The sequence below is a fragment of the Nonomuraea wenchangensis genome, assembly GCF_900111685.1.
GTDB classification, from domain to species: Bacteria; Actinomycetota; Actinomycetes; order Streptosporangiales; family Streptosporangiaceae; genus Nonomuraea; species Nonomuraea wenchangensis.
Window position 1 is genome coordinate 112,326 of record NZ_FOHX01000020.1, and the last position, 83,576, is coordinate 195,901.

78 protein-coding genes and 2 rRNA genes (1 of these 80 only partly in view) are annotated in these 83,576 nt (G+C 72.6%); 40 read left to right on the forward strand and 40 right to left on the reverse strand.

Annotated elements, in window-relative coordinates; all coding sequences use genetic code 11:
- Window positions 1-166 carry the final stretch of a dihydrofolate reductase family protein gene (locus BMW85_RS40600; protein WP_091092454.1) on the forward strand. Its footprint begins 434 nt before the window's first position, so 166 of the gene's 600 nt are visible here — the last part of the coding sequence; its start codon lies beyond the left edge, outside the window; it ends in the stop codon at window positions 164-166.
- Here BMW85_RS40600 and BMW85_RS40605 read toward each other — a convergent pair.
- Both BMW85_RS40605 and BMW85_RS40610 read right to left on the reverse strand, forming a co-directional pair.
- Window positions 151-438: a hypothetical protein gene (locus BMW85_RS40605; protein WP_091092456.1), complete on the reverse strand. Its 288-nt coding sequence runs from the start codon at window positions 436-438 to the stop codon at window positions 151-153. The genes BMW85_RS40600 and BMW85_RS40605 overlap by 16 nt on opposite strands.
- A gap of 70 nt (window positions 439-508) precedes the next feature.
- Entirely contained in the window at window positions 509-1,300 is a 792-nt protein-coding gene (locus tag BMW85_RS40610) for a class I SAM-dependent methyltransferase (RefSeq protein WP_091092458.1), read from the reverse strand.
- Window positions 1,301-1,472: 172 nt separating this feature from the next.
- Here BMW85_RS40610 and BMW85_RS48910 point away from each other — a divergent pair, with 172 nt between their 5' ends.
- Window positions 1,473-2,018 carry a hypothetical protein gene (locus BMW85_RS48910; RefSeq protein WP_143082576.1) on the forward strand — a complete coding sequence of 182 codons (546 nt, stop codon included), beginning with the start codon at window positions 1,473-1,475 and terminating at the stop codon, window positions 2,016-2,018.
- Between the two features lie 393 nt (window positions 2,019-2,411).
- Here BMW85_RS48910 and BMW85_RS40625 read toward each other — a convergent pair whose 3' ends face one another.
- On the reverse strand, window positions 2,412-3,383 hold the full coding sequence (locus tag BMW85_RS40625) for a hypothetical protein (RefSeq protein WP_091092463.1): 972 nt from the start codon (window positions 3,381-3,383) through the stop codon (window positions 2,412-2,414).
- Window positions 3,384-3,625: 242 nt separating this feature from the next.
- Here BMW85_RS40625 and BMW85_RS40630 point away from each other — a divergent pair, with 242 nt between their 5' ends.
- The 3 genes from BMW85_RS40630 (at window position 3,626) to BMW85_RS40640 (ending at window position 7,496) form a co-directional block, all read left to right on the forward strand.
- Window positions 3,626-4,447, forward strand: a complete 822-nt coding sequence (locus BMW85_RS40630) for a hypothetical protein (protein WP_143082577.1) — start codon at window positions 3,626-3,628, stop codon at window positions 4,445-4,447.
- 481 nt (window positions 4,448-4,928) lie between these two features.
- Complete coding sequence (locus BMW85_RS40635) at window positions 4,929-5,984, forward strand: LLM class flavin-dependent oxidoreductase (protein ID WP_091092466.1); 1,056 nt, start codon at window positions 4,929-4,931, stop codon at window positions 5,982-5,984.
- Between the two features lie 21 nt (window positions 5,985-6,005).
- On the forward strand, window positions 6,006-7,496 hold the full coding sequence (locus BMW85_RS40640) for an AMP-binding protein (protein WP_091092468.1): 1,491 nt from the start codon (window positions 6,006-6,008) through the stop codon (window positions 7,494-7,496).
- Here BMW85_RS40640 and BMW85_RS40645 read toward each other — a convergent pair.
- Complete coding sequence (locus BMW85_RS40645) at window positions 7,478-8,083, reverse strand: TetR/AcrR family transcriptional regulator (RefSeq protein WP_091092469.1); 606 nt, start codon at window positions 8,081-8,083, stop codon at window positions 7,478-7,480. The two genes, BMW85_RS40640 and BMW85_RS40645, sit on opposite strands and share 19 nt — an antisense overlap.
- A 98-nt stretch (window positions 8,084-8,181) precedes the next feature.
- On the opposite strand from BMW85_RS40645, the gene BMW85_RS40650 reads away from it, so the two are divergent.
- Window positions 8,182-9,330, forward strand: a complete 1,149-nt coding sequence (locus BMW85_RS40650) for a cytochrome P450 (RefSeq protein ID WP_091092471.1) — start codon at window positions 8,182-8,184, stop codon at window positions 9,328-9,330.
- Here BMW85_RS40650 and BMW85_RS40655 read toward each other — a convergent pair.
- Entirely contained in the window at window positions 9,327-10,235 is a 909-nt protein-coding gene (locus BMW85_RS40655; RefSeq protein ID WP_091092473.1) for a cyclase family protein, read from the reverse strand. The two genes, BMW85_RS40650 and BMW85_RS40655, sit on opposite strands and share 4 nt — an antisense overlap.
- Window positions 10,236-10,263: 28 nt before the next feature.
- On the opposite strand from BMW85_RS40655, the gene BMW85_RS40660 reads away from it, so the two are divergent.
- On the forward strand, window positions 10,264-11,535 hold the full coding sequence (locus BMW85_RS40660; protein ID WP_091092474.1) for a serine hydrolase domain-containing protein: 1,272 nt from the start codon (window positions 10,264-10,266) through the stop codon (window positions 11,533-11,535).
- A 5-nt stretch (window positions 11,536-11,540) separates the two neighbouring features.
- On the opposite strand, the gene BMW85_RS40665 is transcribed toward BMW85_RS40660, so the two are convergent.
- Complete coding sequence (locus tag BMW85_RS40665) at window positions 11,541-12,278, reverse strand: SDR family NAD(P)-dependent oxidoreductase (RefSeq protein ID WP_091092476.1); 738 nt, start codon at window positions 12,276-12,278, stop codon at window positions 11,541-11,543.
- A gap of 8 nt (window positions 12,279-12,286) precedes the next feature.
- Entirely contained in the window at window positions 12,287-12,877 is a 591-nt protein-coding gene (locus BMW85_RS40670) for a cysteine hydrolase family protein (RefSeq protein WP_091092478.1), read from the reverse strand.
- Window positions 12,878-13,061: 184 nt separating this feature from the next.
- On the opposite strand from BMW85_RS40670, the gene BMW85_RS40675 reads away from it, so the two are divergent.
- From BMW85_RS40675 to BMW85_RS50625, 7 genes are all read left to right on the forward strand, one after another.
- Entirely contained in the window at window positions 13,062-14,873 is a 1,812-nt protein-coding gene (locus tag BMW85_RS40675) for a serine/threonine-protein kinase (protein ID WP_091092479.1), read from the forward strand.
- 49 nt (window positions 14,874-14,922) lie between these two features.
- On the forward strand, window positions 14,923-15,321 hold the full coding sequence (locus tag BMW85_RS40680; RefSeq protein WP_091092481.1) for a Zn-ribbon domain-containing OB-fold protein: 399 nt from the start codon (window positions 14,923-14,925) through the stop codon (window positions 15,319-15,321).
- Window positions 15,318-15,641: a VOC family protein gene (locus BMW85_RS40685; protein WP_371252946.1), complete on the forward strand. Its 324-nt coding sequence runs from the start codon at window positions 15,318-15,320 to the stop codon at window positions 15,639-15,641. The genes BMW85_RS40680 and BMW85_RS40685 overlap by 4 nt, the downstream gene beginning before the upstream one ends.
- Window positions 15,642-15,675: 34 nt before the next feature.
- Window positions 15,676-17,196 (forward strand): class I adenylate-forming enzyme family protein, encoded by a 1,521-nt coding sequence (locus BMW85_RS40690; RefSeq protein ID WP_091092484.1) that lies wholly within the window; start codon window positions 15,676-15,678, stop codon window positions 17,194-17,196.
- Window positions 17,193-19,268, forward strand: coding sequence for an acetate--CoA ligase family protein (locus tag BMW85_RS40695; RefSeq protein ID WP_091092486.1), 2,076 nt, complete (start codon window positions 17,193-17,195; stop codon window positions 19,266-19,268). The genes BMW85_RS40690 and BMW85_RS40695 overlap by 4 nt, the downstream gene beginning before the upstream one ends.
- The gene (locus BMW85_RS40700) at window positions 19,255-20,004 is read left to right on the forward strand and encodes a glucose 1-dehydrogenase (RefSeq protein WP_091092488.1); all 750 of its coding nucleotides are present in this window, start codon (window positions 19,255-19,257) and stop codon (window positions 20,002-20,004) included. Before BMW85_RS40695 ends, BMW85_RS40700 begins: the two co-directional genes overlap by 14 nt.
- Before the next feature lie 267 nt (window positions 20,005-20,271).
- A complete protein-coding gene (locus BMW85_RS50625) occupies window positions 20,272-22,254 on the forward strand; it encodes a CHAP domain-containing protein (protein WP_091092489.1) in 1,983 nt (660 codons plus the stop codon).
- On the opposite strand, the gene BMW85_RS40710 is transcribed toward BMW85_RS50625, so the two are convergent.
- From BMW85_RS40710 to BMW85_RS40740, 7 genes are read right to left on the reverse strand one after another with little or no spacing between them, the layout of a single operon-like run.
- Window positions 22,251-22,646 (reverse strand): hypothetical protein, encoded by a 396-nt coding sequence (locus BMW85_RS40710; protein ID WP_091092491.1) that lies wholly within the window; start codon window positions 22,644-22,646, stop codon window positions 22,251-22,253. The two genes, BMW85_RS50625 and BMW85_RS40710, sit on opposite strands and share 4 nt — an antisense overlap.
- The gene (locus BMW85_RS40715) at window positions 22,640-23,080 is read right to left on the reverse strand and encodes an acyl-CoA thioesterase (RefSeq protein WP_091092493.1); all 441 of its coding nucleotides are present in this window, start codon (window positions 23,078-23,080) and stop codon (window positions 22,640-22,642) included. Before BMW85_RS40715 ends, BMW85_RS40710 begins: the two co-directional genes overlap by 7 nt.
- A 2-nt stretch (window positions 23,081-23,082) precedes the next feature.
- Window positions 23,083-23,715 carry a TetR/AcrR family transcriptional regulator gene (locus tag BMW85_RS40720; protein WP_091092494.1) on the reverse strand — a complete coding sequence of 211 codons (633 nt, stop codon included), beginning with the start codon at window positions 23,713-23,715 and terminating at the stop codon, window positions 23,083-23,085.
- A 15-nt stretch (window positions 23,716-23,730) separates the two neighbouring features.
- Entirely contained in the window at window positions 23,731-24,567 is an 837-nt protein-coding gene (locus BMW85_RS40725) for a TIGR03619 family F420-dependent LLM class oxidoreductase (RefSeq protein ID WP_177241134.1), read from the reverse strand.
- On the reverse strand, window positions 24,564-25,508 hold the full coding sequence (locus tag BMW85_RS40730) for an acyl-CoA dehydrogenase family protein (RefSeq protein WP_091092498.1): 945 nt from the start codon (window positions 25,506-25,508) through the stop codon (window positions 24,564-24,566). Before BMW85_RS40730 ends, BMW85_RS40725 begins: the two co-directional genes overlap by 4 nt.
- The gene (locus BMW85_RS40735; RefSeq protein ID WP_091092500.1) at window positions 25,505-26,614 is read right to left on the reverse strand and encodes an acyl-CoA dehydrogenase family protein; all 1,110 of its coding nucleotides are present in this window, start codon (window positions 26,612-26,614) and stop codon (window positions 25,505-25,507) included. The genes BMW85_RS40730 and BMW85_RS40735 overlap by 4 nt, the downstream gene beginning before the upstream one ends.
- Before the next feature lie 45 nt (window positions 26,615-26,659).
- Entirely contained in the window at window positions 26,660-27,625 is a 966-nt protein-coding gene (locus BMW85_RS40740) for an alpha/beta hydrolase (RefSeq protein ID WP_091092501.1), read from the reverse strand.
- 69 nt (window positions 27,626-27,694) lie between these two features.
- Here BMW85_RS40740 and BMW85_RS40745 point away from each other — a divergent pair, with 69 nt between their 5' ends.
- Window positions 27,695-28,438, forward strand: coding sequence for a dienelactone hydrolase family protein (locus BMW85_RS40745; RefSeq protein ID WP_245775350.1), 744 nt, complete (start codon window positions 27,695-27,697; stop codon window positions 28,436-28,438).
- Here the strand turns inward: BMW85_RS40745 and BMW85_RS40750 are convergent.
- The 3 genes from BMW85_RS40750 to BMW85_RS40760 are packed head-to-tail and all read right to left on the reverse strand — an operon-like array spanning window position 28,426 to window position 33,040.
- Complete coding sequence (locus tag BMW85_RS40750) at window positions 28,426-29,181, reverse strand: ABC transporter ATP-binding protein (RefSeq protein WP_245775351.1); 756 nt, start codon at window positions 29,179-29,181, stop codon at window positions 28,426-28,428. The two genes, BMW85_RS40745 and BMW85_RS40750, sit on opposite strands and share 13 nt — an antisense overlap.
- A gap of 2 nt (window positions 29,182-29,183) precedes the next feature.
- Window positions 29,184-31,811, reverse strand: a complete 2,628-nt coding sequence (locus tag BMW85_RS40755) for an ABC transporter permease subunit (protein ID WP_245775352.1) — start codon at window positions 31,809-31,811, stop codon at window positions 29,184-29,186.
- A complete protein-coding gene (locus BMW85_RS40760) occupies window positions 31,784-33,040 on the reverse strand; it encodes an ABC transporter substrate-binding protein (RefSeq protein WP_091092507.1) in 1,257 nt (418 codons plus the stop codon). Before BMW85_RS40760 ends, BMW85_RS40755 begins: the two co-directional genes overlap by 28 nt.
- Window positions 33,041-33,168: 128 nt before the next feature.
- Between BMW85_RS40760 and BMW85_RS40765 the strand changes: the two genes are divergently transcribed.
- Genes BMW85_RS40765 through BMW85_RS40780 form a run of 4 tightly spaced genes read left to right on the forward strand, consistent with a single transcriptional unit; the run spans window position 33,169 to window position 35,780 of the window.
- Window positions 33,169-34,260: an alcohol dehydrogenase catalytic domain-containing protein gene (locus BMW85_RS40765; RefSeq protein ID WP_091092508.1), complete on the forward strand. Its 1,092-nt coding sequence runs from the start codon at window positions 33,169-33,171 to the stop codon at window positions 34,258-34,260.
- 39 nt (window positions 34,261-34,299) lie between these two features.
- A complete protein-coding gene (locus tag BMW85_RS40770; RefSeq protein ID WP_091092510.1) occupies window positions 34,300-34,794 on the forward strand; it encodes a cupin domain-containing protein in 495 nt (164 codons plus the stop codon).
- On the forward strand, window positions 34,794-35,426 hold the full coding sequence (locus BMW85_RS40775) for an ArsR/SmtB family transcription factor (protein WP_091092512.1): 633 nt from the start codon (window positions 34,794-34,796) through the stop codon (window positions 35,424-35,426). The genes BMW85_RS40770 and BMW85_RS40775 overlap by 1 nt, the downstream gene beginning before the upstream one ends.
- A gap of 12 nt (window positions 35,427-35,438) precedes the next feature.
- The gene (locus BMW85_RS40780; RefSeq protein ID WP_091092513.1) at window positions 35,439-35,780 is read left to right on the forward strand and encodes a hypothetical protein; all 342 of its coding nucleotides are present in this window, start codon (window positions 35,439-35,441) and stop codon (window positions 35,778-35,780) included.
- Window positions 35,781-35,794: 14 nt separating this feature from the next.
- On the opposite strand, the gene BMW85_RS40785 is transcribed toward BMW85_RS40780, so the two are convergent.
- Entirely contained in the window at window positions 35,795-38,026 is a 2,232-nt protein-coding gene (locus BMW85_RS40785) for an MMPL family transporter (RefSeq protein ID WP_091092515.1), read from the reverse strand.
- 98 nt (window positions 38,027-38,124) lie between these two features.
- Between BMW85_RS40785 and BMW85_RS40790 the strand changes: the two genes are divergently transcribed.
- Entirely contained in the window at window positions 38,125-38,655 is a 531-nt protein-coding gene (locus BMW85_RS40790) for a TetR/AcrR family transcriptional regulator (RefSeq protein ID WP_091092517.1), read from the forward strand.
- 15 nt (window positions 38,656-38,670) lie between these two features.
- Here BMW85_RS40790 and BMW85_RS40795 read toward each other — a convergent pair whose 3' ends face one another.
- The 3 genes from BMW85_RS40795 to BMW85_RS40805 all read right to left on the reverse strand — a co-directional run bounded on the left by BMW85_RS40795 (window position 38,671) and on the right by BMW85_RS40805 (window position 43,185).
- Window positions 38,671-40,848 (reverse strand): protein kinase domain-containing protein, encoded by a 2,178-nt coding sequence (locus BMW85_RS40795; protein WP_091092519.1) that lies wholly within the window; start codon window positions 40,846-40,848, stop codon window positions 38,671-38,673.
- Between the two features lie 108 nt (window positions 40,849-40,956).
- The gene (locus BMW85_RS40800) at window positions 40,957-42,339 is read right to left on the reverse strand and encodes a serine/threonine-protein kinase (RefSeq protein WP_091092521.1); all 1,383 of its coding nucleotides are present in this window, start codon (window positions 42,337-42,339) and stop codon (window positions 40,957-40,959) included.
- 9 nt (window positions 42,340-42,348) lie between these two features.
- Window positions 42,349-43,185, reverse strand: a complete 837-nt coding sequence (locus BMW85_RS40805; protein WP_091092522.1) for an LLM class F420-dependent oxidoreductase — start codon at window positions 43,183-43,185, stop codon at window positions 42,349-42,351.
- 88 nt (window positions 43,186-43,273) lie between these two features.
- Between BMW85_RS40805 and BMW85_RS40810 the strand changes: the two genes are divergently transcribed.
- Together BMW85_RS40810 and BMW85_RS40815 are read left to right on the forward strand one after the other, a co-directional pair.
- The gene (locus BMW85_RS40810; protein ID WP_091092524.1) at window positions 43,274-44,521 is read left to right on the forward strand and encodes an LLM class flavin-dependent oxidoreductase; all 1,248 of its coding nucleotides are present in this window, start codon (window positions 43,274-43,276) and stop codon (window positions 44,519-44,521) included.
- Window positions 44,522-44,535: 14 nt separating this feature from the next.
- Window positions 44,536-45,408, forward strand: a complete 873-nt coding sequence (locus BMW85_RS40815; RefSeq protein ID WP_091092526.1) for a TIGR03619 family F420-dependent LLM class oxidoreductase — start codon at window positions 44,536-44,538, stop codon at window positions 45,406-45,408.
- Window positions 45,409-45,434: 26 nt separating this feature from the next.
- On the opposite strand, the gene BMW85_RS40820 is transcribed toward BMW85_RS40815, so the two are convergent.
- The gene (locus tag BMW85_RS40820) at window positions 45,435-45,911 is read right to left on the reverse strand and encodes a MarR family winged helix-turn-helix transcriptional regulator (RefSeq protein WP_177241135.1); all 477 of its coding nucleotides are present in this window, start codon (window positions 45,909-45,911) and stop codon (window positions 45,435-45,437) included.
- Between the two features lie 62 nt (window positions 45,912-45,973).
- Here BMW85_RS40820 and BMW85_RS40825 point away from each other — a divergent pair, with 62 nt between their 5' ends.
- From BMW85_RS40825 to BMW85_RS40835, 3 genes are read left to right on the forward strand one after another with little or no spacing between them, the layout of a single operon-like run.
- Window positions 45,974-47,134, forward strand: coding sequence for an FAD-dependent oxidoreductase (locus BMW85_RS40825; protein WP_177241136.1), 1,161 nt, complete (start codon window positions 45,974-45,976; stop codon window positions 47,132-47,134).
- Between the two features lie 44 nt (window positions 47,135-47,178).
- Window positions 47,179-47,988: a HipA family kinase gene (locus BMW85_RS40830; RefSeq protein WP_091092529.1), complete on the forward strand. Its 810-nt coding sequence runs from the start codon at window positions 47,179-47,181 to the stop codon at window positions 47,986-47,988.
- Window positions 47,985-48,362, forward strand: coding sequence for a DUF3037 domain-containing protein (locus BMW85_RS40835; protein WP_177241137.1), 378 nt, complete (start codon window positions 47,985-47,987; stop codon window positions 48,360-48,362). Before BMW85_RS40830 ends, BMW85_RS40835 begins: the two co-directional genes overlap by 4 nt.
- A gap of 28 nt (window positions 48,363-48,390) precedes the next feature.
- Here BMW85_RS40835 and BMW85_RS40840 read toward each other — a convergent pair whose 3' ends face one another.
- Both BMW85_RS40840 and BMW85_RS40845 read right to left on the reverse strand, forming a co-directional pair.
- A complete protein-coding gene (locus tag BMW85_RS40840; RefSeq protein WP_091092596.1) occupies window positions 48,391-49,233 on the reverse strand; it encodes a GNAT family N-acetyltransferase in 843 nt (280 codons plus the stop codon).
- 72 nt (window positions 49,234-49,305) lie between these two features.
- Entirely contained in the window at window positions 49,306-50,937 is a 1,632-nt protein-coding gene (locus BMW85_RS40845; RefSeq protein ID WP_245775353.1) for an alpha/beta hydrolase, read from the reverse strand.
- 219 nt (window positions 50,938-51,156) lie between these two features.
- Here BMW85_RS40845 and BMW85_RS40850 point away from each other — a divergent pair, with 219 nt between their 5' ends.
- A complete protein-coding gene (locus tag BMW85_RS40850; protein WP_091092531.1) occupies window positions 51,157-51,399 on the forward strand; it encodes an NACHT N-terminal helical domain 7-containing protein in 243 nt (80 codons plus the stop codon).
- A 32-nt stretch (window positions 51,400-51,431) separates the two neighbouring features.
- Here BMW85_RS40850 and BMW85_RS40855 read toward each other — a convergent pair whose 3' ends face one another.
- Both BMW85_RS40855 and BMW85_RS40860 read right to left on the reverse strand, forming a co-directional pair.
- Window positions 51,432-52,559 (reverse strand): trypsin-like serine peptidase, encoded by a 1,128-nt coding sequence (locus tag BMW85_RS40855; protein WP_245775354.1) that lies wholly within the window; start codon window positions 52,557-52,559, stop codon window positions 51,432-51,434.
- A 55-nt stretch (window positions 52,560-52,614) separates the two neighbouring features.
- The gene (locus BMW85_RS40860; protein WP_177241138.1) at window positions 52,615-53,910 is read right to left on the reverse strand and encodes a trypsin-like serine peptidase; all 1,296 of its coding nucleotides are present in this window, start codon (window positions 53,908-53,910) and stop codon (window positions 52,615-52,617) included.
- A gap of 196 nt (window positions 53,911-54,106) precedes the next feature.
- Between BMW85_RS40860 and dxr the strand changes: the two genes are divergently transcribed.
- Both dxr and ispG read left to right on the forward strand, forming a co-directional pair.
- Window positions 54,107-55,309, forward strand: a complete 1,203-nt coding sequence (dxr, locus tag BMW85_RS40865; protein ID WP_091092532.1) for a 1-deoxy-D-xylulose-5-phosphate reductoisomerase — start codon at window positions 54,107-54,109, stop codon at window positions 55,307-55,309.
- A 39-nt stretch (window positions 55,310-55,348) separates the two neighbouring features.
- Window positions 55,349-56,524: a flavodoxin-dependent (E)-4-hydroxy-3-methylbut-2-enyl-diphosphate synthase gene (gene ispG / locus BMW85_RS40870; protein ID WP_091092534.1), complete on the forward strand. Its 1,176-nt coding sequence runs from the start codon at window positions 55,349-55,351 to the stop codon at window positions 56,522-56,524.
- Between the two features lie 73 nt (window positions 56,525-56,597).
- Here ispG and BMW85_RS40875 read toward each other — a convergent pair whose 3' ends face one another.
- From BMW85_RS40875 to BMW85_RS40885, 3 genes are all read right to left on the reverse strand, one after another.
- The gene (locus BMW85_RS40875) at window positions 56,598-57,719 is read right to left on the reverse strand and encodes a CU044_5270 family protein (protein ID WP_091092535.1); all 1,122 of its coding nucleotides are present in this window, start codon (window positions 57,717-57,719) and stop codon (window positions 56,598-56,600) included.
- 2 nt (window positions 57,720-57,721) lie between these two features.
- Window positions 57,722-58,315, reverse strand: a complete 594-nt coding sequence (locus BMW85_RS40880; protein ID WP_091092537.1) for an RNA polymerase sigma factor — start codon at window positions 58,313-58,315, stop codon at window positions 57,722-57,724.
- Window positions 58,316-58,412: 97 nt separating this feature from the next.
- Window positions 58,413-59,105, reverse strand: coding sequence for a winged helix-turn-helix transcriptional regulator (locus tag BMW85_RS40885; RefSeq protein ID WP_091092538.1), 693 nt, complete (start codon window positions 59,103-59,105; stop codon window positions 58,413-58,415).
- Between the two features lie 118 nt (window positions 59,106-59,223).
- On the opposite strand from BMW85_RS40885, the gene BMW85_RS40890 reads away from it, so the two are divergent.
- Complete coding sequence (locus tag BMW85_RS40890; RefSeq protein ID WP_091092540.1) at window positions 59,224-60,063, forward strand: class I SAM-dependent methyltransferase; 840 nt, start codon at window positions 59,224-59,226, stop codon at window positions 60,061-60,063.
- Between the two features lie 7 nt (window positions 60,064-60,070).
- On the opposite strand, the gene BMW85_RS40895 is transcribed toward BMW85_RS40890, so the two are convergent.
- Both BMW85_RS40895 and BMW85_RS40900 read right to left on the reverse strand, forming a co-directional pair.
- Entirely contained in the window at window positions 60,071-60,736 is a 666-nt protein-coding gene (locus tag BMW85_RS40895; protein WP_091092542.1) for a response regulator, read from the reverse strand.
- Entirely contained in the window at window positions 60,733-61,917 is a 1,185-nt protein-coding gene (locus BMW85_RS40900; RefSeq protein WP_091092543.1) for a sensor histidine kinase, read from the reverse strand. The genes BMW85_RS40895 and BMW85_RS40900 overlap by 4 nt, the downstream gene beginning before the upstream one ends.
- Window positions 61,918-62,077: 160 nt before the next feature.
- Between BMW85_RS40900 and BMW85_RS40905 the strand changes: the two genes are divergently transcribed.
- The gene (locus BMW85_RS40905) at window positions 62,078-62,773 is read left to right on the forward strand and encodes a Clp protease/crotonase-like domain-containing protein (RefSeq protein WP_091092545.1); all 696 of its coding nucleotides are present in this window, start codon (window positions 62,078-62,080) and stop codon (window positions 62,771-62,773) included.
- Window positions 62,774-62,809: 36 nt separating this feature from the next.
- Window positions 62,810-63,238 carry a nuclear transport factor 2 family protein gene (locus tag BMW85_RS40910; RefSeq protein WP_091092546.1) on the forward strand — a complete coding sequence of 143 codons (429 nt, stop codon included), beginning with the start codon at window positions 62,810-62,812 and terminating at the stop codon, window positions 63,236-63,238.
- Between the two features lie 24 nt (window positions 63,239-63,262).
- Here the strand turns inward: BMW85_RS40910 and BMW85_RS40915 are convergent, their stop codons facing one another.
- Window positions 63,263-64,690, reverse strand: a complete 1,428-nt coding sequence (locus BMW85_RS40915) for an aldehyde dehydrogenase family protein (protein WP_091092548.1) — start codon at window positions 64,688-64,690, stop codon at window positions 63,263-63,265.
- Window positions 64,691-64,983: 293 nt separating this feature from the next.
- Here BMW85_RS40915 and BMW85_RS40920 point away from each other — a divergent pair, with 293 nt between their 5' ends.
- Entirely contained in the window at window positions 64,984-65,607 is a 624-nt protein-coding gene (locus BMW85_RS40920) for a TetR/AcrR family transcriptional regulator (RefSeq protein WP_091092550.1), read from the forward strand.
- Here BMW85_RS40920 and BMW85_RS40925 read toward each other — a convergent pair.
- Window positions 65,579-67,138: a PucR family transcriptional regulator gene (locus BMW85_RS40925; RefSeq protein ID WP_091092552.1), complete on the reverse strand. Its 1,560-nt coding sequence runs from the start codon at window positions 67,136-67,138 to the stop codon at window positions 65,579-65,581. The two genes, BMW85_RS40920 and BMW85_RS40925, sit on opposite strands and share 29 nt — an antisense overlap.
- Before the next feature lie 105 nt (window positions 67,139-67,243).
- Here BMW85_RS40925 and gabT point away from each other — a divergent pair, with 105 nt between their 5' ends.
- Together gabT and BMW85_RS40935 are read left to right on the forward strand one after the other, a co-directional pair.
- Window positions 67,244-68,572: a 4-aminobutyrate--2-oxoglutarate transaminase gene (gene gabT / locus BMW85_RS40930; protein WP_091092554.1), complete on the forward strand. Its 1,329-nt coding sequence runs from the start codon at window positions 67,244-67,246 to the stop codon at window positions 68,570-68,572.
- A gap of 210 nt (window positions 68,573-68,782) precedes the next feature.
- Complete coding sequence (locus tag BMW85_RS40935; RefSeq protein ID WP_091092555.1) at window positions 68,783-68,983, forward strand: hypothetical protein; 201 nt, start codon at window positions 68,783-68,785, stop codon at window positions 68,981-68,983.
- 25 nt (window positions 68,984-69,008) lie between these two features.
- Here the strand turns inward: BMW85_RS40935 and BMW85_RS40940 are convergent, their stop codons facing one another.
- From BMW85_RS40940 to BMW85_RS40955, 4 genes are all read right to left on the reverse strand, one after another.
- Complete coding sequence (locus BMW85_RS40940) at window positions 69,009-70,112, reverse strand: extracellular solute-binding protein (protein WP_091092557.1); 1,104 nt, start codon at window positions 70,110-70,112, stop codon at window positions 69,009-69,011.
- Window positions 70,113-70,212: 100 nt separating this feature from the next.
- Entirely contained in the window at window positions 70,213-71,721 is a 1,509-nt protein-coding gene (locus tag BMW85_RS40945) for a CoA-acylating methylmalonate-semialdehyde dehydrogenase (protein ID WP_091092558.1), read from the reverse strand.
- Window positions 71,718-72,998, reverse strand: coding sequence for an aspartate aminotransferase family protein (locus BMW85_RS40950; RefSeq protein ID WP_091092560.1), 1,281 nt, complete (start codon window positions 72,996-72,998; stop codon window positions 71,718-71,720). Before BMW85_RS40950 ends, BMW85_RS40945 begins: the two co-directional genes overlap by 4 nt.
- Window positions 72,999-73,066: 68 nt before the next feature.
- A complete protein-coding gene (locus BMW85_RS40955) occupies window positions 73,067-74,518 on the reverse strand; it encodes an MFS transporter (protein ID WP_091092562.1) in 1,452 nt (483 codons plus the stop codon).
- 55 nt (window positions 74,519-74,573) lie between these two features.
- Between BMW85_RS40955 and BMW85_RS40960 the strand changes: the two genes are divergently transcribed.
- The 4 genes from BMW85_RS40960 to BMW85_RS40975 all read left to right on the forward strand — a co-directional run bounded on the left by BMW85_RS40960 (window position 74,574) and on the right by BMW85_RS40975 (window position 79,836).
- A complete protein-coding gene (locus BMW85_RS40960; protein ID WP_091092564.1) occupies window positions 74,574-75,272 on the forward strand; it encodes a TetR/AcrR family transcriptional regulator in 699 nt (232 codons plus the stop codon).
- A 13-nt stretch (window positions 75,273-75,285) separates the two neighbouring features.
- Window positions 75,286-76,926, forward strand: a complete 1,641-nt coding sequence (locus BMW85_RS40965) for an AMP-binding protein (protein WP_091092565.1) — start codon at window positions 75,286-75,288, stop codon at window positions 76,924-76,926.
- Between the two features lie 57 nt (window positions 76,927-76,983).
- A complete protein-coding gene (locus BMW85_RS40970; protein ID WP_091092567.1) occupies window positions 76,984-78,603 on the forward strand; it encodes a PucR family transcriptional regulator in 1,620 nt (539 codons plus the stop codon).
- 114 nt (window positions 78,604-78,717) lie between these two features.
- The gene (locus BMW85_RS40975; protein ID WP_091092569.1) at window positions 78,718-79,836 is read left to right on the forward strand and encodes a serine hydrolase domain-containing protein; all 1,119 of its coding nucleotides are present in this window, start codon (window positions 78,718-78,720) and stop codon (window positions 79,834-79,836) included.
- 28 nt (window positions 79,837-79,864) lie between these two features.
- Here the strand turns inward: BMW85_RS40975 and trpS are convergent, their stop codons facing one another.
- On the reverse strand, window positions 79,865-80,827 hold the full coding sequence (gene trpS / locus BMW85_RS40980; RefSeq protein WP_091092571.1) for a tryptophan--tRNA ligase: 963 nt from the start codon (window positions 80,825-80,827) through the stop codon (window positions 79,865-79,867).
- A 260-nt stretch (window positions 80,828-81,087) separates the two neighbouring features.
- Between trpS and BMW85_RS40985 the strand changes: the two genes are divergently transcribed.
- Entirely contained in the window at window positions 81,088-82,566 is a 1,479-nt protein-coding gene (locus BMW85_RS40985; RefSeq protein ID WP_091092573.1) for a phosphodiester glycosidase family protein, read from the forward strand.
- Window positions 82,567-82,751: 185 nt separating this feature from the next.
- Window positions 82,752-83,210, forward strand: a complete 459-nt coding sequence (locus tag BMW85_RS40990; protein WP_091092574.1) for a GNAT family N-acetyltransferase — start codon at window positions 82,752-82,754, stop codon at window positions 83,208-83,210.
- A 58-nt stretch (window positions 83,211-83,268) separates the two neighbouring features.
- On the opposite strand, the gene rrf is transcribed toward BMW85_RS40990, so the two are convergent.
- Together rrf and BMW85_RS41000 are read right to left on the reverse strand one after the other, a co-directional pair.
- Window positions 83,269-83,385: ribosomal RNA gene (rrf, locus tag BMW85_RS40995) — 5S ribosomal RNA — on the reverse strand.
- Between the two features lie 87 nt (window positions 83,386-83,472).
- Window positions 83,473-83,576: ribosomal RNA gene (locus BMW85_RS41000) — 23S ribosomal RNA — on the reverse strand; the annotation flags it as partial.

Sequence of the window (83,576 nt, forward strand, 5' to 3'; positions counted from 1 at the left end):
GCTGCGGCTTTACACGTTCCCGGTCGTGCTGGGCGCCGGGAAGCGGCTGTTCGAGCCGGGCCGGGTGCCGACGGCGCTGCGGCTGGTCGAGTCGGTGACGGGCGGCAGCGGTTGCGTGCTCAACGTCTACAGGCCGGCGGGCAAGCCGGGTTACGGCTCGTTCTGAGCGGTCACGCTCACCGGCATGTTCGACGGCTCGCCACCGAACATGATCACGATGTCGCGGCCGTTGGCGTAGCTCACCACCGGCCGTCGCAGCGCCTCACCCGCCTGGCGGGCGACCGCCTGCCACAGGTCGACCATCTCCGGGCTGTCGGCGGTGATCCTGAACCGGCCGCTCGCCCGCAGGTGCTCGGTCACCAGCGGGACGAAGCCCGCCTCGGCGCGGACGCGCTCGTCCGGGGTCAGCGGGGTGCGGCGTGGGGCTGGGTGGGTCATCGTCGATCTCCTCGTTCCGGCCGTCGGGTCCAGCTTGCCACGCCCCCGGGCCCGGCGCGTCTTCACCTGGTCACGACCGGCGGCCGACGGTCAGGGCGGCCGACCAGTGGCGGGTGAGCCGCCCGTCCGGGCGGGCGGCGAGCAGGCGTCGCACCTCCCGGTAGAGGTGCTCCCGCTTGTCCGGCTCCATGGCGATATGACCGGAGAACGTGTCGAGCAGCGCGAGATAGGCATCCGCCGTGTAGCGCAGCGCCCACAGGTAGCGCCGCGCCGCCACGACCGTGAACCGCCCGGAGGCGGCGAACTCGGCGGCGGTGGGATCGGCTTCGTCCTCCGGCGGCGGCCACGGGCCCGGGTGGCCCTCGCCGATCTCCTCGTACACCTTCTGGATCTCGGCGAAGAACGGGTCGAAGCCGACGGGCAGCGCGTGGTCGGCGTTCCACACGGCCAGGTGGCCGCCGGGGACGAGCAGGCGGGCGGCTTTGTCGTACTTGACCGCCGAATCCACCCACTTCCACGCCGTGGCCGCGTACACCAGGTCGAAGCGATCCGCCGCCGCCGGCTCCCACTCCTCGAAGGCCGACGTGACCACCGACACCCCGGCGTACCCGGCCAGCCGCCGCCGTGCCTCCCGCGCCAGCGCGGGCCCGAGCTCGACCGCGGTGACGGGGAAGCCCATCCGCGCCAGCGGCACCGTCGCCTTCCCCGGCCCACACCCCACTTCGAGCAAGCGCGCGGGCGGCCTGAGCCCGGTGATCATGAGCAGGTCGGCGTAGAGCTCGCGGGGGTAGTCGGGGCGGGCGTCCTGGTAGGTCTCGGCCGCTACGTCGAAGGTCGCGCGCAGCCGCGCATCAGGGGACACTCCCCGATTCTGGCAGCCCTCGCCGCCGATGGCCGCCGTCCAGCCGCCCCAAGGTGACCTTCAGCTCCACAAGGCCTTGGTGTGACGGACGATGCGCTCCACCAAAAGTTCCTCTTCCCCTTAGAGAGACACCGTAAAGTGTCCAGTCATGTACATAGAGTTACATGCATACGTGGACGAGTCCATGCGGATCCACGATGGACTCTATGTACTGGCCGCTGTCATCGTGCCCTGCGAGTATGCGGACGAGCACCGAGCCGCGCTGCGCGCTCTGCTGCTGGGGAAACAACCCCGGCTGCATTGGCGCGACGAACGGCCGAAACGTCGTCTCGAGATCACCCACGCTGTGGCGGCCCTCCACCCGAACACGGTCATCGTCATCGGCACCCGCCTCAAGCCGGCAAAGCAGCGACGAGCGCGGCGCAAGTGCCTCGAACGGCTGCTCTGGCATCTCACGTGTCGTGATGTGTCGCGCGTCGTCATGGAGCGGCGGAGCGCCGAAGGCAACAAGGAGGACCTCGACATGGTCAACGCGCTACGCGCCCGCGAAGCACTGCCCCAGGACATCCATGTCGAGTGGACCAGCCCACTGGTCGAAGAACTCCTCTGGCTCCCCGACGTGGTGGCGGGCATCTTCGCGAGAGCCGAGACGGGCGATCGGACTCTGGAGGATCTCCTGTCGGGAGATCACCTGGTCGAGCGCATCAGCTGCGATTGACGCCGACAGCGCAAAGCCCGGGTTCCCGTCAATTCCGGCGGTAAGCCCGGGCTCACTTCCTCTCCCCCTCACAGGGGGCGGCAGGGAAAGGATACCCCTCAGACACCCGGTTGAACATCACTATCCGTTACACCTCTGCGACACTCGGCTGTCAAGGAGTTATGGACGCGCCCCTCGTAGCTGTCACGAGAGAGTGGTCAGCCCGCCCCAAAGTGATCGCCTCCGCCGGGTCGATGGTCACCTGCGTATCCCGGACGGGCGGTTAGCCGTACGTGAAGCCAGTGCTCGTGCATGTGATTCAGCAGGTCATGGAGGCGGCGAATCCCGCCCTGGTGGCTCCTCCGGCCCGGATGACGGGCTCGGCGTGGTCGGCGTGGACGCCGCCGATCCGCGTCACCAGAGTCCAATCACGATAGGCGTTCGATGCTCCTGTGCTCCCCCCTGCTTCGCGGAGCTCATGACCTTCAGAGCATTGGCATACCGGGTGCGGAGCAGAGTCTTCAGCCGATTGATCTCCTGTTCGTGGCGCGCGATGACCGTCCGCTGGGCATCCGCGTACGCGGCGAGTCGTGCGCCGCTGTAGTCGACCTGCAGACGGCATCGCTCGTCGGCGAGCGCAGTTTTGATCTCGTCCGCCGTCGGCTGCCGCCAAGCCTCCGTGTCGCCTCTCCCGGCCCAGCGCTTGTCCGCCTCGGCCTCGGCCGGCATGGTGTAGCCGTATCCAGAGCGGCGCATGCAGGTGCTCCATTCCGAGTTGGCCGCCGAGACGCGCTTGTCCTGGTAGGCGAGTTCCGCAGCGTCGTCCATGTAGGCATAGAGCATTTTGTAGATGCTCGGCTTGGCGGGTGCGACGCCGTCTGGGCCCGGGGCGTTCCCGTTGAGCGTTCGCTGGGCCTGGCCGTCACACCCCTCGCGCGGCACGGCTTTGCCACGGAACCTCTTCACCGTCCCGACCTGCACCGCTTCCTGGCTCCGAGGGATCGAATAGCCGCGGATCCCGGTCACCGCCGCGGCTGCCTCCGCGGCTTGGCCCCTCGGGCCGCTGTATCCGTATGTGCCAACCTGCTTTGCCCCAAGCCAGCCAAGGTAGGAGGCGTTCTTGGGGTAGGCGACCGGTTTGGTGTCGTGAGGGCTGAACGAGAGGCCGAAGTCCGATAGGCATCGCTCTATCAAGCGGTAGCGCGCGCTCTGGACGATCGAACGTTCAATACCGTTCAGGTCATAGGCGTCCAGCGGAAGAACGAGATCGGCTTCGCTCTTCACCCGATGGGCCTCTGGGGAAGGCACGTCGGTCGAGCAAGCCCCGGTGACGGCGAGGACGACGACGAGCGGCAAGAACGTCCGCGCCGACAGCAGAAAGGCCATGAGCGAACTCTCCGTCGTGCAGCGTGGAGCGGCGCGCGACGTGCAGGAGTACCACGGCGACGGCGTTCGGAAGTACGCGGACGGACAGGTCGCTGTCTTCGATGGCGTGCTCCTGTGCATTCTTGACGATCGGCCAGCTTTCCGGCGAGATCCGGCCGTGACAGCGTTGAGATCTTCATTCGCGAAGATCTTTCCCAGCCTCCGTTCCGGACGGCACGGAATTGAGCGGGGAGCGCATGAGCATGGGTCGATGGACGATCGGGCCGGCTCTCGCGCTGACCGCATCGATCTCAGTCTCGGTCATCGGCACGCACGCCGAAGCCGCCAGCCGTCCAGATCCAGTCGCGGTACTGAAGCGGCAACTCAACGGTCACGGCGGGGTGCGGGAGAGCTCGGTGTATCGAATCGTCTGGGGGCCGAAGAAGGATCACGTCACCAGCCGATCGAGGGCCGTCTACGAGTTCGGTAGCCGCGGGATCATGGCTATGGACCTCCGCTACTCGAAGTTCTCACCCGGCGACTCCCGGAGCATAGTCTTCCAGGACCGCGCCTACGGCTGGGAGCGCGACCACCCTGATTACCTGCCGCCGGGCAAGTCGTGGATCCTGGAGACCAAGAAGAACGACCTCTATCTGGCGTGCGGGCAGATCAGGCTGAGCGATCCCGCCACCCTCCGGCATGTGCTGGCCACTACGGCGGTCAAGCGGCCCGCTGGCGTCTACGACGGCACCCGTACCACCCTCTACGAGGGCAGCACCACCATCGGCGAGCTGTATAAGCTGAATCCACGCCTGCAGGTGGGCGACTTCGAAAAACCCGTCGGACAGTACGCGAGCTACTCCAAGCTCCCCGTGAAATGGCGGCTCTGGCTCGGCACGGACCAGCTCATACGCAGATGCCAGACGCGCTATGACGAGCCCGACTCCCCCTGGAACGTCAAAGACCGCAGTCTCAAGACCGCCGATGTGCGGTTCTCCGGCTGGGGCGACCCGATCGACATCAAACCGCCGCCTGCCGAACTTGTGGCGACGCGCGATGAACTGGTCTTCTCCGACGAAGGCTAAACGCAGGGAGGCCACCGCACACTTGTGGCCTGGGTGTCCGGCCATCTCGATGGGAAGCTACGAACCGTGGCGGCGACCGGCCCAAAGAGGGGCTGGAGCGCCAGGTGCCCATGAACCTGTCCTTCTCCCTGAGCATCCCCCACTGCCTCTGAGCCCCGACGGCGTCTACGGATGGATCACGGACTTCGGGGTTGTCGGAGTGGCTTCGGTGCGGTCCGGGGCACGACCAGGGGATGCCGACAGCTGAGGAATTCCCCCTGCCTCACCGCTGATGCCCTGATGGCATGGCCGAGCGAGGCAATGTCGGCGGCTCCCCCGGTCAACACGGCAATCGGGCGCGCTTATGGAGGGCGGAGCCCCCTGGGAGACGCTGTCTGGAGCTTCTTCGCGCGGAGCGCCCCCGGGCGGAAGGCCGTGCGCTTGAGCCCAGGCGTGATACTCTCCCAAGCGAGCGCTTGGTTTACCTCCGAGGGGCCGCCGCATGAAGTTCTCGACCTTCCACCTCTTCCACCGCTTCGACGGCCAGAGCTTCAAGGACGTCTACGACTACCACCTGGAGCTCATCGAGCTGGCCGAGGAGCTGGGCTTCGACGGGGTACGGCTGGCCGAGCACCACTTCCGCGACTACGGCGTCGTCCCCAACCTGTTCACCATGCTCGCCCACGTCGCCGCCCGCACCGAGCGGCTGCGGCTCGGCACCGGGATCGTCGTCCTGCCCCTGCACAACCCGGTTCACGTGGCCGAGGAGGCCGCGCAGGTGGACGTGCTGTCCGGCGGGCGGCTGGAGCTCGGCATCGGGCGCGGTTACCAGAGCTACGAGTTCGAGGGGTTCGGGATCGATCTGGCCGAGGCGCGCGACCGGTTCAACGAGGCGCTGGAGGTGATCGTCGGGCTATGGACGCGGGAGGCGTACCGGCACGAAGGGAAGTTCTACCGGACCGGGGCCGAGGTGTCGCTGGTGCCCCGGCCCGTGCAGGCCCCCCATCCGCCGCTGCACGTGGCGGCGGTCTCCCCCGAGACCGTCACCATGTACGCCGAGCGCGGCCTGCCCATCCTGGCCGACCCGGCGGCGACGTTCAGGAAGGTCGTCAAGGCGGCCGAGACGTGGCGGGAGACGGCGGCGCGGGCCGGGCACCCGGAGGGGGCCGAGCTGGTGGTGGCCCGCAGCGTGTACGTCGCCCCCACCCTGGAGCGGGCCCGCGAGGACCAGGAGCGTTTCGAGGCGTCGTTCGACCGCTCGCGCATCTTCAACGACCGCAGCGCCCCCATCGACCCCAGGACCGGCCGGGCCGCCCAGGGTTTCGAGTACTACCAGGACCGCTATCTCAAGGGCGGCACGGTCTCGGCCGACTTCCGGTGGGAGCAGCTGGAGGTCATCGGGGACCCGGCGCGGGTCGTCGAGCAGATCACGCTGCTCAAGGACGCCGGGTTCTCGAACCTGCTCTGCGACTTCGGCAGCACCCGCCCGATGCCGCTCGCGGACATGAAGCGGGTCATGCGCTTCTTCGCCGCCGAGGTCATGCCCGCGTTCCAGTGACCCCCTTCCCGGAGGCTGACGATGATCCACAGCCTGTCCCTGTCCGACGTTCTCGCCGAGCACGCCCGCAGCCGCCCCGGTACGACGGCCGTGGTGGACGGGGAGCTCCGGCTCTCCTATCCGGAGCTGGACGCCCGCGTGTCCCGGCTCGCGGGCGCGCTGGCCGGGCGCGGCGTCGGCGGCGGCGACCGGGTGGTGTGGCTCGGCCAGAACAGCCACGCCGTGCTGGAGCTGCTGCTCGCGTGCAGCCGCCTGGGGGCGGTGTTCTGCCCGGCGAACTGGCGGCAGTCGGCGGACGAGCTGCGCTTCGTGCTCCAGGATCTCGGCCCGGCGGCCGTGGTCTGGGAGCACTCGGACACCCTCGGCGCGCTCGACCACGACGAGCGGTGGGTGCGGGCGGGGGCGGACTACGAGGAGCTGGTGGCGGGCGGGCCGGCGCGGGAGTTCCCGCAGGTCGCCGACGCCGAGCCGGTCCTCGCGCTCTACACGGCCGCCTTCGACGGGCGCCCGAACGCGGCCCTGCTCAGCAGCGCCGCCCTGGTGGCGCACGCCACGTCGCTGCTCGTCGTACGCCAGATGGAGCCGGGCTTCACCTTCCTCAACAACGGGCCGCTCTTCCATGTCGGGACGATGATGTTCTGCCTGGCGACGCTGCAGATCGGCGGCACGAACGTCTTCACCCCCGCCTTCGACCCCGAGGAGGTGTGCCGGCTGGTGGACGCCGAGCGGGTGACGCAGGCGTTCCTGTTCGGGCCGATGATCGACGCGGTGGTGAAGGCGAACGCGGGCGGCAAGTACGACCTGTCCTCGCTGCGCTTCGTCGCCGCCTCCGACGAGTGGAACGCGATGATCACGGTGGACGACTCGCCGTGGTGCCGGTCGAAGATGGGCGGGTACGGGCAGACCGAGGTGGGCGGCATGCTGACGTTCCTCGGGCTGGCGGAGGGCGGGGCCGGGTACGCGGGGCGGCCGTCGCCGCTGGCGCAGGTGCGGATCATGGGGCCGGACGACGTGGAGGTGCCGGCGGGCGAGGTGGGCGAGATCTGCGCCCGCGGCAAGACCCTCTTCTCCGGATATTTCGCCCGCCCAGACTTAAATGCGGAAAAGCTGCGGAACGGCTGGCACCACACCGGCGACCTCGGCCGCCGCGAACCCGACGGCACGATCACCTTCATCGGCCCCAAGCTGCGCATGATCAAGTCCGGCGCCGAGAACGTCTACCCGGCCGAGGTCGAGCGCGCGCTCAAGTCCCATCCGGCCGTGGCCGACGCCGCCGTGATCGGCGTGCCGGACCCGGCCTGGCACCAGGCGGTCAAGGCCGTCGTGGCGCTGCGCGAGGGGGCCGCGGCGACCACCGAGGAGCTGATCGAGCACGTCAGGGGCCAGATCGCGTCCTACAAGAAGCCGCGTGAGGTGGTGTTCGCGGACGAGATCCCGAAGCGCGGCTTCACCCCGGACTACGACGCGATCGACGCCGCCCACGGCGGCGGCAACTACCCCGGTTCGGCCTGACGGGCGATCGGCAGGCCCGCCTCCAGGTGGGCGAGGGCCCGGTCGAACGCGGCGGGCGCGTCGAGCCCGGGATCGGCGGCCCACTCGAACCACAGCGCGAGCATCACGCCCGAGACCGCCCCGGTGACGTTGCGGATCTCGGGGTCGTCCGGGTCGCGGCCCTCGCGCGCGGCCAGCTCGGCGCGCAGGCCGGCGAGGACGCCGCGGATGTTGTCGATGCTCGCCGTCCACAGCTCGGGGACGGTGAACATGAGCCGCTCGCGCTCCAAGCCGTCGTTGCGCTCCTCCGGCGTCTGGGCCGCGAACACGTGGCCGATGGCGACGCGTACGGCCTGGACGGGGTTGAGCTCGGGCGGCGCGGCCCGCAGCGCCTCGACGAAGGGAGGGTACTGGTCGACCAGCACCAGATCCTCCTTCGTCGGGAAATAGCGGAACACGGTGCTGGGCGCGACCTCGGCCGCCTCCGCGATCTGCTCGACCGTCGTCTCGGCGTAGCCCCGCTCACGGAACAGCCGCAGCGCCGCCTTCTGGATCAGGGCCCTGGTCTTGGCCTTCTTCCGCTCCCGGAGACCGGGTCCTTCGCTCATGGAATCGCATTCTGGAGGGTCGGCCCCGGGACGTCCACTCACGACTCATTTCCAACTTCTGCTAGTCAACTCCTATTTGAGAGTCTACTCTCGCTTTCATGCGCAGACTTCCCGTCGAACGTGACCCTCGACGTCCCCTCGACCCGCCGCCCGCCCTCCGCGGCCTGCCGCCCATGACCCGCCTGGAGATGGCCGACGGCCACCTCGGCTGGCTCGCCACCACGCTCGACGCCGCCCGCGCGGTCCTCGGCGACCCCCGGTTCAGCGCCCGGCAGGAGCTCAAGCACCCCGCCGTACGGTCGTCGGCCGCCGTCGCCGGGCCCGGCCGCCCCGCGCCGCCCGGCTTCTTCGCCACCACCGATCCGCCCGAGCACACGCGCTACCGGCGGCTGCTCACCGGCGAGTTCACGTTGCGCAGGATGCGCCTGCTGGAGCCGCGCATCGAGCGCATCGCCGCCGACCACCTCGACGCCATGGCCGCGGCGGAGCCGCCCGCCGACCTGGTGACCGCGTACGCGCTGCCGATCCCGTCCATGGTCATCTGCGAGCTGCTCGGCGTCCCGTACGCCGACCACGACTTCTTCCAGGAACGCAGCCGCGAGCTGGTCGCGCCCGACGGGGACGTGGCGGGCGCGAACGCCGACCTGCATGCCTACCTCGCGGAGCTGGTGCGCCGCAAGCGGGCCGAGCCGGGCGACGACCTGATCAGCGGGCTGACCGGCGAGCTCACCGACGACGCCGAGCTGGCCAACGTCGCCATGATCCTGCTCGTCGCCGGGCACGAGACCACCGCGAACATGCTCGCCCTCGGCGTCCTCGCCCTGCTCACGGCGGGCCTGACGTACGAGGAGGGCGCGGAGGAGGAGCTGCTGCGCTGGCTGTCGATCCTGCACCTCGGCGCGCCCAGCCGGGCCGCGCTGGAGGACGTCGAGGTGGCCGGCGTACGGGTCGCGAAGGGCGAGACGGTGGCGGTGTCGCTGCCCGTGGTCAACCGCGACCCGGCCGCCTTCGCCGCGCCGGACACGCTCGACCCGGCCCGCCCTGACGCCCGCCGCCACCTGGCCTTCGGTCACGGCGTCCACCAGTGCCTCGGCCAGCAGCTCGCCAGGAACGAGCTGCGCATCGGCTACCGCGCCCTCTTCGACCGCTTCCCCGGCCTGCGACTGGCCGTCCCCGTCACCGAGGTGCCGCTCCGGCAGGACGCGGTGGTGTTCGGCGTCGGCAGCCTGCCGGTCACCTGGGGCTAGAGGATCGCGAGCGGGGTCAGGGGGCTGCCGGTGCCGCCCTCGACGCGCAGCGGGGCCGCCACGAACACGAACTCCGTCCGTCCCGTCGCCGCCAGCTCCTCCAGCCACAACAGCTCGATCAGGTGGATGCCGTGCCGGTGGAGCAGGATGAGGTGCAGGTCGTCGGCCAGGCCCTCGGCGGCCAGGCCGCGCGCGTCGAGGCCGCCGATCGCGGCGTTGTCGGCGGCCACCACGGCGACGTCGTGCGCGGCGAGCCAGCGTCCGGCCGCCGCCGACAGCCCCGGCTGGCCCGACCAGTACTCCTCAGGCGACCGCTCCCACACCTGCGGCCAGCCGGTACGGATCACCGCCACGTCCCCGGGCCGCGGCACGGCGATCTCCTCCAGCTCGCCGGGCTCGATCCGGTGCCCGGCGGGCAGATGGTCGAGGCCGAGCCGCCGGGGCACGTCGAACAGCACCCCCCGGGCGATCACGCCGCCGACCCGCTCGATGCCGCACCGGGTGGCGCCGTACGAGCGGACACGGGCCGCCGGATGCCCGTTGTAGAGCCGGTCGCCGGACCACATGTGGCACAGGGCGTCCATGTGGGTGGTGGTCCCGTGCGGGGTCACGACGAGGGCGTCGTCCGCCACGCACAGGCCCTCGCCGATCGGCCGCGCGCCGGCCGCGTAGTCGCCGCCGTCCACGGACATGAAGTGCTGCGGCAGCGGCCGGCCCCGCAGGTGCGGGACAGTGGCAGGCGCGGGCGAGGAGGTCGCGCCGCGGATCGGCAGGGCCAGGCTCAGCACCTCGCCGGTCGTGGCCGCGCGCAGGGCGTCGAGCACCACGGACGGGGTGAGGAGGTTCAGGGTGCCCCGCTGATCGTCTGGGCCGAATCGTCCCCAGTTGTTAGGCTCGTGAACCACGTAAGCGCTCCCTTTCCGTGGAGGTCCGATGCACTGCGATCCCCGCTTCTCCCGCGTCCGCGAGGTCTTCGAACGGCACTTCGCCGACGGCGAGGAGCTCGGCGCCGCCTTCGCCGTCTACCAGGACGGCGAGCTGGTCGTGGACCTGTGGGACGGCGTCGCCGACCGGAACACGGGACGGCCCTGGGAGCGCGACACGCCCGCCTTCGCCTACTCCTGCACCAAGGCGGTCACCGCCACCGTGCTGCTGCAGCTCGCCGAGCGCGGGCTGGTGGACGTGAGCGCGCCGGTGGCCGAGGTGTGGCCGGAGTTCGCGGCGCGGGGCAAGGCGGCGATCACCGTCGAGCACCTGCTCACCCACCAGTCGGGGCTGCCGGTGCTGGAGGAGCCGGTGCCGGTGGAGGAGTTCGAGGACCAGGCCGCCATCGCGGCCCGGCTCGCCGGGCAGGAGCCGCTGTGGGAGCCGGGGACGGCGCACGGCTACCACGCGCTGACGTACGGGTTCCTGGTGGGCGAGGTGATCCGGCGGGTGACCGGCAAGTCCGTGGGCGAGCTGGTGGCGGCGGAGATCGCCGGGCCGCTCGGCCTGGAGATGTGGGTGGGCGCGCCGGATGACGTGATCCCGAGGACGGCCCGGTTGAAGGCGGCCGAACGGCCCCAGGCGCTCAAGGTCACCGAGGCCGGCGCCGCGCCCACAGGCGAGGGCGCGGCCCCCACGGGCGCGGGCCCAACCACGACCGGCGCTGGTCCGGCCGCCACCGGTGCGGGCCCAGCCGCCACCGGTGCGGGCGAGGGCGGGCAGGGGCGGCCTGATGACCTCATCGCCGCGATGACCAGGGCCGCGCTCGACCCGCAGAGCCTCATGAACCGCGCCCTCGGCAACCCCGCCATGCACCGCGTCCAGGGCGGCGCGAACAACCCGGTCATCCTGCGCGCCGGCTGGCCGGCCGCCGGCCTGGTGACCACGGCCAGGGGTCTGGCCGGCTTCTACCGCTCCCTCGCCGCCGGCGACATCCTCCGCCCCGAGACGCTGCGTGACGCCACCCGCACCCGCGTTAACGGCCCCGACCGCGTCCTGCTCCTGGACACGGCGTTCGGGCTGGGCTACATGCGGCCGTCGCTGACGTTCCTGATGCCGTCGGGGAGCGCGTTCGGGCACAGCGGCATGGGCGGCTCCATCGGGCTCGGCGACCCCGAGCGCGGGCTCGGCATCGCGTACGTCATGAACAAGATGGCCAACGCGCTCTCCGGCAACCTGCGCGGCATCCGCCTCGTGGAGGCGGTCTACCAGTCGCTCTGAGCCGGTCAATGCATCGTGACGCCGCCGCTGACGGACAGCGTCTGGCCGGTGATGTACGCCGCCCGTTCGGTGCAGAGGAAGGCGACCAGTCCGGCCACGTCCTCGGGCCTGCCGAGGCGGCGCAGCGGGATGCCGCGGGCGATCCGGTCGACCAGCCCCGGCTCGGCCGCCGAGATCCGCCGCAGCATCGGCGTGTCCGTCGGGCCGGGGCAGACCACGTTCGAGGTGACCTGGCCGCGGGCGGCCTCCCTGGCGAGCGTCTTGGCCAGCCCGAACAGGCCCGCCTTGGTGGCCGCGTACGCGCCCTCGCCGCCGGAGCCGGCCCGCGCCCCGTCGCTGGAGACGAACACCAGCCGCCCCCACCCCCTCGCCGTCATCCCGGGCAGCAGCAGCTTGGTCAGCAGCATGGGGCCGCGCAGGTTGACCTGCCACATGAGGTCCCAGGAGGCCGGGTCGCTCTCCGCGAACGGCCCGATCACCGCGACCCCGGCGTTGTGCACGAGCACGTCCACGTCCCCGGCCACGCGGACGAAGGCCGTGACCGACTCGGGATCGGTGAGGTCCAGGGCGACGGCCCGCGCGCCCGGCAGGGCGGCGGCGGCCTGGCGCGCGCCGGGCAGGTCCAGGTCGGCGAGCACGACGCGGGCGCCGAGCGCGGTGAGGTCGGCGGCGATGGCCGCGCCGATCGCGCCCGCTCCCCCGGTGACGACGGCGGTCCTGCCGTCCAGCCGCATGCCGTCCATGGGGCCGCTCAACTCCAGCTCCCGGCGAGGTCGGCGGCGGTGGCGCGGGTGGCCAGGAGGCTGATCGTGTGCCACAGGACGGCCCGCGCGTACTCCTCCGGGATGCCCGCGACCCCGTCCGTGACGACGGTGACCCGGTAGCCGAGGTTGACCGCCTCCAGCGCCAGCCCGGGGATGCCGAGGTTGAGCGAGACCCCGGTGGCGACGACGGTGGAGACGCCGAGCGAGCGCAGCGTCATGTCGAGCGAGGTGCCGGTGAACGGCGAGAAGCCGTGGTGCCTGCGGCTCTCCAGGTCGCCGGGGGCGCGCAGCTCGGGCAGCACCTCGACGGCCGGGGTGCCCTCCAGCATGTGGGCGGGGTCCTTGAGGAGGGAGACGATGAAGGGGCAGTTCGCGGTGTGGGAGCCGGCCCGGTCGGCGCGGAAGGCGGCCGTGCAGTGCACGACCGGGATCGCGGCGGCGCGGGCGGCCTTGAGGAGCCCGGCGATGTTGGGGACGACGTCGTGCCGCTCGCACGCCGCCCGCAGGTCAGGAAATTTCGTGAGATCACCGACGACGCCCCGCTGCATCTCCATCACGAGCACCGCCACACCCTCCACCTGCCCACCTCACTCCACTCCGCTTCACTTCATTTACCCGAGCGCTTGCTTGGCGTAAATGAGATTATCACCGCCATCTCCCGTGATAAGGGGTTAACTCACGGCGAAATAGCCGCACTCGTGACAACCAACACCCCGGGTGAGACCGTCGAACCCAGAGACGGCCGCCGTATGGGGGTAGGACTTGGTCCCTGGTTACCGCGAAGTACGCCAGCTCGGCGCGGGCCGCACCGGCCGCGTGTTCCTCGCCACGTACCAATCGACCGGCGCCTACGTGGCGATCAAGTACCTGAACGCCACGCTGCGCAGGGACGCCGAGTTCATGGAACGCTTCCGGTCGGACACCCACCACCTGGTCGAGCTCGACCAGCCCGACATCGTCCGCCTCTACGAGTACGTCGAGACCCCGGCCCGCGCGGCGCTCGTCATGGAGCTCGTGGACGGCGTGACCCTGCGCGCGCTGCTGGCCGAGCACGGCCACGTGACCCCGGAGGCCGCGCTCGCCGTGCTCAAGGGAATCCTGCTGGCCCTCGCCGCCGCGCACGAGAAGGGCGTGGCGCACCGCGACGTCAAGCCGGAGAACGTCCTCGTCCAGGCGGACGGCACCAGCAAGCTCACCGACTTCGGCGTCGTGGTGCACGCCGAGGAGCCCGGCGTGCCGGCGGGCAGCCCGCCGTACATGTCGCCCGAGCTGTGGACCCGGCACCAGGCCGGGCCGCAGGCCGACCTGTACGCCGCCGCCTGCACGCTGTTCGAGGCGGTCAGGGGACGGCCGCCGTTCCGCGCCGCCGGGGAGGGCGACCAGGACGAGCTGGACGTGCCGGCCACCCGGGACCGGCACCTGGTCGAGCCGATCCCCCTGGAGGTGGTGCCGGACACGCTGCGCGACCTGCTCCGGCGCGGCCTGGCCAAGGACCCGGCCGACCGGTACGCCTCCGCCCGCGAGTTCGCCGCCGAGCTGGAGGAGGACGCGGTCGCCGGCTACGGCCCGGAATGGGAGAAACGCGGCCGCCGCCACCTGGCCGAGCCGGCCACGCTGCTGGCCCTCCGCTTCCCGCTGGCGCGTACCGATCGCGCCACGAGCGGCGGCGGCCCGGCGGTGGCCCTGCGCGACCGGCTCTCGCGCATGCCGCGCCTCCCGCCGCACCTGTGGGTGACGGGCGTGCTGGTGATGGCGGTGGCGATCGGGCTCGTGCTGTCGGGCGGGCGGCTGCCGACCGGGCCGGGGGCGATCCTCCTGCCGTCGCCTGAGGAGAAGTCCGAGCCCGTCCCCTCGCCTGCCGACGCCACGACCGGTCCCACGTCCGGCCCCACGGCCGGTCCCACTGGGCGCCCCACCTCGCGCGCCACGGGCGGGGTCACCCCCCGTACGCCCGCCGCCACGCCTGGCCGGACCAGCGCCGCCGCCCCGCGCCGTACCCCGTCCGCCACCGCGTCGGCGCGGCCCACCGGCGGCCAGGCGAGTGCCGGCGGGTCCCACCCTGACGTGCGGGCGGCCACGATCGTCGCCTGGAGCGGGCGGAGCGGCTCGGTACGAGTGGCCGCGAACGGGACCGGCGAGGTGCGGCTGCGGGTGACGTACACGCGGCGCGACGACGACGACGCCCGCGCCACGACCCTGCACGAGGAGACCCGCGTCCTCAGCGGCCACACGTCGTACACCAGCGCCGTCGGCCACGACCCCGGCGCGGTGGCCTGCGGCCGGCGGGTCTACGCCGGCATCGTGGTGATGACCGAGCCCGCCTCCGGCAACGGCCCTCAGGTGAGCGAGGTCCCCGTGGACGGCCCCGCCTGCCCCACCCCGTCCTCCACCCAGCCCAGCCGGCCCGCCTCCCCCTCCCCCAGCCCTGCGAACGCCCCGGCGACCGGCCACGCCACCGGCCCCGCGTCCGGCTCCGACAGCGCCCCGAACGGCGGCCCCTACAGCGACGGCGCCCCCGACGGCTTCATGGAGGGGCCGTCGGAGCTTGTCGGCACCTTGGCCCCCACCCGGTGACGGGGCGCGGCCTTGCCGGGCAACCAAGCGTGCGCTAGCTTGGCAAGCGATGAGCGCCGACACCGCCACGCCCCCTCTCCCCGACCCGCCCGCTCACCTGGCCGGGTACCGGGCCGCCTGCGCGCGGGGCGAGCTGGTCGTCCAGCGCTGCGCGGGCTGCGGCCGGTGGGTGCAGCTCCCGGAGGCTGCCTGCCCGTGGTGCGGCGGCGGCGAGCTGACGTACGAGCCGGTGACCGGTACGGGCGTGGTGCACACGTTCACCGTCGTGCACCGGTCGTTCGCGCCCGGCTACCGGGGGCGGGAGCCGTACGTGATGGCGTGGGTGGACCTGCCCGCCGGCGTGCGCGCGTTCGGGCACGTGGTGGGGTGCGCGCCGGAGGAGGTACGCATCGGCATGCCGGTGCGGGTGACGTTCGTCGACGAGTTGCCGCATTGGAGGCCCGCGTGAAGCTGGGCAACGTGCTGATCCCGGTGGCCGACCTGGACGAGGCCATCGCCTTCTACGGGCTGCCGGTGAAGTTCCGCGACGGCGACCGGTTCGCGGCGCTGGACGGGGGCGGCGTCACCGTGGCGCTGGCCGGGCCCGCCGAGCACGTGACGCCGGGGGCGGCGCCGTCGTACAAGGTGGACGACGTGCGGGAGAGCGTGCGTGAGCTGGCCGCGCGCGGGGCCGAGGTGGTGCGCGGCCCCGAGGAGGGGCCGCACGAGCGGCGGGCCGTGCTGCGCGATCCCTCGGGAAACGTCTTCGTGCTCTATTCCCCCCTCTGAGCCCCTGAGCCCCGCCGATCTGGAGGCGCCCCCCATGGCCCCATCACCGTACGGCAACTACGGCCACGCGATCCTGACCGCCGGCGCGCTGCGCACCCCCGACCGGGTGGCGCTGACGTACTGCGGCGAGCGGAGCTTCACCTACGAGGAGTTGAACGCGAACGTCAACCGCCGCGCGAACGCCCTCCTCGCCGCCGGGATCGGCCCGGGACGGCGGGTCGCGGCGCTGCTCAACGAGACGCTGACGGTGGCCGAGGTCTACCTGGCGCAGGCCAAGATCGGGGCGGTGACGGCGGCGCTGAACCCGTACTGGCCGGTCGAGACGCTGCGGGACGTGGTGGCCGCCTCGGGCTGCACGGCGTTCGTGCACGACGCGACCGTGGCGGAGACGGTCGAGCGGATCAGGGGCTCGCTGCCCGAGGTCACCACGTGGCTCGACGCGGGCGAGCTGACCGGCGACCCGGACGCCGAGCCGCCACTCGCCGGTTTCCATGACGATCCGCTCGCGCTCTACTACACCTCGGGCACCACGGGCCTGCCGAAGGCGGTCGTGCACACGCACGCCTCCTCGCTGGCCACCGCGCAGATCTGGCTGGACGTGCCGCGCGGCCCCGACGCGGTGTTCGGCACCGGCGCGATCATCTGGGGCATCGGCTTCCCCGCCATCGTCGGCCCCGCCCTGTACGCGGGCCTGCGCCTGGTGCTGGAGCAGGACTGGGGGCCGGCGAACTTCCTGCGCGTCGTGCCGCGTGAACGGGTCACGCACGTGTCGCAGATCCCGTCGTTCTACGCGGCGCTGCTGGGCTCGCCGGAGCACGAGGACGTGGACCTGTCGTCCATCCGGGTGATCATGCTGGGCGGCGAGCCGCTGACCGCGCCCATGCTGGACCGGATCAAGGCCCGGCTGCCCGAGGCGGGCGTCTACTCCTACTACGGGCAGACCGAGGCCCCGTACACGTGCATGGGCCGGGTGGACGACGGCTCGACGCCGCTCGGCTCCTCCGGCCGGGCCCGCACCGGCAACGCCGTACGGGTCACGGACCCGAGGGGCCGCCGGGTGATCGACGAGGTCGGCGAGATCAACCTGGCCGGGCCGCACCGCATGGCGGGCTACGACGGCCTGCCGGAGCGGACGGCGGAGGTGCTGCGCGGCGAGTGGTACGTCGGCGGCGACCTCGGCTCCGTCTCCGCCGACGGCGTGCTGCGCGTGCTGGGCCGGCGCGAGGACGCGATCGCCAAGGGCGGCGTGTGGACGCAGCCGGCCGCGGTCGAGGAGGCCGCCGCGGCGCTCGACGGCGTGGCCGAGGCGGGCGCCGTCGGGGTGCCCGAGGGGGCCGCGGAGCAGCGCATCCTGCTGGCCGTCGTGCCGCGCGCCGGGCACTCGCTGGACGCCTCCAAACTGGCGCTGTCCCTGGCCGACACGCTGCCGGAGCACCGGCGGCCGGACCACATCGTGGTGGCCGAGGAGCTGCCGCACTCGCAGGACGCCTCGGGCGGGCCGGGCAAGCTGCTCCGTAAGGCCATCCGCGACCAGTACGGGCACCTGCTCGGGTGAGCGCGCCGGAGCACGTTCACGAGCACGTTCAGGAGCACGTTCACGAGCACGTGGTCAAGGCGATGCTGCGCGAGGCCGGGGTGCCGGTGCCGCGCGGCGTCGTGCTCCCCCCTGACACGAGGGACTTCGGGGCGGCCGGGGAGCTGGCCGAGCCGCTGGTGCTGAAGGCGTTCGGGCCGGGGCTGGTGCACAAGTCGGAGGCCGGCGCGGTGACGCTCGGGCTGCGCGCGGCCGAGCTGCCCGGCGCGGCGGCCCGGATGCGGGAACGGGTGCCGGGGCTCGCCGGGTTCCTGGTCGAGGAGCAGGCGGCGGCCGGGGTCGAGCTGATCGTGGGCCTGGTCAGGGACGCCGCGTTCGGCCCGGTGCTGCTCGCCGGGCTGGGCGGCGTGTGGACGGAGACGCTGCGGGACACGGCGCTGCGGCTGTGCCCGGTGTCGGAGCCGGACGCGCGGCGCATGCTGGCCTCGCTGCGCGCCGCCCCGCTGCTCGCCGGGAGCAGGGGCCTGCCGCCGGTGGACCTGGCCGCGCTGGTCAAGCTGCTGCTGGCGGTGGGCGGTCCAGGCGGGCTGTGGGAGCGGCTGGAGCTCGGCGAGTTCGAGTTGAACCCGGTGATCGCGACCCCGGACGGCGTGACGGCGGTGGACGCCCGCCACCTGCCCGCCGCGCCGCCCCCGCCCGTCACGCGCGGGGGGACGGCCGACTTCCTGCCGCTGTTCGAGCCGCGCGCGGTTGCCGTCGTGGGCGCCTCCACCACGCGGCCCACCTTCGGGAACATGTTCCTCGACTTCTACCGGTCCGCCGGGGTCCCGCTGGTCGCCGTGCACCCGCAGGCGGAGGAGGTGGCGGGCGTGCCGGCCGTGCGCTCGCTCGCCGAGGCCGCCGCGACCGCCGGCGTGGACTACGCCCTGGTCGCCGTGCCCGCCGAGCGTTGCGCCGAGGTGGTGGCGCAGGCGGCGGGCGTGCCGTTCGTGCAGGTGATGAGCGGCGGCTTCGGCGAGGCGGGTCGCGCCGGGCTGGAGGACGAGCTGGCCGCCGCCGCCCGCGCGGCCGGCACCCGCCTGCTCGGGCCCAACTGCATGGGCGTCTACTGCCCGCGCGGCCGGCAGACGTTCGTCGGCGGCGGGCTGGGGCCGCCTGGCTCGGTGGCGCTGATCTCGCAGAGCGGCGGCCTGGCCGGCGAGGTGATCAAGGTCGGGGAGCGGCGCGGCCTGGCCTTCAGCCGGGTCGTCACCGTCGGGAACGCCGCCGACGTCACCCCCGCCGAGCTGCTGCGCTGGCTGGCGCGGGACGAGGAGACCCGGGCCGTCGGCCTCTACCTGGAGGACCCGCGCGACGGGCGGGAGCTGTTCGAGGCGCTGCGGGCGCTGGACCGGCCGGTCGTGCTGCTGGTGGGCGGGCGCACCGGGCAGGGCAGGGCGGCCGCCGCCTCGCACACCGGTGGCCTGGTGAGTGACCGGCGCCTGTGGGAGGCGGTCGCCGAGCAGGCCGGGGCGGCGCTGGTGACGAGCCAGGACGACCTCATCGGCGTGCTCGCGTACTTCCAGGCCCACGGCGCCCGCCCCACCGACGGGGAAGGGGTGCTGGTGATAGGGCCGAGCGGGGGCGCGAGCGTGCTGGCGGCCGACGCGTTCGACGCCGCGGGGGTGTGCCTGGACCCGCTGCCCGAGGACGTGGCCGGCGAGCTGCGCGGGCTCGGCGTGGCGGCCTTCGGCAACCCGCTGGAGGCGCCGGTGGGCCCGCGTGGCCGCCCGGACCTGGTGCCCGCCGTGGTCGCGGCGATCCTGCGCGCGCGGGCGTACCGCGAAGTGGTGGCGCACGTCAACGTGCAGGCGTTCTTCACCTACGGCGACACCCCGGAGCCCTTGTACGCCTACACGCACGCGCTGGCCGCCGCCCAGGGGGCGCTGCCGCGTACCAGGTTCACGCTCGTCACCAGGAACGGCGAGTGCGCGCCGCCGGGCGTCGATGACGAGGTACGGCGCGTCGCGGCGGCGGCGGGCATCCCGGTTTACCGGTCCATGGAGGCGGCCGCGGCGGCCGTGGCGGCAGGAGGAGATCATGGGGCTGCTTGACGGCAAGGTCGCGCTGATCACCGGCGGGGCGCGCGGCATGGGCGCGGCGCACGTGCGGCTGTTCCTCGCCGAGGGCGCGCGGGTGGTGTTCGGCGACGTCCTGGACGAGGAGGGCAAGGCGCTGGCCGAGGAGACGGGCGCCGCCTACGTCCGGCACGACGTGCGCAGCGCGGCCGACTGGCAGCAGGCCGTGGACACCGCCGTGAGCCTGCACGGCCGGCTGGACGTGCTGGTCAACAACGCCGGCATCCTCAGGTACGGCCGCATCGCGGACATGCCGCCCGAGGAGTTCGACCGGGTGATCGACGTCAACCTCAAGGGCGCCTGGCTGGGCATCAAGTCGGTGATCGATCCCCTGACGGCGGCCGGCGGCGGCTCGATCGTGAACATCTCCTCCATCGAGGGCCTGATCGGCGCGGCGGGGCTGTCGGCGTACGCGGCCTCGAAGTTCGCGGTGCGCGGACTCACGAAGTCGGCGGCGCGGGAGCTGGCGAGGTTCGGGATCCGGGTGAACTCGGTGCATCCCGGGGCGATCAACACGCCGATGGTGCAGGATCCGGACCTCGCGCGGGAGGTGGACGGGGAGGCGTTCGTCAAGGCGATGGTGATTAAACGCTTCGCCGAGCCGGTGGAGGTGTCGCACGTGGTGGCGTTCCTGGCCTCGGACCGGGCGGGCTACTGCACGGGCAGCGAGTTCACCGTGGACGGCGGGCTGCTCACGGGCGCGGGCTACTGATTACTAACCCTTGGGACAGGTAGATCTTTTACGGTTAAACAGCGCTCGCTCGGACATTTCTGGCAGCATCCTGACCTGCGATTTCCTTGCCCCACAGGCTTTGCCGTCCCTTTGAGCGTGCTTGACCTGGGATTACGGCACGGTAACCTCGCTTCATCACGGTAGATGACAAGCCTCCGGTCTTGTCCCACCAGTCACAGGGGGCTTCTCTACCCGGCGCTGCGTGGGGCGAAACCGGTCTTGCCCGGAAGGTGCCCGCATACTTCCATGACGCCAGAGACGCAGAAGTTCATCGAGTTGCTCCAGAGCCAGCTCGGCTACGCCGAGAAGGCCGGCGCGTACACCAAGTTCGGCGACTGGTACGGCAAGAACGTCGAGTTCGACGCCGACTACACCGCCGCCCCCTGGTGCGACATGTTCCTCTCCTGGGCCGCGCACAAGCTCGGCTACGAGGAGTGGATGGGGCAGTTCGCGTGGACGGTGGAGCACGCGAAGTGGTTCAAGAAGCAGGGCGCCTGGGGCACCAAGCCCAAGCCCGGCGCGTTCGTCTTCTACGACTGGGGCGGCTCCAAGAGCATCGACCGCATCGACCACGTCGGCGTCGTGGTCCGTGTCGAGGGCAACAAGATCATCACGATCGAGGGCAACATCGACGGCGGTGTCGCCAAGTACAAGAAGCGTGACACCAGCAAGGTCGTCGGCTACGGCTACCCCGACGTGGTCAAGGCCAAGCTCGACGCCAGGGCGGCGAAGAAGAAGTCCGAGGTCGAGGGGTCGCTGCCGCCCGAATCCGGCCCCGGCACCCCCACGCTCTACGTCCAGGACGGCTCGCTCACCGCGATGATCCCGCAGCGCGGCGCCGAGCAGGAGAGCGGCGCGCGGCCCCCGTTCGCCGCCCGGCCCGCCGCACCGGAGCGGAAGAGCGAGCGGACCACCGCGTCCAAGGCCCAGACCACGTCACCGAAGAAGACCGAGCGGTCCACCGGCTCCCCCGCGGACGTGCGGGCGGGCGCGACGACGGACGCCCGGACCGGCACGGGCGCGACGACGACCGGCACGGGCGCCACCCCGTCACCGGCCACCCCCGGCCAGGGGACCAAGCTGGGCAAGCACGCCAAGCCGAGCACCGCCGACACGACCGCGGCCACCGCCGAGCCGCTGCCGACGCACGCCGACGCGAGCGCCACTGGACCGCTCCCGGCCATCGCCTCGCCGACGCTGATCGGCTCGACGCTGGTGGCCGCCCTGGCGCTGCTCGCCGTCGCCAAGACCCGCCAGAACCGGGTACGCGCCGCCGCGGCCGCCGCCTCCCCCGCCCCGCGTCCGGTCCCGTCCCACCGGGGACGCCGCCGCAAGCGCCGCGGCGCCGCCCTGCCCGTCACCCGGCCCGCGTGGAGCCGTACGCTCGCGTCCGACGCCGCCGAGCTCGTCACGGGCTCGGCCCCGCGCCTCACCACCGAACCGGCGACCACGGCCGGCCTCACCGCCGCGACGGCCGCCGACCTCGTCGCCACGTCCGCCGCCGACCTCACCGCCGCCGAGACCCTGTTCGCGCGAGAGGACGCCGACCTGTTCGCCGCCGAGACCCCGTTCGTGCGGGGCGACGCCGACGTGGTCGCGGCCGGCACCTCCCCCGTCGGGGCCAGGGACGCGCGGCTCGTCGCGGCGGGCGGCAGCGGCAGCGACGCCTCGCCCGCCGAGCAGGTACGCCGCATCAGGGAAGCCCGGCCCTTCGACCCGTTCGCGGACGCCGCCCCGCTGCGCCGCGGCCGTGGCCGCCGCGCCGCCGAGCCCGACCCGCGCACCGGCATCGCCGTCGACAACCCCTACCGGCGCACCGGCCGCCACGCCTACGCCGACGCCGAGTCCTTCGGCGAGCCGGTGGACGTCGGCCCGTTCGAGCCGTGCTGGGACACCGGCCCGATGCGGCGGATCGGCGACGGCGACCCGCGCGACACGGGCGCGTTCGTCTTCGAGACCGGCCCGTTCCAGCGGATCGTCATCCCGGAGGCGACCAGCTCGTTCGACGCCTTCGCCCCCGTCTGGACCGGCGACGTCCTCGACGACGGCCCGGCCCCCGTGCCCGCCTCCTACCGGGGACGCCGCCGCCGCCAGGACCCGCCCGCCGAGGAGCCCTTCGTGGACCTGCTGCCGCGTGGCCGCCGGCACCGCCACGAGGAGCGCGAGCTGGTCGGCGCGATCAGCGCCACCTCGACCGGCCACCGCAGCCGGGGCCGCCACCGCGCCTAGGCTCCGCCCGCGTGGAGGCTCAGGCCGGAGGTCAGGTCCCGGTGCAGGGCGGTCCGGTCCAGCGTGTCGATCCGCCAGGTGCGGGAGCGGAGCGTGCCCCGGTGGCGGTAGGCGCGCATGATCCGTACGTGGGCCGGCAGCCGGACGAACGCGTGGAGATCGTCCTCCGCGCGCCACACCGACAGCGAGCCCACGCGGCGTGCGCCGATGTCGGCCCAGAGCCACATGCCCACGGCGCCGGGCAGCGTCGGCCACAGGCGGCTCAGCGACCGGCCCTGCCGGGCTATGCCGGGCAGGTCGAGGAGCCGGTGCGCGCGGTAGTCCGTCAGCGCGGCGACCAGCGGCCCCGGCTCGCCGGCCGCGGGGCCGGCGATCCAGCGGGACCTCAGCACGCCGCCGCGGTCCGGCGGAGCAGGGGCTCGGCGGCGGTGCGCAGCTCGTCGCTGAACGGCGCGGGCCGCAGGGTGGCCGGGTCCAGGTTGACGTTGACGCGATAGCCCTCGGCGTGCACCACCGCGCGATCGGCCGACAGCACGCGGAAGCCGTAGACGCCGCTGGTGCGGCCCATGCGCTCGATCCAGAAGTGCACCAGCGGCTCGCCCGGCCCCGCAATGGGCAGGTGGTAGGTCACCTTGAACTCGCGTACGGCCAGGAAGACGTCCTTGAACGCCGACCCGGCCGGGTCCGGGGCCCAGCCCAGGCGCTGCCAGTAGGCGCTGATCGCCCGCTCGACCAGCAGGGCGTAGCGGGAGTTGTGCAGCAGGCCCATGGCGTCGAGATCGTCGAAATGCACCTGGACCGGCTCGTGCACGCCGTCTTCGTTCATGGTCAGTCCTCCGGGAGAAGCGTCGGGTCGGGGCAGAGCGCGCGCAGGCGTTGCAGCACGGCGCGGCGGGCGTGGACGAGGGAGGCCGGCCCGTCGTACAGGCGGGAGTGGATGATCACCATCTCCCCGAGGGCGTCGATCTCGTACGCGAGCTGGGCGACGTCCACGCCCTCCGCGAGCTCGCCCATCGCCACGGCCTCGGTCACCTGCCGCCGGATGAACTCCTGCCACTCCCTCATGGCCCGCGCGACGCGGTCGCGCAGCGCACCGGGGCGGTCGTCGAACTCGGCCTGGACGGTGAAGAAGAAGCACCCGCCGGGCAGCGTGCCCTCTCCGTAGAAGCTCAGCCGCGCCTCGTGCAGCGCGAACAGCCGCCGCACCCCGGCCGGGGCCCGCAGGGCGGGCGCCACGATCCGCTCGGTCCACTGGCGGGCGGCCCAGTCCACGGCGTCGAGCTGGAGTTGCTCTTTGTCGCGCCAATGGGCAAAAAATCCGGACTTGCTGGTGCCGGTCGCCGCCGCCAGTCGCCCCAGGGAGAGTCCGTCCAGCCCTTCGACGGAGGCCAGGCACACCGCCTGCTCAAGGATCGCCTCGCGGCTGCGCAGCCCGCGCAGCCGCCGGCCGTCTTGTGTCATGAGGGCAAAACTACATTAACGACCGATCGTTTGTATATCTCGGCCTACTCCGTACCGCTCGGCGAAGGCCGTCAGGGCGGCGACCGCGTCCCGTCCGCGCGTCCACGGCCGGACGATCAGCCGCTCCACGCCCAGCGCCGCCCACGCGGGGACCTCCTCGGGCGGGCCCAGCGCGTACGCGTGCGCCGTCACCGGCACCCCGCCCCCCAGCCGGTCGAGCTGGGGCCTGATGGAGTCGAGGGTGTGCGGCATGCTGATCCACCCGTCGCAGAGCCGCGCCGCGCGGCGCAGCGCCGCCGCCGACTCGCCGCCCGCGAGCACCGGCAGCCGCCGCTGCACGGGTTTCGGCTCGAAGGCGACCTCCGGGAAGGAGTAGAACCTGCCGGCATAGGCGACCACCGGCTCGGTCCACAGCCGCCGTACGACCGCGATGGCCTCGTCCAGCCGCGCCCCGCGCGTCTCGAACGGGATCCCGGCCGCGTCCCACTCCCCCCGGTACCAACCGGCCCCCACCCCGCACACGGCCCGCCCGCCCGAGACCACGTCCAGCGTGGCGAAGGCACGCGCCGACACGAAGGGATGGCGCAGGGCGAGGAGCTGCACGGCGGTGCCGAGCAGGACCCGGCTGGTGTGCGCGGCCAGCCAGCAGAGGTACGCGGGCGCGTCGAACAGCGGCGTCTCCGGCCTGATCCCCGGGTCGGCGCCGCCCGGATAGCGGGCGAGCGACAGGTCCGTGGCGAAGACCAGATGCTCGGGCAGCCACACCGACTCGAACCCCAGCTCGTCGGCCGCCACCGCCACGTCCTTCCACGCGGCCGGATGCAGCAGCCCGAGCGGCACCCCGAACTTCACGGCCACCTCCGCGCGTCGCCGCCGAGCAGCGCGGCCCGCACACGTTCGCGGTGGACGGCGCTGGTCCCGTACGCCGCCCCCAGCGACCAGGCGCGGGCGAGCCAGAACCGCAGGTCCAGCTCGTCGGTGTAGCCGACGGCCCCGTGCACCTGGAGCGCGGAGCCGGCGGCGAGCGCGGCGGCCTCCCCGGCGGCGGCCTTGGCGGCGCTCGCGTCCCTGCCGGCGGCGGGCGCTCCGGCGTCCAGCGCGAGGGCGGCCCGCCACACGAGCGGCGCCGCGAACTCCACGGCCACCGCCACGTCGGCGAGCCGGTGCTTGACCGCCTGGAAGGACCCGATGGGCGCCCCGAACTGGGTACGGACCCGCGCGTAGGCCACGGAGCGCGCCAGCAGCTCCTTGGCCACGCCGACGAGCTGCGCGGCGGTCGCCACGGCAAGCCGGTGCAGCACGGGTCCGGCCGGGGCCTCCAGCGGTTCGTACGCGTCGTAGGCGACGGCGAACAGCGGCCGGCACGGATCGATCCCCGGTCGGGGGGTGAGCTCGGCCGCCTGGACCAGCCGGGCCCCGTCCGGGCGGAGCACCACGAGGAGGTCGGCGAGGTCGGCGTCCGCCGCGTACGCCTGCCCGGGAGCGACCACGCTCACGCACAGCTCGCCGCCGGCGGCCTTGGGCAGCAGCGGCGCGGCCACGGCGGTCTCCGCGACCGGCCCCGGCAGGCAGGCCCGCCCGGTCTCCTCCAGCGCGGGCAGCACGTCGGTCAGCCCGAGCCCGAGCCCGTCGTGCTCCGGCGGCAGCAGCGCGGCGAAGAAGCCGAGCTCGGCGAGCCCCCGCCAGCCGGGCCGCCGCTCGGTGCGCAGCGCGGCCGGCGGGCAGGCGTCACGGAGCACGTCGCGGACGGCCGCGCCGAGCGCGAGCTGTTCGTCGGTGAAGGCGAAGTTCATCGTGGCAGCCCCAGGACGCGTTCGGCGACGATGGTGCGCTGGATCTCGTTCGTGCCCGCGTAGATGGGCCCGGCCAGCGCGAACAGGAAGCCGTCCAGCCAGGGCGTCTCCCCGGCCCGCTCGCCCAGCAGCTCCAGGGCGAGGGCGTGCATGCGCAGGTCCAGCTCCGACCAGAAGATCTTGCCCAGGCTGGATGCCGCCCCGGCCGCCTCCCCCGCCATGATCCGGCGCGCGGTCGCGTACGTGTGCAGCCGGTACGCCTCCGCCTCCGTCCAGCACCGCGCCGCCCGGTCGGCCGCCGCCGGGTCCCCGGACTCGCGGGCCAGCGCGAGGAGCCGGTCGGCGGTGGCGAGGAAACGTCCGGGGCTGCGCAGGGTGAGGCCGCGTTCGGAGGAGGTGGTGGCCATGGCGATGGACCAGCCCTGCCCGGCCTCGCCGAGCACCATCGACTCCTCGACCCGTACGCCGTCGAAGTGCAGCTCGGCGAAGCCGGGCAGCCCGTCGAGCTGGGCGACGGGGCGGACCGCGACCTCGTCCAGGGGGAACATGAAGTAGGTCAGGCCCTTGTGCCGCGCTCCCGAGGTGCGGAAGAGGCCGAAGCCGTGGGTGGCGTGGGCGGCCCGCGAGCTCCACGTCTTGTGCCCGTACAGCCGCCAGCCGCCGCCGGGGACGGGCTCGGCGCGGGAGGTGAGCGCGGCGAGGTCGCTGCCCGCCTCCGGCTCGGACCAGGCCTGCGCCCAGACGTCGGCGCCGCTGGCCATGCGCGGCAGCCAGCGGGCGCGCTGCCCGGGGGTGCCGAACCGCAGGAGGCACGGGGCCAGCAGGAAGATGCCGTTCTGGGTGACGCGGGCGGGGGCGCCGGCGGCCCAGTACTCCTCCTCGAAGATCAGCCAGTCGATGAGGGAGACGCCGCGGCCGCCGTACTCCTCGGGCCAGGAGACGACCGAGAGCCGGGCCGCGGCGAGCCGCGCCTCCCACGCGCGGTGCGCCTGGAAGCCCTCGGCGGTGTCCATGGACGGCAGCGGCGGATCGGGGACGTTGGCGCTCAGCCAGTCGCGAACCTCGGCGCGGAAGTCCCGCTCGGCCGGGGAGAAGTCGAGATCCACATAAACCAACCTAGCGCACGCTTGGTTGGTTGCCCAGACTCCCCGTCAGACCCCGTACGCCCGCCGCAGCGCCGCGACCCTGGCCTCCCGCGCCCGGCGGCTCAGCGCCGCGTCCGGCACCATCATGTCGAACCCGTGGAAGGCCCCCGGATAGAGGTGGAACTCGGTCGAGACCCCCGCCCGCGCCAGCCGCCAGGCGTAGTCCATGTCCTCGTCGCGGAACACCTCCATCTCGCCCACGTCGATGAACGCCGGCGGCAGCCCCGACAGGTCCTCGGCCCGCGCCGGGGCCGCGTACGGGGACACGTCGGGCCCGCCCGCCCGCTCGCCGAGCAGCGCCTTCCACCCGTAGCGGTTCGCGGTCCTGTTCCAGACCACGGCGTCGGCGTGCTGCTCGCTGGAGTGCGTGGCGTCGCGGTCGTCCAGCATGGGGCAGATCAGGAGCTGGAAGGCCACGTCGGGGCCGCCGCGGTCGCGGGCCAGCAGCACGGTCGCCGCGGCGAGCCCGCCGCCCGCGCTGGCGCCGCCCACCGCCAGCCTGGCCGGGTCGATGCCCAGCTCGACGGCGGACTTGGCGGTCCACACGAGCCCCGCGTAGCAGTCCTCGACCGGCGCGGGATGCGGGTGCTCCGGGGCCAGCCGGTAGTCCACGGAGACCGCGACCAGGCCGAGCCGCTCCACGTAGTCGATCATCATGGCGTCGTCGAGGTCGGGGCTGCCCATGATCATGCCGCCGCCGTGGATCCAGTAGAGGCCGGGCCGCTCCGCGCCGCCGCCCGCCGGGCGGTAGATCCGCACCCGCACCTCAGGAGCGTCGTCCGGCCCGGGGACGTACCGGTCCTCGATGGTCACACCGGTCTCCGGCCGCGGCACGGCGGCCACGAACGCGTCGGCCTCCGCGCGCCGCGCCCGCAGCTCCTCCAGCGTCATGGCCGCGAGGTCGACGACGGGCATCGGAGCCGCCTCGATCGCGGCGCGGAGCTCGGGATCGAGATTGGGGTGATAGGTCATGGGAAGGACCCTTCCACGCCACACGGCGCGCTACTCCTCGGCAAGTGGATATCCGTGATCCTTGGCGGCATGCTGGCGGACATGTGCCATTCCACCGACAGCAGGCCGCCCGCTCCGCCCGTCCAGGGAGAGGTGGCCTCGCACGAGCAGTTCGAGCTGACCGCGGCCGACGGCAACCGCTTCATGGCCTTCAGGGCCGAGCCCGCCGAGCCGAACGGCCGCAGCGTCGTGATCATGCCGGACGTGCGCGGGCTGCACCCGTTCTACCGCGACCTCGCGCTGCGCTTCGCCGAGGCGGGCTTCCGTACGATCGCGATCGACTACTTCGGCCGCACCGCGGGCATCGGCGACCGCGGCGACGGTTTCGACTTCATGACGCACGTCAAGCAGCTGAACGCCGACGGCATCCGCGCCGACGTGCGCGCCGCCACCGACGCGCTGCCCGGCCCGGTCTTCACGGTCGGCTTCTGCATGGGCGGCGCGCACTCCTGGCGGCAGGCCCACGAGGGCGGCAACGGGATCGCCGGCGGCATCGGCTTCTACGGCGCGCTGCGGGCCATCCAGGCGCCGGAGACCGGGCCGGGCGCGCCGGTCTTGCTGCTGCGGGGCGGCGCGGACACGGTCTCCACGCCGGAGCAGTTCGCGGCGTACGAGGCGGCGCTGGAGCGGGCCGGCACCCCGTACGAGGAGCACGTGTACGACGGCGCCCCCCACTCGTTCTTCGACCGCTCGTACAAGGAGTGGGAGAGCGCCTGCCAGGACGCCTGGCGGCGGATCCTGTCGTTCACCGAGCGGCACGCTCAGCCCAGGTAGGCGGCGCGGACCACCGGGTCCTCCCGCACCGAGGCCGGGGCGCCGGCCGCGATGACCCGGCCGAGGTCGAGCACCACGACGCGGTCGCAGACGTCCATGACGAAGCCCATGTCGTGCTCGACCAGCAGCACGGTCGTCTCCAGCGCCCGCACGACCTCGGCGAGCCGGGCGGTCTGGGCGGCGTCGAGTCCGGAGGTGGGCTCGTCGAGCAGCAGCAGCGCGGGCCGGTCGGCGAGCGCCCTGGCCAGCTCGACGAGCCGGCGCCGGCCGACGGGGAGCGCGGCGGCGTACGCCTCGCGCAGCGGCGTGAGCCCGCACAGCTCCAGCACCTCGGCCACGCGCTCGCGCCGCTCCCGCTCGCGCCGCCGCCGTCCCGGCCAGCCGGCGAGGTCGGCGGCGAGCCCGCCGCCGCCCCAGCGCCGGTCGGACTCGTGCCAGTCGAGCGCGGCCAGCACGTTGTCGGCCACGGTGAGCCGGCCGAAGACCTGGGTGCGCTGGAACGTGCGGCGCACCCCCGCCCTGGCCCGCGCGGCCGGTGACGTCCCGGTCAGGTCGCGCCCGTCCAGCCGGACCCGGCCCGCGTCCGGCCGCCGCAGCCCGGACACCACGTCGAACAGCGTGGTCTTGCCCGCCCCGTTCGGCCCGATCACCCCGCACACCTGGCCCTCGGGCACCTCGAACGACACCTCCTCCAGCGCCCGCACCCCGCCGAACGCCACCGACACCCCCTCGATCGCCAGCACCGTCAGCCCACCCCCAGGTACGCGGCCGTCAGCCGCTCGCCGTCGACCTCGGATCGCGGCCCGGCCCAGGTGATTTGCCCTAGCCGCATGAACGCGACCCGGTCGGCGAGCGCCAGCGCCTCGGTCGCCTTCTCCTCGACCAGCAGCAGCGCCACCCCGCGCTCGCGCAGCTCGGCGAAGACCTCGAAGACCTGCCGGACGAGCAACGGCGCGAGCCCGAGCGACGGCTCGTCGGCGATGAGCACGCGGGGCGGGCGGACCAGCGCCGGGGCGAGCGTGAGGAGCTGCTGCTCGCCGCCGGACAGCGCGCCGGCGAGGACGTCGCGGCGCTCGGCGAGGCGCGGCAGCCGCTCGTAGACGGGCTCGGGGTCGGGCAGCCAGGTGCGCAGGTTCTCCTCGACGGTGAGGCCGGGGAAGACGCCGCGCCCCTCGGGGGCCAGCAGGATCCCGGCCCGGGCCCGGCGGTGCGCGGGCCAGGAGGTGACGTCCACGCCGTCGAGCAGGATCCGCCCGCCGGTGGCCGGCAGGTCTCCTGCGGCCACGGCGCAGGCGGTGGACTTGCCGGCGCCGTTCGCGCCGAGCAGCGCGACGACCTCGCCGGGGCGGACGGCGAGGTCCACGCCGCGCAGGACCGCGCAGTCGGCGTACCCGGCGGCGACGCCCTCCAGCCGGAAGACCGCGCCCTCGGCCGGCGACGACACCGGCAGGCCGGTGTCCGGTTCCGTGGGCGGCGGCTTCCGGTGGCGCAGCTCGGCGAGCTGGGTGAGCACGCCGTCGGGATGCTTGGCCAGGATCATGCCGCCGAGCCCGAACAGGATGGCTCCGACGTGCGCGGAGACGTCCCAGGTGGCCAGCAGCTCGGGCACGGCGACCGCGACGAGCCCGCCGAGCACCGCGCCGCCGATCCGGCGCACGCCCTGGAGCACCACGATCGCCAGCCAGACGAACCCGGAGAAGGCGGGCAGATCGGTGGCGGTGATCGAGCCCTTCGCGACCGCGTACAGCACCCCGCCGAGCCCGGCGATCGCCGACGCCAGCACGAACAGCGTGATCTTGGCGCGGGTCGGCGACAGCCCGCAGGTGAGCGCGGCGGCCGGGGCCGAGCGCACGGCGAGGATGGCCCGCCCGGACGCCGACCGTTCAAGGTTCCGCACCAGCACCGCGACGCCGCCGATGAGCACGAGCAGCACCGCGACCAGCACCCGGGGGTCGGAGGTGTCGGCGAGGCCCAGCCCGAGCGCGGGCAGCGGCCAGCCGATGGTGCCGTTGCTGAAGGCGTCCACCTGGAAGAGCACCTGGTCGGCGAGGAGCGCCAGGGCGAGCGTGGCCAGCGTCAGCACCCGCCCGCCGAGGCGCAGCGCGGGCAGCGCCACGAGCAGCCCGGCGGCCGACGCCGCGAGCACGCCCAGCCCGATCGCGGCGGCGAACGGCAGCCCGGAGGCGAACGCCCAGCCGCAGGTGAGCGCGGCCATCGCGGCGAAGGCGGCCTGCGCCAGGTTCACCATGCCGCCGATCCCGGTGACCACGACGAACGAGCAGAAGATCAGCGCCAGCACCAGCCCCTGCGCGGCCACGCCCACGTAGTACGCGGGCGCGGCGAGGGCGAAGACCGCCAGCGCGGCCAGCCCGGCCGCCCACGGCAGGCGGCGGCGCCACGGCGGCAGCCCGGCCAGGTGGTCCGGCGGCGGGGCGTCCTCGGCGGCGCTGCCCGCGACCCGCTCGCGCGAGCGGTTGAGCAGCACCAGCCCGGCGAACAGCAGGATCACCGGCACGGCGGTGCGCAGCCCGGTGACCTCCTGGAGGAAGCCGGTGTATCCGGCGACCAGGTTCTGCACGACGCCGAGGGCGAGCCCGGCGGCGAACGTCCACGGGATCGAGCGCAGCCGCCCGAACACCGCCGCCGTGGCCGAGGCGAACAGCAGCACCGTGTACGCGGTCGCGTCCAGCCCGAGCACCGCGACCGCCAGCACCCCGGCGAGCCCGGCGAGGCCCGAGCCGAGCATCCACGCCAGCGCGGAGGTCGCGTCCGGGTCGATGCCGCGCAGCGCCGCCAGGTCGCGCCGGTCCACGCAGGCGCGCATGCGCAGCCCGTACGGGGTGTGCCGCAGGAACGCCCACAGCCCGATCGCGGTGACCACGGCGAAGCCGAACGTGATGAGCTGGTCGGTGTCGAGGGTGACCCCCAGCACGCCGACGGGCACGGACGGATGCGGGCCGACGCCGCGCGGCAGCGAGGTGGCGTCCGCGGGCGGCAGCCCGGCCAGGTCCACGACCAGCAGGCCGAGCGCGGGCAGCGCGATCGTCAGCCCGATGGTGGCGACGATCTGCGCGGTCTCCCCTGCCCTGGCGAGGCCGCGGAACATGGCCTTGTGCAGCACGTAGCCGAGCGCGGGCGCGAACAGCCCGGCCGCGATGAGCGCCGAGAGCCAGGCGGGCAGCCCGGCGGCGGCGTTGAGCTCGTGGAACAGCAGCGCGGCCAGGAAGCCGAGCGCCCCGTGGGCGAAGTTGAACACCCCGGTCGCGGCGTAGGAGAGCGTGAGGCCGGCCCCCATGATGGCGAAGATGCCGCCGGTGACCAGGCCGCTGAGGACGTAGCCGACGATCATCTGAGCGGCACGTTGTCGAAGCACTTCATGCTCTTGGCCACCCGGAAGGCGCCGCCCTCCAGCTTGACCAGGGCGCCGCAGCCGTTCGGCTCGGTGTGGTCCTTGGGGTACTCGATCCGGCCGAAGCCCGGGTTCTCGTACAGATAGGACCCGTTGGCCGTGGCCAGGAACTTCTCCCTGGTGAGGTCCTGGCCGGTCTTGTCGAGCAGGTCGAGGAAGATGTCGGCGGCCCAGTAGCCGATGGCCAGGTGCTGGGTGAGCGGGGTGCCGGGGGCGACCTTCTCGACGTCCTGCCTGAGCCGGGCGATCTCAGGGGCGGTGGACTCGAAGGGCTCGAACATCGGGGCGGCGATCACCCCGTCGAGCGCCCCGGCGCTGGCCGGGTCCTTGAGTATGGCGACGTCGTAGCTGGTGGCGTCGGTGAGCACGCCCTTGTAGCCGGCCCGCTTGAGCGCGCCGTAGAGGCCGACGTTGAACTTGGTGCCGGCGATCACCGAGACCACCACGTCGGGCGGGCCGCCGCCGTCGGAGGTCATGATCTTGTTGACGTACGGCAGCCAGTCGGGGGGCGGCGCGGCGGCGGGCAGCCCCGAGTCGACCCCGGCCAGCTCGAAGCCCGCCGCCGTGAAGGACTGGGAGATGGTGGTGCCGCCGTACTTGCTGCCGCTGGAGTCGCTGGTCTGGACGTAGACGCTCTTGCCCTCGGCGCCGCCGAGCAGCTCGGCCAGCTGCCGGCCCCACCAGGTCTGGGAGCCGTCGCCCTGCTTGGGGGCCAGGCAGCCGTTGTAGCCGAAGCCGGTCCTGGTGCCGCACCACTGGGGGCCGGTGGCCCAGCCGAACCACGGCACGCCCTGCTGCTCCAGGAAGGCCGCGCCGCCGAAGTTGGGCGCGTGCACCGGCACCAGGGCGAAGACCTGGTCCTTCTGCACGAGCTTCTTGGCGGCGGCGTCGCCCTTGGCCGCGTCCTGGCCGTCGTCCTCCGCGCCGATGAACTCGATCGTCCTGCCGTGCACGCCGCCCTCGGCGTTGGCCCGTTCGAAGCGGGCCCGCGCGCCGGTCTCTGCGTCCTTGGTGGAGTAGCCGCTGGCGCTGGTCTTGGTGAGCACGCCGCCGACCTTGACCGTCGTGCCGGTGACGCCCGGCACGGCGCCGCCCTCCTGCCGGGGAGCGCCCTTCTGCTGGGCGGCGCAGCCTGCTGCCGCCACCAGCAGCACCGGTAGGAGCGCCGCCGTCACACCCCGCCGTGCGATCATGGTCACCTCACGATTTGGCCTAGCGATCGCTTGGTTTTGCGGTGAGCGTAAATTCGCCCGGAAGGGGTGTCAACGGCCTACCTAGCAACCGCTTGCTCGAATATGGCCGTCCGGTTACCGTGAGGCGCATGCTGATGCGCGCGGCCGTGCTGACCGGGTTCCAGGCCCCCATGGAGATCCGCGAGGTGGAGATCGACGACCCCGGCCCCGGCGAGGTCCGCGTACGGATCAAGGCGTCCGGCGTGTGCGGCTCCGACCTCAAGGCCATCGACGGCAAGAGCCCCGTCGTGCGCGAGCCGCCGTTCATCCTCGGGCACGAGAGCGCGGGCGTGGTGGAAAGCGTCGGCGCGGGCGTCACCGGGCTCAGGCCGGGCGATCCCGTCATCATCGCCATGAACGGCCCGTGCGGGCGCTGCCGGCACTGCGGCGCGGGACGGTTCCACCTGTGCTCGGGCCCGGCCCGGCTGCAGGCCATCATGGGCGGCGCGCCCCGCGTCCGGCTGGACGGCCGCGAGACCCGCCGCTTCATCGGCATCGGCTCCTTCGCCGAGTACGCGGTCGTCGCCGAGACCATGTGCGTCAAGGTCGGCGGCGACGGCGCCGACTTCGCCGCGCTGGCCCTGCTGGCCTGCGGCGTCGTCACCGGCGTGGGCGCGGTGCTCAACGTCGCCCGGGTGGAGCCCGGCTCGTCGGTCCTGGTCGTGGGCTGCGGCGGCGTGGGGCTCAACGTCGTCCAGGGCGCGGTGCTGGCGGGCGCGACCACGATCGTCGCGGCGGACGTGGCCGAGTCCAAGCTCAAGCTGGCCGAGCGCTTCGGCGCCACCCACACCCTGCTCGCCGCCGACCTCCCGAAGCAGGTGGGCGAGCTGGTACGGGGCGGCGCCGACTACGCCTTCGACGTGACCGGCGTCCCCGGCGTGCTGGCGCAGGCGTTCGCCGCCACGAGGCAGGGTGGCACGACGATCATGGTCGGCAGCCCGCCTGCGGGGCGTCCGGTGGAGCTGGACCCGGGGCTGCTGTTCGCCTCCCGCCGCCTCATGGGCACCCAGGGCGGCGACGCCGCGCCGCACCGCGACCTGCCCATGCTCGCCGGCCTCTACCGGCGGGGCCGCCTCGACCTGGACGGGCTGATCTCCGAACGCCTCCCGCTCGACGCGGTCAACGACGCCGTCGCCCACGTGCGGGAGGGGGCGGTCGCGCGCACGGTCATCACGTTCTAGGCTATTCTAAGCTTCCTTAGAACGTTAGAAGGAGGCGGAATGTCCTACCCCCCGATCCGTTATGAAGGCGAGAAGGGCACCACCGGCGGCGTGCTGCGGGCCGGCGACCTCGCCCCCGACCTGCGGATAGGCGAGAACGGCACCCAGGTCCACTACCTCGGCACCGGCGACTCCACGGGCGGCGCATTCGGCCTCTACCGCTGGGAGATGGGCCCCAACCCGTCCGGCCCGAGCCCCCACTTCCACCGCACGATCACCGAGTCGTTCTACGTGCTGTCCGGCGAGATCAAGCTGTTCAACGGCGAGACGTGGGCGACGGGCCGCCCCGGCGACTTCCTGTTCGTGCCGGAGGGCGGCATCCACGCCTTCCGCAACGAGTCCGGCGCGCCCGCCTCGATGCTGATCCTGTTCACGCCGGGCGCGCCCCGCGAGGCGTACTTCGAGGAGCTGGCCGACATCGCCAACAACGGCCGGGAGCTCACGGCCGAGGAGTGGACGGAGCTCTACCTCCGGCACGACCAGTACATGGTCTGATGTCCGAGTTCCCCGAGGAGCCGATCTACCAGCAGCTCGCCCGCGTCTCCAAGGCCCTCGCCAGCCCGGTGCGGCTGCGCCTGCTCGACGTGCTCGACCAGCGCGAGCGCACGGTCGAGGAGCTGGCCACGGCGGCCGGCGTCCCGCTCAAGAACACCTCGGCGCAGCTCCAGCAGCTCCGCGCCGCCCACCTGGTGACCAGCAGGAGGGACGGCCCCCGTGTCTACTACCGGCTGGCCGACGAGCGGGTCTCCCGCTTCCTCGGGGAGCTCCAGGGCTTCGCCCACGACCGGCTGGCCGGGCTGCGCGACGCCGTACGCGACCGGCTCGGCACCCTGGAGGGCGTCACCGCCGGCGAGCTGGCCGGCCGCCTGGCCGACCCGGCCACGCTCGTCCTCGACGTGCGCTCGGCCGCCGACTACGCGGCCGGGCACGTCCCAGGGGCGATCTCGGTGCCGCTGGCCGAGCTGCGCGAGCGGCTGGCCGAGCTGCCGCGCGACGCCTCGATCGTGGCCTACTGCGGCGGGCCCTACTGCGTGGTCTCGCCCGAGGCCGTACGCGTGCTGCGCGAGCACGGCTTCGACGCCCGCCCGCTGGACGGCGGCTACCTGGGATGGCGGCGCGGAATGTGATAGTCACTCCAAGTGACCGAAACATCACGACAGAGGCAGGCGCGCACGCGCGTCACCCGCACCGCCGCGGCCGGTCTGCTCGGGCTCCTCACCCTGGGCGGCCCGGCCCCGGCCTCCGCCGCCCGCCTCTACGACTTCGCCGTGCCCGACGTCGCCATCCGGAGCGAGCCGACGGCGAGCTCCGTCCAGGTCGGCCTCGGCCAGCCCGGCCAGAGCTTCGCCCTCTACCGCTCGGAGGAGCACGAGCTCTACAGCTGCGGCCCGTTCGAGAGCACCCTGTGGCACCACGGCCGCAACCTGGCCACCGACGTCACCGGCTGGGTGCCCGCGTGCAACACCGACGACCCCGACTGACGGCCCGCCGGGGCCTACACCCCGGCGGGTTCGCGATGCCTGGGGGCCGGCGTCGCGGACTCCTCCTCGTCCTCCTCGTTACCCTCCACCGACAGGTTCGGCAGGAGGCGGTCCAGCCAGCGCGGGCACCACCAGTTGGCCCGGCCGAGCAGCACCATCGTGGCGGGCACCAGGAAGCCGCGGATGATCGTGGCGTCCACCGCGATCGCCACCGCGAGCCCCACCCCGAACGTCTTGACCAGCGCGTCCGGATAGGCGATGAACGCCACGAAGACGGCCACCATGATCAGCGCGGCGGACGTGATGACCCGCCCGGTCGAGCCGAGCCCCTCGGCCACCGCCCGCGCGTTGCGCCCGTGCCGGACGTACGACTGCCGCACCGCCGTCAGCAGGAACACCTCGTAGTCCATCGACAGCCCGAACAGCACCGCGAACAGCATCAGCGGCACATAACTCTCGATCGGCACGGTGAAGAAGACCGTCGCCAGGTACGACGAGCTGACCGGCGGATCCATGCCCACCAGCCCGCTGCCCAGCCCGACCGAGAACACCAGCGCCAGCGCGCCGAACGCGGCCCCGAGCGAGACCAGGTTCATCACCGCCGCCTTGATCGCGACCACCGGCGCGCGGAAGGCGAACAGCAGCAGCAGCGCGCTGAGCAGCACCACCACGCCGATCACCAGCGGAGTGCGCTCGGCCATACGGTCACCGGCGTCCGTGAGCCCCGCGACCTTGCCGCCGACGTGCACGTCCACGCCGGGCAGCGCGATCTTCCTGACCTCGTGGACGACGTCCACGGTCCGGCTGTCGCTGGGGGCGTACTCGGGGATCGCCTGGAGCAGCACCGAGCGGCCCGAGTCGTTGACCTTGGGGTCGGTGACGTGCGCGACGCCCTCGACGTCCCCGACCGCGCTCTTGAGCTCCTTGACCAGCGGGTCCTTGGCGTCCTTCACCTTCTCCGGCAGCTCGGCGACCACGATGAGCGGGCCGTTGGAGCCGGGGCCGAAGGCCGTGGCCATCAGCTCGTACGCGCGCCGCGAGTCCGACCCCTGGGTGCCGTACCCCTCGTCGAGCGAGCCGAGCTTGAGCGCGAGCGCCGGGGCGGCCAGCGCGCCCAGCACGACCACGCTGGCGAGCAGCACCCGCCACGGCCGCCGCGCCACCCACGAGCCGAGCCCGGCCCAGCCGCCACCGCCCGAGCCGGCGGAGCCGGCGGCGCGCAGGCCAGGCACCTTGAGCGCGTTGACGCGGTGGCCGAGCAGCCCGAGCAGGGCGGGAACGAGCGTGATGGAGGTCAGCACGGCGGCGACGACGGAGATGCCGGTCACCCAGCCGAGCGTGGCCAGCAGCGGGAACCCGGCCAGCAGCAGCGCGCTCAACGCGATGATCACGGTGCCGCCAGCGAAGACGACCGCGCCGCCGGAGCTGGCGACCGTGCGACGTACCGACTCGACCACCGGCACGCCCTGGGCGAGCAGCCGGCGGTGGCGCGAGAGCAGGAACAGCGCGTAGTCGATGCCGACGCCGAGCCCGATCATCGTGGCCATGATGCCGGCCTGCTTGGGCATGTCCACGACCCAGCCGAGCAGCCCGATCAGGCCGAGCCCCGAGGCCACGCTGACCAGCGCCGCGAAGATCGGGACCATGGCGGCGACCAGCGTCCCGAACGCGAACACCAGCACCAGCAGCGCGCACACCACGCCGATGATCTCGCTCGGCCCGGTCTTGATCTCCTTGTCCGCGGGGCTGGAGCTGTCGGCGGGGACGACCTCCAGCCCGGCGGCGCGCGCGGGGTCGGCGGCCTTCGACAGGGTCTGCGTCGTCTCGGCGAGCTTGGTGGGGTCCTGGCCCTCGAGTCTGACGCCGATGACGCCGATCTGCAGGTTCGAGGAGATGCCGCCCCTGCGGAAGGGCGTGTCCACCTGATCCACGTGCGGCACCTTGCGGATGCTCGCGATCGCGTCCTCGACGGCCCGCTTGCGCTTGTCCTCAAGCAGCGGGCCGTCGGGCGAGTACACCAGGAGCTGGATGCTGCCGCCCTGGTCGTAACCCGGCCCGAAGCCCTCCTTCATGAGGTCGTGGGCACGCTGCGCGTCGGTCCCGGGGATGCTGGCGTCGTTGCTGGTGGGGCTGGGGAAGGCGAGGTTCGCTCCCATGAGACCGGCCGCCACCACGACCCATAATGCGAGTACGATCCCGCCGTGCCGCGCGCACCAGCCGCCCAGCCGCCCCAGCAACCGCGTCATCGCTCCGCCCCCACCCTCGACGCCCGTCCTGTACGGTCGTACAAGATACGATAAGGCCGGAACAGTCCGGCAGGCTGTCCCCCCAGGGAAATGAGACGATGACCACAGCCGACGACACCCGCACCCGGATCCTGGCCGCGGCCAGGGAGTTGTTCGCCGAGCGCGGCTACGCGGCCACCTCACTCGCCGACATCGCCGCCGCCGTCGGCCTCACCAAGACCGCCGTCGCCTACCACTTCCACCCCAAGGACCGGCTGGCGGCCGAGCTGCTGTCCCCGGTGGCCGACGACATGCTGGCACTGCTCGGCGACGACTACGCCGACCGGCCGGCGTTCGTGTCGGCGCTGGTCTCGTTCGCGGTGCGCTACCGGTCGGTGATCCGGCTGTTCATGGAGGACCTGGCGGGCGACGACGCCGTCTCGCCCGTCTCGCCCGACTCGGAGGCGGCGGCGATCCGCACCTTCCGCGACGGCATCTTCGTCAAGCTGGCCGGGGAGGACCCGGACGCGGCGACGACCGTACGATGCTGGGCCCTGCTCGGGGCACTGCAGTGGGGCGTGGTCAAGACCATGGACCTGCCCGAGGACGAGGTCGAGGCCGTGCTCCTGGAGGCGGTCCGCACCCTCTGACCAGCACGCTGCGCTTCAGGGCGCTTCCGGGGGGACCTCGCCGCCGCCGGACGGGAGCGTCGGGGTGGCGGAGGGCTCGGTGGGGTCGGGGCCGGACTGGCTCCGCAGGCCGACCGTGAGGACGACGGCCGCCCCGGACCCGGCGCACGCCCCCGGCTGGAGGCTCTGCGCGATGACCATGCCCACCTGCGACGGATTGTCGACCACCTGGCCCCGCGCCCGTGCGGTGAGCCCCGCGACCCGGAGCGCGGCGCGGGCGTCCGCGCGGGACCGGCCGACCACCGAGGGGACGCTCACGCCCTCCCGCGACACGGTCAGCGCCACCGCCGTGCCGCCCGCGACGCGCGTGCCCGGCTCGGGCCGCGCGGCGAGGACGCTGTCGTCCGGCTTCGCCGAGCACGCACGGGTCACCGCGCCCGCCTTGAGACCCGCGGCGGCCAGGGCGGACAGGGCCGCCTCGCGCTGCTGCCCCAGCACGGCCGGGACGGGGACCCCCGCCGACACCCGGAGCGCGACCGTGGCGCCCTTCGCCGCCCGCGCGCCGGCGGCGGGCTGGCTGGAGAGGACCTTGCCGATCTTCTCCGGCGAGTCGGCCTGGGTCACGACGCCGGGGACCAGACCCGCCCGCTTGATGGCCTTGACCGCCGCGGCCCGGTCCAGGCCGGTCAGCGCCGGAACGATCACCGGGGGCAGCGCGGGGCCGGTGCCCGGGACGGTGGCGGGGTTGGTCGCGGGGTTCGTGACGGGATTCGTGACGGGGTTCGTGACGGGGTTCGCGCCCGGCCGGGCCTGGTTGCGGTCGGCGGGCTGGTTCCGCTGGCCCTGACGGGGCGGGGCGGCGGTGGACGGCGGCTTCCTGCTGCCGGGCCCGGACGTCACGGGCCACGTCCCGGCCATCGGGCCGGCCACCTGGGCGGCCTGGCCGTTCCTGCCGAGGGTGGGGACGAGGACGGCGAGCAGCACGGTGGCGGTCACCAGCAGGGCCACGCAGACGGCCAGCGCCGCCCGCATCCACCCCGCCTTCCTGGCCGGATCCCCGGCAACCCGCAGCCGGCCACCCCCGGGCGGCCCCATCCCCACCCCACCCCGCCCAACCTCCTGCCCTTCCCCGCCCCTCCCGGCCCTCCCCACTTTCCCGCCGCTCTCGGCCTCCCCCGCTTCCCCGCCCCTCTCGGTCGGAGAGGTGGGGGAGTCCGGAACACCCGAGAAAGCCGAGACACCTGGGGCGGCGGGCTCGCTGGAGTCGCCTCCCTCGGGAAGCACGTAGCCGCCCGGCGTGCCGGTGGCCTCGGGCTCGGCGACCGGCACACGCTGCTCGGGAACCAGGGGCGGGGGCGGGGCGCGGAGGATGTGCGGGGGCGGGGTGTCGAGGACCTCGGAGGGCAGCGCCGCCGCCGACGACTCCCCCAGCAGCTCGAACAGCAGCTCCCTGCTCCCAGGCCGGTTCCTGGCGTCCTTCTCCAGGCACGCCTCGACCAGCACCCGCAGCCGCCCCTCCAGCCGCCCGAGCTCGGGCGGAGCGGTGAGGATGCGGTGCAGGACCGGCGCCACGGAGTCCTGCCCGAACGGGGCCGTGGCGTTGGCGGCGAAGCACATCGTCGCGGCCCATGAGAACACGTCCGCCTTGCCGGTGACGGCCGAGGCGGTGATCTGCTCCGGCGCCATGTACGCCGGGGTCCCCACCCCCCTGCCGCTCACCGTGGCCGCCGCGTCGAGGGCGCGGGCGAGCCCGAAGTCGATCACGCGCGGCCCGTCGGAGCCGAGCAGCACGTTCTGGGGCTTGAAGTCGCGGTGGACGATGCCCGCCCGGTGGATCGCGGTGATCGCGGTCGCCGTGCCGACCGCCAGCCGCTCCAGCGCGCCGCCGCGCCGTGGCCCGGTCAGCGCGACCTCGCGGGCCAGGGACGGGCCGTCCACGTACTCGCTCACGATGTACGCCCGGCCCTCGTCGAACCCGGCGTCGATCACCTGCGCCGTGCAGAACCTCGCCACGTGCTTGGCCAGCTCGACCTCGCGCAGGAACGCCCCCCGCTCGTCACCCACCGGTCCGTGGAGCAGCTTGACCGCGTACGCCTCGCCGTCCCTCGCGCCGAGGAACACGACGCCCTGGCCGCCCTCCCCAAGGCGCCCGGACAGCTCGTACGCGCCGAGCCGGGCAGGGTCCCCCGTCCTGAGCGGCTGTGCCGTTGGCACCGGGTGCCTCCCCTCGCCGCCACCCGTTCCTGCTTACCAGTGGAAGCAACCGGTTGCTCGCAGTCAACCTCGCGCAGCACAATGCCACCTGACCGTGACACTCGCCGGTCAGGAAGCGCGGGTCACGGTGCCCGAATACGTCACTTCTTCCTGGCCCTCGCGCGTCACCTTGATGGCGAGCTGGTCGGCGTACGCGGTGGGGAGCAGCCGCAGCGTCCCTGGATAGCACGCCTCGCCCGCGACCTCGTGGAGGGCGTACACCGTCCCGCCGTCGCCGTCGAGGCCGATGCGCCCCGAGCAGTGGAGGTCGCTGCCCCACCGCATGGTGCCCGCGCCGTCCTCGCCGAGGCGCAGCTCCACCGGGAACACCCGCTCGGCCGTGGCGTGCTCGGCCGAGCCGGTCCAGGTGCCGGCCAGGCCGGGGGCGTACGCGCCCTGGAGCCAGTAGACGGCTCCGGCCACGGCCATCCCCAGCCCGGCCAGCCCGACGACCACCTGCCACACCCGGAGCCGCCGCCGCACCGGCCGGGGCTCGGGAGCGAGGATGGTTCCGGTGACGGCCGGGAAGGCGCTGGTCGGGGCCGGGTCCGTGGTGGCGGCGGAAAGCGGGGTGAGGGCGGACGAGGGGAGGGCAGCGGCGGACGGCGGGAGGGCGGCCATGGCGCCCGAGGTCAGGACGTCACCCCCCGAGCCGTCCTGTCCCAGCAGCCGCCGCAGCACCTCCTCCGCGTCCGGCCGGTCACCGGGCTCCCGCGCCAGGCACGCCTCGACGATCTCCCGCAGCCGCCCGCCGAGCGGCCCCAGGTCGGGCTTGCCGAACAGGATCCTGGCCAGCACCTCCTGATAGGTCTCCCCCGTGTACGCGTGCCGCCCGCTCGCCGTGTACGCCACCGTCAGCGCCCAGGCCCACAGGTCGGCCGGCGGTCCGGCGCCCTCGCCGTTGATCCGCTCGGGCGGCAGGTAGGCGGGGGTTCCGACGGGCGAGAGCCCGGTGGTGACCGTGGTGCCCACCAGGCGCGAGATGCCGAAGTCGATCACGCGGGGCCCGTCCAGGCCGAGCAGCACGTTGCCGGGTTTGAAGTCCCGGTGCACGACCCCGGCCCGGTGGATGGCGCCGAGCGCGGTGGCGGTGCCGATGGCCAGGCGTTCCAGTGAGCCGCCGAGCGCCGGCCCTCTGGCGGTGACGTGCTCGCGCAGCGACGGGCCCTCGACGTACTCGCTGACCAGGTAGGGGCGGTCGCCTTCGAGGTCGGCGTCCAGGAGCTGGGCGGTGCAGAACGCGGCCACCCGCCGGACGGCCTCGACCTCGCCGAGGAAGCGCCGCCGTACGGCGGGGTCGGCGGAGAGCCCGGCGTGCAGCAGCTTGACCGCGACCTGCGCGCCCTGCGGCGAGTGCCCGAGGTAGACGACGCCCTGCCCGCCCTGCCCGAGCCGCCGCGACAACCGGTAGGACCCCAGGTGGCGCGGGTCGTCGGGACGTAACTCGGACATGCTCCGGAATTATGCCGTCTTCTCGATCAGTTGGGCGTAATGGTCGAGGATCGGCAGCACCTTGTCGGCCGGGCCGCTCGGCAGGGCGGCGACGACCTCCTCGACGCCGAGCCCGGCGTAGTGGTCGAGCTTCTCGGCGGTGGGCAGGGTGCCGAACGGGATGACGCGGGCGGGCGGGCGTCCGGCCCGCTCGCACGCCTCGCGGAGCGCGGGCAGCGCGGCCTTGACGCCCTTGCCGCCGATGGGCATCCAGCCGTCGGCGTACTCGGCTACGTGGGCGAAGAGTTTCGGCCCCGCCGCGCCGCCGACGTAGACGGGCGGGCGGCGCCGCGGCTTGGGCCAGGACCAGGCCGGTTCGACCCCGTCCAGTAGGCCGTCGAAGGAGGCGCGCTCGTCGCGCCAGAGCGCCTGCATGGCGAGGACGTGCCGGCGGGCGAGGTCGCGGCGGCCGGCGTACGGGACGCCGTGGTTCTCGATCTCCTCGACGTTCCAGCCGAACCCGACGCCGACGGTCACCCGCCCGCCGGACAGGTGGTCGAGCGAGGCGATGGCCTTGGCGGTGACGATGGGGTCGCGCTGGGCGGCGAGCAGGATGCCGGTGCCGACCTCCAGCGTACGGGTGGCGGCGGCGGCGAAGGAGAGGGCCACGAGCGGGTCGAGGGTGCGCCGGTACTCCTCGGGCAGCTCGCCGCCGGCCGCGCCGGGGTAGGGGGTGCGGCGGGAGACGGGGATGTGGGTGTGCTCGGGCACGTAGAGAGAGGAGAATCCGCGCTCCTCGGCCGCTATGGCCAGCTCGTGGATCGGCATGGCGAGATCCGTGGCGAACATGGTGACGCCCAGCCTCATGGGCCCTCCTCGTGGTTAACCAAGCGATTGCTCGGTTAAGATTTCCAGAGTACCTTGCGTAGGAACACTCCGCGGAAAGAGGTCCCCGGTGAAGTTTTCCATCTTCCTGAACCCGCAGATTCCAGGCTCCGGATACGCGGCCGAGGAGAACGCCAAGGCCCGGCGCCCGATCGGGCGGGACACGGAGTCGTACCAGAATCTGCTGCACGAGGTGCGGGAGATAGCGGTGCTGGCCGACCAGCTCGGGTTCGACGCGCTGATGATGACCGAGCACCACTTCCACTCCGAGGGCATGGAGTTCTCGGTCAACCCGCTGATGTTCCTCACCGACCTCGCCGCCCGCACGGAGCGCATCCTGCTCGCCCCGCTCGGCCTGGTGCTGCCCGCCTGGGACCCGATCAGGGCGGCCGAGGACGTGGCGCTGCTCGACCAGTTCTGCAGGGGTCGGCTGCGGCTGGGCGTGGCCCGCGGCTACCAGAACCGCTGGATGAACGTGCTCGGCCAGCGCTGGCACGCCGCCGCCGCGCGCTCCGACGGCTCGGCCTCCGACACGCGCAACTTCGACGTCTTCGGCGAGGTGCTGAAGATCATGAAGATGGCGTGGACACAGGAGACGATCCGCTACAAGTCCGACGTGCTGGACTATCAGGTGCCCTACCCGTACGAGGGCATCGAAGGCTGGCCCGCCCAGGAGTGGACGAAGACCTTCGGCGCGCCCGCCGAGCTGGACGAGGACGGTAAGGTCGTCTCCGTCTCCGTCTGCCCCCGCCCCTACCAGAACCCCCACCCGGAGCTGTGGCAGCCGTTCACCATCTCCGACCGGTCGGTGATCAGGGCGGCGCAGGAGAACATCCTGCCGTGGATGTTCACCCCCAACCCCGACGACCACGCCGCCAAGGCCAAGCTCTACCAGGAGGAGTCCGCCCGCCAGGGCCGCGACTACAAGCTGGGCGAGCACACCGGCATCCTCAAGATCGTCGGCATCGCGGACACCACCGAGGAGGCCGTCAACACCTTCGGCCGCAACATCCCCAAGGACTTCGCCGCCTTCTTCGGCCCCTTCGGCTACCTGGAGGTGCTGCGCAAGAAGGAGGACGAGAAGCACAAGCCCATCTCGCCGGAGAAGGGCGACGCCAACCGCATGAAGGACGTCGAGATGGCGCTGTTCGGCACCCCTGACGACGTCAAGCGCGGCATCCAGCGCATGCTCGACCGGATGCCCGACCTGGAGTGGTTCGGCCTCTACATGCAGGGTCAGCAGGGCGTGCTGCCGCTGGACACCGTCAAGCGCAACCTCGAACTGTTCGCCACCAAGGTCGCCCCAGAGTTCCGTTGAGCGAGGGAGCCGCGATGAAGATCTGGCTTGCCGCCTCCTTCGTCGAGACCGGCCAGTTCACCGAGCTGGCACGGGCCGCCGAGCGCTGCGGGTTCGACACGTTGACGCTCTCCGACCATCTCTTCTACGCCGACTTCGACACGCCCTACCCGTACTCGCGCTCGGGCCGGCCCCGCTGGAACGCCGCCACGCACTGGCCGGACGTGTGGGTGACGATCGGGGCGATGGCGGCGGTCACCGCCACCCTGCGTTTCTCCCCCAACGTCTACATCGCGCCCGCCCGCGACCTGTTCACCGTGGCCAAGCAGGTCTCCACGGCGGCGGTGCTGTCGGGCGACCGGGTGACGTTCGGGGTCGGGGTGGGCTGGTGCAAGGAGGAGTTCGTCGGCACCGGGCAGGACTTCCACACGCGCGGCCGGCGCCTGGACGCCATGTTGCCGGTGCTGCGGGCGCTGTGGGCGGGCGAGCGGGTCACGCTCGACGGACTGCCGGAGCTGTCGATCTCGCCGACCCCGGCCGAGCCCGTCCCGGTGTACGTCGGCGGCGACAGCGAGGCCGCCCTGCGCCGCGCCGCCCGGCTCGGCGACGGCTGGATCGGCAACCGCATCTACACCGAGGACGAGCTGGACCCGGTGCTCGCCACCCTGCGCCGGCTGCTGGCCGAGAACGGCAGGGACGGCCAGCCGTTCGAAATCATCGCCCCCCTGGCCGAGCTGCCCGACGCCGCGACCTACCGCCGCTACGCCGCCAAGGGTGTGACCGGCACGCTGGCCGCCCCCTGGTGGCTCGCCACGCCGGAGGAGAAGGCCCGGCACGGCGAGGGCACGCTGGAGCTCAAGCTCGCGACCATGGAGCGCTTCGCCGAGGAGGTCATCGCCAAGCTCTGACCCGGCCGCTCCCCTCCACGGCCGGGTCAGACCTCCTCGTCCTCGCCGTCGGCGAGCTCTTCCTCGCCGTCCGCGAGGTTGCGCAGCATGCGGCGCAGCAGGTCGGTCATCACTTCCAGCTCCTCCGGCCCGAACCCGTCGAAGACCTGGCGGCTGACCTGCCCGAAGACGGGCGGCAGGCGCGGCACGAGCGCCTGCCCCTGCTCGGTGAGCTCCACGACGACCGAGCGGCGGTCGCGCGGATGCCGGGCCCGCCGCAGCAGCCCTTTGGCCTGGAGCCGGTCGAGCAGCCTGGTCATTCCGGCCGTGTCGGTGCCGACCAGGTCCTTGAGCCGGCTCGGCGTGCCGGCGCCGCGGGCGGCGTGCAGGAGCAGCGCCGCCTGCTGCGCGGTGAGGCCGAGGGGCGCGAGGCGGCGCTCGGTCTCGGTGGTCAGCTCCCGTCCCACCTGGGCGAGCAGCGACCCGCCGCCCAGCACCAGCTCGAACGCCCGGTTGTCGATCACGCATGCATCATAGCTGCTGCGACATTTGCTGTCGCGACAGCTATCGACGTACACTCGCCGCCATGACCGACTTACACGTCCTCATCGTCGGAGGCGGCATCGCCGGACTGTGCCTCGCCCAGGGCCTGCGCCAGGCGGGCCTCGACGTCACCGTGTACGAACGCGACCCCTCCCCCGGCCACCGCCCCCAGGGCCACCGGGTCACACTCAAGGAGACCGGCGCGGGGGCGCTGCGGGCCTGCCTGCCGGACCGGCTGTTCGACCTGGCCGTGGCCACCTCCATCCACCCGGCCACCCGCATGATCTTCATGGACCCCGGCCTGCGGCCCGCGTTCGCCAAGGACCTCCCCGATCAGCCACCCGGCGTCGACGGCCTCGGCGTCCACCGGCTCACCCTCCGCGAGATCCTGATGACCGGCCTCCGGGTGCGCTTCGGCATGGACTACCGACGTTACGAGCCCCTGCCCGGCGGCCGGGTGCGCGCGCACTTCGCGGGCGGGGAGAGCGCCGACGGCGACCTCCTCGTCGGCGCCGACGGCGCCCGCTCCCGCGTACGGGCCCAGCTCCTGCCGGACGCCGTCGTGGACGACCTGGGCTGGGGCCTCTACGGCCGCACCTGGCTCACCCCCGAGCTGCTGGCCGCCACGCCCCCGGAGCTGGTCGACACCTTCAACCGGGTCACCGCCCCCGACGGCACGGCCTTCGCCGTCGCCACCTGCCGGCCCCGCGTGCCGATCCCCGAGGCCGTGGCCCGGCACGCGCCGGAGGCCCGGCTCACCGACGTGCCCGGCTCCTTCTCCTGGACGATGACCCCGCCCGGCTCACGCCCTGACGGGGTGGCGGAGCCGCATCGGCTCGCCGTGGACGCGGTCGCGGGCTGGCACGAGGGGGTGCGCGCGATCGTCGGCGCGGCCGACGCCCCGGCCACGTTCGTGCTGCGCACCCGCGCGGCCCGGCGCGTGGCCCCCTGGGACGAGCCCGCCGTCACGCTGGTCGGCGACGCCATCCACAGCATGGGCCCCGGCCGGGGCGACGGCGCGAACGTCGGCCTCCGCGACGCCCGCCTGCTCTCCGAGCTGCTGGCGGGGGCGCGCACCGCCGCGGACGTGGCGGCGGCCAAGGCGGCCTACGAGCCCGCCATGCTCGACTACGCCTTCGCCGCCGTCGAGGCCTCGCGGGAGCACCCGTTCGCCCCGTTCGCCCGGCCGGGTGGCAGGCTGTGACGCCGGGGGACGAAAGTACCTCCGACGGGCGATAGCCTCGTGTCGTGCTGGATAGGATCGCAGCCACCCGTTACGTCACCCCGCTGCGGGAGGGCGGTTCGCTGCCCGGCGTCGTCGAGGCCGACGACCTGGGCACCTACGTCGTCAAGTTCCGCGAGGCGGGGCAGGGCCGCCGGGTCCTGGTCGCCGAGATCATCGCCGGCGAGCTGGCCCGCAGGCTGGGGCTGCGCACCCCCGAGCTCAAGCTCATCGACATCGACCCGCAGCTCGGCGCCCGCGAGCCCGACGAGGAGGTCCAGGACCTCCTCAAGGCCAGCGCCGGGCTCAACCTGGCGGTCGACTTCCTGCCGGGCGCGCTCGGGTTCGAGCCGCTGGCGTGGGCGGCCGACCCGGTGTTCGCTGCCCGGGTGGTGTGGTTCGACGGCCTCATCCACAACATCGACCGGAGCTGGCGCAACCCCAATCTGCTCATCTGGCACCGCGACACCTGGCTGATCGACCACGGCGCGTCCCTGTGGTTCCACCACAACTGGCCGACCGCCGATCCGCAGCGGCCGTTCGACGCCGCCGAGCACGTGCTGGCCCCCTACGCCGGCGACGTCACCGCCGCCGGCGCCCACCTGGCCGGTAGGATCACCCGCGAGCTGCTGGAGAGCGTGACCGCGCTGGTGCCCGACGAGTGGCTGGCCGGCGAGCCGGGCTTCGACGGGCCGGCGGCGGTGCGGGCGGCGTACGTCGAGCATCTGCTGGCCCGCGCCCACGGGCCGGGCGGGTGGCTGGTGCGCGGCGAGCGGCGCGAGCAGCGTTCCGGGCCGGGTTCGGTCGGCGAGTTCTGGCGGGGAGGCGGCCGGTGAGCAGGGACGTCTACGAGTACGCGGTGATCCGCGTCATCCCCAAGATCGAGCGGGGCGAGCAGATCAACGTGGGCGTGCTGCTCTACTGCCAGCCGCGCGGCTACCTGTGCGCCCGCGTCGAGCTGGACGCGGCCCGGCTGCGGGCGCTCGACCCGGCGGCGGACGTCGACGCGGTGCGGCGGGCGCTCACCGCGTACGAGCTGGCCTGCGGCGAGCGTCCAGGCCCGCTCGCGGCCGAGCCGCTGGGCGGCAGGTTCCGGTGGCTGACCGCGCCCCGCAGCACGATCGTGCAGTCCGGCCCCGTGCACGCGGGCCTCACCGCCGACCCGGACACCGAGCTGGCCCGCCTGTTCGACAAGCTGGTCCGCGTCTAGAGAAGCGACGCCTCAGAGAAGCGACGCCTCAGAAAAGAACCGACATGAAGGTGTCGACCTCGGCGAAGCCCACCTTCTTGTAGACCGCGCGGGCCGAGCGGTTGTAGTCGTTGACGTAGAGGCTGACCACGGGGGCGAAGCACTCCCTGGCCGCCTCCACGACGGCCGCCATGCCGGCCACCGCGTGCCCGCGCCCGCGCAGCTCCGGGTCCACCCACACGCCCTGGATCTGGCACGCCTGCGGCGTGACCGCCCCCACCTCCGCCTTGAAGACGACCCGGCCGTCCTCGATGCGCGCGTAGGAGCGGCCGATCCTGATCAGCTCGGCGACCCGGGTGCGGTAGAGCGCGCCGCCGTCGCCCAGGTTGGGCGAGACGCCGACCTCCTCGGTGAACATGGCCACGCACGCCGGCAGCAGGACGTCGAACTCCTCCGGCCGCACCCGGCGCACCCACGGATCGGCGGGGACCGCCGGCTTGCGCGAGATCGCCATGACCGGCTGCGCCCAGCGGATGGCCCGCGCCCGCCCCCAGTGCGGCTCCAGCCGCTCCCACAGCAGCGACACCGCGTCGACCGGGCCGACGATGGACGAGCAGCGCCGCCCCTGCCTGCGGGCGCGGTCGGCGAACGCGTGGACCGCCTCGGGCCCGGCATTGACCGGCACCATGTTGGCTCCGGCGTAACAGAGCGAGACGAGGGCTCCGCGCGGCCCGAACCCCCACATCTGCCCGCCGAGCCGCGCCGGATTGAGTCCGACGGCCCGCACCCGGGAGGAGACGAAGACGTTGGCGACCGGATCGGTGTCCAGCAGGGCGAGGACTTCGTCCCGGTCGCTGTCGTCCAGCACGCGCGACGCCGAGGTACGCAGCATCACATGGTCAGACTACGCGAAGGGTCACCGATTAGCTCATCCGGCGCAGCCCACAGTGACCCATTCTTGACGTCATTTCAGAGACGGCAGCCCTATCAGGCCGAGAACGCCCAGAAGCCCGCCCACGCCGGGCGACGCCGACGCCGGGACGCGGCGGGCCGCCATCCGCTCGGCGGGACGCGGCGCGGGCAGCGCTGCGCACTCCGTGTCACGCTTCGGCAGGGTGCCGTCACGCAGGTAAGCGGCCAGATGCCGGTCGACGCACTGGTTGCCGGCCAGCGCCACCCCATGGTTGCCGCCCTGGTCCACGACCATCCTCGCCGTCGGGAAGAGCCGCCGCATCCGCAGCGCCCCGTCGTACGGCGTCGGGGCGTCGTCGCGCGCCTGGAGCATGAGGACCGGCGGCAGCTTCGCCGAGCCGCGCACGTTCACCGGGGTGCCGCCGGACACCGGCCAGAAGGCGCACGGGGCGTTGAACCACGCGTTCGGCCAGGTCAGGAAGGGCGCGGTGCGGTGCGCCGCGACCATGTCGGTCCGCCACGTGGACCACTCGCGCGGCCAGCGGGCGTCGCGGCACTGGACGGCGAGGTAGACGGCGTAGCCGTTCTCGTCGTCGGCGTCGTTCTTGCCGTGCTTGTCGTAGAGGTCGAGCAGCCCCTTCGTGTCCCCCTGCCGGACGTAGTCGGACCACGCCTGCGCGAACTGCGGCCAGATCCGGTCGCTGTAGCCGGCCAGGGTGAAGGTGTCGTCCAGCTCGCTCGGCCCCATGACGCCGCCCGCCGGCCGGGTGCGCAGCCGGTCGCGCATCGCGTAGTAGGCGAACTGCGTCTGCTTGAGCGTACGGCCCAGCTTGTAGACGTCGTGGTGCTCGGCGATCCAGGTGAGGAACTGGCGGTGGCGGCGTTCGAAGGAGTGGTCCTGGGCCAGGTTGGAGCGGTACCAGACCGCGGTCGGGTCCACGATGCTGTCCAGGACCAGCCGCTTGACCCGGTTGGGGAACAGCGTGGCGTAGACGGCGCCGAGGTAGGTGCCGTACGAGAAGCCCAGGTAGCTGATCTTCTTCTCGCCGAGGGCGGCGCGGATCTGGTCGAGGTCCCTGGCAGCGTTCTCGGTGGTGAGGTGCGGCAGCAGCCAGGACCAGCGCTCGCCGCAGCTGCCGGCGTACTCGGCGGCCCTCGCCAGCAGCCGCTGCTCGTCGCCCGCGCCGTGCGGCACGGCGTCCTGGCGCGGCGCCTTGTAGAAGACGTCCGGGTCCACGCAGTGCATCGCCGGGTCGCTGCCGCCGACGCCGCGCGGGTCGAAGCCGATGATGTCGTAGCGCTCGCGCACGCCGGCCGGCAGCCCGGCGGCGACGTACTCGGTCAGCGCCCGCCCGGACGCCCCCGGCCCGCCCGGGTTGATCAGCAGCGCGCCCAGCCGGTCGGCGCTCCGCGACGTCTTGGCCTTGATCCGGTTGATCGCCACCTTGATCGACCGGCCCGAGGGCCGGCTGTAGTCGAGCGGCACCTGAACGGTGGCGCACTCGAGCGCGGCGTTGACCGCCTTGCCCGTCACCCGGGGACACGCGCCCCAGACCGCCGGCGCCACCGGCGCCGCGGGCGCCGCCTCCACGGCGGCGTTTCCGGCCATCGCCGGCTGCTCCACGCTCGCCACCAGCCCGACCAGGACCGCCATCCCGGCGACCATCCCAAGTACCCGCTTCACCCGGCCCCCTTCTGTCATTAGGTCCTGCGATGCTCGCTAAGTGAGAGCACGGTCACGCAGCGTATGGGAAAAAACTTGCCAATCCGTAATCAGCCCATGACAAGAAGTGATCACGAAGAAAACGCGGACGCGACCGTGGAACGCCCTGCGTCTGCCGGGCGCCACGGACCCGGCCATCAAAAAGCTGGGCACGTTGCTCGGACTCGGGACGCTCGGCCCATGGGACCTGATCGAGGCCACGAATGGCGCTCCGGGAAGGGCTGGCGCAGCCGTACCGAACGCATCGAGGCCGCCCACGAGATCCTGGTGCTCACGTCGTTCTTCGAGGCCGTGGACGATCTGCGGCTGCCGTTCACCAAGAAGGACCTGCTGTTCGCCAAGCAGCAGGCGCTCCCGGCGGACCAGAGCCGGCGACCAGCGGCAAGGAGAGTGTGCGGCCGGACCAGGGGCCCGGCTCGCTGACGATGTACACGCGGATGATCTGAACCGACGGCTCAGGCGCGCTGGGCGGTGTCGTAGAGGGCCTTGGCGGCGGCGCCGAAGTACGGGCCGTACATCGTGCGCGCGTCGTCGGTGTACTTGAAGCTGCTCAGCGAGGTGATCCGGCCGCGGCCGGTGGCCGGGTCGAACCCGGTCAGCCAGGGGCCGCCGCTGGAGCCGGCCGTCATGTCGCAGCCGAGCCCCTGGTCGCGGGTCTGCTTGTAAGGGTCGTCGCGCAGCCGCCCCGCGCAGTAGACCAGGCGGTCGCCACGGTACGGCGGGTCCGCCGGATAGCCGAAGCCGTACGCCTGGCCGCCGCGCGGCACGTTGAAGGCGATCTCCTGGGAGCCCACCACGTCGGACGCGTGCCGCCCGCCCGAGGTGGCGAGCGCGACCATGCCGATGTCGTAGTCGTCGTCGGCCTTGCGCGCCCACGAGCCGGCGACGAACATGCGGCGTGCGGCGTAGCGGCCGTATGGCTGCCCGCCGCGGCTGCCGTAGCCCGGCACGAACGTCCAGTTCTGGGCCCATTCGCCGGCGCCGTCCTTGACACAGTGGCCGGCGGTGACGACGACGTCCCGGTTGGCGCTCTTCACGGTGCTGGCCGAGCAGACGAAGTCGGCGCCGTTCAGCGTCATGAACACCCGCCCGGTGGTCCTGGACACCGCGCCGCCCGCGCCCCAGCGGGCGCCGATCGTGCTGGCCGAGGGCGCCGCGGCCACCTGGTGGCTCGGCACGGGCAGCTTGGAGGCGGCGGGCGCGGGCAGGGTCAGCGCCCCTGCCTGCCCGGCCTTCGGGAGCGGCCGGCCGGTCAGCTCGCCCAGCAGGTCGTCGCCGCCGGTCATCAGGTCGAGCAGGTTGATGGGCAGGGCCCCGGCCATGCGCTGCGGCGTCCAGTAGTCGAGCACGCGCTGCTGCTCGGCCGCGGTCTGCGCGGCGACGTGCTCGACCACGCGTTCGGCGGCGGGCCGGGCGGACGGAGTGGTCGGCCCGGCGGCCGATCCCGCGGCCAGTTGCCGGGCCGGATGGGACGCCGGGACGGGTTCTGCCTGCCGCGGGCCGGTGGCCGCGCCGATGAGTGCGGGGCCCATCAGCCCCGCCACCAGCGGAGCCGCCGCAAGCAGGGGGGTGCTCAGAGTCATGGCCCCCGAGTTTGCACCACCCGCCGTGTCGTTGTGACTACTTTCGGTGAATTACTCAGAGTACGCCGGTGGTTTGCGCTGATTGGTAGACGGCTTGGGCCTCGTTCCCGAAATAGGGGCCGAACATCCAGTTGGGGGCGAAGCCGTATTTGAAGCTGTTCACCGAATTGAGCGTGCCGAGCCCGGTCGACTCGTCGAACGCGAGCATCCAGGGGCCGCCGCTGGCGCCGCCGGTCTGGTCGCAGGTCAGGCCGAGGTCATCGGAGAGCAGGTAGTCGTCGAAGGCACGGCCGCTGCAGTAGACGAGCTTCGAGCCGTCGTACGGCGCCGCCGCCGGGTAGCCGAAGGCGTACATCTGCCGGCGGCGCGGCTGGTTGAAGGCCACGCCCTGGCCGCCCACCACGTCCACCAGGCTTCTGCCGTCCAGCGGGGCGACCACGGCGGCGGCCATGTCGTGGTCGACGTCCTCGCTCGCGTCCCACTGCGGGGTGGTCAGCAGCTGGGTGGCGGCCCAGGTGCCGTACGGGCGGGCGCCCCTGTCGTAGCCGGGGACGAAGACCCAGTTGGTGTGGAAGGCGCCGTTCAGCTTGACGCAGTGGCCAGCGGTGATCACCACGCTCTTGTTCGCGCTGGTCACCGCCGAGCCCGAGCAGGAGGCGTTGCGGCCCTGGGTGGTGAAGAAGATCCGGCCGGTGGTCCGCACCACCGCCCCGCCGCCGGTCCAGGCGGCACCACCACTGCGGGCCGCCTGAAGCGCGGGGGCCGCCGAGGAGGCGGGTAAAGCCGTCGGGGCCACGGCAGACGGGGCCGGAGCGGTCGGGGCCGCCGTGGACGGGGCTGCTGCTGCGGACGGGGCTCTCACGTCGGCGGGTGACAGCTTGGCGCCCTTGGCCGGGTTGGGCGGGTTCAGGGGCTCGGCCGCCTCCATCCTCGCCTCCGTCCAGTAGCGCACGACCTGCCGGCGCTCGCCGGCCGAGTCCGCGGCCGCGTGCTGGGCGGGCCTGGGCCGGCCCGACGCCGAGCCCCGGGCCGGGGCCTGAGCCTGACGCCGGGCCGGAGCCGTGGCCTGACCTCGGACCAGAGCCTGCTCCCGGGCCGGAGCCTGCTCCCGGACCGGGACTCCGGCCTGGCCCCGGACCGAACCCCGGACCAAGCCCCCGACCGGGCCACCGACCGGGCCACCGACCGGGCCACCGACCGGGCCACCGACCGAAGGCGAGGCCGAGGGCCGGGCCGAGGCGCCGGCCGGGGGCTGGGCCTGCGCCGCGGTCGCGGTCGCGGGCAGCAGCGCGGCGGCGCTCCCCACGGCGAGGGCAAGAGTGGAGAGCAGAGCGAGTCTGCGGTGGTGCATTACGTACCTCCCGAAACCGGACGTGAGGTTGGAAGGTAGCCGCCGCAATATGCGAATTTCTCAAGATATGCGCATACCGATATAGCCATATCCCGACACAAATACGACCCATTCTCTGCCGTCACATGCGTAAACGAATTTCGGGACGTACCGCACCCCGTGCCCGGGCGCGTCCCGTACCGGGGACAATGGACAGGTGCACGCAGAGACCCACCGTCCCCCCGCAAGGTCCGTCGTCCTGCTCGGCTCCACCGGCTCCATCGGCACGCAGGCCCTCGACGTCGTCGCCGCCGACCCCGGCCGCTTCGAGGTCGTGGCGCTGGCCGCCGGCGGCGCCAAGGTCGAGCTGCTCGCCCGGCAGGCGGCCGAGTTCGGCGTCGAGGCGGTGGCGGTGGCCGACCCCGCGGCGGTCCCCGCGCTGAAGGAGGCGCTGGCCGGGCACGGCGTCCGGCCCAAGGTCCTCGCCGGTCCTGAAGGGGTCGCCGAGGCGGCTGCCTGGCGCTGCGACACTGTGCTCAACGGCATCACCGGCGCGCTCGGCCTCACCTCCACGCTGGTCGCGCTGGAGGCGGGCCGCACCCTCGCCCTCGCCAACAAGGAGTCCCTGATCATCGGCGGCCCGCTGGTCAAGCGGCTGGCCGCGCCCGGCCAGATCCTGCCCGTCGACTCCGAGCACTCGGCGCTCCAGCAGTGCCTGTGGGCGGCGGGGCCCGGCGTGTACGACCCGTCGAGCGTCCGCCGCCTCGTGGTCACCGCCAGCGGCGGGCCGTTCCGGGGGCGGCGGCGCGAGGAGCTGACCGGCGTCACGCCCGAGATGGCGCTGGCCCACCCCACCTGGTCGATGGGCCCGGTCATCACCGTCAACTCCGCCACCCTGGTCAACAAGGGGCTGGAGGTCATCGAGGCGCACCTGCTGTTCGACCTGGGTTTCGACCGCATCGACGTGGTGGTCCACCCCCAGTCGATCATCCACTCCATGGTCGAGTACGTCGACGGCTCCACCATGGCCCAGGCCAGTCCCCCCGACATGCGCCTGCCGATCGCGCTCGCCCTCGGCCATCCGCACCGCGTCCCTGGCGCGGCCCGCGGCGTCGACTGGACCAAGGCCCACACCTGGACCTTCGAGCCCCTCGACGACGTGGCGTTCCCGTCGGTCGCCCTGGCCAGGCACGTCGGCACCGAGGGCGGCACCGCGCCCGCCGTCTACAACGCCGCCAACGAGGTGTGCGTGGAGGCGTTCCTGGGGGGCAGTCTGCCGTTCCTGGCGATCGTCGACACGGTCGCCAAGGTGGTGGAGGAGCACCAGGTCACCGCGGCCGAGTCCGTCGACGAGGTGCTCGCGGCCGACGCCTGGGCCCGCGCCCGTGCGGCCGAACTCACGGCGGGGCAGTCCCGCTAGCTACATAAACTTGAATTCGTCGCCACAGTAAGGGTTGATATGTCTTCCGTAGCTCTCGGCATCCCGACGGTCCGTCCCAAGCCGCTCGCCGAACGCCGCCACTCCCGCCAGATCATGGTGGGCAACGTGCCCGTGGGCGGCGACGCGCCGGTCTCGGTGCAGTCGATGACGACCACGGTGACCGCCGACGTCAACTCCACCCTGCAGCAGATCGCCGAGCTGACCGCGTCCGGCTGCCAGATCGTACGCGTGGCCGTGCCGTCCCAGGACGACGCCGAGGCGCTGCCCATCATCGCGAAGAAGTCGCAGATCCCGGTGATCGCCGACATCCACTTCCAGCCGAAGTACGTCTTCGCCGCCATCGAGGCGGGCTGCGCGGCCGTCCGGGTCAACCCGGGCAACATCAAGAAGTTCGACGACAAGGTGAGCGAGATCGCCAGGGCCGCCGCCGACCACGGCGTGCCCATCCGCATCGGCGTCAACGCCGGCTCCCTCGACCCCCGCCTGCTGCAGAAGTACGGCAAGGCCACCCCCGAGGCGCTGGTCGAGTCCGCCCTGTGGGAGTGCTCGCTGTTCGAGGAGCACGGCTTCCGCGACATCAAGATCTCGGTCAAGCACAACGACCCGGTCGTCATGATCAACGCCTACCGCCTGCTCGCCGCCAAGTGCGACTACCCGCTGCACCTGGGCGTGACCGAGGCGGGCCCGGCCTTCCAGGGCACGATCAAGTCCGCGGTCGCCTTCGGCGCCCTGCTCGCCGAGGGCATCGGCGACACCATCCGCGTCTCGCTGTCCGCCCCTCCGGTCGAGGAGGTCAAGGTCGGCAACCAGATCCTGGAGTCGCTGGGCCTGCGCGAGCGCGGCCTGGAGATCGTCTCCTGCCCGTCCTGCGGACGCGCCCAGGTCGACGTCTACACCCTGGCCGACCAGGTGCAGGCCGGCCTTGAGGGCCTGAAGGTGCCGCTGCGGGTGGCCGTGATGGGCTGCGTCGTCAACGGCCCCGGCGAGGCCCGCGAGGCCGACCTCGGGGTCGCCTCGGGCAACGGCAAGGGCCAGATCTTCGTCAAGGGCGAGGTCATCAAGACCGTCCCCGAGTCGCAGATCGTGGAGACGCTGATCGAGGAGGCGCTGCGCCTGGCCGAGGAGATGGGCGTCGAGATCGACCTCGACGACGACTCCCCCGCCACCTCGGGCCCGGTCGTCACGGTCGGCTGATCACCCGCCCGCCGGACGGGCCCGGTGCCCGTCCGGCCGCAGGAGGTCGTCACCGACCCTGCTCCCTGCCCGGCTATCCGGGCAGGACGGGCTGGGCGTCGGTCCAGCCCGAGTCCACGACCGCCCAGTAGTCCAGCATCCTGCCGGGGGCCTGCCACGTCTCGCTGTCCGGGCCCGGTTCGAGCTGGATGTCGCGGCCGCCCAGCAGCTTGCCGGTGCGCTGGTCGAAGAGCACCTGCCGCTGGATGGTCCCGCGGCCGTCGGCGCTGTCGAACGGGGCCGCGAGGGCGACCGCGGCACGTCCGAGCGGGTCCTTGACGGCCCCCAGCCGCTGCACACCGGGATAGTCGGTGATCAGGCGCATGAGACCGGCCCGCACCTTGGACGGGACGGGCGTGTCCGCGAGCAGGGAGAAGACCTGGTCGAGCACCCTCCCGGGCTCCTCGCAGTGCTTCGGCGCGCCGGTGCGGCCGTCGACGAGCTTGATCGAGCCCTCGCACAGGAGCTTGCGCAGATCCTCCGGGTCGGTGGGCAGGTCCTGGAGTTCCTGGTAGGTGAACCGGCCGAGCCCGCCGATGTCGAACACGCCGCCGCCCCGGTCGCCCGGGGGATCCTCCTGCCAGGGGCCGGGCTTGGACGCGAGCGTCCTGGTGAGGCCCGACGAGCGGATCTGCCAGCTCGGCGGCGAGCCCGCCGCGCGCCAGGCGTCGGCGTCGGCCTTGGTCTGGGGCTTGCCAGGGAAGTCACGGCCGTAGAAGGAAGTGCCGTCGCCACGGTCACGTCCCGTCCAGGCGAAGACCTCGGTGCGTTCCTCCACGACGTATCCGCCGGTGCGGCCGAGCGCGAGCGCCGCGAAGGCGATGCGCTGGTGCGTGTACCAGTAGCGGCCCTCCTGCTGCAGCTCCGCCTGGGTGGCGGCGGCCAGCATCATGCCGCGCGGCGACGAGGCGTCAGTGCCCACCGTCACGCCGGGACGAGGCCGTACGGAGTCGCCGGGCGAGAGCGCCAGGCCCGCCGCCACCGCCGTGGCCGTGGCGGCGGCCACCAGGCCGAGCGGCAGGCGCCACGCACGGCGGCGGCGCGCCGGCAGGGAGCCGTCCTGGGTCAGCATGCGACGGCGGGCGTCCGCCGCGGTGGCCGCGGACGGAGGAGGCGGGTCGTCGTACACGCCGCGGACGAGATCCAGGTCGTTCATCGTCAGGCCTCTTCCTCATCGAGCAGGGGGTTCGTCTCGCCCAGCGCCTTGCGTAATTTCCTGCGAGCCCGGTTGAGCCGCGAGGACACCGTGCCGAACGGCACGTCCAGTGCCTGCGCCACCTCGTCGTAGCTCAACCCGGCGAGCGCCACCAGCAGCAGCACGTCCCGCTGGGCGGCGGGCAGGGCGGCGATGGCGCCGGCCAGCGGACCCTTGACGTTCTGCGCGCTCACCTTGGCCGTCACCTCGTCCTCGTGGCCCCGGGCCGGCTCCGCCAGGGCATGCAGCCGGTCCACGGCTCGCAGGAGGCGCACCTCGTCACGGCGGTGCCGGCTGATGAGATTGGTCGCGATGCCGTACAGCCAGGGGCGGGCGCTGCGGTGGCTCAGGTCGAAGCGGCGGCGCCGGCGGAAGGCCAGGGCGAACGTCTCGGCGGAGACGTCGTCGGCGGCCTGCGGTCCGAGCCGCCGGGAGACATACCGATGGATCTCCGCGTAGTGGACGTCGAAAACGGCGCCGAAACACTCGGGCTCGTCCCAGGACCGCTCGATCCACACGGCGTCGTCCGGAGGAGCGGTCAGGTAGGGCTCATGCATGCGAAAGCCTTGCGGTCGTGGGGCGTCGGTCACCTGTTGTTGTCCGAAGCCCCCCGCCGCCTTCCCCCCGAGTTCCGCCCAGCCGAGGTTCGTACGGCTATGAGGACGGCTCCGAGGCAGGGCGGGGCACGGAGGCCCATTCGGGGAGTGTGAACCACCGGGGCACGGCGCGGCGTAGCGCTTCGGGGCCCTGCACCTCGACCGCGTTGATGCGCAGGGCGTCCGGCCAGCTCAGGTCGCCGCGCCAGACCTCGACCATGCTGCGCACACCGGCGGTCACCGTCACGGTCACGGCGTGGCCAGGGTCCGTGTCACAGACGTCGACCTCGTCACTCGTGATCACGAGCCACCAGCGGCGGCTGTTGGACGGCACGTCCGGGAACCGGAACTCGATGACCGTCCGCCCGTCCGGGACGGCGGTCCGGTCGACGTTGCGGTGCATGTCCCACAGCAGCAGCTTCGGGTCCAGGTCCTCGTCGCCCAGCTCCCCGATCCAGCGGATGCCCCAGGCGGCCAGTGCCTCGACCACTGGGCGCAGCTCGTGGCCGGCCTCGGTCAGGACGTATCGCACATCGTTGTCCTTGACGTGCCTCTCCACGATGCCGGCATGGGTGAGCTGGTGCAGCCGCCGGGACAGCAGCGTGGGGGACATGCGCGGCAGACCGCGGCGCAGCTCGTTGAAACGCTCGGTCCCGCACACCAGCTCCCGGATGACGAGAAGGGTCCAGCGTTCGTCGAGCAGTTCAACGGCCTTGGCCACGGGACAGAACTGGTGGTAGGAGGAGCCCATGTCCGGAGTCTAGATTCAGCCGCCACGAATGCCCCGGTACAGATCGTGTACTAGATAGCGATTCCGCCCTTCCTTACCGTCGATTCCAATCCACCGATCACGATGAGGGAGCAGCGCGATGACCGTTCCGAGCGACCCGCCAGACGCCGACCGTGCCCTGAAGGCCAAGCATCGCGCCATGTGGGCGCAGGGCGACTATCCCGCGGTCGCCGCCGAGGTCATCCCCGACCTGGGCGCGATCCTGACCGAGGCCTGCGGGGTGGGGCCCGGGGACCGGGTGTTGGACGTGGCCGCCGGGTCCGGGAACGCCGCCATTCCCGCTGCCCTGGCCGGGGCGAGCGTGGTGGCCGGCGACCTGACCCCCGAACTGCTGGAGGCCGGACGGGCCCTGGCGGCGCAGCGCGGCGCGGAGGTCGAGTGGGAGCAGGCCGACGCGGAGGCCCTGCCGTACGCCGACGGCGAGTTCGACACGGTCATGTCCTGCGTCGGGGTGATGTTCGCCCCCCACCACCAGGCAAGCGCCGACGAGCTGGTCCGGGTCTGCCGCCCGGGCGGCACGATCGGTCTGATCAACTGGACGCCGGAGGGGTTCATCGGTCAGATGTTCGCGGCGATGAAGCCGTATGTGGCCCCACCTCCGCCCGGCGCGCAGCCCCCTCCGCTGTGGGGCAGCGAGGGTCACGTCCGTGCGCTGCTCGGGGACGCGGTCACCGAGGTCGTCGCCCGCCGGCAGATGGTCACGATCGACCGGTTCGCTCACCCCGGAGAGTTCCTCGACTACTTCAAGGCCAACTACGGCCCGACCATCGCCGCCTACCGGGGGGTAGCCGGGGACCCCGAACGGGTCGCCGCCCTGGACCACGCTCTCACCGAACTGGCCCGCGCCCATCTGCGGGGTGAGGACAAAGCGGTGATGGAATGGGAGTATCTCCTCCTCACGGCACGCAAGCGCGGCTGACGTCGTTTCACCAGTCGCGCGCCGCGCGCCGGGGGAACACCACCCCCACCTCGTACGCGAGCACCACTGCCTGCACCCGGTCCCGCACGCCGAGCTTGGCGAAGATGCGGTTGATGTGCGTCTTCACGGTCGCCTCGCCGAGATGCAGCTCACCGGAGATCTCACGGTTGGACAGCCCTCGCGCCAGCAACCGCAGGACCTCGGTCTCCCGGGCGGTCAGGTCGGTCAGCCCGGGAGCGCTGACCGGGGGTGCCAAGGAGGTGTAGTGGTCGATCAGACGGCGGGTGATCTCCGGTGAGAGCAGCGTGTCTCCACCGACGGCGGCGTGCAGCGCGCCCGCCAGCTCCTTCGGCGGAGTGGTCTTGAGCAGGAATCCGCAGGCGCCCGCGCGCAACGACCGGTAGACGTACTCGTCGAGGTCGAAGGTGGTCAGCATGACGACGCGGCGGTCGGGGCGGGCCGCGAGGATCCTCTCCGTGGCGGCCACGCCGTCGAGCCTCGGCATGTGGATGTCCATCAGCACGACGTCCGGATCGTGCCGGGCGGTCAGCCTCAGCGCCTCCTCGCCGTCCGCGGCTTCCGCGACCACCTCGATGCCGGGCTGGGTGCCGAGGATCATCCGCAGGCCGGTGCGTACGAGCACCTCGTCGTCCGCGATGAGGACGCGCGTCACACCGACGCTCCCGCATGCGACGGCGCCGCGGATCCCCCGCTCAGGGGCAACTCCACCCGCACCTCGAACCCACCACCATTCCCCGGACGGGTGGTGGCCGTGCCTCCGAAGAGCTCGACCCGTTCGCTGATCCCCGTCAACCCGAAGCCGCTGCCGTCGCTCCTGCGGACGATCCGCGGGCCGTCGTCCACGACGTGAATCCTCAGATCGGTGTGTCCCACGTCGATCGTGACCGAGACCGCGGCCCCCGGGGCGTGTTTGACCACGTTGGTCAGGGCCTCCTGCAGCACCCGATAGCCGCTGACGTCGACGGCCGCGGGAACCCTGCCGAGGTCGCCGTCGACGATGAGCTCGACGCGTACGCCGGCGGCCCGGACCCCGCTCAGGAGCGGATCGAGGTGCCGGAGCGAGGGCAGCCGCTCCAGGCTCCCCTCGGCCCGGAGGACGAGGAGCAGGCGGCGCAACTCGACGACGACGTCACGGCCGACGTCCTGGACCGCGTCCAGTGACTCATGGGCCTGCCGGACGTCGGAGTCGAGCACGGCCTGGGCGGCTCCGGCCTGCAGCACCATCACGGCGACGCCGTGCGAGACGATGTCGTGCAGCTCGCGGGCCACTCGGAGCCGCTCGTCGGTGCGGGCGGCGGCCTCCCGTTCGGCGGCGAGCGCGACCAGTCGTTCCGCCTCGGCACGCCGCATGCGGACGGCGTAGGCGGGCCCCATGACGGCGAGCGCGACGAAGATGATGAAGGCCCAGTCGGGGTCGTTCGCGATCGTGGTCTCGATCCCGGCCGAGACGAAGTAGGAGACGGCGGCGATCATCGGCGCGTGGCGGCCGCCCACGGCGACGCACGTGAAGCAGACGATGACCAACGCCGTGAGCGGCGCGGCCGGTGATTCGGGAAGGAGCGGCGTGAGGCTCTGCGCGACGAAGCAGACCCCGGCCAGGACCACCGCGGCCCGTGGGTACGTGCCGCAGGCCGCGACGGCGAGGCAGTAGCCGGCGAGCAGCACGGTCAGCACGGCCATCCAGCCGCCGGACAACTCGGTGGGGTCGGGGCCGTCGCCCTCGACGTAGGGGGCGAGTGGGACGTAGAGCTCGGCCAGGCCGAACCCGAACAGCGCGAACCCCACTGCGACAGTGCCGAGGGCACGCCGCCCGATGCCCCGGAGCCGTCTCATGGCAGGGAGCGTACGCGAGCCGCCCGCCGCCTGGCATCAACCCACGGGTTGATCGGCGTCCCGAGGGATCAACCCGTCGATCAACGTCCCAGCGGACGACCCGAGCGGTACGACGCTCCTAGCCTCTGCGTCGTCAGCCGGATCACGACGGGAGATGTCGATGGATGAGCAGACCACCAGACCGTACGGCCCACGTTTCGCGGCAGTCGCGATGGCGGGCGGCGGCGTTCTCTACAGCGCGGCCAACGCCTTCTACTGGGCGATGTTCCCGGACGAGGTGTCCGAGACCGCGGCGAACGTGGACGTGGCCGCCTCCGCCCTAGGCGCCTGGCGGGTGGAGACGATCCTCTTCATGCTGGCGCACCTGCTGCTCCTGCCGGCGATGGCGGGTCTGATCGTGGCGGTCGGACGCCGCAGGCGCCTGCTCGCCACCGTCGGCGCGGCATTCGTCGTTCCCGGTCTCTACTTCTCGGCGGTCCACCTGTGGTACTACAACGCCTTCTTCGGGGCCCTCGCCGGAGGGGGCGTGAAGACGGACGCGGTCCGGCCGGTGGTCGACGCCCTCGACCAGGATCCGCTGGTGATGGCGTCGTTCATGGTCTGGATCCTGGGCTGGCTGGTCGGGCTCCTGATCCTGGCCTTCGGCGCGTGGCGGGCCGGCCTGGTGTCCCTGTGGGTGCCCCTCGTCCTCACCGTCGGCATGGTGCTCGACGTCGTCTCCAGCGGCCTGGCGCCCAAACTCGCGGTGAGCGCGCTGATGGCCGCCGGGCTGATCGGGCTGGCGCAGGGCCTCCGCCCGGCCCGCCCGGAGCGCGTGCCGGTGGCGGGTGAGGCCGATCACGTACCTGGGAGGTAATCGACGGCTGGACCTCCCGGGTGGGAGGGTCGGGCCATGAGCGAACAGAACACCCGTGACGTCGTGGAAGAGCTGTTGCGCAGGATGGCCGAGGGCGATCACGAGCGCGTCGCCGCGTTGTTCGCCGAGCCGGTCGACTGGCGGCTCGACTGGCCGGACGAGGGGCACCCGGCGGTGCCGTGGATCCGGCCGCGCAGCACCAGGGCGGACGTCGCGGACCACTTCCGGACGCTGGAGGCGCACCACGTGCCCGAGCTGAACGGCACGTCCGTGGCGCAGATCCTGGTGGACGGGGCCGACGCCGTCGTGTTCGGCGACATCGTCCAGACGGTGCGGGGCGACGGCGGGGTGGCGTACACCTCGCCGTTCGCGTTGCGCCTGACGGTCGAGGGCGGCTTCATCACGCGCTACCACATCTACGAGGACAGCCTGACGGTGGCGCGCGCCCTCAGCCTTCAGGGGTGAGAGCGCGCGCCACCGGCGGGGAGATCAGAGGGTCAGGCCGGTGAGGACCATGACCTTCTCGTACGTGTAGTCCTCCATCGCCGCGTGCAGCCCCTCGCGGCCGATCCCGGAGTCCTTGACGCCGCCGTACGGCATCTGGTCGGCCCGGTAGGAGGGCACGTCGCCGATGATGACGCCGCCCACCTCCAGCTCACGGTTCGCGCGGAAGGCGGCGTCGAGTGAGCGGGTGAAGACGCCGGCCTGCAGGCCGTACTTCGAGTCGTTGACCATCGCGTACGCCTCGTCGATCGAGGCGGCCGGCTGCAGGATCAGGACCGGCCCGAAGACCTCCTCGCAGGCGACCTTGGCGTCGTGCGGGACGTCGGCGAGCACGGTCGGCGCGATCGTGGCGCCGTCGCGGGTGCCGCCGGTCAGCAGGCGGGCCCCGCCGGCCACGGCCTCCTGGACCCACTGCTCGACGCGCTCGGCGGCGGCCTCCGACACCAGCGGCCCCACCTGGGTCTTCTCGTCGGCCGGGTCGCCGGTGACGAGGGCGTCCACGGCGGGCAGCAGGCGCTCGACGAAGGCGTCGTAGACGAGCTGCTCGACGATCACCCGCTGGACGGCGATGCAGCTCTGCCCGGCCTGGTAGTTGGAGTAGAGGGCGACGCGCTGCGCGGCCCAGTCGAGGTCGGCGTCGGCGAGGACGACGGCCGCGGCGTTGCCGCCCAGCTCCAGGGTCACGTGCTTGCGCGGCACCTGGTCGGCGATGGCGTAGCCGACGGGCGCGGAGCCGGTGAACGACACGATCGGCAGGCGCGGGTCGGCGACGAGGGCGGCGGCGCGCTCGTTCGGCAGGGGCAGCACCGAGAACATGCCCGCGGGCAGGTCGGTCTCGGCCAGGATCTCGCCGAGCACCAGCGCCGACAGCGGGGTGGCGGGCGCGGGCTTGACGACGACCGGCGCGCCGACGGCGATGGCGGGGGCCACCTTGTGCGCGACGAGGTTCAGCGGGAAGTTGAACGGGGTGATCGCCAGCACGGGGCCCTTCGGCACCCGCGACACGTACGCCAGGCGCCCGTTCGCGGCCGGCTCGGTGTCGAGCCGCTGGACCTCGCCCGACCAGCGGCGGGTCTCCTCGGCGGCGAAGCGGAACGTGGCGACGGCCCGCGAGACCTCGCCGCGCGCCCAGAGGATGGGCTTGCCGTTCTCGTGGGAGATGAGCTGGGCGATCTCCTCGGCCCGCTCGGCCAGCCGGCGCGAGACGTGGGCCAGGGCCTCGGCCCGTACGTGCACGGGCAGGGCGGCGGCCTCCTTCGCGACCGCGTGGGCGCCCGCGACGGCCTCCTCCACCTGGGCGTCGGTGGGCACGGAGTGCCGGCCGACCTCCCGGCCGTCGTGGGGGTTGGTCACAATGAGCTCGGAGTCCCCGGTCGCCGGGCTGCCGTTCAGCCAGAAGCTACGCACGTCCATACGGGAACGTTATGTCACGCCCGGGACCGGGGAATTACACCACGTTGCACAAGAGCCTCGCGAGCGCTCACCGCTAAGTACAAGCCCCCTTGTATACCCAGGATGTAACAGAAGTAGACCTAATTCGGGATGTTTACCGTGGGGAGGGGTTTGAGGGAACTCCGCCTTGGCTAAGTCATCGAGTGCGGGTCTCCAGCGCGGCGGGCCCCCGATCAGAAAGGCGTGGGCCCCGTGACCGAACAGCGTGAGGTCACCAGGACGACGAAGTCCTCGGCCGCCGGGGAGGTGGTCTCATGACCTCGGCGCCCATGGGGCTGCAGGGCGCCTATCTCCTGGGTGAACGCGCCGGCCATGACGAACTGCGTTCCCGCCTGCTCGACGTGGCGGTCAACCTGCTCGAGACGGACGGGTCCGAGAGCCTGACGATGCGCCGCATCGCCGCCGAGGCGGGCTGCACGACGACGGTCATCTACACGATGTTCGGCAACCGGGAGGGCCTGGCGGAGGCGCTCTATCTGGAGGGGTTCGAGCGCTTCCGCCGCTTTCTTGAGTCCGTGCCGCAGCGGCGCGACCCTCTGGAGCACCTCAACGCCCTCGGGCCGGCCTACCGGGAGGCGTGCCTGGCCGAGCCGGGCTACTACAGCCTGATGTTCGAGCGGGCCATCCCCGGGTTCGAGCCGAGCGAGCGCGCCCGTACGCTGGCGCGCGCCGCGCTCAACATCCTCGACCGGGTGATCGCCGACTGCATCTCGGCCGGCTACCTCGCGCCGACCCAGCCGCGCAAGGTCGCCGACGCGCTGTGGTCCGCCGCCCAGGGGGCGATCAGCCTGGAGCGGGCCGGGCATCTGCGCGACGGCAGCACGTACGAGACCGTGACCACGGCCGTCATCAGCTGCTATCTGCTGCGCAAGAAGTGACCGGATAGCGGCGGGCCGCCTCCAGGGCGAGCCACAGCTCCGCGCGCACTCCCGGATCGTCGAGGTCGCGGCCCAGCAGGTCGCCGACCCGGCGCATGCGGTAGCGCAGGGTGTGCCGGTGGACGCCGAGCCGCTGGGCGGCGGCGTCCCAGTGGCCGTTGCTCTCCAGGTAGGCGCGCAGCGACTCGACCAGGTCGGCGCGGGAGCCGTACGCGGTCAGCGGCGCCAGCAGCGCGGCCGCGAACGCCTGGGCCGTGGGCTGGTCCAGCAGCCCCAGCAGGCCCTGCCCGGCCAGCTCCGCGAACCGCACCACCCGCCCGCCGGCGGCTTCCTGCGGCGGGGCGGCATCGAGGGCACGTCTGGCCTGGTCGATGGCCGTGGCCAGGGACGCCGGGTCGTACGTCGCGGGCAGGCTGACCCCGACGACCGTGTCCGCCTCCCCCGCCACCTCCGCCACCAGCGCCTCCGGCACCAGCGCGAACACCACCCCACCGGCTTCGGGCCCGGCGTGCGGCTCAGGTGCCGCGAAGACCCGGGTCTCCAGCACGTCCAGGGCGTCGGCCCGGGCGGCGAGGACCACGAGCGGCGGCTCCGGCAGCCGTCCGCCGAGTGCGGCCAGCACGTCACGGGCCTGCTGCCCGGCCCCGGACAGCAGCAGGTCCAGCGCCGCCGACCGGACGCGGCGCTCGGCCGCCGCCTGGGTGCGCCCCTGCTCCATGGCGAGCGTGAGCAGCGAGCCCGCGGCGTTGATCACCGTGTGGGTGACCGGCGAGAACGCCTCCCTGGCCCCCACGGCGAAGAACCCGCGTGGCCGCGCACCGCCGCCGCCCAGCGGCTGCACCACGATGTGCTCCCCCGGCCCCGACAGCGCCAGGCTGGCCGGCCACCGCCCCCGGCTGCCCTCCCCCGGCCGCTCCTCGCCCGGTCCGGCAGGAGCGGGTCGTCCGTGGCCGGTGAGGAGCCGGCCGAGCTCGGCCGTGACCCCGTCCGTACGGGCCCCGCGAGTGGCGTGGAGCACCGCGCCGGTCTCGTCGAGCAGCGCCGCCCATCCGCCGACCTCCTTGGCCAGCCGGTCGATGACCGCGTGCATGCCCTCGGGCCGCAGCGCCGCCCTGGTCAGCCGCCCCTGCGCGGCGAAGGCGCGGGTGATCTCCTCGTACTGCTCGGCGGCCAGCAGCTCGCTGACGGCCTTGCCGACGGCGATGAACGGCGTCTCGCGCGGCACCTCCAGCAGCGGCAGCCCCGCCCGCCCCGCGGCCTCGACGAGGGCCGGGGGCACCTCGGCGTGGGAGACCCCGACGCCGAAACCGAGCCCGGCGACGCCCCGCGCCACGAGCCGCCCGACATATTCGGCCAGGTCGCCTTCCATCCGCAGCCCGGTGGTGAGCAGCAGCTCGTCGCCCTCCAGGTAGGGCGTGGGGTCGGCCAGCTCGCTCACCGCCACCCAGCGCACCACGGTGTCCGGCGGCAGCCCTCCGGCCAGCGGCCGCAGGCCCATCCGGCGCACGACGGTCTGCAGCGTAGGCGGCATACGGTTCAGTCCATTCGGTTTTGTCCATTCCGGCGAAGACGAGCACCCCCAGTGTGCCATATCGACGTATCGGCCCAGGTAGAAGGCCACCGTAGCGTCGGGGACATGAGCATTCCGCAGGAGCGGCGCGTCGTCACCGCGATCCCCGGCCCCAAGTCCCAGGAGCTGCTGGCCCGCAAGCAGGCGGCCGTCCCGGCCGGCATCGGCACCACGCTGCCGGTCTTCGTCACCCGCGCCGGCGGCGGCGTCGTCGAGGATGCCGACGGCAACTCGCTGATCGACTTCGGCTCCGGCATCGCCGTCACGAACGTCGGCAACGCCGCGCCCAAGGTCGTCGAGCGGGTCCAGAAGCAGGTGGCGGACTTCACCCACACCTGTTTCATGGTGACCCCGTACGAGTCGTACGTCCGGGTCTGCGAGAAGCTGAACGAGCTCACCCCGGGCGACCACGAGAAGCGCACCTTCCTCGTCAACTCGGGCGCCGAGGCCGTCGAGAACGCCGTGAAGGTCGCCCGGCACGCCACCGGCCGCCAGGCGGTCGTCGTCTTCGAGCACGGCTACCACGGCCGCACGCTGCTGACGATGACGCTGACCGCCAAGAACATGCCCTACAAGCACCGGTTCGGCCCGTTCGCGCCGGAGGTGTACCGGGTGCCGCTGGCGTACCCGTACCGGTGGCCGACCGGCCCGGACAACTGCGCCGAGGAGGCCGCCGCGCAGGCCATCGACGCCATCACCAAGCAGATCGGCGCCGAGAACGTGGCCGCCGTGGTGATCGAGCCGATCGCCGGCGAGGGCGGCTTCATCGTGCCGGCCAGGGGTTTCCTGCCGCGCATCGCGGAGTTCTGCAAGGACAACGGCATCGTGTTCGTGGCCGACGAGGTGCAGACCGGCTTCGCCCGTACCGGCACGCTGTTCGCCTGCGAGGACGAGGGCGTCGTGCCCGACATCATCGCGACCGCCAAGGGCATCGCGGGCGGCCTGCCGCTCGCCGCCGTGACCGGCCGCGCGGAGCTGATGGACGCGGTGCACGTGGGCGGGCTCGGCGGCACGTACGGCGGCAACCCCCTGGCCTGCGAGGCCGCCCTGGGCGTGCTGGAGACCATCGAGGAGGAGGACCTCGTCGCGAAGGCCCGCCGCATCGGCGAGATCATGCTCCCGCGCCTGGAGGCGATGAAGGAGCGCTTCGACGGGATCGGCGACGTGCGCGGCCGGGGCGCGATGATCGCGATCGAGCTGGTCGAGCCCGGCACCAAGGAGCCCAACCCCACCGCCGTCCAGGCGGTCGTCAAGCGCTGCCACGCCGAGGGCCTGCTGGTGCTGACCGCCGGCACGTACGGCAACGTGCTGCGCTTCCTGCCCCCGCTGGTGATGCCCGAGCACCTGCTCGAAGAGGGCCTGGGGATCCTTGAGAAAGCCATCGCCGAACTGTAGATACCCCTCGATATCGGGCATCCAGCTTTGTGGCTGGATGCCCGATTTTGTTGGTGTAAAGCCGGTCAGGTGGGTAGAGAATTCACCCTGACTTGACGCTCAGCTGGACGCTCATGGCCACGGTCAGGGGTTATAACGGATCCGACATACGGATGGGCGATGGCTGCTGGGAACGTGATGAACTGGGGTCCGACAAGAACGGCGCGGAGTATGTTGACGTTCGACCCTGAGGGCCTGAGCTGGGCTCAGCGCGAAGGTGACGTGTGCGTCGTCTGCCACAAGCGGTGGCCGCGCCCCCGCGTGCGGGTGGGCCGGCTGCCCGACGACTCGGCCGTGCTGGCCTGCTCCGACTGCGCCGAGGCCCTCATGCCCGCCCCGCTCGCCACCGTGGTGGCCTTCCCGTCCCGCTAGTATCGCCCCGTCCCGCTGACCGGCCCTATTTCGCCAGCTCGCGCCACCGCTCGGCCCAGGCGTCGTAGTCGGGGCACCCGCCGTCCTCCGCCCGGCAGTCCGCCGGCGGCCGCTCGGCGAAACGCACCCGCGACAGCCTCTTGGCGTCGCCCACGCCGTACATCTGGCAGATCTGCCTCGCCCGCCCCTTGCACGCCTTGTCGTTGGCGGGCGCGAGGCCCACCCACGCGGCCGCGTCGCGCTGCGCCTCCGGCGCGGCCATCCAGTTGAGCCAGCGGTAGGCGCAGGACGTGTCGGGGACGTTCGCGCCCAGCATCCAGGAGTCGACCCAGCCGGTCGTCTTGCCCGCCGGGACCGTCTTGACCTGCTTGCCGGCCTTCTGCAGCAGCAGCCGGTAGTAGGGGGTGGCCTGCGCGTAGTCGAGCGCCCCCGTCGCGAAGCCCTTGACCAGGTCGAGCGGGTTGGACCAGTAGGTGCGCTCCTTCGCCCCCTCCAGCAGCCCCACCGCCGTGTCGAGCTGCTCCTCGGTGAGCGCGTAGGGGTCGTCCTCGCCGGCCGCCAGCGCGGCGTCGGCGATCGTCATCGGGCTGTCGCGGAGCGCCGCGCGCTCGGAGGTGAACGCCTCCTTCAGCTCGCCCTTGACCCGGGCCGGGTCGTAGACGAACTCGTGGTAGCCCCACAGATAGGGCACCCCGTAGACCTTGCCGGACACCGTCGTCATCTCGCGGAAGCGCTTGTCGAGGTCACCGTAGCCGCTGATCTTGGCGGGATCGACGGGCTGCACCTGCTTGGCCGAGATGAGCGCGCCCGCGAGCGCGGGGCCGGCCGAGACCAGGTCGTAGGGCCGGGCCCGGAGCTGGACCATCATGTCCTCGGCGGTCTGCACGGTGTCGAGCTTGGCGATGCGGCAGCCGGTCTCCTTCTCGAAGTCGCCCACCCAGTTGAAGCGGGGGCTGATGCCGCCGGACTCGGCGAAGCCACGGTAGGTGAGGATCTGCAGCGTGCCGTCGCTCTGCGTGGCGGAGGCGGTGGGGGTGGGGGAAGGGGATGGGGTCGGGCTCGCCGCGCCCGTGCCGGCCACCAGCGTCGCCGTGACGAGCGCCAGCGCGTACGTACGTCGGCGATGCACGAGAAGTCCCCCTCTTGTCCGGGTCCCCTTGCCCCGGTGCCAAGGAGCTTACCGGGACCCGGGCCGGGAAGGACGCGCATCCTCCCCGGCCGGTGGGGGCTCACTTGTTGGTGGGGAAGCCCAGGTTCACGCCCCCGTGGGAGGGGTCGAGCCAGCGGGAGGTGACCACCTTGCCGCGGGTGTAGAAGTGCACGCCCTCGGTGCCGTGCACGTGCGTGTCGCCGAACAGCGACGCCTTCCAGCCGCCGAAGCTGTAGAACGCCATCGGCACCGGGATCGGCACGTTGATGCCGACCATGCCGACCTCCACCTCGTTCTGGAAGCGCCGGGCGGCGCCGCCGTCGTTGGTGAAGATGGCCGTGCCGTTGCCGTACTCGCCGCCGTTGATGAGCTCCAGGCCCTCCTCGTACGAGCCCACCCGCACGATCGACAGCACCGGGCCGAAGATCTCCTCGGTGTGCGTGCGCGAGCCGGGCGGCACCCGGTCGAGGACCGTCGGCCCGAGCCAGAAGCCCGGCGCGTCGGCCGCCGTGCCGCCCCCGAGGACCGCCGTGTGCCGGCCGTCCACGACCAGCTCCGCGCCCTCCTCGACGCCGAGGTCGAGGTAGGAGGCGACCTTGTCGCGGTGCTCGCGGGTGACCAGCGGGCCCATTTCGGACTTGGGGTCGTCGCCGGGGCCGAGGACGAGCCTGTCCACCCGTTCGGTGATCTTCTTGACCAGCTCGTCGCCGACCGGGTCCACGGCCAGCACGACGGAGATCGCCATGCACCGCTCGCCCGCCGAGCCGAACCCGGCCGAGACCGCCGCGTCCGCCACCAGGTCGAGGTCGGCGTCGGGGAGCACCAGCATGTGGTTCTTGGCGCCGCCGAGCGCCTGCACCCGCTTGCCGTGGGCGGTGCCGGTCTCGTACACGTAGCGGGCGATCGGGGTGGAGCCGACGAACGACACGGCGCGCACGTCGGGGTGCTGCAGCAGCCGGTCCACCGCCGTCTTGTCGCCCTGGACGACGCTGAACACGCCGTCGGGCAGCCCGGCCTCCTTCCACAGCCGCGCCATCAGCAGCGACGCCGACGGGTCCTTCTCCGACGGCTTCAGCACGAAGGCGTTGCCGCAGGCGATGGCCAGCGGGAACATCCACATCGGCACCATGGCGGGGAAGTTGAACGGGGTGATCCCGGCCACCACGCCGAGCGGCTGGCGGATCGAGTAGGAGTCGACCCGGGTCGAGACGCCTTCGCTGAAGCCGCCCTTGAGCAGGTGCGGGATGCCGCAGGCGAACTCCACGACCTCCAGGCCGCGGGCCACCTCGCCGAGCGCGTCGGAGTGCACCTTGCCGTGCTCGGCGGAGATCAGCGCGGCCAGCTCGTCGCGGTGGGCGACCATCAGCTCGCGGAAGCGGAACAGCACCTGGGCGCGCTTGACCAGGGAGGCGTCCCGCCAGGCGGGGAAGGCCGCGACGGCCGCGGCGACGGCGGCGTCCACGTCGGCGACGTCCGCCAGCGCGACGTGGCCGGACACCTCGCCGGTGGCCGGGTTGAACAGCTCCGCCGTACGGCCCGAGCCGCCCTCGGCCGGAGCGCCGTTGATCCAGTGGGTGACCGACTTCACTGCTGCGCCGCCTCCGCGTCGATGGTCTCCAGGGCGCTGACGATGATGCCGAGGCCCTCGACCGCCTCCTCCACCGTGAGGGTGAGGGGCGGGGCCATGCGGATGGCGGTGCCGTACAGGCCGCCCTTGCCCGCCAGCAGGCCCGCCTTCTTGGTCTCCTCCATGAAGCGGGCCGCCTGGGCGGGGCTCGCCAGCTCGACGGCGAACATCAGGCCCTTGCCGCGTACGTCCTTGACGACCGACAGCCGCTCGGCGGCCTCCTTGAGCCCGTCGATGATGATGGCCCCGGTGCGCGCGGCGTTGGCCTGCAGGTCGTGGTCGAGCACGTAGTCGAGGGTGGCGTTGGCGGCGGCCATGGAGATGGGGTTGCCGCCGAAGGTGGACAGGCCCACGGCGTGCGGGGCGTCCATGAGGTCACCGCGGGCCACGACGCCGCCCACGGCGAAGCCGTTGCCGAGACCCTTGGCGAAGGTGATCACGTCGGGGGTGACGCCGTGGTCCTGGATGCCGAAGAACGCGCTGCCGGTGCGGCCCCACCCGGTCTGCACCTCGTCGGAGATGAACAGGATGCCCTGCTCGTCCAGCACCTCCTTGTACGCCGCGAACAGCCCGTCGGGCGCCATGGTGAACCCGCCCACGCCCTGGATCGGCTCGGCGATGAGCGCCGCCACGTCGTTGGAGACGGACGTGGCGAGGACGTGGCGCAGGTCGTCCACGCACGCGGCGATGTAGTCGGCGTCCGACAGGCCCTTGAACTGCGTCAGGTGCCGGTCGGCGCCGTGCAGGAAGTGCACGTTGAGCGGGGAGAGGGAGTTGTTCTTCCAAGCGCGGTTGGAGGTGACGCTGACCGCGCCGAAGCTGCGGCCGTGGTAGCTCTGCCGCATGGCGAGCACCTGGTCGCTCTTGCGCGCGTACGTGGCCAGCAGCAGCGCCGTCTCGTTGGCCTCGGTGCCGGAGTTGGTGAAGAAGACCTTGGCGTCGGGGATGCCGGACAGCCGGGCGATCTTCTCGGCCAGCTCGACCTGGCCGCGGAGCAAGTAGACCGTGCTGGTGTGGACGACGCCGGTGGCGAGCTGACGCTCGACGGCCTCGCGCACCTCGGGCACGTCGTAGCCGATCATGTTGGTCAGGATGCCGGCGAAGAAGTCGAGGTAGCTCTTGCCGTCGGCGTCGACGACCCGGTTGCCTTTGCCGCTGACGATCTCGATGGGCTCGTTGTAGTTGAGCGCCAGCCAGTTCGGCATGACTGCCCGGTGGCGCGCTAGTAGCTCCGACATGTTATCGAGTATCCCGTCCCGCTCCCCGTCCTCATATGTGCAATGTGTCGGCTTAGCGGAAAATCGGGTTACGAGCTGTAAACCGGCTCCTGGTCGGCGGCGGGCTTCGCCGGGCGCAGCACCGACACGGCGAGCAGCGCCGCCGCCACGCAGAAGGCCGCGCCCACCCACGAGCCTAGGTGCATGGCGGAGGTGAAGGCCGCGTTCGCGGGCTCGGCCAGGCCGGCGAGGTGCGCCCCGCCGATCGACTCCCTGGCCGCCTCCGGCAGGCCGGCGGGCATCTCGGCGGTGTAGCGCCCGGCCAGCACACTGCCGAGGACCGCGATGCTGAGCGCCACGCCGACCTGCTGCACGGTGTCGTTGAGCGCCGACCCGACGCCCGCGTGCTCGACCGGGATCGCGTTCATCAGCGAGGCGTACGCCGACGGGCCGGCCAGCCCGCCGCCCACCCCCATGACGATCAGCCCGGTGAGCAGCCCGCCGTAGCCGGTGGTCAGGGCCATGACGGCGAAGCCGCCCGCCATGAGCGTCAGCCCGGCGCCGACCAGCGTCCGGTTGCCGACCCGCTGCCCGAGCGCCGCGCCCACGCCGTTGAAGACGGCGGCGGCCGCGGCGTACGGCAGCATGGCGAGCCCGGCCTGGATCTCGGAGTAGCCCAGCACGAACTGCAGGTACTGGCTGAGCATCAGCATCACCGCGCCCGCGCCGAACGACATCAGCAGGATCGAGAACGACGCGCCGCCGAAGTTGCGGTCGGCGAACAGGTGCAGCGGCAGCATGGGCTGGTCCTGCCGGCGCTCCCACACGACGAAGGCGGCCAGCGCGAGCACCGCGACCGCGATGACGGGGATGTTCCACTCGCGCTCGATGATCACGTAGACGCCGGCGGTGAGGCCGGCGGTGGACAGCACGACGCCCACGGGGTCGATCCGCCGGCTCGCGCTGCGGCTCTCGGGCATGAGCACGAGGGCGGCGACGACGGCGACGGCCGCGATCGGCACGTTCAGCAGGAAGATCGAGCCCCACCAGTAGTGCGCGAGCAGGAAGCCGCCGAGGGTCGGGCCCGACACCAGGCCGACCAGCGCCACGGCGCTCCAGGCGGCCATCGCCTTGCGCCGCTCGTCCTCGTCGAAGACGGTCAGCAGGATCGACAGCGTGGACGGCATGACGAGCGAGCCGCCGACGCCCATGAGCGCCCGCGCGGCGATGAGCTGCCAGGGCTCCGTCACCAGCACGGCCAGCAGCGAGGCGCCGCCGAAGAACACCAGGCCGATGACGAGCAGGCGGCGGCGGCCGTACCGGTCGGACAGGGCTCCGGAGGTGAGCAGGAGGCCGGCGTAGGCCAGCACGTACGCGTCGATGATCCATTGGATGTCCGACGGGGTGGCGCCCATCTCCTTGTTGAGCGAGGGGATCGCCAGGTTCAGCACGGTGTTGTCGACGACCAGGACCAGCAGGGCCAGGCACAGGACGAAGAGGATCCACCAGCGACGGGGGTCTCGTACAGTGTTCGAGGTCACTCGCACACTGTACGACGACCCTCGTACAGTGTGCGAGTGCATTTATCCTGAAGCCATGAGCAGGCAGTTCACCTCCGTCTGGACCCGCGAGCCGCGCAGCAAGCCCCCCGGCCCCGGGCGCAGCCGCGAGGAGATCGTCAAGGCCGCCGTCGAACTGCTCGACGCCGAAGGGCTCGACGGGCTGAGCATGCGCAAGCTCGGCGCCAAGCTCATGTCCGGCGCCACCAGCATCTACTGGTACGTCGCCACCAAGGACGACCTGCTGGAGCTGGCCTACGACGAGGTGTGGGCCGAGATCACCGTCCCCGACCCCGACGAGGCGCACTGGCGCGAGGTCGCCTCCGTCCTGGCCCACAGCATGCGCCGTGCGATGCTCAACCACCCCTGGTCGGCCGACCTCCTCGGCCGCCTGCCCGCGCTCGGCCCGCACGCGATCGGCGTCAGCGAGCGCATGCGCCGCACGTTCCGGCTGGCCGGGTTCGCCGGCACCGACATCGATTTCGCCGGCGCGACGCTCACCGCCTTCATCTTCGGCATGACCATCCCGGAGATCGCCTGGGAGACCACGGTGGAGGGCGCCTGGGACACCTCGGCGGCGCAGGCCGCGCTCACGAAGGCCGCCGCCGGGCACCCCGAGCTCCTCGACGCGATCGGCACCACGCCCGACGAGGATCCGCGGGTCATGCGCGCGGTGGCCTTCGACTTCGGCCTGGTGTCGGTGCTCGACGGCCTTGAGCGACGGCTGACGACGTAGCAGGATCCCGGACATGAGCGATTTCCGCGCCGCCCGCGACCTCCTGCTGAACGCCGACCCCGCCACCGCCCGCCGCGACTTCCGCTGGCCGGAGCTGACGGAGTTCAACTGGGCGCTCGACTGGTTCGACGGGGTGCTCGCCGCCGAGACCCCCGACGCCGTGGCGCTCAAGATCGTCGGCGACCACCCGGCCCGCTACACCTTCGCCGAACTGTCGGCACGCTCCGGCCAGGTCGCCACCTGGCTGCGCCGGCAGGGCGTGCGCCGCGGCGACCGCGTCCTGCTCATGCTGGGCAACCAGCCCGAGCTGTGGGAAGCGCTGCTGGCCGCGATGAAGCTGGGCGCGGTCGTCATCCCCGCCACCACGCTGCTCACGGCCAAGGACGTCGCCGAGCGCGTCGAGCGCGGCGGCGTCGCGCACGTGATCGCGAACGCCGAGGACGCCGGGAAGTTCGGGCCGGGAGAGTTCACCAGGATCTCCGTCGGCGACGCCTACAACTGGCTGCCCTTCCACGAGGCGTACGACACCCCGCCCGGCTTCGAGCCCGACGGGCCCACCAGGGCCGGCGACCCGCTGCTGCTCTACTTCACCTCCGGCACCACCTCCCAGCCGAAGCTGGTCGAGCACACCCACGCCTCCTACCCGGCGGGCCACCTGTCCACGATGCACTGGATCGGCGTACGCCCCGGCGAGGTGCACCTCAACGTCTCCTCGCCCGGCTGGGCCAAGCACGCCTGGAGCAACGTCTTCGCGCCGTGGAACGCCGGCGCCACCGTGCTGGTCCACGACTACCGCCGCTTCTCCGCCCCGGCCCTGCTCGAAGTGATGCGGGACGAGCGCGTGAGCACGTTCTGCGCCCCGCCGACCGTCTGGCGGATGCTCATCCAGGAGGACCTCGCCGCCTGGAAGCTGCCGCTGCGCGCCGCCGTGGCCGCCGGCGAGCCGCTCAACCCGGAGATCATCGACCAGGTGCGCAAGGCGTGGGGCATCACCATCCGCGACGGCTACGGCCAGACCGAGACCACCGCGCAGATCGGCAACCCGCCCGGCGAACCGGTCAAGCCGGGCTCGATGGGCCGGCCGCTGCCCGGCTACGAGATCGCGCTGCTCGACCCGCACACCGGCGAGGAGGGCGACGACGGCGAGATCTGCCTCCCCCTCGACGGCCGCCGGCCGCTCGGCCTCATGGCGGGCTACGTGGGTGGCCCCTTGAGTGGCTCCGGCGAGGCGATGCGCGACGGCTACTACCACACGGGCGACGTCGCCACCCGCGACGCCGACGGCTACATCACCTACGTCGGCCGCACCGACGACGTCTTCAAGGCCTCCGACTACCGCATCTCCCCGTTCGAGCTGGAGAGCGTGCTGCTGGAGCACGAAGGGGTGGCCGAGGCCGCCGTGGTGCCCGCCCCCGACCCGGTGCGCCTGGCGGTGCCCAAGGCGTACGTCACGCCGGCCCCCGGGTTCGAGCCCGGCGAGGAGCTGGCGCGGTCGATCTTCGAGCACTGCCGGCGGGGGCTGGCGCCGTACAAACGGGTGCGGCGGCTGGAGTTCGGCGAGCTGCCCAAGACCATCTCCGGCAAGATCCGCCGGGTCGAGCTCCGGGTGCGCGAGCCCCACAGGGAATACCGGGAGGACGACCTCAGCTCCTGACAGATCGTAAATCGTCGCATTGCCGATCTTACAGATCGATCGGCTAGGCTCTGCCCCGTGCTCCCCACCATCGCCGACGTCCTCGAACTCGAAACCGTGCGCCGGGGCGGCCCGCGCGTGGTCGCGGGCGCCGACCGGCTGGACACGCGGGTGCGATGGGTGCACGTCGGCGAGATCGCCGAGATCGCCGGGCTGCTGCGCGGCGGCGAGCTGGTGCTGACCACCGGCGTAGCGCTGCCCGACGACCCCGACAAGCTCGCCGACTACATCGGCGCGCTGGCCGACGTCGGCGCGTCCGGGCTGGTCGTGGAGCTCGGCCGCCGGTTCGTCCGCGAGCTGCCGCGGGCGGTGCTCAAGGCCGCCGAGGAGCACGGGCTGCCGGTCATCGTGCTGACCAGGGAGACCCCGTTCGTACAGATCACCGAGTCGGTGCACGCCCGGATCATCGACATCCAGCTTGAGGAGCTGCGGGCCTCCGAGCAGCTCCACGAGGTCTTCACCGAGCTGTCGGTCGAGGGCGCCTCGCCGACGGAGGTCCTCGCCCAGGTGGCCCGGCTGGCCGGCCGCCCGGTGCTGCTGGAGAACCTCGCCCACCAGGTGCTGGCCTGCGAGTCCGCCGGGCGCGACGCGGGCACCCTGCTGGCCGGCTGGGAGACCCGGTCGCGGGCGGTGGCGCCGACCGGGCGGACGGCCTACGACCCGGCCTCCGGCTGGCTCGTCACCACCGTCGGGGCCCGGGGCCAGGACTGGGGCCGGCTCATCCTGGTCTGCGACGCCTCGCCGTCGCCGCGCGACCTCGTGCTGGCCGAACGCGCCGCCACCACGCTCGCCCTCGGCCGCCTGCTCGAACGCCACCAGGAGTCGCTGGAGCGCCAGGCCCACGGCACGATCATCGCCGGCATCCTCACCCACGCCTACGCCGACCCCGACGAGGCCGCCGCCCGCGCCCGCGCCGTCGGCGTGCCGCTGACCGGGCGCAAGCTGGTCAGCGTCGTCATCAGGCCGACCGACCCGGCCGACCAGGCGCTCGACGGCCAGGCCCAGCTCGGCGAGCTGGCCGAGGCCACCGCCGGGGCCTGCAGGGACGCCCGGCTGCCGGCCCTCGTCGGCGCACTCGACCAGGAGCGGGTGGGCGTCCTGCTGCCGCTCCCGCCGCGCACCCAGGCCGAGGCCGCGCTGACCACCCTCGCCGACCGGCTGCGCATGCTGTGGCCGCCCGGGGCGGCGTTCGTGCTCGCCGCCGGGTCCGTGGTGGAGTCCATCCGCGACGTACGCCGCAGCTTCCTGGAGGCCGAGCAGGTCGCCGACGTGGCCGTCCGCCAGCCGGACGGCCGCGCCTTCTACCGCCTGCCCGACCTGCGCCTGCGCGGGCTGCTCCACCTGCTGCGCGACGACGCGCGGCTGCAGACGTTCGCCGAACGCGAGCTCGGGCCGCTGCTCGCGCACGACGCCCAGCGCGGCGGCGACCTCACCCGCATCCTGCGCGTCTACCTCGACTCGGGGCGCAACAAGGCGGTCGCCGCGCAGAAGGCGCACCTGTCCAGGCCCGCCTTCTACGACCGGCTGCGCCGGCTCGAACGCATCCTCGACACCGACCTCGACGACGTCGAGTCGTGCCTGTCGCTGCACGTCGCGATCCTCGCCCTGGAGTCCTTCCGCCGCGACAGCCGCACCTGAGACCCGTCCGCGACCCGTCTCAGGGCCCGTGTCAGCACGGCGACGGTCCCGTGTCAGAGCGCTCGGCGATGGTGAATGCCAAGAACACGGCAAGATCCTGAAGGAGCGCACATCATGTCCATCACCCCCATCGGCCAGGACCGTCCCGAACTGCGGCAGACCATCCAGGAGATCGTCGACTCCGGCTTCGTCGGGTTGCAGCTGCGCGTGCACGACGCGCGGGGCGAGTGGACCGGCAGCGCCGGCGTACGCAAGCTGGGCGAGAGCGAGAGGCCGTCGACGGACGGGCGCTTCCGCATCGGCAGCGCCACCAAGCCCTTCGTCGCGGCCACGGTGCTGCGGCTGGTGGCCGAGGGCAAGGTCGGGCTGGACGCCCCGGCGGACGACCACCTGCCCGAGTTCGGCCTGGACCGGCGGATCACGGCGCGGATGCTGCTGCAGCACACCAGCGGCGTGTTCAACTTCACCGGCGAGTACTACGAGGACGGGACGTTCGCGCCGGGCATCCCCTGGTCGGGCCAGGAGTGGGTGGACAACCGCCTCAAGACCTACCAGCCGGAAGAGCTGGTACGGCTCGCGCTGTCCAAGCCGGCCCGGTTCGAGCCGGGCACCGACTGGAGCTACTCCAACACCAACTACGTGCTGGCCAGGCTGCTGATCGAGAAGGTCACCGGCCGCCCGTTCGCCGAGGAGCTGCAGCGGCTGATCCTCGGACCGCTCGGAATGACGGAGACCGTCGCGCCGGGCACCGACACGGAGATCCCCGGGCCGCACGCCCACAGCTACTACCGGTACGAGGTCGCGGGCCAGGAGAAGACGGTCGACGTCACCCGCCAGAACCCCTCCTGGATCTCCGCCGGCGGCGACATGATCTCCACCACCCGGGATCTGCACACGTTCTTCTCCGCGCTGATGGGCGGCAGGCTCCTCCCGGCCCCGCTGCTGGACGAGATGCGCCGGCCGGACCCGAAGATCGGCTACGGCCTGGGGGTGTTCGCGCAGGAGACGGAGTGCGGCGGCACCATCTTCCACCACAACGGCGGCATGGCGGGCTCGGCGGCGCTCATGTACAGCACGCCCGACGGCGGCACGACCATGACCGCCGGGCTGACCTACGTGGACGACGCCGCACTGTCCCTGTCGGAGACGTTTCAGAAGGCGACGCAGCGGCTCGTCAACGAGGTGTTCTGCGGGGGGAGCGGCCCGGCCGAGGACGCCGAGCCGGCTCGGTAGCAGCGGGAGGGCGCCGCGGCCCCCTTCTTCAGAAACCCATCGCGTCCCGCACCTCGCGCAGGGTGTCCGCGGCCCGCTCGCGGGCGCGCGCGTTGCCCTCCTCCAGCACCCGCCGTACGCCGGCGGCCGAGAGCTCGCGCCGCCGCGCCCGGATCGGCCGCAGGAAGTCGTTGACCGCGTCGGTGGCCAGGCGCTTGAGCGCGAGGCCGCCGCCGTCGCCGATCTCGTCGGCCAGCTCGCGCGGCTTGCGGCCGAGGCAGAGGCCCGCCAGCGTGAGCAGGTTCGCCACCTCGGGGCGGCGCTCCTCGTCGAAGGTGATCAGCCGGTCGGCGTCGGTGCGGGCCTTCCTGATGAGCGCGGCCGTCTCGTCCTCGGTGGCCTTCAGCGCGATCGCGTTGCCGCGGCTCTTGCTCATCTTGCCGCCGTCCAGGCCCTTCAGCAGGGGACGCTCGCCCATGACGGCCTCAGGCAGCGGGAACACCTCGCCGTAACGCTCGTTGAACCGGCGCGCGACCAGCCGCGTCACCTCCACGTGCGGCAACTGGTCCCGGCCGACGGGCACCAGCGTGCCCTTGCAGAACAGGATGTCGGCCGCCTGGTGCACCGGATAGGTGAACATCAGCCCGCTCACGGCCGCCTGCGAGCTGTGTGCGATCTCGTCCTTCACCGTGGGGTTGCGGCTCAGCTCCGACACCGACACCAGGCTCAGGAACGGCAGCATCAACTGGTTGAGCTCGGGCACCGCGCTGTGCTGGAAGATCGTCACCTTGGCCGGGTCGAGCCCGACGGCCAGGTAGTCGAGCAGCAGGTCGGTGATGTTCGCCTGGATCTCGCCGGGCCGGTCGCGGTCGGTGATGACCTGGTAGTCGGCGATCAGGACGTACATGGGGTGCTCGTCCTGCATCCGCACCCGGTTGGCCAGCGAGCCGAAGTAGTGGCCGAGATGCAGCGGCCCGGTCGGGCGGTCGCCGGTGAGCACGACGTGGTCCATCGGGGTCTCCTCCTTGATCGATGCCGTCTCAGGAGGACCCCGGCGCATGGTCGGCGGGCCGTCCGGAGACGGCCCTCTGCATGCGGTGTCAGCGGCCGTCCGTCGGCCGCCACCACAGGCAGATGCGCTTCATACCGGAATTGTAACCAAGGTGGCTGTCTATTTCGTAATCCCTACGGCCAATTCGCGTGTTCGCCTGTCCAGCGAACCTTGATCTCGCCAGTATGGTGCGGTCCCTTTTCGTGCCCTCTGGAGAGTTCATGTCTCGACGCACCCTCGCCGGCGGCCTGGCCATAGCCGCGGCGATCACGGTCACCACGCTGCCTGCCGCCTCGGTCGCGGCGGAACAGGCGGCGGTGGCCTTCCCGTCGGCCAGGTTCCCGCTGGGAGCCAAGTCCGTGCCGACCAAGGCGATGACCGCCGTAGCCCCGGGCATCGACCTGTACGACGTCAAAGCCGGCAGCGCGACCGACGGCTACACGCTCACGCTCCTGATGCCGAGCGGCCGCGACTACGGCACCCGGCCGACCGCGGAGGCCGTCGCCGCCGAGGTCGAGGCCGCCGGCGAGACCCCGAGCGTGCAGGAGGTGATACGGCCGAGCGTCGCCGACGCCCCCTCGCAGACCGTCTACATGGTCCGGGTCGGCCTGTGGTCGCTCAAGGACAAGAAGAAGGCCGAGGAGGCGGCCAAGACGCTCAAGGAAGCCGGGCTGAAGGTCAAGGTCGACTACCTCGGCGACGACGGCCTGCAGACCACCGGCCCCTGGGACGTCAAGGTCGTCATGATCGACGCAAGGGCGTTCCGCGGCTCGTACGCCGCCTCGCTCGGCGCGAGCGTCGCCAAGCGCGAGACGGTCTCCGCGATGGCCAAGTCCGCGGGCGCGGTCGTCGGCGTCAACGGCGGCTTCTTCAACATCCACACGGCCAAGAACCTGCGCGGCGAGCCCGTCGGCGCCTCCGTGGTCGGCGGCAAGCTGCTCAGCGAGGCCGTGCCCGGCCGTACGGCCGTCGTCCTCCAGGGCCGCTCCGCCAGGATCACCGAGCTCGCCACCACCGTCACCGCGATCTCCCAGGACGGCGAGAAGGCCCAGGTCAACGGCGTGAACCGGGCCGCCGCCGTGGACGAGCTGATCCTCTACACCGAGGAGTACGGCGCCAAGACCCCCACCGGCGGCACCGACGCCGTCCTCGACGCCAACGGCAAGGTGCTGGGCCTGCGCGCCTCCGGCGCCGACGTGGCCAAGGGCACCCGGGTGCTGCACGGCAACGGCATCTCCGCCGACTGGCTCAACCAGCACGCCTGGCAGGACTGGACCGTACGCGTCGACACCAGGGTCGTGGACCTGCGCACCAGGAAGGCGCTCAAGCTGACCCCCGACCTGCACGTCATCGCGGGCAACGTCAACCTGGTCCGCAACGGCAAGGTCCAGATCACCGCCAAGCGGGACGGCCACGACTCGATCAACATGATCCTGCGCCGCCACCCGCGCACTCTGCTCGGCGTCACCAGGAACGGCAGCCTCATCCTCGCCACCATCGACGGCCGCCAGCCGGGCGTCACCGTGGGCGCGAACTTCCACGAGGCCGCCCAGCTCATGCGCTGGCTCGGCGCCCGCCAGGCGGTCAACCTCGACGGCGGCGGTTCGACGGCCATGGTGGTGAAGAACAAACTGGTCAACCGGCCCTCGGACGGCGTGGAACGCGGCGTCGGCGACGCCCTGCTCGTCCTGCCCCAGTAACTGACTCCTCAGCCACGAGGCCGTTGGCGACCGGGGCCCTGACAACCGGGCCTCGGTCGCCAACACCCTGGCATCAAGGGCGCGGGACAGGGCCGGGGCGTCGCAGGAGGACTTCCTCCACCCGGCACCCGGCCATCACGAAAACGGTTTCCTCCCAACCCCCATGAGCTCATAGCCTCGGCCGCGTGAGCGATCAAGCCTTCGTCCCCGACGACTTCACCGTCCCCTCGCACCTGGCCACCCCGCGGTTCCGGCTGGAACCCCTGGGCCCCCAGCACAACGCCGCCGACCATGCCGCCTGGACCGGCAGCATCGAGCACATCCGCGCCACCCCGGGCTTCCGTGACCGTAAATGGCCTCCCGCGGACGGCATGACCCTGGAGGCGAACCTCGCCGACCTGGAACGTCACGCCGACGACTTCGGCCGGCGCCGCGGATTCACCTACACCGTCCTCGACCCGGCCACCGGCGACGTGATCGGATGCGTCTACATCTACCCCTCGCGCCGCACCGACCACGACGCCGCCGTGTCCTCCTGGGTCCGCGCCGACCGGGCCGAACTGGACGTGCCCGTGTACGAGGCCGTGACGGCCTGGCTCTCCACGCACTGGCCCTTCGGGTCGATCACCTATCACCCACGCTGACCTCACCGGAAATGCAGAAGGGCCCCGACGCTAAGCGTCGGGGCCCTCCATAAAGATTGTCCGGCGGTGACCTACTCTCCCACACCCTCCCGAGTGCAGTACCATCGGCGCAGAGAAGCTTAACTTCCGGGTTCGGAATGTAACCGGGTGTTTCCTTCCCGCCATAACCGCCGTAACCCTCCGAAACAAACAAACACAGACGTGTTTGCAGTCTCAGAATTGCCTAGTGGACGCGAGCAAAAAATCCCAGAAAGAATGCTTTGTGGTCAAGTCCTCGGCCTATTAGTACCGGTCAGCTCCACACGTTACCGCGCTTCCACCTCCGGCCTATCAACCCGGTCTTCTACCGGGAGCCTTACCCACTCT

Coding starts and splice junctions, on each gene's coding strand:
- BMW85_RS40740 (WP_091092501.1), bottom strand. CDS start 27,625: ATGACCTATCACCCCAATCTCGATCCCGAGCTCCGCGCCGCGATCGAG.
- BMW85_RS40815 (WP_091092526.1), top strand. CDS start 44,536: ATGAAGATCTGGCTTGCCGCCTCCTTCGTCGAGACCGGCCAGTTCACC.
- BMW85_RS40715 (WP_091092493.1), bottom strand. CDS start 23,080: ATGAACGAAGACGGCGTGCACGAGCCGGTCCAGGTGCATTTCGACGAT.
- BMW85_RS40790 (WP_091092517.1), top strand. CDS start 38,125: ATGACCACAGCCGACGACACCCGCACCCGGATCCTGGCCGCGGCCAGG.
- trpS (WP_091092571.1), bottom strand. CDS start 80,827: ATGGACCACGTCGTGCTCACCGGCGACCGCCCGACCGGGCCGCTGCAT.
- BMW85_RS40900 (WP_091092543.1), bottom strand. CDS start 61,917: ATGAGACGGCTCCGGGGCATCGGGCGGCGTGCCCTCGGCACTGTCGCA.
- BMW85_RS40640 (WP_091092468.1), top strand. CDS start 6,006: ATGATCCACAGCCTGTCCCTGTCCGACGTTCTCGCCGAGCACGCCCGC.
- BMW85_RS40880 (WP_091092537.1), bottom strand. CDS start 58,315: ATGCATGAGCCCTACCTGACCGCTCCTCCGGACGACGCCGTGTGGATC.
- BMW85_RS40965 (WP_091092565.1), top strand. CDS start 75,286: ATGAGCGATTTCCGCGCCGCCCGCGACCTCCTGCTGAACGCCGACCCC.
- BMW85_RS40745 (WP_245775350.1), top strand. CDS start 27,695: ATGCTGGCGGACATGTGCCATTCCACCGACAGCAGGCCGCCCGCTCCG.
- BMW85_RS40925 (WP_091092552.1), bottom strand. CDS start 67,138: ATGCCGCCTACGCTGCAGACCGTCGTGCGCCGGATGGGCCTGCGGCCG.
- BMW85_RS40825 (WP_177241136.1), top strand. CDS start 45,974: ATGACCGACTTACACGTCCTCATCGTCGGAGGCGGCATCGCCGGACTG.
- BMW85_RS40650 (WP_091092471.1), top strand. CDS start 8,182: ATGCGCAGACTTCCCGTCGAACGTGACCCTCGACGTCCCCTCGACCCG.
- BMW85_RS40720 (WP_091092494.1), bottom strand. CDS start 23,715: ATGACACAAGACGGCCGGCGGCTGCGCGGGCTGCGCAGCCGCGAGGCG.
- BMW85_RS40950 (WP_091092560.1), bottom strand. CDS start 72,998: ATGTCGGAGCTACTAGCGCGCCACCGGGCAGTCATGCCGAACTGGCTG.
- BMW85_RS40765 (WP_091092508.1), top strand. CDS start 33,169: ATGCTGATGCGCGCGGCCGTGCTGACCGGGTTCCAGGCCCCCATGGAG.
- BMW85_RS40850 (WP_091092531.1), top strand. CDS start 51,157: ATGGGACCTGATCGAGGCCACGAATGGCGCTCCGGGAAGGGCTGGCGC.
- BMW85_RS40975 (WP_091092569.1), top strand. CDS start 78,718: ATGTCCATCACCCCCATCGGCCAGGACCGTCCCGAACTGCGGCAGACC.
- BMW85_RS40680 (WP_091092481.1), top strand. CDS start 14,923: ATGAGCGCCGACACCGCCACGCCCCCTCTCCCCGACCCGCCCGCTCAC.
- BMW85_RS40785 (WP_091092515.1), bottom strand. CDS start 38,026: ATGACGCGGTTGCTGGGGCGGCTGGGCGGCTGGTGCGCGCGGCACGGC.
- BMW85_RS40885 (WP_091092538.1), bottom strand. CDS start 59,105: ATGGGCTCCTCCTACCACCAGTTCTGTCCCGTGGCCAAGGCCGTTGAA.
- BMW85_RS40905 (WP_091092545.1), top strand. CDS start 62,078: ATGGATGAGCAGACCACCAGACCGTACGGCCCACGTTTCGCGGCAGTC.
- BMW85_RS40860 (WP_177241138.1), bottom strand. CDS start 53,910: ATGCACCACCGCAGACTCGCTCTGCTCTCCACTCTTGCCCTCGCCGTG.
- BMW85_RS40775 (WP_091092512.1), top strand. CDS start 34,794: ATGTCCGAGTTCCCCGAGGAGCCGATCTACCAGCAGCTCGCCCGCGTC.
- BMW85_RS40730 (WP_091092498.1), bottom strand. CDS start 25,508: ATGAACTTCGCCTTCACCGACGAACAGCTCGCGCTCGGCGCGGCCGTC.
- BMW85_RS40760 (WP_091092507.1), bottom strand. CDS start 33,040: ATGATCGCACGGCGGGGTGTGACGGCGGCGCTCCTACCGGTGCTGCTG.
- BMW85_RS40770 (WP_091092510.1), top strand. CDS start 34,300: ATGTCCTACCCCCCGATCCGTTATGAAGGCGAGAAGGGCACCACCGGC.
- BMW85_RS40625 (WP_091092463.1), bottom strand. CDS start 3,383: ATGGCCTTTCTGCTGTCGGCGCGGACGTTCTTGCCGCTCGTCGTCGTC.
- BMW85_RS40800 (WP_091092521.1), bottom strand. CDS start 42,339: ATGTCCGAGTTACGTCCCGACGACCCGCGCCACCTGGGGTCCTACCGG.
- BMW85_RS40935 (WP_091092555.1), top strand. CDS start 68,783: ATGTTGACGTTCGACCCTGAGGGCCTGAGCTGGGCTCAGCGCGAAGGT.
- BMW85_RS40700 (WP_091092488.1), top strand. CDS start 19,255: ATGGGGCTGCTTGACGGCAAGGTCGCGCTGATCACCGGCGGGGCGCGC.
- BMW85_RS40875 (WP_091092535.1), bottom strand. CDS start 57,719: ATGAACGACCTGGATCTCGTCCGCGGCGTGTACGACGACCCGCCTCCT.
- BMW85_RS40805 (WP_091092522.1), bottom strand. CDS start 43,185: ATGAGGCTGGGCGTCACCATGTTCGCCACGGATCTCGCCATGCCGATC.
- BMW85_RS40665 (WP_091092476.1), bottom strand. CDS start 12,278: ATGGACGGCATGCGGCTGGACGGCAGGACCGCCGTCGTCACCGGGGGA.
- BMW85_RS40910 (WP_091092546.1), top strand. CDS start 62,810: ATGAGCGAACAGAACACCCGTGACGTCGTGGAAGAGCTGTTGCGCAGG.
- BMW85_RS40920 (WP_091092550.1), top strand. CDS start 64,984: ATGACCTCGGCGCCCATGGGGCTGCAGGGCGCCTATCTCCTGGGTGAA.
- BMW85_RS40840 (WP_091092596.1), bottom strand. CDS start 49,233: ATGCTGCGTACCTCGGCGTCGCGCGTGCTGGACGACAGCGACCGGGAC.
- BMW85_RS40960 (WP_091092564.1), top strand. CDS start 74,574: ATGAGCAGGCAGTTCACCTCCGTCTGGACCCGCGAGCCGCGCAGCAAG.
- BMW85_RS40690 (WP_091092484.1), top strand. CDS start 15,676: ATGGCCCCATCACCGTACGGCAACTACGGCCACGCGATCCTGACCGCC.
- ispG (WP_091092534.1), top strand. CDS start 55,349: ATGTCTTCCGTAGCTCTCGGCATCCCGACGGTCCGTCCCAAGCCGCTC.
- BMW85_RS40660 (WP_091092474.1), top strand. CDS start 10,264: ATGCACTGCGATCCCCGCTTCTCCCGCGTCCGCGAGGTCTTCGAACGG.
- BMW85_RS40635 (WP_091092466.1), top strand. CDS start 4,929: ATGAAGTTCTCGACCTTCCACCTCTTCCACCGCTTCGACGGCCAGAGC.
- BMW85_RS40985 (WP_091092573.1), top strand. CDS start 81,088: ATGTCTCGACGCACCCTCGCCGGCGGCCTGGCCATAGCCGCGGCGATC.
- BMW85_RS50625 (WP_091092489.1), top strand. CDS start 20,272: ATGACGCCAGAGACGCAGAAGTTCATCGAGTTGCTCCAGAGCCAGCTC.
- BMW85_RS40645 (WP_091092469.1), bottom strand. CDS start 8,083: ATGAGCGAAGGACCCGGTCTCCGGGAGCGGAAGAAGGCCAAGACCAGG.
- BMW85_RS40855 (WP_245775354.1), bottom strand. CDS start 52,559: ATGACTCTGAGCACCCCCCTGCTTGCGGCGGCTCCGCTGGTGGCGGGG.
- BMW85_RS40630 (WP_143082577.1), top strand. CDS start 3,626: ATGGGTCGATGGACGATCGGGCCGGCTCTCGCGCTGACCGCATCGATC.
- BMW85_RS40915 (WP_091092548.1), bottom strand. CDS start 64,690: ATGGACGTGCGTAGCTTCTGGCTGAACGGCAGCCCGGCGACCGGGGAC.
- BMW85_RS40605 (WP_091092456.1), bottom strand. CDS start 438: ATGACCCACCCAGCCCCACGCCGCACCCCGCTGACCCCGGACGAGCGC.
- gabT (WP_091092554.1), top strand. CDS start 67,244: ATGAGCATTCCGCAGGAGCGGCGCGTCGTCACCGCGATCCCCGGCCCC.
- BMW85_RS40890 (WP_091092540.1), top strand. CDS start 59,224: ATGACCGTTCCGAGCGACCCGCCAGACGCCGACCGTGCCCTGAAGGCC.